103 protein-coding genes (2 of these 103 only partly in view) are annotated in these 113394 nt (G+C 68.4%); 55 read left to right on the top strand and 48 right to left on the bottom strand.

Translation table 11 applies throughout. From position 1 onward, the window contains the following. From POL67_RS45290 to POL67_RS45270, 5 genes are all read left to right on the top strand, one after another. Positions 1 to 1096: the 3' portion of a type 2 periplasmic-binding domain-containing protein gene (locus POL67_RS45290; RefSeq protein ID WP_271927635.1), read on the top strand. 32 nt of this gene lie to the left of the window's left edge; only the last 1096 of its 1128 coding nucleotides appear in the window; its start codon lies beyond the left edge, outside the window; the stop codon is at positions 1094 to 1096. A gap of 74 nt (positions 1097 to 1170) precedes the next feature. Beyond that, on the top strand, positions 1171 to 1791 hold the full coding sequence (locus POL67_RS45285) for a hypothetical protein (RefSeq protein ID WP_271927633.1): 621 nt from the start codon (positions 1171 to 1173) through the stop codon (positions 1789 to 1791). Positions 1792 to 1817: 26 nt separating this feature from the next. Then, on the top strand, positions 1818 to 2273 hold the full coding sequence (locus POL67_RS45280; RefSeq protein ID WP_271927632.1) for a hypothetical protein: 456 nt from the start codon (positions 1818 to 1820) through the stop codon (positions 2271 to 2273). A 139-nt stretch (positions 2274 to 2412) separates the two neighbouring features. Beyond that, on the top strand, positions 2413 to 2715 hold the full coding sequence (locus tag POL67_RS45275; protein ID WP_271927631.1) for a CPCC family cysteine-rich protein: 303 nt from the start codon (positions 2413 to 2415) through the stop codon (positions 2713 to 2715). 358 nt (positions 2716 to 3073) lie between these two features. Beyond that, the gene (locus POL67_RS45270) at positions 3074 to 3454 is read left to right on the top strand and encodes a hypothetical protein (RefSeq protein WP_271927629.1); all 381 of its coding nucleotides are present in this window, start codon (positions 3074 to 3076) and stop codon (positions 3452 to 3454) included. A gap of 85 nt (positions 3455 to 3539) precedes the next feature. Here the strand turns inward: POL67_RS45270 and POL67_RS45265 are convergent, their stop codons facing one another. From POL67_RS45265 to POL67_RS45235, 7 genes are all read right to left on the bottom strand, one after another. Then, positions 3540 to 4145, bottom strand: a complete 606-nt coding sequence (locus POL67_RS45265; RefSeq protein WP_271927627.1) for a hypothetical protein — start codon at positions 4143 to 4145, stop codon at positions 3540 to 3542. Positions 4146 to 4265: 120 nt separating this feature from the next. Next, positions 4266 to 4472, bottom strand: a complete 207-nt coding sequence (locus POL67_RS45260) for a hypothetical protein (RefSeq protein WP_271927626.1) — start codon at positions 4470 to 4472, stop codon at positions 4266 to 4268. A gap of 710 nt (positions 4473 to 5182) precedes the next feature. Further along, a complete protein-coding gene (locus POL67_RS45255; RefSeq protein WP_271927624.1) occupies positions 5183 to 5584 on the bottom strand; it encodes a hypothetical protein in 402 nt (133 codons plus the stop codon). 117 nt (positions 5585 to 5701) lie between these two features. Further along, positions 5702 to 6361, bottom strand: coding sequence for a metallophosphatase domain-containing protein (locus POL67_RS45250; protein ID WP_271927623.1), 660 nt, complete (start codon positions 6359 to 6361; stop codon positions 5702 to 5704). A gap of 205 nt (positions 6362 to 6566) precedes the next feature. Further along, entirely contained in the window at positions 6567 to 7022 is a 456-nt protein-coding gene (locus tag POL67_RS45245) for a hypothetical protein (protein ID WP_271927622.1), read from the bottom strand. Positions 7023 to 7910: 888 nt separating this feature from the next. Next, positions 7911 to 8615, bottom strand: a complete 705-nt coding sequence (locus POL67_RS45240; RefSeq protein ID WP_271927621.1) for a class I SAM-dependent methyltransferase — start codon at positions 8613 to 8615, stop codon at positions 7911 to 7913. A 129-nt stretch (positions 8616 to 8744) separates the two neighbouring features. Then, positions 8745 to 9899: an STAS domain-containing protein gene (locus tag POL67_RS45235; RefSeq protein WP_271927619.1), complete on the bottom strand. Its 1155-nt coding sequence runs from the start codon at positions 9897 to 9899 to the stop codon at positions 8745 to 8747. 175 nt (positions 9900 to 10074) lie between these two features. On the opposite strand from POL67_RS45235, the gene POL67_RS45230 reads away from it, so the two are divergent. Beyond that, entirely contained in the window at positions 10075 to 10788 is a 714-nt protein-coding gene (locus POL67_RS45230; RefSeq protein WP_271927617.1) for a cyclase family protein, read from the top strand. A 21-nt stretch (positions 10789 to 10809) separates the two neighbouring features. On the opposite strand, the gene POL67_RS45225 is transcribed toward POL67_RS45230, so the two are convergent. Continuing rightward, entirely contained in the window at positions 10810 to 11667 is an 858-nt protein-coding gene (locus POL67_RS45225) for a diguanylate cyclase (protein ID WP_271927616.1), read from the bottom strand. A gap of 222 nt (positions 11668 to 11889) precedes the next feature. Between POL67_RS45225 and radC the strand changes: the two genes are divergently transcribed. The 5 genes from radC (at position 11890) to POL67_RS45200 (ending at position 17813) form a co-directional block, all read left to right on the top strand. Further along, positions 11890 to 12606, top strand: coding sequence for a RadC family protein (gene radC / locus POL67_RS45220; protein WP_271927614.1), 717 nt, complete (start codon positions 11890 to 11892; stop codon positions 12604 to 12606). 134 nt (positions 12607 to 12740) lie between these two features. Beyond that, on the top strand, positions 12741 to 14312 hold the full coding sequence (gene amaB / locus POL67_RS45215; RefSeq protein ID WP_271927612.1) for an L-piperidine-6-carboxylate dehydrogenase: 1572 nt from the start codon (positions 12741 to 12743) through the stop codon (positions 14310 to 14312). A 2-nt stretch (positions 14313 to 14314) separates the two neighbouring features. Then, the gene (locus POL67_RS45210; RefSeq protein WP_271927611.1) at positions 14315 to 15658 is read left to right on the top strand and encodes an outer membrane protein assembly factor BamB family protein; all 1344 of its coding nucleotides are present in this window, start codon (positions 14315 to 14317) and stop codon (positions 15656 to 15658) included. A 173-nt stretch (positions 15659 to 15831) separates the two neighbouring features. Continuing rightward, entirely contained in the window at positions 15832 to 17256 is a 1425-nt protein-coding gene (locus POL67_RS45205; RefSeq protein WP_271927610.1) for a PPC domain-containing protein, read from the top strand. A 62-nt stretch (positions 17257 to 17318) separates the two neighbouring features. Then, entirely contained in the window at positions 17319 to 17813 is a 495-nt protein-coding gene (locus POL67_RS45200; protein WP_271927609.1) for a hypothetical protein, read from the top strand. A 1-nt stretch (position 17814) separates the two neighbouring features. Here the strand turns inward: POL67_RS45200 and POL67_RS45195 are convergent, their stop codons facing one another. Beyond that, complete coding sequence (locus POL67_RS45195; protein ID WP_271927608.1) at positions 17815 to 18192, bottom strand: hypothetical protein; 378 nt, start codon at positions 18190 to 18192, stop codon at positions 17815 to 17817. A gap of 815 nt (positions 18193 to 19007) precedes the next feature. After that, entirely contained in the window at positions 19008 to 20021 is a 1014-nt protein-coding gene (gene ppk2, locus POL67_RS45190; RefSeq protein ID WP_271927607.1) for a polyphosphate kinase 2, read from the bottom strand. A 48-nt stretch (positions 20022 to 20069) separates the two neighbouring features. Between ppk2 and POL67_RS45185 the strand changes: the two genes are divergently transcribed. The 3 genes from POL67_RS45185 to POL67_RS45175 all read left to right on the top strand — a co-directional run bounded on the left by POL67_RS45185 (position 20070) and on the right by POL67_RS45175 (position 24668). After that, a complete protein-coding gene (locus POL67_RS45185) occupies positions 20070 to 20456 on the top strand; it encodes a hypothetical protein (protein WP_271927606.1) in 387 nt (128 codons plus the stop codon). A gap of 174 nt (positions 20457 to 20630) precedes the next feature. Beyond that, a complete protein-coding gene (locus POL67_RS45180; RefSeq protein ID WP_271927604.1) occupies positions 20631 to 22781 on the top strand; it encodes a hybrid sensor histidine kinase/response regulator in 2151 nt (716 codons plus the stop codon). A 129-nt stretch (positions 22782 to 22910) separates the two neighbouring features. Beyond that, on the top strand, positions 22911 to 24668 hold the full coding sequence (locus POL67_RS45175) for a C25 family cysteine peptidase (RefSeq protein ID WP_271927602.1): 1758 nt from the start codon (positions 22911 to 22913) through the stop codon (positions 24666 to 24668). 10 nt (positions 24669 to 24678) lie between these two features. Here POL67_RS45175 and POL67_RS45170 read toward each other — a convergent pair whose 3' ends face one another. Then, positions 24679 to 25485, bottom strand: a complete 807-nt coding sequence (locus tag POL67_RS45170; protein WP_271927601.1) for a hypothetical protein — start codon at positions 25483 to 25485, stop codon at positions 24679 to 24681. A gap of 121 nt (positions 25486 to 25606) precedes the next feature. Beyond that, entirely contained in the window at positions 25607 to 26413 is an 807-nt protein-coding gene (locus POL67_RS45165; RefSeq protein ID WP_271927599.1) for a CPBP family glutamic-type intramembrane protease, read from the bottom strand. A 164-nt stretch (positions 26414 to 26577) separates the two neighbouring features. Here POL67_RS45165 and POL67_RS45160 point away from each other — a divergent pair, with 164 nt between their 5' ends. The 5 genes from POL67_RS45160 to POL67_RS45140 are packed head-to-tail and all read left to right on the top strand — an operon-like array spanning position 26578 to position 29053. Continuing rightward, on the top strand, positions 26578 to 26973 hold the full coding sequence (locus POL67_RS45160; RefSeq protein ID WP_271927598.1) for a bactofilin family protein: 396 nt from the start codon (positions 26578 to 26580) through the stop codon (positions 26971 to 26973). Between the two features lie 57 nt (positions 26974 to 27030). Continuing rightward, complete coding sequence (locus POL67_RS45155) at positions 27031 to 27345, top strand: bactofilin family protein (RefSeq protein ID WP_136968794.1); 315 nt, start codon at positions 27031 to 27033, stop codon at positions 27343 to 27345. A 4-nt stretch (positions 27346 to 27349) separates the two neighbouring features. Next, a complete protein-coding gene (locus POL67_RS45150) occupies positions 27350 to 28051 on the top strand; it encodes a bactofilin family protein (protein WP_271927596.1) in 702 nt (233 codons plus the stop codon). Then, on the top strand, positions 28048 to 28608 hold the full coding sequence (gene pyrE / locus POL67_RS45145; RefSeq protein WP_271927595.1) for an orotate phosphoribosyltransferase: 561 nt from the start codon (positions 28048 to 28050) through the stop codon (positions 28606 to 28608). The genes POL67_RS45150 and pyrE overlap by 4 nt, the downstream gene beginning before the upstream one ends. A 4-nt stretch (positions 28609 to 28612) precedes the next feature. Beyond that, positions 28613 to 29053: a hypothetical protein gene (locus POL67_RS45140; protein WP_271927593.1), complete on the top strand. Its 441-nt coding sequence runs from the start codon at positions 28613 to 28615 to the stop codon at positions 29051 to 29053. On the opposite strand, the gene POL67_RS45135 is transcribed toward POL67_RS45140, so the two are convergent. Genes POL67_RS45135 through glyQ form a run of 3 tightly spaced genes read right to left on the bottom strand, consistent with a single transcriptional unit; the run spans position 29028 to position 33300 of the window. Beyond that, positions 29028 to 30965 carry a tetratricopeptide repeat protein gene (locus tag POL67_RS45135; RefSeq protein ID WP_271927591.1) on the bottom strand — a complete coding sequence of 646 codons (1938 nt, stop codon included), beginning with the start codon at positions 30963 to 30965 and terminating at the stop codon, positions 29028 to 29030. The genes POL67_RS45140 and POL67_RS45135 overlap by 26 nt on opposite strands. After that, positions 30962 to 32305: a hypothetical protein gene (locus POL67_RS45130; protein WP_271927589.1), complete on the bottom strand. Its 1344-nt coding sequence runs from the start codon at positions 32303 to 32305 to the stop codon at positions 30962 to 30964. Before POL67_RS45130 ends, POL67_RS45135 begins: the two co-directional genes overlap by 4 nt. Before the next feature lie 50 nt (positions 32306 to 32355). Beyond that, on the bottom strand, positions 32356 to 33300 hold the full coding sequence (glyQ, locus tag POL67_RS45125) for a glycine--tRNA ligase subunit alpha (RefSeq protein ID WP_136930217.1): 945 nt from the start codon (positions 33298 to 33300) through the stop codon (positions 32356 to 32358). A gap of 313 nt (positions 33301 to 33613) precedes the next feature. Between glyQ and POL67_RS45120 the strand changes: the two genes are divergently transcribed. Further along, positions 33614 to 33991: a response regulator gene (locus POL67_RS45120; protein WP_136930218.1), complete on the top strand. Its 378-nt coding sequence runs from the start codon at positions 33614 to 33616 to the stop codon at positions 33989 to 33991. A gap of 13 nt (positions 33992 to 34004) precedes the next feature. Here POL67_RS45120 and POL67_RS45115 read toward each other — a convergent pair whose 3' ends face one another. Next, entirely contained in the window at positions 34005 to 35537 is a 1533-nt protein-coding gene (locus POL67_RS45115; protein ID WP_271927586.1) for an acyl-CoA synthetase, read from the bottom strand. Between the two features lie 106 nt (positions 35538 to 35643). Between POL67_RS45115 and POL67_RS45110 the strand changes: the two genes are divergently transcribed. The 5 genes from POL67_RS45110 (at position 35644) to POL67_RS45090 (ending at position 39794) form a co-directional block, all read left to right on the top strand. Further along, positions 35644 to 36177 (top strand): polyhydroxyalkanoate synthesis regulator DNA-binding domain-containing protein, encoded by a 534-nt coding sequence (locus POL67_RS45110; protein WP_271927584.1) that lies wholly within the window; start codon positions 35644 to 35646, stop codon positions 36175 to 36177. A gap of 120 nt (positions 36178 to 36297) precedes the next feature. Continuing rightward, complete coding sequence (locus POL67_RS45105; RefSeq protein WP_271927582.1) at positions 36298 to 36555, top strand: hypothetical protein; 258 nt, start codon at positions 36298 to 36300, stop codon at positions 36553 to 36555. 91 nt (positions 36556 to 36646) lie between these two features. Next, positions 36647 to 38188 carry an acyl-CoA synthetase gene (locus POL67_RS45100; RefSeq protein WP_271927580.1) on the top strand — a complete coding sequence of 514 codons (1542 nt, stop codon included), beginning with the start codon at positions 36647 to 36649 and terminating at the stop codon, positions 38186 to 38188. Between the two features lie 23 nt (positions 38189 to 38211). Continuing rightward, a complete protein-coding gene (locus tag POL67_RS45095; RefSeq protein WP_271927578.1) occupies positions 38212 to 38640 on the top strand; it encodes a hypothetical protein in 429 nt (142 codons plus the stop codon). Positions 38641 to 38663: 23 nt separating this feature from the next. Then, positions 38664 to 39794 carry an alpha/beta fold hydrolase gene (locus POL67_RS45090; RefSeq protein ID WP_271927576.1) on the top strand — a complete coding sequence of 377 codons (1131 nt, stop codon included), beginning with the start codon at positions 38664 to 38666 and terminating at the stop codon, positions 39792 to 39794. 12 nt (positions 39795 to 39806) lie between these two features. Here the strand turns inward: POL67_RS45090 and POL67_RS45085 are convergent, their stop codons facing one another. From POL67_RS45085 to POL67_RS45065, 5 genes are all read right to left on the bottom strand, one after another. Next, positions 39807 to 40337 carry a hypothetical protein gene (locus tag POL67_RS45085; RefSeq protein ID WP_271927574.1) on the bottom strand — a complete coding sequence of 177 codons (531 nt, stop codon included), beginning with the start codon at positions 40335 to 40337 and terminating at the stop codon, positions 39807 to 39809. A gap of 166 nt (positions 40338 to 40503) precedes the next feature. Then, positions 40504 to 40746, bottom strand: a complete 243-nt coding sequence (locus POL67_RS45080) for a hypothetical protein (protein WP_136930226.1) — start codon at positions 40744 to 40746, stop codon at positions 40504 to 40506. A gap of 59 nt (positions 40747 to 40805) precedes the next feature. Beyond that, positions 40806 to 41585, bottom strand: a complete 780-nt coding sequence (locus POL67_RS45075) for a PP2C family protein-serine/threonine phosphatase (protein ID WP_271927571.1) — start codon at positions 41583 to 41585, stop codon at positions 40806 to 40808. Between the two features lies 1 nt (position 41586). Further along, positions 41587 to 42570, bottom strand: coding sequence for a hypothetical protein (locus POL67_RS45070; RefSeq protein ID WP_271927569.1), 984 nt, complete (start codon positions 42568 to 42570; stop codon positions 41587 to 41589). 75 nt (positions 42571 to 42645) lie between these two features. Beyond that, positions 42646 to 44331: an RCC1 domain-containing protein gene (locus POL67_RS45065; protein ID WP_271927568.1), complete on the bottom strand. Its 1686-nt coding sequence runs from the start codon at positions 44329 to 44331 to the stop codon at positions 42646 to 42648. A gap of 132 nt (positions 44332 to 44463) precedes the next feature. On the opposite strand from POL67_RS45065, the gene POL67_RS45060 reads away from it, so the two are divergent. The 4 genes from POL67_RS45060 to POL67_RS45045 all read left to right on the top strand — a co-directional run bounded on the left by POL67_RS45060 (position 44464) and on the right by POL67_RS45045 (position 49032). Continuing rightward, positions 44464 to 45186 carry a hypothetical protein gene (locus POL67_RS45060; RefSeq protein ID WP_271927567.1) on the top strand — a complete coding sequence of 241 codons (723 nt, stop codon included), beginning with the start codon at positions 44464 to 44466 and terminating at the stop codon, positions 45184 to 45186. Positions 45187 to 45191: 5 nt separating this feature from the next. Beyond that, the gene (locus tag POL67_RS45055; RefSeq protein ID WP_271927566.1) at positions 45192 to 45560 is read left to right on the top strand and encodes a hypothetical protein; all 369 of its coding nucleotides are present in this window, start codon (positions 45192 to 45194) and stop codon (positions 45558 to 45560) included. Beyond that, positions 45557 to 47338: a radical SAM protein gene (locus POL67_RS45050; RefSeq protein ID WP_271927565.1), complete on the top strand. Its 1782-nt coding sequence runs from the start codon at positions 45557 to 45559 to the stop codon at positions 47336 to 47338. The genes POL67_RS45055 and POL67_RS45050 overlap by 4 nt, the downstream gene beginning before the upstream one ends. Before the next feature lie 107 nt (positions 47339 to 47445). Next, positions 47446 to 49032 (top strand): serine/threonine protein kinase, encoded by a 1587-nt coding sequence (locus POL67_RS45045; protein WP_271927564.1) that lies wholly within the window; start codon positions 47446 to 47448, stop codon positions 49030 to 49032. On the opposite strand, the gene POL67_RS45040 is transcribed toward POL67_RS45045, so the two are convergent. Then, positions 49033 to 50229, bottom strand: coding sequence for a trans-sulfuration enzyme family protein (locus tag POL67_RS45040; RefSeq protein ID WP_271927563.1), 1197 nt, complete (start codon positions 50227 to 50229; stop codon positions 49033 to 49035). A 120-nt stretch (positions 50230 to 50349) separates the two neighbouring features. Between POL67_RS45040 and POL67_RS45035 the strand changes: the two genes are divergently transcribed. From POL67_RS45035 to POL67_RS45025, 3 genes are all read left to right on the top strand, one after another. Beyond that, complete coding sequence (locus POL67_RS45035) at positions 50350 to 52014, top strand: nitrite/sulfite reductase (RefSeq protein WP_271927561.1); 1665 nt, start codon at positions 50350 to 50352, stop codon at positions 52012 to 52014. Positions 52015 to 52084: 70 nt separating this feature from the next. Continuing rightward, positions 52085 to 54772, top strand: a complete 2688-nt coding sequence (locus POL67_RS45030; protein ID WP_271927559.1) for a hypothetical protein — start codon at positions 52085 to 52087, stop codon at positions 54770 to 54772. Positions 54773 to 54850: 78 nt separating this feature from the next. Continuing rightward, on the top strand, positions 54851 to 55630 hold the full coding sequence (locus POL67_RS45025; protein ID WP_271927557.1) for a DNA alkylation repair protein: 780 nt from the start codon (positions 54851 to 54853) through the stop codon (positions 55628 to 55630). 4 nt (positions 55631 to 55634) lie between these two features. Here POL67_RS45025 and POL67_RS45020 read toward each other — a convergent pair whose 3' ends face one another. After that, entirely contained in the window at positions 55635 to 56165 is a 531-nt protein-coding gene (locus POL67_RS45020; RefSeq protein WP_271927556.1) for a mismatch-specific DNA-glycosylase, read from the bottom strand. A 71-nt stretch (positions 56166 to 56236) separates the two neighbouring features. Between POL67_RS45020 and POL67_RS45015 the strand changes: the two genes are divergently transcribed. Next, a complete protein-coding gene (locus tag POL67_RS45015; RefSeq protein WP_271927555.1) occupies positions 56237 to 57058 on the top strand; it encodes an acetate and sugar kinases/Hsc70/actin family protein in 822 nt (273 codons plus the stop codon). A gap of 90 nt (positions 57059 to 57148) precedes the next feature. Here the strand turns inward: POL67_RS45015 and POL67_RS45010 are convergent, their stop codons facing one another. Further along, complete coding sequence (locus POL67_RS45010; RefSeq protein ID WP_271927554.1) at positions 57149 to 58729, bottom strand: tetratricopeptide repeat protein; 1581 nt, start codon at positions 58727 to 58729, stop codon at positions 57149 to 57151. Between the two features lie 96 nt (positions 58730 to 58825). Here POL67_RS45010 and POL67_RS45005 point away from each other — a divergent pair, with 96 nt between their 5' ends. Further along, on the top strand, positions 58826 to 60730 hold the full coding sequence (locus POL67_RS45005) for a serine hydrolase domain-containing protein (protein WP_271931024.1): 1905 nt from the start codon (positions 58826 to 58828) through the stop codon (positions 60728 to 60730). A gap of 12 nt (positions 60731 to 60742) precedes the next feature. On the opposite strand, the gene POL67_RS45000 is transcribed toward POL67_RS45005, so the two are convergent. The 3 genes from POL67_RS45000 to POL67_RS44990 all read right to left on the bottom strand — a co-directional run bounded on the left by POL67_RS45000 (position 60743) and on the right by POL67_RS44990 (position 66154). Next, positions 60743 to 61852: an HmuY family protein gene (locus tag POL67_RS45000; protein WP_271927553.1), complete on the bottom strand. Its 1110-nt coding sequence runs from the start codon at positions 61850 to 61852 to the stop codon at positions 60743 to 60745. Then, entirely contained in the window at positions 61849 to 63849 is a 2001-nt protein-coding gene (locus POL67_RS44995) for a TonB-dependent receptor plug domain-containing protein (protein WP_271927551.1), read from the bottom strand. Before POL67_RS44995 ends, POL67_RS45000 begins: the two co-directional genes overlap by 4 nt. Before the next feature lie 115 nt (positions 63850 to 63964). After that, positions 63965 to 66154: a S9 family peptidase gene (locus tag POL67_RS44990; RefSeq protein WP_271927550.1), complete on the bottom strand. Its 2190-nt coding sequence runs from the start codon at positions 66152 to 66154 to the stop codon at positions 63965 to 63967. Positions 66155 to 66502: 348 nt separating this feature from the next. Between POL67_RS44990 and POL67_RS44985 the strand changes: the two genes are divergently transcribed. Both POL67_RS44985 and POL67_RS44980 read left to right on the top strand, forming a co-directional pair. Beyond that, positions 66503 to 67162, top strand: coding sequence for a hypothetical protein (locus POL67_RS44985; protein WP_271927549.1), 660 nt, complete (start codon positions 66503 to 66505; stop codon positions 67160 to 67162). A gap of 66 nt (positions 67163 to 67228) precedes the next feature. Then, complete coding sequence (locus POL67_RS44980) at positions 67229 to 68572, top strand: NAD(P)/FAD-dependent oxidoreductase (protein ID WP_271927548.1); 1344 nt, start codon at positions 67229 to 67231, stop codon at positions 68570 to 68572. On the opposite strand, the gene POL67_RS53980 is transcribed toward POL67_RS44980, so the two are convergent. Beyond that, a complete protein-coding gene (locus POL67_RS53980; RefSeq protein ID WP_271927546.1) occupies positions 68562 to 69356 on the bottom strand; it encodes a methyltransferase in 795 nt (264 codons plus the stop codon). The genes POL67_RS44980 and POL67_RS53980 overlap by 11 nt on opposite strands. A 74-nt stretch (positions 69357 to 69430) precedes the next feature. Here POL67_RS53980 and POL67_RS44970 point away from each other — a divergent pair, with 74 nt between their 5' ends. Then, a complete protein-coding gene (locus POL67_RS44970; RefSeq protein ID WP_271927545.1) occupies positions 69431 to 70171 on the top strand; it encodes a c-type cytochrome in 741 nt (246 codons plus the stop codon). On the opposite strand, the gene POL67_RS44965 is transcribed toward POL67_RS44970, so the two are convergent. The 4 genes from POL67_RS44965 to POL67_RS44950 form a co-directional block, all read right to left on the bottom strand. Then, positions 70168 to 71394 carry a YncE family protein gene (locus POL67_RS44965; protein WP_271927544.1) on the bottom strand — a complete coding sequence of 409 codons (1227 nt, stop codon included), beginning with the start codon at positions 71392 to 71394 and terminating at the stop codon, positions 70168 to 70170. The two genes, POL67_RS44970 and POL67_RS44965, sit on opposite strands and share 4 nt — an antisense overlap. Beyond that, positions 71391 to 72020 (bottom strand): hypothetical protein, encoded by a 630-nt coding sequence (locus POL67_RS44960; RefSeq protein WP_271927543.1) that lies wholly within the window; start codon positions 72018 to 72020, stop codon positions 71391 to 71393. Before POL67_RS44960 ends, POL67_RS44965 begins: the two co-directional genes overlap by 4 nt. 71 nt (positions 72021 to 72091) lie before the next feature. After that, the gene (locus POL67_RS44955; protein WP_271927541.1) at positions 72092 to 73495 is read right to left on the bottom strand and encodes a myxococcus cysteine-rich repeat containing protein; all 1404 of its coding nucleotides are present in this window, start codon (positions 73493 to 73495) and stop codon (positions 72092 to 72094) included. Between the two features lie 114 nt (positions 73496 to 73609). Then, positions 73610 to 75595 carry an alpha-amylase family glycosyl hydrolase gene (locus POL67_RS44950; RefSeq protein WP_271927539.1) on the bottom strand — a complete coding sequence of 662 codons (1986 nt, stop codon included), beginning with the start codon at positions 75593 to 75595 and terminating at the stop codon, positions 73610 to 73612. A gap of 24 nt (positions 75596 to 75619) precedes the next feature. Between POL67_RS44950 and POL67_RS44945 the strand changes: the two genes are divergently transcribed. From POL67_RS44945 to POL67_RS44935, 3 genes are all read left to right on the top strand, one after another. Then, the gene (locus tag POL67_RS44945) at positions 75620 to 76741 is read left to right on the top strand and encodes a hypothetical protein (protein ID WP_271927538.1); all 1122 of its coding nucleotides are present in this window, start codon (positions 75620 to 75622) and stop codon (positions 76739 to 76741) included. Next, positions 76742 to 77608 (top strand): PHP domain-containing protein, encoded by an 867-nt coding sequence (locus POL67_RS44940; protein ID WP_271927537.1) that lies wholly within the window; start codon positions 76742 to 76744, stop codon positions 77606 to 77608. A gap of 2179 nt (positions 77609 to 79787) precedes the next feature. Then, complete coding sequence (locus POL67_RS44935) at positions 79788 to 80345, top strand: peptidylprolyl isomerase (RefSeq protein ID WP_271927534.1); 558 nt, start codon at positions 79788 to 79790, stop codon at positions 80343 to 80345. A gap of 16 nt (positions 80346 to 80361) precedes the next feature. On the opposite strand, the gene POL67_RS44930 is transcribed toward POL67_RS44935, so the two are convergent. The 3 genes from POL67_RS44930 to POL67_RS44920 all read right to left on the bottom strand — a co-directional run bounded on the left by POL67_RS44930 (position 80362) and on the right by POL67_RS44920 (position 83939). Beyond that, positions 80362 to 81162, bottom strand: a complete 801-nt coding sequence (locus tag POL67_RS44930; protein ID WP_271927532.1) for a hypothetical protein — start codon at positions 81160 to 81162, stop codon at positions 80362 to 80364. Between the two features lie 86 nt (positions 81163 to 81248). Continuing rightward, positions 81249 to 81866, bottom strand: a complete 618-nt coding sequence (locus tag POL67_RS44925) for a glutathione S-transferase family protein (RefSeq protein WP_271927531.1) — start codon at positions 81864 to 81866, stop codon at positions 81249 to 81251. A gap of 120 nt (positions 81867 to 81986) precedes the next feature. Further along, a complete protein-coding gene (locus POL67_RS44920) occupies positions 81987 to 83939 on the bottom strand; it encodes a hypothetical protein (protein WP_271927530.1) in 1953 nt (650 codons plus the stop codon). Between the two features lie 277 nt (positions 83940 to 84216). Between POL67_RS44920 and POL67_RS44915 the strand changes: the two genes are divergently transcribed. Both POL67_RS44915 and POL67_RS44910 read left to right on the top strand, forming a co-directional pair. Next, positions 84217 to 84993 (top strand): hypothetical protein, encoded by a 777-nt coding sequence (locus POL67_RS44915; RefSeq protein ID WP_271927528.1) that lies wholly within the window; start codon positions 84217 to 84219, stop codon positions 84991 to 84993. Then, the gene (locus POL67_RS44910) at positions 84981 to 86009 is read left to right on the top strand and encodes an STAS domain-containing protein (protein WP_271927526.1); all 1029 of its coding nucleotides are present in this window, start codon (positions 84981 to 84983) and stop codon (positions 86007 to 86009) included. The genes POL67_RS44915 and POL67_RS44910 overlap by 13 nt, the downstream gene beginning before the upstream one ends. Positions 86010 to 86030: 21 nt before the next feature. Here POL67_RS44910 and POL67_RS44905 read toward each other — a convergent pair whose 3' ends face one another. Next, positions 86031 to 86753: a hypothetical protein gene (locus tag POL67_RS44905; RefSeq protein WP_271927524.1), complete on the bottom strand. Its 723-nt coding sequence runs from the start codon at positions 86751 to 86753 to the stop codon at positions 86031 to 86033. A 374-nt stretch (positions 86754 to 87127) separates the two neighbouring features. Here POL67_RS44905 and POL67_RS44900 point away from each other — a divergent pair, with 374 nt between their 5' ends. Together POL67_RS44900 and POL67_RS44895 are read left to right on the top strand one after the other, a co-directional pair. After that, positions 87128 to 87799 (top strand): hypothetical protein, encoded by a 672-nt coding sequence (locus tag POL67_RS44900; RefSeq protein WP_271927522.1) that lies wholly within the window; start codon positions 87128 to 87130, stop codon positions 87797 to 87799. Positions 87800 to 87814: 15 nt separating this feature from the next. After that, entirely contained in the window at positions 87815 to 88048 is a 234-nt protein-coding gene (locus tag POL67_RS44895; protein WP_271927521.1) for a hypothetical protein, read from the top strand. Between the two features lie 105 nt (positions 88049 to 88153). On the opposite strand, the gene POL67_RS44890 is transcribed toward POL67_RS44895, so the two are convergent. From POL67_RS44890 to POL67_RS44880, 3 genes are all read right to left on the bottom strand, one after another. Continuing rightward, positions 88154 to 89251, bottom strand: coding sequence for a serine/threonine-protein kinase (locus tag POL67_RS44890; protein WP_271927520.1), 1098 nt, complete (start codon positions 89249 to 89251; stop codon positions 88154 to 88156). Positions 89252 to 89332: 81 nt separating this feature from the next. Next, positions 89333 to 90745 (bottom strand): type I glutamate--ammonia ligase, encoded by a 1413-nt coding sequence (glnA, locus tag POL67_RS44885; RefSeq protein WP_271927519.1) that lies wholly within the window; start codon positions 90743 to 90745, stop codon positions 89333 to 89335. A gap of 13 nt (positions 90746 to 90758) precedes the next feature. Continuing rightward, the gene (locus tag POL67_RS44880) at positions 90759 to 91097 is read right to left on the bottom strand and encodes a P-II family nitrogen regulator (RefSeq protein ID WP_136930265.1); all 339 of its coding nucleotides are present in this window, start codon (positions 91095 to 91097) and stop codon (positions 90759 to 90761) included. A 308-nt stretch (positions 91098 to 91405) separates the two neighbouring features. On the opposite strand from POL67_RS44880, the gene POL67_RS44875 reads away from it, so the two are divergent. The 7 genes from POL67_RS44875 to POL67_RS44845 all read left to right on the top strand — a co-directional run bounded on the left by POL67_RS44875 (position 91406) and on the right by POL67_RS44845 (position 102656). Continuing rightward, positions 91406 to 94138 (top strand): serine/threonine protein kinase, encoded by a 2733-nt coding sequence (locus POL67_RS44875; RefSeq protein ID WP_271927518.1) that lies wholly within the window; start codon positions 91406 to 91408, stop codon positions 94136 to 94138. Positions 94139 to 94143: 5 nt separating this feature from the next. Next, positions 94144 to 94725 carry a GNAT family N-acetyltransferase gene (locus POL67_RS44870; protein ID WP_271927517.1) on the top strand — a complete coding sequence of 194 codons (582 nt, stop codon included), beginning with the start codon at positions 94144 to 94146 and terminating at the stop codon, positions 94723 to 94725. Positions 94726 to 94783: 58 nt separating this feature from the next. Continuing rightward, complete coding sequence (locus tag POL67_RS44865) at positions 94784 to 96358, top strand: sensor histidine kinase (RefSeq protein ID WP_271927516.1); 1575 nt, start codon at positions 94784 to 94786, stop codon at positions 96356 to 96358. After that, positions 96355 to 98259, top strand: coding sequence for a sensor histidine kinase (locus POL67_RS44860; protein WP_271927515.1), 1905 nt, complete (start codon positions 96355 to 96357; stop codon positions 98257 to 98259). The genes POL67_RS44865 and POL67_RS44860 overlap by 4 nt, the downstream gene beginning before the upstream one ends. 45 nt (positions 98260 to 98304) lie before the next feature. After that, on the top strand, positions 98305 to 99333 hold the full coding sequence (gene ruvB / locus POL67_RS44855) for a Holliday junction branch migration DNA helicase RuvB (RefSeq protein WP_271927514.1): 1029 nt from the start codon (positions 98305 to 98307) through the stop codon (positions 99331 to 99333). 56 nt (positions 99334 to 99389) lie between these two features. Next, positions 99390 to 101420 (top strand): PAS domain S-box protein, encoded by a 2031-nt coding sequence (locus POL67_RS44850; RefSeq protein ID WP_271927513.1) that lies wholly within the window; start codon positions 99390 to 99392, stop codon positions 101418 to 101420. A gap of 69 nt (positions 101421 to 101489) precedes the next feature. Beyond that, the gene (locus tag POL67_RS44845; RefSeq protein WP_271927512.1) at positions 101490 to 102656 is read left to right on the top strand and encodes a sensor histidine kinase; all 1167 of its coding nucleotides are present in this window, start codon (positions 101490 to 101492) and stop codon (positions 102654 to 102656) included. A gap of 9 nt (positions 102657 to 102665) precedes the next feature. On the opposite strand, the gene POL67_RS44840 is transcribed toward POL67_RS44845, so the two are convergent. The 8 genes from POL67_RS44840 to POL67_RS44805 are packed head-to-tail and all read right to left on the bottom strand — an operon-like array spanning position 102666 to position 107919. After that, positions 102666 to 103310, bottom strand: a complete 645-nt coding sequence (locus POL67_RS44840) for a M23 family metallopeptidase (RefSeq protein WP_271927511.1) — start codon at positions 103308 to 103310, stop codon at positions 102666 to 102668. A 21-nt stretch (positions 103311 to 103331) separates the two neighbouring features. Continuing rightward, on the bottom strand, positions 103332 to 103838 hold the full coding sequence (locus tag POL67_RS44835) for a hypothetical protein (protein WP_271927510.1): 507 nt from the start codon (positions 103836 to 103838) through the stop codon (positions 103332 to 103334). Next, positions 103835 to 104584 (bottom strand): anti-sigma factor family protein, encoded by a 750-nt coding sequence (locus POL67_RS44830; RefSeq protein WP_271927509.1) that lies wholly within the window; start codon positions 104582 to 104584, stop codon positions 103835 to 103837. Before POL67_RS44830 ends, POL67_RS44835 begins: the two co-directional genes overlap by 4 nt. Next, positions 104581 to 105417, bottom strand: coding sequence for a sigma-70 family RNA polymerase sigma factor (locus tag POL67_RS44825; protein WP_271927508.1), 837 nt, complete (start codon positions 105415 to 105417; stop codon positions 104581 to 104583). Before POL67_RS44825 ends, POL67_RS44830 begins: the two co-directional genes overlap by 4 nt. 42 nt (positions 105418 to 105459) lie before the next feature. Beyond that, entirely contained in the window at positions 105460 to 106653 is a 1194-nt protein-coding gene (locus POL67_RS44820; RefSeq protein ID WP_271927507.1) for a S1C family serine protease, read from the bottom strand. Continuing rightward, a complete protein-coding gene (locus POL67_RS44815; RefSeq protein ID WP_271927506.1) occupies positions 106650 to 106940 on the bottom strand; it encodes a DUF1844 domain-containing protein in 291 nt (96 codons plus the stop codon). The genes POL67_RS44820 and POL67_RS44815 overlap by 4 nt, the downstream gene beginning before the upstream one ends. Beyond that, positions 106937 to 107254, bottom strand: a complete 318-nt coding sequence (locus POL67_RS44810) for a hypothetical protein (protein WP_271927505.1) — start codon at positions 107252 to 107254, stop codon at positions 106937 to 106939. Before POL67_RS44810 ends, POL67_RS44815 begins: the two co-directional genes overlap by 4 nt. Positions 107255 to 107307: 53 nt before the next feature. After that, positions 107308 to 107919 (bottom strand): FKBP-type peptidyl-prolyl cis-trans isomerase, encoded by a 612-nt coding sequence (locus POL67_RS44805; RefSeq protein ID WP_271927504.1) that lies wholly within the window; start codon positions 107917 to 107919, stop codon positions 107308 to 107310. 104 nt (positions 107920 to 108023) lie between these two features. On the opposite strand from POL67_RS44805, the gene POL67_RS44800 reads away from it, so the two are divergent. Genes POL67_RS44800 through POL67_RS44785 form a run of 4 tightly spaced genes read left to right on the top strand, consistent with a single transcriptional unit; the run spans position 108024 to position 112554 of the window. After that, complete coding sequence (locus POL67_RS44800) at positions 108024 to 109334, top strand: efflux RND transporter periplasmic adaptor subunit (RefSeq protein ID WP_271927503.1); 1311 nt, start codon at positions 108024 to 108026, stop codon at positions 109332 to 109334. 12 nt (positions 109335 to 109346) lie between these two features. Continuing rightward, positions 109347 to 110111, top strand: a complete 765-nt coding sequence (locus POL67_RS44795) for an ABC transporter ATP-binding protein (protein WP_271927502.1) — start codon at positions 109347 to 109349, stop codon at positions 110109 to 110111. Then, positions 110108 to 111328: an ABC transporter permease gene (locus tag POL67_RS44790; protein ID WP_271927501.1), complete on the top strand. Its 1221-nt coding sequence runs from the start codon at positions 110108 to 110110 to the stop codon at positions 111326 to 111328. Before POL67_RS44795 ends, POL67_RS44790 begins: the two co-directional genes overlap by 4 nt. After that, positions 111325 to 112554 carry an ABC transporter permease gene (locus POL67_RS44785; protein ID WP_271927500.1) on the top strand — a complete coding sequence of 410 codons (1230 nt, stop codon included), beginning with the start codon at positions 111325 to 111327 and terminating at the stop codon, positions 112552 to 112554. Before POL67_RS44790 ends, POL67_RS44785 begins: the two co-directional genes overlap by 4 nt. 74 nt (positions 112555 to 112628) lie before the next feature. Here the strand turns inward: POL67_RS44785 and POL67_RS44780 are convergent, their stop codons facing one another. Then, positions 112629 to 113394, bottom strand: the 3' portion of a protein-coding gene (locus POL67_RS44780; RefSeq protein ID WP_271927499.1) for a S1 RNA-binding domain-containing protein. The gene runs 1106 nt beyond the window's last position; the window shows 766 of its 1872 coding nt (coding positions 1107-1872); the start codon falls outside the window, past its right edge; the stop codon is at positions 112629 to 112631.

The following is a 113394-nucleotide window of genomic DNA, read 5'->3' as shown; positions in this document are numbered from 1 at the left end:
TTACCAGAGCCTCTTTTCTGATATCGAACACAGCTTCGAGCGCGACCACCCCGACGTTGACCTGCAGATCATCGACCTTTCTTCCAATTACTACAACGAGGACGATCCCCAGGCGATCACAAATACCGACGCACAAGTCTACGAGCTCGACGGCGTCTTCTTGGCGGACTTCATAGACCAGAAGCGGATCCAGGCGCTTCCAGAGGAACTGGTGCCCCCCGCGAACACCATGGTTCAGGTGGCGGAGAACTCCGCGAAAGTCGAGAATGAGTGGTGGGGCGTGCCCCATTGGGCCTGCACGAACTACCTATTCTATCGATCGGGAGACCAGCTCGAAAGCGCGGGCACGCTCAAAGATATCGAGTCGGTGATAGGAGCCAACCATTCGCCGGATCAAGGACTTCTGGTCGACGCGAAAGGCAAGTCGACCTTAGGAGAACTGTACCTCGATGCCACGCTTGATGAGCTCGGGGACCTGTCCGCTGCAGAACCGTATCTGCTTGACACAAGCCTTCTCAGCAGCGCGACCGCAAATCTTCAGAGAGCCATCTCTCTCTGCGACACAGGCATGTGCCGCGATTCCGATTATCACGAGGCAACCGGCTTCTACGCGCGACAATTTGCGAGAAAGCGTGGTCGAGCACTCGCGGGATACTCCGAGCGTCTGTACTATATCGCGTTGGAGCAACGCGAATCCTGTCAAAAAGGTGAATGCCTCGACCTCGAGGACATCGAGATGAAGCCGCTTCCGCTCTCCGACAAGGGTTCGCATCCCTTTGCGTGGGTAGACATGTTGACCATCTCGACGACCTGCGACGAGAATTGCTTGCCCGATGCCACCGCGTTCATCGCTCATGTCACGAGCGCAGCGGAAGTGAAACGCTCGCTGTTGCCGGCTCGCTACGGAGCGCCCCCGCGGTATCTGCTCCCTGCCCGAGCCGATATGTATACGGACGAGGATGTTCTTGCCGAGGCGCCGCTCTACAGCAAGCTACAGCCCGCACTTTCAGGCGCCATTCCCGTGCAAGGACAAAAGCTCAATGCACGCCTGCGCGCCATCGGAAAGAAACTCGACAATGAGATCCTCGTGCCGTGAAGTCACTGGCCAACTCGACAAGCAACAGGCGCCCCTCCGTCGCTTGCGGGTTGTTGGCTCGTTAGGTTGCTAGGATGGCCACACTGTCTACTCGCCCAACGTTTCTGCTCATCGCCGCAGTTCTCGTGCCTATCGTCTACTTCGGGGCACAAGCCGTCGCCGCGCCCTACTTCCCGAACTACAGCATCTACACAACATCGGCGAGCGCGCTGGGTTCCGACCTCTCTTCAAGACCCGGCATCCTCAACACGGGCGCATTTCTTACAGGCGCGCTCGCATCCCTAGGCAGCATCGGCTTTGCAGCCTCGCTTCCTCGGCTTGGCGTCAGCAAAATCGCCTCGTACTTGTTAGCTCTTTTCCTGCTATCAGCAGGCTTGGCGTCATTCTGGGCAAGCCTGCATCCGCTTCCCGATCCCCATCACAATCCAGGAGCGCTTGGCATCGGTTTGTTTTTGATGCCTTTCATTGCCACATGGGTAGCATGGCGCTTGCTCGTCCCTAGAGCGGTTCGCGCGTTCTTGCTTCTAAATGCAGTCGCATTCGTTGCTTGTGGCGTAGTCATGTCAGGGGCTACAAGCGTTGACTTGTCTGCCGTCGGCGGCTTGGTTCAAAAGCTAATTGCCGCAACGGCTTGGGTATCAACCGCTGTCGTCGCTATCACTGCAATGTGGCGCTTCGAGCGGCAGGCGATCTAAATCGTTGGGCGGACAGGGACGATGACATGACCACCCGAAGGGACGTCGAAGGTACGCTGGCGCGTTGGTTCGCCGTCGATGCGGATTCCCATATTGGTGTCTTCACGGGCCCGTACGCGGCGTGGCCTGCGTCGGTATTCGATGACTACCAAGCGGTCGACGCGGCCGACGAGTTCCTCGCATCCGCTCCCCCCACCACTGGGGCGATCCTCAGTGCTCGGTGGCGCGAATCAGGGGCGTCTCCAACATTCCCGTCGCTCGAAGCTTCCTGTGGCCTCTACTCCTTTGATGCGGACCCCGGCTACGGGGGACAGACGGTCTACTATCTCGACGCCTCACCCGTACGCTCTCTGCTAGAGCCAGAGGCGCCCCCCATTCTTCGTCGCGCTGCACGCCTTGTCTGCTTCCCAAACATCCGATTTGCCACCGTCGCGCAGATCGACCTTTCCGGCCTCGTCCCAATCGTCATCGGCAGCGGTTGAGCCTAAGCTTTGTTGTCCATCCGGCGGACTGCTCGTGGTTCGGTGCCCGACAGCGTGCTTCAGGCGCTTCGGGCGTCGGCGTCAGAGTCATGTGCGTACGACTTCGGTTGATGACCATCGAGCTTGAGCGGAGAAATTCATGCCGTGGTACGAACCAAAGGATCCGACGCCGTGTGAGCAATGCCCTTGCTGCGGGTATATAAGTCTGCCCGAGCGCGGCATGAGCCTGATCTGCTGTGTATGCTTATGGGAGGATGACGCATTCATCGGTAATGAATTGGATGAATATTCCGTTTGCAACAAGATGACCCTGCGGCAAGCAAGAGCCAATTTTATCGCGTTCGGCGCGTGCGATGCAGAAATGCTGATGCACGTTCTCCCCGTGCATGACCGCGGAAGATTTCGGTACGAGCCGCTGTCGCCACCGGAGGCGGATGCGTGACGCAGCCCAACAAGCGCCTGCTGCCGACGGCGCTCGAGGCTCAAGCCCGTCGAGCAGACGCTCCGAACACCCCGCTTTCGCTTCACTGGATCCGGGCCTGGTCGCTGCTCGAAATGGGCCGTGTCGGCGACGCGGGTCGGATGGCGGAGGAGTATGCGCGGGGAGTGCGCTGCAATCGACGCTGTCCGATCGATGTGCGACGGTAGATCCGACCCTCTTTGGGCGGGCCGTCGCCGTGCGGGCGGGCGCGATATCGCGAGCGGAGCTCGATGATGCGCGCTCTCGCTGGCTCGAGCGACAGTCGAGCGCCACGCCCAGGGGTAGGTTTTGGATATGGCGCGACGGATGCGCCTTTCCGGTGTTCGCGGGCGCGACTGCGGCCCTCGCGATCGAGAAGGAGCCCGAGCTTGCGCCGCTGCCCGCGGCGGGCGCGAAGGCGCTGAATCCCGCGACTGCTGCGCTCTACGGCTATGTGCGCGTCGCGGCTGGCTGGCCGATGGAGGCGCTCCCATTTCTCGAGAGGGGCGCGTCGCGATGCATTGGGCTCGACGGCGCCTTGGGGCACCAGCAGGTCGTCGCCGCGCTCGGCGCCGCGCGCGAGGCTTCCGGCGATCGGAGCGGCGCTTGTGAGGCGTATCGTCGCGTGCTCTCGCGGTGGGGAAAAGCAAAGCCGTCGGTGACAGTGAAGGAAGTGGCGAAGCGGGCGAAAGCGCTGTCGTGCGACGCGCGCGGGATGTAATGATCCCCTTGACCGACCGGCTCAGGGCGTCGCCGGCGGTGCTCGTGACGTCGATCTCGCGCGCTTCGGCGGGTGACGCGGATCATCAATAATATCCGGTCTGCCAGTCCCAGCCGTGGTCGATGTGGCCGAGGTTGTCGGTGAACTCCCAGCCGACGATCGCGCCGCTGACATCCTTGGTCCAATGGAAGGTATAGACCGAGGCGGCGCCGGGGGCGGGCGAGGCGATGTTGGGATAGAGATCGACGTCGGCGTCGTCGTAGGCGATCGTGACCGTGTCGCCGCCGATGGTGGCGCCGTTCAGCGCAATGTCCCAGTTCACGGTCGCGAAGCCGTTGTTTCCGGGGATGATCGTGATCCGGCTGTCGTCGCTCCCCACCGGGGTGTTCGGCTGCCCGAAGCCTAGCTGGAAGTCGACGCGGAGCCCCGGATCGATGGTGTTGTAGATGTTATGGAAGAGGACGCAGCCCTGGCCGTAGCCCGAAGGGGAGCTGTCCGGGTAGAGATCCTCGCAGCAGTAGGTCTTGCCGTCGGGCGCCTGGTAGTAGTGGGGATAATTGGGCTCGTAGGCGGAGCAGGCGCGAACGACCGGATCGCCGAGGCTCTTCTTGGTCACGGCCTCGGCGTGGCCCGCGATGAAAGCCTGGGCGATCACGAGTCCTGCGGCGGCGAGCTTGAGGGTGTTCTTCATGGTTGTCTCTCCCTGTGCGAGAAGAGCGCGCTCCCTTTCGAGCGGCCCTCTCCGACCACGTTGGGACTACGAGGCTGGGGGGTGAGACCTGACGCGGACCGAAGAAAATAAATCGCTCGCTCAGCGGACGAGGATTTGATCACGCACCGAACCCGTGGCGCCGCTCCGGCCGTCGGTGGCGAGCCACGAGAGCGAGGCGGTGTACACCCGGGGAGCGAGGACCCGTCGATCCCCTGGACCGTGAAGGAGCCGGTGCGGCTGGTTATGGTCGCGGGGGATGGTGCGGCTCGGGTCGCGGACGCTGGGGCCGGTGAGGGGGAAGGTCATCCGGCTCAATGTGTGCTCTGATCGACGCGAACGAGCCCGCGGGGTGCGGATCCGCTTCGGTTACCCTCTTGGGATCTGATGGGGCGGTCTTTGACAGCCTAGAAAAGATGGCAAAACCGCTCCCGGCGCTCAGGAGATGCACGAGGCCCCATTGAGGGTGGGAGACCCACTCGCCTCATATCCCCACGCGGCACACGATCCCACCTAGGCAACGGTTGCCTACGGATCACATCAGGGAGGTGCCCATGTTTTCCAGTCGAACGAAGCTCCGCGCATTGGCTGCGCTGGCTGTGATTGCGTTGTTTGGCGCCGCCACATATTCGACCTCGGCGCTGGCACAACGCACGACCACATGGCGGTGTTGGCACAATGGTGTCGCACAGGGCACTGTCAGTATCTGGTGGGGCCACACGGCCGGCGACGCCTCTTGGGCATGCAACAACTGGATCTCTTCGTGTGGGAATGCCTCGGGCGGGTGCTCCGCAACGGAATTGTAGCTTCCATAGGTCCTCGCCACGTGCTCTCGGCCTTTCCGCGTCCGGGGCGGCGCCTCGGACCCGGTCAACGGCACGCGGCGGCCAGGCACGCCTGATCGGCGATGAAAGCCGGGGGACGTGACGCAGGGGTGTCACGGCGAGCGGCGACCGAGATCCACGCGAAGCTCATTGGACTTGCGGAGTTCCGTACGAAGCTCCTCGAACGCTGTACGTTCATAATGGCTGCAAGATGTCACGCAGTCGATCGGCACGCAGGCTCCGATGGGCCACGTCTCGCAATACCCGCGTGACGACGTCGGATGAAATGACGCGCTCGGGTGCGACGACAACGACGTTGACATAGCCGGACGGTGCCAATCGGGCGTAGATTCCGAGGCTTCTCGGTGTCGCGTACGTTTCTGCCTGGATCTGCACGAACCATACGTCGCCGTGCTCCCAGTACAAGTCTACCTTCACACACGTGGACGCTTCGATGCCCAATCGAGCAAGCAACGCCACCTCGTCAGACATGGGATTGACCAGCAAGTAGCGGCCGAGGCTGCCGAGCGTGCGTACCGAGTCGGGGTCCGCCCCTGCTCTTGCGGCGAAATCCTCGATGTGCTGTTTCTCATTCATCTTCCGAGCCCTCTCTTCGGTGATTGGTAGGGTAATTTCCGGATTTCTATTTCCGACCAATGTCCCGGTGGACCCTGTTTCCGTGACGCGGGCCGGGCTCCTCGGGCGGCGAGCCCTTCATTCGCGCCGCGCCTTCGGAACCTCGATCTCCGTGACGACGTCGCCCGCGATATCGAGCACCGTCGGGCCCCGCGCGCACTCCCAGGTCGTCACGTTCGCGAAGCGCGTGACGGCCTCGTGAAACACACCTCCATCCTCGTGGATATGACCGAAGATGTGGAGACGGGGCTTCACCTGACGAACACGCGCCATCAGATCCGCACAGCCATGCCGCTCCTCGGACCATGAGCGATCACCGATTCCGAACGGGGGCGAGTGCGTGATCAGGACATCGATCCCCTCGGGAATGACTGCCCATTTCTCCGCGAGCGCCTCGCCCCGTGGGAGATTGAACGCCCAGTCGTGGAATGCCGGCTGCCAGGGGCTGCCCCAGACGGTGATGCCATCGATGCAGACCCCGGAATCCTCCAGGTAAATGACACCCTTGCCGAGCAGCGCGCGTGCTTCGCGCGGATGGTGGACGAAGGCCCAGTCGTGGTTTCCCGCGACCACGACCTTGTACCGATGGGGCAGACTTCGGATCCACGCGGCGGCTTCGGCGAGCTCGTCGAGCTCCCCGAACCGGCACAGGTCTCCCGCGTGGACGAACACGTCGCCTTGTGGGACCACGAGCTGCGTGTGATAGAGGTGTGTGTCTGCGACGGCAACGATTCGCATGGCTCCGACGATAGCAGCACGGAGTGACGTGTGCAGTCGTTCGGTGGGGCGTTCCCGAAGCGGCTTTCAGTCGTGCGCGAAGGCGCGCGGTCGCTCTCCGGTGGAGGCGGGGAGGAGCATGTCGGCGGGGAGGGGAACGAGCGAGGGGTCGTAAGGCTGCAAGGCAGAACGGCGGGTACGATGATCTGCCGCGCTGGGTCGAGCATCAATTGCTGTCCGGACACGTGCCGATGATCTTCGGGGTGTCGAGGCACTCGACTTTGTAATCGCACGTGCCGTCCTTTATCTCGCAGCCGCCGTAGCCCAGGTAATCAAGCGAGCAATAGTCCAAGTTGCATAGATGGCCGTTTTCCGAAGCGGGTGGGTTGCCCGTGCATTCGACCTCGCAGCCGGCGCAGGTGCAGCTCCGCGTGCACCAGCCGTTGCTCAGCGAGCACGGCCCGCCGTTTGCCCCTGCGGCGCCGCCGCTTCCTCCGGCGCCGCCGCTTCCTCCGCCGCCTTCATTGCAGGCACTCTCCATATCGCAGGTGCTGAAAGGCGGACCGCCCCCGCCGACCCAGTTGTCGCAAAGGAAATGCCCGGAGGGATCACAGGCGCATCGGACACCGCTCTCGACGCCCGAATACGCACAGGTCGCTCCCGCCGAGCAAGGGGCGCCCATGCCGCAGCGTCGCTCAGCGAAGGACTCGCCCCCTGATCCCGTGGTGACGGCACCATCACACGCACCCAGAGCAAGCGCAGTTGCGAATGTCAGCCACGCCGCGGGCGATCTCGATGCGCTCTTGGTCCATTTCATGGCCCATCCACCGGAGCAACCCTTGGGCCAGATGTATTTCGCGGGAATGATCGCACCGACGCCGCGGTCCGGGCGACATGCCAGACTTTCAGGGTTGGCGCACAATGGCTCAATACCGGACTTGGGGAGCACACGTACGCGGCGGTGTCCCTCGCACGCTCACACGCCCCGGCGCTCTTCCCCTCCGGGGCTCAGGGATGCCTCCCCGGTGCTCCCGGGCGAAGGGTCGCCCTCGGCTTCGCCGGGCGGGGTATCGGGTTGGGGGCAAGAGAGAAGGAGAAAAACCTAACGTTCATCGTTATCCCGAGACGCTGTGATTTCGATCCGTCCCCCGCATGTGATGTGACGGAGTCCCGACCAGACAGCGGAATCACGAAGGGTGAACCGGCGGTTGCACCACGGGCAGGTGAGCCAGCCGTTCCCAGTATCGGCGTTCCGAACCTCTGGCGAATCGTCCTGGAAGTACCTGACGAGCCGACCTGTAATGCCCCGCCCGGCACAGGTTGTACAGACATCACGAGTGTAAGTGGTCGAGGTTTCGTAGCAGCGGAGCCCCGTTCCGTGACAAGCGGAACAGTCTTCAAGGATGAGAGGATTATGGTCAGGATCCGATGACAATACGGCGGTCCCACGCCGAGGATGGCGGGCCGCAATCAGGCGCTGGCGGGTCTCTTCTTTTTTCTTCGAGAAAGGGTCGCTCATGTCACGCGCCTTTCTACGTGCTCGACGATGGAGTGATCGTCGCGCAGCGGATCAGCGAGCGCCCGTGAAGATCGCGGTGCACTCCGGAACACGCGCCCAAGCGCGCTCGCGGATCTGGGCCACGAGCGCTGGACCGAAAAATTCGCCGCAAATGCGCATCGCGGTCTCGACGTCGGGGAACACGTAGTCGGTGCGCACCCAGCGGCGCGAAAGCCCGTGCGCGTGCTCCAGATGCGCGAAGTACTCGTCCATGCCCGGATGGACGCGCGGCGTCTCGTGGCCTGTGCCAAGCGTCTCGATGACCATGAGCGCACCGCCGGGACGCACTACACGGCGCATCTCCGACAGCGCCGCGTCCACTTCCTCGCGCCAGCCCTCCGGCATCCAGTGACGAAAATGCCCGAACACCCATCCGGCCATCGCGACATCGACGCTCGCGTCGGGCAACGGCAACGAGCGCGCATCCGCGTGGTGGATGGTGAACGGCACGCCGGCCTGCGACAGATGCCGGCGCGCGATCTCCAACATAGGCGCCGCGCGATCGACCAAGTGCAAGCGAGACGCGCGTGCGGAGGCGATGCGCGAGAGCCGTCCAGTACCCGCGCCGACGTCGAGCGCCACGGCCCCCTCCGGCAGCCATTCGCGCACCACGCGTGCGAGCGCCTCGTCCGCATCCTCCGCGTTGATCAGCGCGTCGTACGCGTCCGCCTTCTCTTGGTACACGCGCGCCTGCGCATCGCTCACTGGGTCGCTCATCGGCGCGACCTTATCGCACTCGCGCGCGACGTGAAAGCTGTGTCAGAGACCGGCGGACGAGGCGATGCCGCCACCCATTGCACCGGAAACGTATGGCCGTAGGTGCAGCTTCGCTAATGGGTGTGCTTGCTACCGAGCAGAGCGCACGCCGCGAGGGCCCCCCTTTGGCGCCTCTGTGTCCTCCACGTTCCCCTGCTTGATCGCATAGCGGAGCGCAGCCTCCAGCGTCCCGAACGTCTTCAGCGCGCCGAGGTCGAGCTCCAGGCTGACCACCGTGCTCGCCATGCTCGGCGAGATCCCGGAGACGAGGCATTGCGTGCCGAGCAGCCGCGCCGCCTGCACGACCTTGAGCAGGTGGCCCGCCGCGCCCGTGTCGATCACGTCGACGCCCGTCAGATCCAGGATCGTAAAGCGCGTCTGCGTCCGCGTGATCTCTTCGAGCAACGCCTCCATCATTCCCCCGGCGCGCGTGCTGTCGACGAGCCCGACCACCGGCATGGTCAGGACGCCCTCCCACAACTTGAGGATCGGCGTCGACATCGCGCGGATCGCCTCCTCCTGTCGCCGGATGAGGTCGAGCTTGCTTCGAAGCTCCTCCTCGATGCGCGTACGCTCCTCGACCTCGCGGCGCAGGTCCTCCTCGATGCGCCGGCGCTCCTCGACCTCGCGTTGCAGGCGCTCGAAGGCCACCGTGAAATCCGCCCTGGTGGCGTTCTCGGTGCCGATCAGCGCGTCGAGGTCGTCCTCGATCGTGCGCTCCGTGGGGCGCACGACGAACTCGTCATAGGCGTCGCCGCGCGCCAGGAATGCGGTCTGCTCGGCCCGACAGTGCGTCTCGAAAATTCTCGAGCAATGGGCGCCGAACTTGCCCGCCATCGTGCTCGTGCCCCAGGTGACGCCGAGCGCTTTCTGGTAGAGGGCCTCCCAGCTATTGTGGACCCGGAACCACGCCTCCTTTTTCTCGTGGTCGAGCCGCACGAGCTCCCAGTGGCCGTGCCCGACCGCGGCGGCGCTCGTGCCAAGGTACCGGAACCCGTCCTCCACGCTTTGACGGTGCTGCATGATGGCCGCCACCTCGCCCTCGATGCTTTCGCGGCCCGCCTGCTCCGCGGCGATCACGAAACGCTCGGTACCGACCATCTTGTGGATGCCGACCATGAGCCCGGCCAGCGTCGTCTCGATCCACATGAGCAACGCCGGGTTGCCCCAAACCAGGATGCGGCCGTTCTCTCGGTCCCACTCGAAATCCACTCCATCCACGCTGATCTTCGGACGCTCGCTCATCGCTCTTCACCCACTCCTGGTAAAATCGACCTGGTCGGACGCGCGGACCGCCATGCTACAGCGTCCCAAGACGAGGAGCCTAAAAATGCCACGCACCCCGACCGCGGGCGCGGCGGTGTCGCGCGCTTGCTCCCGCGTCCGCTGCACAGCCCAGCGTTCGACCCGCAGGAAGCTCATGAAGAGCGCAACGCGGCTCGACGACGTGTTGCTCATCAATCGCCCCAAGCCACAACCTTTGCTACCTTCGCAAGACATGCGCCTCGTCAAGGACCTCTCGCTCCCCCTTGCCGCGACGACCCCCGTTTTTCCCGGCGATCCACCCCCGGAGCTGCGTCCCCTCGCGCGCATTCGTGACGGCGCCCCGCTCGACGTCTCCAGCCTCCACCTTCACGCCCACGTCGGCACCCACCTCGACGCGCCCTCCCATTTCCTCCTGGGCGCCCCGGATCTCTCCGCCTTTCCGCCCGATACCTTCGTCGGCCCCGCCTTTGTCCTGGATCTCGCGCGCCTCCCCAAGGACCGCATCGAGGTCTCGGACCTCGGCGACCTCACCCGCATCCCGCGCCGGAGCCGCCTCCTCCTCCGCACGCGGAGCAGCGCCTGCTGGCATGGTCCTTCTCCCGCGGTCGACCTCGCCTTTCTGGATCCGCAGGTGATCGACGCGCTGCTCGCGCGCCGCCCCGTCCTCGTCGGATTCGATGCCTACAGCTTCGATCCTCTCGATTCCACGACCTTCCCCGCCCACACCCGCCTTGCGACCGCGGGGTTGCCCGCGCTCGTCGCGCTCGATCTCGATGGCGTCGCGGCGGGCAGCTACACGCTCGTTTGCCCGCCTCTGCCGGTCGCGCTCGAGGCGAGCCCGGTGCGCGCGCTGCTGTTCTCGCTTTGATGCTCGGGTGGCTTGACGCCTTTACGAGCGTACGCGATTGCGGCCGTCGCATTTGGCCTGGTAGAGCCTCTCGTCTGCCGGCCCGATGAGATCGCTGGCGACGCAGGTGTTTTCATCCGCTTGTGCGACGCCCGCCGATAGCGTCAGCGAGATCGTGTGCTCCTCGAAGGTCACCACGTGGGCCGCGACCGCCGCGCGGATCGTCTCGGCCAGCGCCGCGGCTCCCTGAAGGTCTGTCCCGGGTAGCATCAGCGCGAACTCTTCCCCGCCATAACGTGCAAAGACATCACCCGGGCGCACATGCTGCTGCGTGAGCGACACGATCTCTCGCAGCACCTGGTCACCCGCCATGTGCCCGAACGAGTCGTTGACCCTCTTGAAATGGTCAAGGTCGAACATCACCATCGCCAGCGGTTGCTCGGGGGGCTCCGTGCGCCGCAACGCGCTGTCGAGCTGCTCGATGAAATGACGGCGGTTGTACGCCTTTGTCAGGCCGTCGATCGGCGTCGTCGTGTAGCGTGTTTCGTCGATCAGTCGCCCGCACTCGGCGCAGCAGGACCTGAAGATCGTGTTGCCGAGGCTGACCCGATCGCCACAGCGCAGCAGCGCTCCCGGCACCCGCTCGTCGTTGACGAAGGTGCCGTTGGTGCTGTTGGTGTCGACCACCCACCAGCCCTCGGCGCGTTTCTCGAAGCGCGCATGACACCGCGAGACCGCGTCGCTGTCGATCGTGATGGTATTTTCAGCGCTGCGTCCGACCGTGACCACCGTGACGGCGGGGTCGAGTTTGTATCGATGGCCCAGGAGCTTGCGATCGCGCGCGTAGATGATGACGAGGGTGTCGGGGCCTGCTTGGTCGTTCGAGCAGCTTAGGATCATGGCGGTCGGCGGCGCTGGGGTTGGCGCCGGCTCCAGAGAGTAGCGTGACCTGCGTGACCCCGACGGGGAAGAGCGAGGTCGTAGGCGAGATCGACGCGCTTGGACGGGGCCTCCTCCCTGGCGCCCGCCAGGCGGATTTTCCCCTTCGCCACCCCCCGCGCCCGTCTTTGCCCGGGAAACCTGCGCGGCCTGGATCCTGCTCCTGCAGGGGCCATGGTTGCGATGCTCCAACTGGCTCCGGCCAACGAAGGGTTCCTCGAAACGCTGACGCCCGGGCCCCGCGGGCCCCGCGAGCGCGCGCTCGAGGAGGGGATTTTGATGCTCTCGGACGCCGATTTGCTCGCCATCGTCCTCGGCACGGGGCTCGTCGGGTGCTCCGTCTTCCGCCTCGCGAACGAGCTGCTCGAGCGGGTCGGCGGGCTTGAAGGGCTTGGGCGGCTCGGCCCCTCGGCCATCGCCGAGATCCCTGGCGTGGGCACCGCCAAGGCCCTGCGCCTGCTCGCCGGGCTCGAGATCGGCCGGCGCTCGCTCATGCGCTCGATCCGTCCGCGGCCCGCGGTCTGCAACTCCGCCGCCGTCGCCGCTTGGTTCACGAGCCGTCTCTCCTGGCGCGAGTACGAGGAGTTATGGGTGCTCTCGCTCGACGGCCGCAACGGCCTGCGCAGCGCGCGGCGCGTCGCCCAGGGCGGCGTGCACGGGCTCGGCGTCACCCCGCGCGACGTCCTGCGCGTCGCCCTCCAGGACACGGCGGCCGCCATCATCCTCGTGCACAACCACCCGAGCGGCGATCCCGCGCCCTCGGACGCCGACGTGGCCATGACCCGCAAGGTCGCCGAGGCCAGCCAGGTCGTGGGCGTGCCCCTGCTCGATCACGTGATCGTCTCGAGCACGGGCCAGTACGTCTCGCTGCTGGACCTCGGGATCTTGCCCCTCGTGTGAGCCGCCGCCCTCGCACAGAGCGCCCGCGGGGACCGTGGGGGCTCCAAGCTTCGCCGAGTTCTTCCCTTTCCTGCCGGGATGATCGGACACTCGCGCACCGGGCGGCCACGTGCCGCTCGCCCCGGAGCTTCCTCATGCATGAACTGCTCTCCCGGCTCGGCCTCGCTCGTGACGAGAACCTCGGCGGTTTCGACGGCGAGCACTGGCTCGGTGCCGGCCCGCCCCTCGACGTGATCACCCCGATCGACGGCTCGCGCATCGCCTCCGTGCGTCCGATCCGCCGCGCCGAGTACGAGCACATCGTGGCGCGTGCCGAGGCCGCCTTCCGGACGTGGCGCGAGGTGCCGGCCCCGAAGCGCGGCGAGGTCGTGCGCAGGCTCGGCGACGCCCTGCGCGCCCACAAGAAGGACCTCGGCGCCCTCATCACCCTGGAGATGGGCAAGATCACGGCCGAGGGCGAGGGCGAGGTGCAGGAGATGATCGACATCTGCGATTTCGCCTGCGGCCTCTCGCGCCAGCTCCACGGCCTCACCATGCACAGCGAGCGGCCGCGCCATCGCATGTACGAGCAATGGCATCCGCTCGGCGTCATCGGCGTGATCACCGCCTTCAATTTCCCGGTGGCCGTGTGGAGCTGGAATGCGGCGATCGCGGCCGTCTCCGGCGACACCACGGTCTGGAAGCCCTCGCCGAAGACCCCGCTCACGGCCATCGCCACCACGCACCTCGCGGCGCGTGTCTGCCGCGAGAGCGGCGTCGATCCGGCCCTCTTCTCGCTCGCGTTCGGCAGCGTCGAGGACGTCGGAGAGCCCATGCTCGCCGATGCGCGCTTCCCGCTCGTCTCAGCCACGGGCAGCACCCGCATGGGCCGGCGCGCGGCCGAGGTCGTCGGCCGGCGCCTCGGCCGCACCTTGCTGGAGCTCGGCGGCAACAATGCTCTGATCGTGACGAGCCACGCCGACCTTGACCTCGCCACGCGGGCCATCCTGTTCGGCGCGGTCGGCACCGCCGGGCAACGTTGCACCTCGACCCGTCGCATTCTCGTCCACCGCTCGGTGCGGGACGAGCTCGTCACGCGCCTCGTCCGGGCCTACGCCACGGTACGGATCGGCGATCCGCGCGCGGCTGGCACGCTCATGGGGCCCCTCGTCAGCCATGACGCCGTCGCCGCCATGCAATCGGCCCTCGCGCGGCTGAAAGAGGAGGGCGGCGAGGTGCTCTCCGGCGGCGCGCCGCTCGACGGCCCCGCGTTCCCCGGGGGTCATTACGTCGAGCCGTGCATCGCCGCGGCCAAGAACGAATATCGCATCGTGCAGGAGGAGACGTTCGCGCCGATCCTCTACGTCATCGACTATGGCGGCGCCTCGCGGCCGCGGGACCACGCGACGCTCATGGGCGAGATGCGCGAGGCGATCGATCTCCACAATGCCGTCCCCCAGGGCCTTTCGGGCTCGATTTTCACGCACCACCTCATCGAGGCCGAAGCCTTCCTCGCCCACGCCGGCAGCGATTGCGGGATCGCGAACGTCAACATCGGCACGAGCGGCGCGGAGATCGGCGGTGCGTTCGGCGGCGAGAAAGACACGGGCGGCGGCCGCGAGAGTGGCTCCGACGCCTGGAAATCCTACATGCGGCGGCAAACGAACACCCTCAACTGGGGCATGGCCCTGCCCCTGTCGCAGGGCATCGCCTTCGGGGAGCCCTGAACATGCCCCGCCTGCCCCTCACCGAGCCCGAGCTCCTCTTTTCGAGCCAGGCCCCGCGCCCCTGGTCGGGGTTTCTGGAGCGGCCCGTCATCGCCGAGCAAGGCTTGTTGCTCGCGGGCGACGACGCCTCCGCCGTAGGCGTGGACGGCGCCACCGGGCGCGCGATTTACACGCTCCACGTGCCGCTCGAAGCCACCGACGCCTACACGGGCCTGCCCATGCCCTGGAACGACGGCCGCGCGCTCGTGCCGGTCTACCAGAAAGACGCCTCGCTCAAGGTCTACGACGTCAGCCCCGCGGGGGCCATCGGCCTCGTCGATGCGCCCGGCGCCGAGGAGGAGGCGCGCGGCAACGACATGCGCATCTTCGGGAGCGACGGGAGCTGCAAGCTCTTCCTGATGCCCCTCGCCCACGCGTCCGACGACCATTACCTCGTTTCCTGGCTCTACCGCCAGGTCCGGTTTTACCGGACCGAATGCCGCTCCTTCGCGCGTGGCCTTCGCTGGGGCAGCGAGGAGGCCATGCTCGCCACCTCCACGAACGTCGTGCTCGGCGTGACCGTGCCCGTGCGCGGGACCGACGACCGGGGGACGCTCGTGGCCCGGTCGATCGAGGACGGCCAGGTCCTCTGGTCGCTCGGCGCGCGCAGCCGCACCGTCGCCGGGGCCGGCGCGGGCATGTTTTTCCTGCTCGATCGATCGGCCCGCGTGGCCGAGGACGCGGCGCGCAAGATCGCTTGCGACGAGGAGCTGCTCGAAGCGCTCGCCGAGGAGCCCGCGCTCATGGGCGAGGCTTTGGACTCGCTCCTGCGCAGCCTGCTCGCGCAGCGCCCCGTCCGCGCGCCCTCGCGGATCGTCGCGCTCGACGCCGCGACGGGGATCGTCCGCTGGGAGGCGCAGGTGCCTGGGGACGTCGTCTCGATTGCGGGGCCGGGCGGGGGCGTGCTCGCGGCCGTGGGCGTCGCGGGCACGGCCGCGCATCTGTATCGGTTCGACGCCGAGACGGGCGCGGCGCGGGGCGCCTCGTCGCTCGGCGCGGGTTGGCCTGGCTCGCCCTACGATCCGTGGAGCGGCCGCCTCTCGTTCGAGCTCTGGTCGACCGAAATGCCGGCGATCGTCGCGGTGGACGAGCATGCCATTGCCTGGTCGAGCCCCGAGGCGCTTTTCGTCGAGCGCCTCGAAGAGCCGTTCACCCGCCTCTGGCGCTGGACCTTGCCGGCCCCTTGCCGCGCCTTCCGCCCGCGGGTCCTCGACCGTGTCCTCAACGAGCCGTCCATCAGCGTCGGCGACGGCCGCATCTACCTCCGCGACGGTTGGAGCCTCTGGGGCATCGGCGAGCGTCGGTAGCGCTGCCGACGTTGTTGTGTGAATCCCGAGGCGTGCTCCGCGCCGGAGGCCGGAAAGTCCGCCAATGCTCCCATTTATCCGCGGGCAAACGCTCCTTCCAGCTTGATCGGGCTGCACGCTCGAATCACGTTCGGTTTCATCCGGGGGGGAACTTCAACCGGGTGGATGAAACAATGATTGCACGCCGTGAATGGTCTTACTTCGTCGTCATGGCCCTCGCCGCCATGACGCATGGTTGTCAGGGAGAACTGGGCGAGACCGGAATCGACGACGCGGCGGACTCCCCTGCGTCCGAGGCCGAGGGTTCGGCCGATTCCGAGGACGCCGAGCCCGCCGAGGTGAGCGACGAGGCAGCCCTCTCCGCCACGGGGAGCCTGCGCGACACGCCGGGCTCCGCGCGGGCTGGCAGCGAGGGCCTCGAACCGAACGATGCCCGCGTGACGGCCAAGGACGTGCCGCTCGGCATCACGAGCAACCTCTCCATCACGAAGGGCGATGAAGACTGGTACCGTGTCGTCGTGCCTGCGCGCACCATCGCGCGGGTCGGCATCGAGATGAAGCACGCCGCGGGGGACCTGGATCTCGTGGCGTATGATGCGCAGGGACGCCTGCTCGGATCCCGCAACGGCGCCGAGTATCCTTACACGTTCCGCGGCCAGGAGACGAACACCGAATATTATGGCTTTTATTCCGAGGACGGCGGGACGGTTTATTACGTCCGTGTCCTCGGGCATGCGGGCGCGACGAACACGTACAGCCTGCGCCTCAATCATTATACTTACAAGGACGGCCAGACCTGCACGGGCGCCGGGTTTTCCCTCGCTGATTGCGATGGGCGCGGCAATAGCGGCAGCGGCCTGATCCCGTTCCCGTTCCCGGATCCTTCCGATTCGGTTGTCGGGGACGGTTACAACTTCGCCTCGTACTCCAATTATCGCTTTGCCCGGCGCGAGCTCGTCATGCTCGTGCGCAGCGCCCTCGCCGAGACGCGCAAGGCCTTCCCGGGCACGAAGCCTCTCTCGCTCATCGACATCTGCCAGATGGACGGCGTCACGCCCGGCTACGACGTCGGCGACCCGCGCCATCCGCAGAGCACGCATGATCAGGGCGGCAACATCGACATCTCGTACTTCCAGACCGACGGGTCGAACGACGCCGAGATCGTCTGCAACGACGGCGCGAGCCACGCCGACGGCTATTGCACGGCCGGCGCGGCGAAGACCCACATCGTCGACTTGCCGCGCCAGGCCTTCTTCATGGCCAAGCTCTTCGCTTCGCAGCGCACGCGCGTCATCGGCACGGACACCGTCCTCGCGCCCCTGCTCCAGTCCACCGCGAAATCGCTCGCGGCGCTGCCCGCCGGGGATCGCCGGAAGATCAGCCAGTCCGAGCTGAGTGCGTTCTCGAGCCGCCTCGCCTATGGCTCGGGCTGGCCGTACCACCACCACCACATTCACCTCAGCCTGGAATGGCGGTCCCAGGGGAATGCGCGTGGGGGTGAGGTCTCGCCGCTCGCGGCGCCCGCGCCGTTCCACACGATGCAGGCGCCCGGCGAGGCCGTCGATTCGCTCGACATGGCCTGGCCGCCGCGCCCCTGAGGTGCGCCGGGTCGCAGAGGCGCGGGCTTTTCTTTCGCCTGCGCCTCTGCGATCCTCCGTTCATGACGGATGCCCCCACGCCCCTCACCGAGGAGGAGCGCGCCCTCGTCTCGATGCAGCTCGCGAGCCGCCGCTCCGTGGCGAACCGCTTCGCGATCATCGCCGCGATTCCGAGCACCCTTTTCGTCCTGAAGGTCGTCCTCGATGGCATGGGGCGCGGCTCGAAGGGCGCCGCCCTCTTCGGCCTCGCGATCGCCTTCGTGATCGTGGTCGGCCTGCTCGTCTGGACCTTCGGCTACCGCCTCGTCGCCCTCATCAGCGCGGACCTCGCCGCGGGCGAAAAACGGCGGATCACGGGCAAGATCGAGCGCATCACGAGCGAAGGCAATGCATACGGCGAGACCATCACGTACGTCACGGTCGGCGGCGAGCGGTTCGTGACGCGCGGCCGGTTCTTCGACCGTTGCCGCGGCGGCGAGGCTGTCGCGCTGGACGTCCTGCCCCGCTCGCGTGTGGCCCTCACCGGGCGCGTGCTGGAAGCCGAGGAGACGCGCTGATTCAGGCGTCTTTCGGGGGGTCGCCGCCGATCGCGCGCCAGCGGGCGAGGTCCCGCGCGCCGGCGATGTTCTTGTAGCCGAGGAAGCAAAGCGCGCCCGAGAGCAGGAGCGCGCCGAGCGCGCCGACGTGGAAGTGCTCCACGATCGAGAAGAGCCGGGGCAGGCCCGTCAGGGCGCCGATCGCCATCGACGTCGCGCCCCAGCCGAGGCTCGGCTTGCCGCGCCCGAGGTGCACGAGGTTTTTCACGATGACGAGGACGATCGCGCCCCATACGAGGGCGTGCACGACGAGGAGGACGAGGGCGAGCAGGACGAGGGCCTCGACGAGCCGCTCCAGCTCCTGAGGGTTGCACCCCGGCAAGAGGGCCATCGAGGCCACGAGGGCGGCGAGGACGGCGGCGCGGCGGGGGGACGAGGAACTTTCGGACTTGGTACTTGGGACCATGTTCGTTTGCGGCTCCCACCGAGCAAGAACCGCTCCCGCGACGAACCGGCCGTTTTGCGGGGATTTCGGGGCCCGCGTGGCGCCCAAAGCGCAGCGACTTGCGCGATCGCCGCGATACACGCTTCGCACGCGGCGCGTCGTTTACCCAGACAACCCGCGTCCAACGCAATGCGCGACAGCGTGTTGTGTTGCGTACGATTCTGACGCGAAGGCAAAAAAAGAGCGCCTACTCGACGGCGGGGGGGGGGACCGGAGCAGGCGCTCGCGTAGAGATAGAGCAACCTCTGGGCCAGGCACTTCCTGACCTGAATTCGAGGGGTTGACGCTACTCGACCCGCTCGGCCCTTCAACCCTGCAACCACGCGCCGACAACCATGCAGGACCGGAGCGGCCTGCGGGCGCACGCGAGGCGATCACGAGGGCCCGCCCGACCCGCGCATCGGGAGGATCGCGGTGGATCGCGGCTGCGGCGCGGACGGATGCGCGCGCGGACGGCGGACGAACATGTCCACGGGCGCACGCTGCGGCGTCTCGGCTTGCAGCGGACAAAAAGAAAGAGCGCCTACTCGACGGCGGGGGGGGGGACCGGAGCAGGCGCTCGCGTAGAGATAGAGCAAGCATTGGGCCAGGCACCTCCTGACCTGAATTCGAAGGGTTGGCGATCAGGCGGCCCCCGCGGCATCGCATCGGTGAAAATCCCGACGACGAACCTGCAGGGCATGTAGGTGGGGCACCCTACGGACGTTGGTTCAGTCGACCTTGGGCGCCGCGCGGTGGAAGCGCATCACGACGTTCGGGTCGGGGACGAGCGAGACGCCCGCGTCCTGCTTGCCCTGGTACTCGAGGATCGACAGGACGTACCGGATGCTCTCGAGCCGCGCCTTCCGCTTGTTGTTGGCCTGCACGATCATCCACGGGCTGAAGCTCGTGTGCGTCCGGCCAAACATGATCTCCTTGTACCGCGTGTAGCTGTCCCACAGCGCCTCGGCCTTGCCGTCGAGGGGCGAGAGCTTCCATTGCTTGAGCGGGTTCTTGCGCCGCGCCTCGATCCGCGCGCTCTGGATGCCCTTCGAGATCGAGAACCAGAACTTCACGAGCACCACGCCGTCCTCGACGAGCATGTGCTCGAACTCCGGCACTTGGCGCATGAAGCGCTCGTATTGCTCCTGCGTGCAGAACCCGTTGACGGGCTCGACGACGGCGCGGTTGTACCAGCTCCGGTCGAAGAACACGATCTCTCCGCGGTTCGGGAGCTGGCGCATGTACCGCTGGAAATACCATTGCCCCGTCTCCTCGTCCGACGGCTTGGGCAGCGCCACCACGCGCATCGCCCGCGGGTTCAGGTACTCCGTGAAGCGCCGGATCGTGCCGCCTTTGCCTGCCGCGTCACGCCCCTCGAAGAGGACCGCGATCCGCCGGCCCTCCTCCTGCACCCAGCGCTGCATCTTCACGAGCTCGACCTGGAGCTTCTCCAGCTCGTTCTCGTAATCGACGGCCGCCTTGATGCGCCGGACGTCCACGCTCTTCGAGCGCAAGAGCTGGATGAACTCGCGCGACGAGTGCAGGTCGGAGAGCTCTTCGAGCGAAAGGACGGATTCGGGCATGGTCGCGGCCGGCAGGTCGCAGAGCGCCTGCACCACGGGCTCGATTTCGCACGACACCCCGGGCGGATGAATCCGCGCGCCTTCCTGCGGCCTGCGCGTCTCCCGGACGCCCCCATTGCCCTCGTCCCGCCTGGCCCCGCTGCTCGGTTCTAGCGACATGCGCACCTCGTCTTGGTGGTCGTGGTGGCAAATGCTACCCATCGAAAGGTGAGCTGGCGCGTCGTGTTGTTCAATTTCGACGGTCACCCGCCGCCCGACGAGCTCGTGCAGGGCTTTCGGGCCCGGCCCATGGGGTCGCCCGCGTACGTGCGCGCGTCGATTTCGTCCCTGCTTTGCGACGTCGACTGGTCCGATCCGTCCAGGGCTACCTTTGACGAAGGCGAATACACGATGTGGCTCGCCTTGTCCGCCGGCGACGTCGTGGATCGGGTCGAGGTCGAGGTCGCCGGCGGCGGCAACCCCGTGCCCGTGCTCTCGCACCTTTGCCAGGTCAACGGCTGGTTCGCATACGACGTCGGCGAGCGTGTGTTTCTCGATCCAGAAGAGCCACGCGCGAGCGGCTGGGAAGCGCGCTTGCGTCTGCCAAAGCACTGACGCGTTCGTTTGCTGGAACCCCCCCCGCCGAAATGGAGCGCCGCGGCCCGCGCGCCCGCTTGACGCCGCGTCGAAATGCAATGACCCTGAGGGCGGCCGCCATGCCGGAGGAGGACCCACGAGCCCGGATCGCTGGAGCGCGAGATCGAGCATCTGCGACGGGAGAACCAGCGTTTGCTGGACGCGCAACCAGGGGAATCCTCCGTTTCGGACAGAAGCGCCCCGCTGAGCGCGGCGAATCTGCGCCCGATCGCCGAGGCGCTGCCGCACCTCGTATGGATATGGGGTCCGGACGGACCCGAATATTACAATCGTCGATTCGTGGAATATACCGGTCGGACGATCGGGACCGCCCGGAACGTGAGCTGGGTCGAGCACGTTCATCCCGACGACCGCGAGAGGGCGGCGCGCGCGTTCGCGCGCAGCCAGCAGACAGGAGAGATTTACGAATGCGAGGTGCGGGTGCGGGGGGTGAACGGCCAGTATCGCTGGTTCCTCTCGCGCGCCTGGCCCCTGCTCGGCCCGGACGGGCGACCCGCGCAATGGTTCGGCGCGCTCACGGACATCGACGAGCACAAGCGCAACGAGGCGGCCCTCGCGAGCCTCTACGAAGTGGCGGAGCGGGAGCGAAGACGAATGGTGCGGCTCCAGGCGTTCACGGCGAAGCTCTCGGCCGCGCAGACGAACCGCGAGGTGATCGACGCCATCGTGACGGCGGGGTGCGCGGCGTTCGGGGCCTCGCGCGGCGTGTTCGCGAAGGTCGTCGCGGAACAGGGGTTCCTCGAGGTCGTGCGAATGGAGGGCTGGCCCGACGAGATGCGCGCGCTCTGGCTCGGCCGGCGGTTGCCGCTCGTCGAGGAGCTGCCGCTGACCGACGCGGTGCGCGTCGATACGCCGATCTTTTTCCGTGATCGGGCTGCGCTCGAAGCGAGGTACCCCGAATTCGCGCGGCGCGTCCTGGGCACGGAGGCCCTGCTCGTCCTGCCGATCCGCGCGGGCGGAAGCCAGCTCGGGGCGCTCGGGCTCCTGTACGACGCGCCCCCGCATTTCACGGACGACGACGATCGTCGCGAAATGCAAACATTCGCGCGCCTCTCGGGCCAGGCGCTCGAGCGGGGCCAGCTCTTCGACATGGCCAAGGCCGAGATGCGGCGCGCCGAGGAGGCCAACCACGCGAAGGACCTGTTCCTGGGCATGATGAGCCACGAATTGCGCACGCCGCTCACGGCCATCCTCGGCTGGGCGACGATCCTGCGCGGGAGGTCGCCGCCGCCGGAGACGCTGGCCAAGGCGCTGCAGGTGATCGAGCGGAACGCGCGCGCCCAGGCGCAGCTCATCGACGATCTGCTCGACGTGACGAAGATCCTCGCAGGATCGATGCGGATCGAAGTGCAGGACGTCGATCCGAGCGCCGTGATGGAAGCGGCGCTCGACGTGGTGCGGCCCGCGGCGACGGCAAAAGGCGTGGACATCGTCCGGGCGCTCGACGCGGGCGTCCCCCCGCTGCGCGCCGATCCGGCGCGGCTGCAGCAGGTCGTATGGAACCTGCTTTCGAATGCGGTGAAATTCACGCCGGCGGGCGGGCAGATTTTCGTGACGTTGCTGGGCGACGACAGCCACGTCGAGCTCGCCGTGGAGGATACGGGCAAGGGCATTCCGTCCGCGTTTTTGCCGCACATCTTCGAGCCGTTTCGCCAGGCGGACGTGGGCACGACGCGCGCCCATGGCGGCCTCGGGCTCGGGCTCGCGATCGTGCGCCACCTCGTCGAATTGCACGGGGGCGCGATCGAGGTGACGAGCCCCGGCGAAGGCAAAGGCGCGCGTTTCGTGGTCCGGCTGCCGCGAATGCGGGATTCGTTCGTCGTGTCGCCCGGCGCCTCGTCAGCGCTCTATGGCTTCGGGCCGGCGCTGGGTCCGAGCCTCGAAGGTCACCGGATTCTGGTGATCGACGACGAGCCGGACTTGCTCGAACTGCTTGCGTCCTACCTGTCGAGTCGAGGCGCCACGGTCTTCGTGGCCGGCAGCGCCGCCGAGGGGCTCGGGAAAATCAAGGAATCGCGGCCGGATGTGGTCGTGTGCGACATCGGCATGCCGGGGCAGGACGGCTACCATTTCATCGAGGAGCTCCGCAGCTCGTCGCCCGCGGAGGGGAGCACGACGCCGGTCGTCGCGCTCACGGCGTACGCGCGCCCGGAGGACCGGACGCGCGCGCTCTTGCATGGATTCGACACGCACGTGGCGAAGCCGCTCGATCCGGGCGAGCTCGCGGCCGTGATCGAGCGGCTCTCTACTTCAAAGGTGGCGGCGCGATCTCGCGCAAGTTGAGCCCGCCGGGTACGGAGAACGCGTGTCCGTCCTGAAGGCCCACGGGCGCGGCCTCGAACGACGCACGGGAGCGATCGTACCATGACAGGCCCTTCCCGGAAGGCCGGGAGTCCGGGTAGACTGCGCGTGATGCGTGTTCGTCGTTTCGCACGGATCGCCGCGTTCCTCGGGCTCGTGGGCTGCGGCGCGGCCGCCCCGGGGGACCCATCTGCGTTCCCGGGAAAAACCGCCGCGACGAAGGTACGCGCAGACGTGGAGTACGTCGCGATAGGTCCTCGCGTGCTGCTCGAAGGAATCGAGCCGCTGCTCGTGCACCGCGAGGCGCGGGGCCTCCGGGTCGCGCGGGTTTCGCTCGAAGAGATCGCCCGGCCGAACGGCGGCGGCGCGCCGTCGCCGGAGCAGATCGAAGGGGCGATCCGGCAGGTCGCGTCGCATGCGGGGAAACGACTTCGGTTCGTCCTGCTCGTCGGGGACGCGCCGGGGTATGGCGAGTCGCTCGACGGGTCCTCGTTCGTGCCGACGTTTTACCGGACAAAGATCCACTACGAGGACGAGGACATCAGGGAGTATGCGTTCCTGGAGGAGAATCTGGAGGGAGAGGATCGCGGCCTCTTGCGTCATATGGAGGGGAGTTATGCGACGGACTTCCCGTACGCCCTCGCGCACGTCGATGCGCCCGGACAACCGGAGCTCTCGGCGCAGCGAGCGCCCACGGCGCTCGCCGTCGGCCGGGTGCCGGCGCGGACCGCGGACGAGGCGCGCGAATTTGCGAAGAAGGTGGTCGCCTACGAGACGGCACGCCCCGAGCGCGCGTGGCGCCGCAGCATCTCGCTCTTCAGCGCACCGGCGCGGTTTGGCCCGGTCGCCGATCTCCTGATCGAGCGAAGGATGACGCGTGTCCTGGACGAGCAGGTCCCCTACGACTGGGACGTGGACATCGTTTTCCCGAAGGCGGGGTCGCCGTATGCGTATCCTTTCCCGGAGCTTCGCCATCGGCTCGTCGATCGGCTCGACGCGGGCGCGCTGATTGCGGGGTACGTCGGCCACGGGTCGCCGATGTTCCTCGACACCGTCCGCTTCAACGGTGCTCGGTACAGCGTCGGGGACATGATGGACTTGGCGCATGTGCGTATCCCCGACGGCAAGCCCTTTTTCGTGGCGATCACGTGCAGCACGGGGTTTTTTGATCTCGGGAGCGGGCGCCGCTCCATCGCGGAGGCCCTCGTCATGAACCCGGAGGGCGTGATCGCCGCGTTTGCGTCGAGCCGCGTGAGCCACCCGTACCCGAATGCGCTTTATGGCGAGGCGATCGTGCAGACGTTCGTCGAGGAGCGCGCGCCGACGATCGGGGAGGGGCTCGTGACCACGAAGCGGAGAATGCACGAGGGGGAGGTCCCGCTCGCGCCGCTGCTCTTTCAATCGGATCCGGAGGAGCTCGTGGAGGAGCACCTGGGCCTCTACAACCTGCTCGGCGATCCGGCGACGGTGTTGCAATACCCGGCGAGCGCCGTGGTGAAGCTCGCGGGAGGGCCCGCGCCACGCGCGCCGAGCGCCGAGGTGGCGATTTCGGTGGAGGCCTCCGGGATTCCGGCGGGAACGGCCCTTCTCACGGTCGAGACGAAGCGCAGCGTGGTGCGGACGAAGGTCCCGGGCGAGGCCGAGCTGGAGGCGATGCCCGAGGAAAAGGCGTGGGAGGTGCTCCGAAAGACCTATGCCGCGGCCTCGGACAAGGTGATCACGCGCCTCGAAGGAGCCTTGCATGAAGGCCGCGCGGAGTTTCGCGTGAAGCTGCCGGTCGAGGTCGGTGACTACGTGATCAAGGTGTTCGCCGCGGGGAGCGGACAGGCGGCGACGGGGCACGCGCGGATCAAGGTGGAGAAGCCATAAGCGGCGCGGATCATTCCACTTTTACGGTTACCGCCACGTCGCGGTTGTCGATCACGCATTGCTCGGACGTGCAGACCGAGAAGTAAAACTTGCCGGACACCTGCGCGTCGCCGGCATTTTGCGGGACGAACGGCACGCGCATCACGGCGCGGCTCGCCGAGACGCTCACGCCCTCGGTCCGCACGATCGGCGTGGGATACGTGACACCCGCGGGCGCCGCGCCGAGCTTCATCTTGTACGGATATTCTTGATTGCAGTGGAAATCGCCCTTCGGGACGAGCACCACCTCGACAAAGCCCTGCTGCCCGGCCTTGTACCGGCCCGACGATTGCATCCACAGGCTGAAGCTCTGTTCGCCCACCTTTGGGGATACGACCGGCGGCGGCGGAGGCGGCTCGGGCGTGGGCGCTGGGGCGGCGGCGATCGCAGGCGGAAGATCGGGCGTGGCGGCAGGCGTGGGCGCTGCCGCAGGCTCGGGCGCGGCGCTGGGAGCCGCCTTCTTGGCGGCGTCCGCTTGTGCCGGGTCGGCGGCTTTTGCTTTGGGCGCCTCGGGAGCCGGGGCCGCGAGAGCTTTTCCCTCGCTTTCGGGCGCCTTTGCGGCCGGGGCCGCTGGCGTGGGCTTTTCGGGCGCGGCGGAGGCCTCCTTCGCCTCGGGCTTGGCTTCCGGCTCGATCGTCGCGCGGTCGGGCTCCGCGGTGGGCTCGGCGCCACCTTCCTTGCAGCCCGCGGCGAGGAAACAAGCCGCCGCGGCGAGCGCCCCCTGCACAACAAAACCACGCACGTGCGTCGCCTGTATCGAGCCGCCCGAGAGAGCCATACCATTCGAGGTATCCGATCCCGCCGCTCCCGTAAAGCCTCCGGCTCGGATACAACTCGCACGATTACGACGTCCGTCGCCGCTCCGCGCTGCCCGTGTCGCATTACGTTGGAAAACGTCTCTACGCGTCCGCTTTTTCGACCGCCCTCGCCGGAAGTTTCTTCCACGCCGCGATCGCCATTCCCACGGCGACGGCCGCAGCCACGAGCGCGACCCCACCCCGCGCGCGCGGTCCGTCTCCGAGCAGCCCGCTCTTCCACGTCACGTCGAGGAGCCCGCCGCGCAGCCCCACGCCCGCGAACAGGAGGAAGCCCGCGTGCGCCGCGACCGACGCCCACGCGACCCCGGTGCGCGCCCAGAGCACCGCGAAGAGCGCGCCCTGCGCGGCCGTGAGCACGAGCGCCTCCCACGACGCACCCGGCACGAGCGCGAGCGCGGCGACACCGGCGAGCACCGCGTACCCGATCCCGAAGCGCGGACCAAGCCCCGCGCGCGTCGCGACCACGAGGGGCAAACCGCGGTAGAGCAGCTCGTCCCGCGTCGCCACGGCCGCCGCGCGCAGCAGGGCAAACCCCAGCGAGCTCGACGGGCTGCCCGCGCTCACCGTGGCAAACCCCGCGAGCACGGCCACGAGGAGCGGCACGGCCACGAGCACGAGCGCGACGCCGAGGCCGAGCCCGATCCCGCGGAACGCGCGCGCTCGTGGCTCCTTGCCGGTGCTCGGATCCGGGTCCCATCGCACGCCCACGCGGTACGTCCCGAGGTCCACGATGATCGCGCCGACGAGCGCAGCGACGAGCGGATTGCGGCCGACGACGACCTCGGCGAGGCGCACGGCCGCCGCGGTGCCGAGCAGCCACGCGGAGCCCTTGGCGATCTCGCGCAAGGTCGTGGTGGGTGCGTCGAGCCGTACGGTCGCGGAAGGCACGGGCCGCATGGTGGCATGTTTCCGCGAGGGACGCTTCGCTTGCCGCGGAGCGCACGGCCCCGACAGACAGGCGTTGCGGGCCGGATCGCCTTGGAGTAGCTTGCGCGCGCTTTCCGCCCCGCGCGTGTTTCGCCGTGGCGGACGCGAACGTGGAGAAGAGGTCCATGGTCCGAGCGCCAGCGATGCAAGAGAACGATCTCGATACGAGCGGCTCCGTGCTCGGGCGCGGCACGCGCGTGCGTGGCCGCGTCGTGGGCGAGGGAGATCTGCGCGTGGAGGGCCACGTCGAGGGCGGCGTGAGCCTCACGGGCGAGCTCTTGATCGAAGAAGGCGCCGAGGTTAACGGCGACGTCGAGGCCACGGTCGTGACGATCGCCGGCACCTTGACCGGCGACGTCTCGGCGCGTGGCCCCGTGGCGATCCGCGCGTCGGCGAAGGTCTCGGGCAACCTTGGCGGGACCGAGGTGAGCCTCGACGAAGGCGCCGAGTTTGCGGGGCGGATCGAGGCAGATTTCGAGCTGCCGGCCGAGCTCACGGGTGGCCGCGCCGGCGGTCGGTAAAAGTTTTTCCGAGGAACACGAACGTGCTGCGGCGCGCGCGGCGAGGGAGCGTGGAAGGTGGCGGGTACGATCATCGGCAGCGGCATCACGATCGAGGGTGAGATCACCTCCGACGAGGAGGTGGTCGTGGCCGGCACGGTGCGCGGCAAGTTGAGCGTCGACGGCGGTGTGACCGTCGAGGGAGGCGCGGTCGTCGAAGCGGACGTCGCGGCTTCGTCGCTCTCGGTCGGCGGCAACGTGACGGGCAACGTGAGCGCCTCGGATCGCGTCGATCTGCTCACCGGCGGACGCCTCGTCGGCGACGTCAAGGCGGCGCGGCTGACCATCGCGGACGGTGCCTCGTTCAAGGGCAACGTCGACATGGACGTGTAAGCCGATGACGACCCCCTCGACCATCGGCCGCGGGACCACGATCCGCGGCTCCATCCGCGGCGACGGGGACCTCGACCTCCACGGCTTCGTGGAGGGAAGCGTCACCGTCCAGGGCGAGCTCCTCATCGGCGAGACGGCGCTCGTCAAGAGCGACGTCTCCGGCCGCCGCATCATCGTCCGCGGCGCCATCGCGGGCAACGTGTCGGCGACCGAGCTCGTCGTGCTCGAGCCCGGCGCGCGCGTCGTCGGCGACATCGGCGCGCCGCAGATCGGCATCCGGCCCGGCGCGCTCGTGCGAGGCAACGTCTCGACCGGCGCCCCGCTGCCCGTCCGCGCCCCGCAGCCCGCCGCGGCCGCGCCTGCACAGGCGGCCCCGCGTGGTCGTGCGGCCACGCCGGCCCCTGCCGCCGCGCCTGCGCGCCCCGCGCCGGCCCCGGCCCGCGCGCCTGCGCCTGCGGCCCGCCCTGCGCCTGCGCCTGCGGCCCGTCCTGCGCCTGCGCCTCGGCCTGCCCCGGCGCGCCCTGCGCCTGCGCCTGCGCCCGTTGCGCCGCCTCCTGCGCCTGCGGCCGAGCCTGAGCTCGCGGCGGGCGAGGAAGCGCCGGAGAGCGCGCCTGCCGAACATTCGGGCGGCCCCCCGCCCCCGGTCGTGCCTGCGGTGCCCAAGGGTGCCAAGGCGCAGATCAGGCGCGGCAAGGGCGCGAAGTGAGCAAAACCGAGCGGGAGCGGCTCGTCGAGCTGCTCCGCGAACGATCGTTTGAACGTAAACGAGTCGTGCTCGCCTCCGGGCGCGAGAGCGACTTTTTCATCGACTGCAAGCAGACGGCCTTGACCGCCGAGGGGCACTTCCTCCTCGGCGCGCTCATGTTCGACGCGCTCGACGGCCTGCCGCGATGCGACGCGGTCGCGGGCGTGGAGCTCGGCGGCTGCCCGCTCGCGAGCGCCGTCTCGCTGACGAGCTTCGTCCGCGGAAGGCCGCTCCCTGCGCTGTACGTGCGCAAGGAGGCGAAGGACCACGGCTCGAAGCGGCTCATCGAGGGGGACCGCGCGCTCGTGCCGGGGATGTCGGTCGTGATGCTGGAGGACGTGATCACGACGGGCGGGTCGACGCTGAAGGCCGTCGACAAGATCACGGCGGCGGGCGCGCGCGTGGTGGGCGTGGTGGCGATCGTGGATCGGCTGGAAGGTGGGGCCGAGGCGATCCGCGCGGCGGGGTTGCCGGTGGTCTCGATCTGCACGCGGCGGGATTTCATTCCCGACGCGTGACCGCGTGGACGCCCTCGCGGAGGGCGCGGTCACGTTCGTGGAGGGCGCGGACCCGTTCGCGGAGCGCGTGGACCCGTTCGCGAAGGGTGCGGACCCGTTCGCGAAGGGTGCGGACACGTTCGCGAAGGGCGCGGACCCGTTCGCGAAGCGCGTGGACCCGTTCGCGAAGGGTGCGGACACGTTCGCGGAGGGCGCGGACCCGTTCGCGGAGCGCGTGGACCCGTTCGCGAAGGGTGCGGACCCGTTCGCGGAGGGCGTGGACCCGTTCGCGGAGGGCGCGGTCACGTTCGCGGAGGGCGTGGACCCGTTCGCGGAGGGCGTGGACCCGTTCGCGGAGGGCGTGGACCCGTTCGCCGAGGGCGCGGTCACGTTCGCGGAGGGGGCGGACACGTTCGCGAAGGGCGTCGTCGCCCTGCGTGTTAGGGCAGCGGAAGGGCTGCGATGAGGTCGTCGCGCCCGATGCTGGACCAGGCGGCGCGGGCGGCGTCGAGATGGTGCTGGCGGAGGGCTTCGGTGGGGGCGAGGGCGGCGAGGTGCGCGTGGGTCCAGCCGATGGAGAAGGGCTCGGCGATGCGCTGGTACAGCCGGAGGGCCTGCTCGAACCGGGCGCGCGCCGTGTCGTCCTCGGCATCTGCGCGCGCGATGTCGCCGAGGCGCTTGATGCAGTTGGCCTCTCCGAGGACGTCGCCGACTTTTCGAAAGAGCGGCAGGGCTTCCTCGTAGCGGGCGCGGGCGGTGTCGTGATCGGAGCGATGGCGCGCGATGTCGCCGAGGCTCTGAATGCAGTTGGCCTCGCCGACAACGTTGCCTACGTTTCGGTGGAGGGGGAGTGCCTCTTCGTAGCGAGCACGGGCTGTGTCGTAATCGGCGCGATGGAGTGCGATGTCGCCGAGGCTCCTGATGGAGTTGGCCTCGCCGAGTACGTCGCCTGTATTTCTATAGAGGGGGAGCGCCTCTTCGTGCCGAGCGTGGGCGGTGTCGTGCTCGGAGCGGTAGAGCGCGATGTCACCAAGGCGCTGGATGCAGTTGGCCTCGCCGAGAACGTCGCTGACGTTTCGGTAGAGGAGGAGCGCCTCTTGGTACCGAGCGCGGGCAGTGTCGTGATCGGAGCGTTGGAGCGCGATGTCACCAAGGCGCTTGATGCAGTTGGCTTCGCCGAGAACGTCGCCGACGTTTCGGTAGAGGAGGAGCGCCTCTTGGTACCGAGCGCGGGCAGTGTCGTGATCGGAGCGTTGGAGTGCGATGTGGCCGAGGCCCTTGATGCAGTTGGCCTCGCCGAGGACGGCGCCGACCTTTCGATAAAGCTGTAGGGCCTCTTCGTAGCGAGCGCGGGCGGTGTCGTGATCGGAGCGAAGGAGCGCGATGTCGCCGAGGCCCCTGATGCAGTTGGCCTCGCCAAGGAGCCAGCCGACCTTTCGAAACAGCGGGCGGGCCTCCTCATAGCGGGAGCAGGCGGTGTCGTGATCGGAGCGTCGGAGCGCGATGTCGGCGAGGCCCTTGATGCAGCTGGCCTCGCCGAGGACGGAGCCGACCTTTCGACAAAGCTGTAGGGCCTGTTCGTAGCGAGCGCGTGCGGCGTCGTGATCGGAGCGTCGGTACGCGCACTGCCCCAACCAGAACAACCCCTCCGCACGCTCCTCGTCCTGCCCCGCGGCCGTGAACGCCTCGACCGTCCGCGAAAGCTCCTCGTCCGCCTCCGCGTACCGGTACGCCCGCACGAGCGCGTTCCCCAGCCGAAGCCGCAACCGCGCCGCCTCGAGCGCCGAATGCCCCGTCCTCCGTTCGAGCACTCCCTGCAAGATCCCCGATAACCTCTCCACCTCCGCCGCGGCGTCCGGATCCGGGGGCTCGTACGGCAACATCCTCGCCGGCGGTTCGCTCGCAGGCCCTTCCTCGGCCCGCACGCTGATCTCGAACGTCCGCCAGCTCGTCAAGTCTGGCGCGCTCGCCGAGAGCGACGTGAACACCTCGCCGAACCCCAGGATCACGAGCGGCCCAGGGATGACTCCCGGCAAGAGATCGCGCGCAAGGTTGAAGCTCGCCAGCGCCGGTGAGACCCGGTCGCCCATCGCGTGCTGCTCGAGCCCCATCAGCACCACCACGTGCCGCTGGTCGAGATTCAGCCGGAGCTCCTGGAGCCGCTCGAACGGCCACTCCGACGCCCGGAGCACCACCTCCACGAGCGTGGGAAACTCCCCCTGCCCCGACCATTCCCGCATCCGCCCGAGCAGCTCGTCCCGCACCGCCGTCGACGAGACCCGCACGAAGATCAGAGAAAACGAATCACTCCACGCGATGGCCCGGTAAAACGCGTCCGCCCGCCCATCCGCGTCGATATCGAGCGCAAGGCGGATCATGTCCCCGCGTCACGGAACGCCCGCGTCCGCTTCGCGAACGGATGGACATCGAACCACGTGTCGCCATTGTATTCGAGGACGATGAGCTCATGAAGCAGGAGTTGCCTCAGGTCGTCGTCGAAGTTCTCCGGGAACGAGCCCGTCCGCACGACGTGATGCAGGCTGCGCAGATACCCTTTCCCCTGGAGAAACCGCTCCATTCCCCCCACGTACTCCTTCACGGCCGCGTCCACGTCGGCCTGCGTGAGCCTGAGCTCCGGCTTCATGAGCGCCGCCTGCGCCACGATCTTCAGCAGATCCCGCAAACAGCCGCCGGATTCGGCGATCGCGTGGCGACGAGCCGCCTTGTCCGCGAATACCACGTCGAAGTCGATGCGGCGCGCGAGGAGCCGCTCCAGCGCCGCCACGCCTGCCTCGTTCGGCTGGTCCGTTCCTCGATTGCGGATCGCGATCATGGGCAGCACGACGTCGCCGGGGCTACGGAAGGCTTGTCGGAGCCGTCCCTGCGTGAAATGCAGCGACACCGGCACGGTCACGATGAGGTGCACCGCGACCTCCTGGATGAGCGGGAGCTGCTCCAGGAAAAACAGGTCGTGCGTCGTGCGCTTCGTCCCGTCCGGGAGCGGCAGCCGCTCCATCCGTTCGAGGTTGTCCGCGATGATGACCACGTCATCCGTGCCGTGGTTCGCGAGCGGCGGCCGGAGCGCCTGCAACAACTCGTTCAGCCCCTCCACGAGGGACATGATGTGCTTGTGGCTCACCCCGCGGAAGCGCTCGGGGACGGTCGGCGACTTCAAGACGCCGAGTTTTACCTTGGCGTTTCCGACGGGGACCTCTGCCTCCAGGGTGATCCCGATCTCGTTGAACCACGCCGTGAGATCCTTCCAGATCTTCTTCGCGGTCGCCGAAGTGCTCACGAGCTTGCCGAGCAGCGGATCATCGAGGATGGCCGTGAAGATGGCCGTGATGAAGTCCGGGAGCTGCACATCGCGGGCGTTCAGGTAGTCCTGCACGTCGATGACGAGCGGATGATATTCGACGTTGTCCTTATTATTTTTCTTGAGCTCGCCCGCGAGCCAGTGGAGCTCGGTCGACTTCCCGCTCCCGGGATGACCGCTGAGGAGCTGGACTTGATAGTCCCCGGGGAGCGCGCCGCGGATGCACTCCTCCATGCGACGGATACGATCTCCGCCGCGCACGCTCGACAGGTCTTCCCGCAACTCGCGCAGATCATTCCCTGCGAGTTCGATGCGAGGATTGCACGCAGCCCGGACATCCCGCGCCGTCCGCGCCGGCAACTTCAGCTGTTCCGAGAGGACGATCCGGGGGTTGACAGCCATACGCCGCCACTCTGCCCCAACCGCCCTCCGGCTGCCAACCTCCGCGCTTGCTACTCCGCCGCTTCGGCCACCTTCGGCATCAGCGGGTACCCGAGCGCTTCCCTCTGCGCCAGATAGCTCTCCGCCACGAGCCTCGCGAGTGCGCGCACGCGACCGATGAACCTCTGCCGCTCCGTGACGCTGATCGCGCCGCGCGCGTCGAGCACGTTGAACCGGTGCGCAGCCTTCACCACGAAGTCGTACGCGGGCAACACGAGCGCCTTCTTCGGGTCGGGCTTTGCGCCCTTCGCCGTCGCGTCCACGCCGCGGAAGAGCAGCCGCTTCACCTCGGACTCGCACTTGTCGAAGGCCGCGAAGTGCTCCTCCACATCGGCCTCCTCGAAGTTGTAGGTTGACCACTCCCACTCGGCGCGCTGGTAGAGCTCGCCGTAGCGCACCACGTGCCCGCCGGCGCGCGAGTAGTCGAGGTCGTACATGCTGTCCTTGTCCTGCAGGTACATCGCGATGCGCTCGAGCCCGTACGTCAGCTCGCCCGAGATCGGCTTGCAGTCGATGCCGCCGATCTGCTGGAAGTAGGTGAACTGCGAGATCTCCTGCCCGTCGAGCCACACCTGCCAGCCGAGGCCCCAGGCGCCGAGCGTCGGCGACTCCCAGTCGTCCTCGATGAAGCGCACGTCGTGCTGCAGCGGGTCCGTGCCGAGCGCGCGGAGCGACTCCAGGTAGAGCTCCTGGATGTTCAGCGGGCTCGGCTTCAGGATCACCTGGAACTGGTGGAACTGCTGCGCGCGGTTCGGGTTCTCGCCGTAGCGGCCGTCCGACGGCCGCCGCGAGGGCTCCACGAAGGCCACGTTCCACGGCTCCGGTCCGAGCGCGCGGAGGAACGTCGCAGGGTTGTACGTGCCTGCGCCGACCTCGGAGTTGTAGGGCTGCACGATGAGACAGCCGCGCTCGGCCCAGAAGCGCTGGAGCGTCAGGATGATGTCTTGGAACGTCATGGCGACGGGCAAGCCATACCCCAGGCCCGAGCGCTCGTCGACGCCGTCCTCGTGCCTCTGAGGGGCGCCCGCCGGTCCGATGCCGCACGTTGAACAAACCGCCCGTTCTGGAAAACGCCCTTGACGCCCCAGCGGAGGAGCGATACCCGCAATGACCAGGCGCCATACAACTGACGCCCGTTAAGTAAGCCACCTCGGGGTCGGAGGGGCGTAACGGTTCTCGGTGGTTCGGCCCGAACAAGGCCGCGCTCGTCGGCACGGCGCGGTGAGCTTGGTCGGGTGCGCCGAGGAACGCGCACGGAAGGACGGTCCGATGCCGCGCATCCTGATCATCGACGACGACGCGGCCTTCGGCGCAAGCGCTGTGCGCACCCTGGAGAGCGCGGGGTTTTCGGCACGGTTTCACCGGGGTCCCTTCGGCAGTTTGCAGGCCATTCGCGAGACGGTCTGCGACGTCGTGCTGCTCGACGTCAACATGCCGAAGCTCGACGGCCCCCTGCTCGTCCGCATGATCCGCGACGCCTTTGGCCGCGGCGCGGTGAAGGTGCTGCTCTGCAGCAACATGGAGCCCGGGCCGCTCGAGCGCCTCGCGAAGGTGATGGGCGTGCACGGCGCGGTCCCCAAGCACCTGCCCGAAGCGCACCTCGTCGATCAAGTGCGCGCCGCGCTCCCGCCGCGCGCCACCGCCTGATCACGCGCGGCGCTCAGCCGTGTCGTTGTTCCAGCGCCTTCTTGTCGATCTTGCCCGCGCCCGTGCGCGGCAGCGCATCCGCGAACACGACCGACTGCGGGACCTTGTACTTCGCGAGCCGCGCGCGGCAGTGCGCGAGGATCGACTCCGCGTCGGGCGACGCGCCCGCGGCGAGCACCACGATCGCCCGGCCCACCTGGCCCCATTTTTCGTGCGGCACGCCGATGAGCGCCACCTCCGCGACCGACGGGTGCGCCGCGAGCACCGCCTCGATCTCGGCCGGATACACGTTTTCGCCCCCGGAAATCAGGAGATCCTTGCTGCGGCCCGCGATGTAGAAATGCCCCTCGTCGTCGCAGCGCGCGAGATCTCCCGTCCGTAACCAGGCGTCGACCACCACCTTCGCCGTCTCCTCGGGCCGGCCCCAGTAGCCGCCGAAGACGTGCGGACCGCGCACCTCGAGCTCGCCTACCTCGCCCGGACGCACCGGCTCACGCGCCGCATCGACGACCCGCGCCTCCACGAAAAACAGCGGCGCGCCCACGGATCCCACCTTGCGACGCACGTCCGCGGGCGGCAGCCAGAAATTGTTCGGCCCCGCCTCGGTCAGCCCGTAGCCCGTCTTCAGGTCGATCCCTCGCTCCCAGTACGTGTGGAAGAGCGGCTCCGGGCACGGCGCACCCCCGCTGATGCAGATGCGCAAGCTCCGGAGCTCGCCCTCGGCGAACCGGCGATGCTGCGACAACGAGAGGAACATCGTTGGAACACCAAAGAACACCGTCACGCCTTGATCCCGCACGCCCGTGTACACCTCGTCCGGATCGAAGGCGCGACAGACCACGGACGTGCCGCCCGCGAGCACGAGCGGCGCCGTGAAGACGTTGAGCCCGCCCGTGTGGAAGAGCGGCGCGTTGAGCAGCGCCACGTCCGAGGACGACAGACCCCAGCTCGAGATCGTGTTCACCGCGTTCGCGGTGATCGACCGGTACGTCAGCATCGCGGCCTTCGGCGTGCCCGTCGTCCCGCCCGTCCCGCAGAGCACCCAGGGTTCGTCCCAGCCGATTTGCAACGCCGGCGGCGGCCTGTCCGCGGCCGCGTCGCGTTCGCCGAGATCCACGTCGTCCCCGCGCGCCCGCGACGCGCCGTGCGTCGCCACGAACATGCGCGGGACGAAGCTCGCCTCGCGCCGCAGCGCCTCGCTCGTGGCGGCGAACTCGGGCCCGTACACGAGCACCTCGGGTGTCGTCGCGGCGAGGTACTGACCGAGCTCACTGGGCGTCAGCCGGTAGTTCAGCGGCGTGAAGATCGCGCCGAGCTTGCCGCAGGCGAACCAGAGATCGAGCATCACGACGTCGTTCATCGCGAGCGCCGCGACCCGGTCGCCGCGCCGCACCCCGAGCCTCTCCCGGAGGAAATGCGCCGTGCGGTTCGCCGTGCGATCCCAGGCTCGGTACGTCACGGCCCGCCCGCCTGCTCCATTGTCGAGCAGCGCTACCTTGTCCGGGGTTAACGCCGCGCGTCGTCCGAGCCAGTCGCCGAGATGCATGGCGCCCTGCGTAGCAAAGCCGCGTGCGCGCTGGAATGGCTCGCGTGCATTGCTGCGTCGCAACAAGCGATTGCGATCTGGACGATCGGGGTGTACGACCGTCCGCATGGTCGTGAAGAAGTACGGCAACCGGAGGCTGTACGACACCGAGGCGAGTCGTTACGTCACGCTCGAAGAGGTGGAAGCGCGCGTCCGGCGTGGCGACGATGTGGAGGTCGTCGACGCGAAGACGGGCCGCGACCTGACGCAGGCGACGCTCGCGCAGATCATCCTGGAGAGCCGCGGCGCCGCGCGCCTCTTGCCGGTGCCGCTCCTGCGCCAGCTCATCCGCATGGGCGACGACGCGCTGGCCGAGTTCTTCGAGCGCACCGTGATCTGGGCGCTCGACATCTACTTGCTCGCGAAGAAGGGCGCGCGTGTCTTTCCGATCGGCCCCCTCGGCGCGCTCCCTTTCCTCAACGCGATGCTCGGCGGCGGCAAGAGCACGCCGTGGTCCTCGCCGCGGGATCCCGAGCCCGAGGAGCAGGTCGCTCCGCCCGACACGAACGAACGCGACGAGCAGGCCGAGGAGATCGCCGCGCTCCGCCGCGAGCTCGACGAGCTCAAGCGTATCGTCTCCAAGAAGCGCCGCGAGTCTTGAGCGTTGTTGCAGTGCAACAAAGGCCGCTTGACACGGCAAAAGGCGGGGTTTAGGTTCGGCTCCCAACGGACGGGATTGGCCTGAAATGCAGGGCGATCCTGCAAGGGTGAGGAGCACGAGATGAGCGAACAAGTGGATTCGCAGGTGCAGCAAACCCGTGAAGTCCTCCCGGGACGGAGCGCGCACGCGGACTTGTTCGAGGGGCTCGACGCGCTGGAGACGGCGGGCGCGGCGCAGATCGGGCTGGTGCTGCGGGGCATGGCGCGCATCGGCCAGGCGTCGCTCCTCTACGGCGCGCGTATCGCCGCGGAATGGCAGCGGATGGCGCGCGAAGCAACGGAGCGCGCGGGCGACACGTTCGGCGCGCCCTTCCTTTGAGCGGCCTTCCAAGCCACGTCGAGCTCGCGTAAGCTCGGCTCTGTCCGGGCGAAACACCAAAAGCACGCGCCGGCGAGCGGAGAACAAGAGCATGTACATCGGGGACTGGATGGAGCGCGGTGAGCGGTATTTCCCGGAATCGCTCGCCGTCGTCGACGTGGCCAAGGGGGACGCGGGCCGCTTTTCGTATCGCGAAATGAACCGCCGCGCGAATCGGCTCGCCGGCTTCCTGCGGGACGAGGCCGCGGTCGCGAAGGGCGATCGCGTCGGAATCCTCGCGATGAACGGCGTCGAGTTCCTCGACGCGTTTTTCGCGTGCGCCAAGCTCGGCGCGGTGCTCGTGCCGTTCAATTGGCGCAGCCATCCGCGTGAAATCGCCGAGCTCGTCTACCAGACCGAGCCGAAGGTCATGCTCTTCGGCGACGATTTCCGCGCCGGGATCGGCGAGATCGCGGGCCTCTCCGCGTGCGCGTCCGTCAAGACGTGGCTGCACCTCGACGGCGAGGGGATCGCGGGGAGCCGCCCGTATGGGGAGACGGTGCAGGCGCGCGAGGCGCGGCCCGTGAAAAATGACGCGGTGGAGGCCGAGGACATCGTTTGCCTGCTCTTCACGGGCGGCACGACGGGCCTGCCGAAAGGCGCGAAGATTTCCTACCGGATGATCGCGTGGAACACGCTGAACACGGTGGTCCACGAGCTCTCGCGCGGGGACGTGACGCTCACGCACACGCCGATGTTCCACACGGGCGCGCTCTTCGTCTACACGTTGCCCCTGCTCACGCTGGGCGGGACGGTGGTCATCATGCGCAAATGGACCGCCGACGACATGCTCTCGCTCATCGAGCGCGAGAAGGCGACGGTGCTCTTCTGCGTGCCGACGCAATACCAGATGATGATGCAATCGCCGCGGTTCGAATCGGCGAAGCTATCGTCCTTGCGCTTCCTGACGAGCGGCGGCGCGCCTTTGCCCGTGCCGCTCATCCGCGCGTACCGGGAAAAACACGGCGTCGTCTTCAAGCAGGGGTTCGGGATGACCGAGTTCGGCCCGGGGATCTTCTCGATGGACCCCGAATATGCCGAGGCGAAGGCCGGCAGCATCGGCAAGCCGAATTATTTCATCGACGCGCGGATCGTCGACGACGACAACCGCCCCTTGCCCGTGGGCGAGGTCGGCGAGCTCGTGCTGAAGGGACCGAGCGCGTGTTCGGGGTATTTCAACAATCCCGAGGCCTCGGCGGCGTCCGTGGACGCGGGGGGCTGGTTCCACACGGGCGACATGGCGCGCGTCGACGAGGACGGGTTTTATTACATCGCCGACCGCAAGAAGGACATGTTCATCTCGGGCGGCGAGAACGTGTACCCCGCCGAGATCGAAAAGGTCCTTTACGAGCACCCGGCCGTGGCGCAGGTCGCGGTCATCGGCGTTCCCGACGAGAAATGGGGCGAGGTCGGCCGGGCGATCGTGATCACGAAGCCCGGAGAGAGCACGACCGAGGAGGCGATCCTGGCCCATTGCCGTGACCACCTCGCGAAATACAAGGTGCCGAAATCGGTCATTTTCGTGGAAGCGATGCCCATTTCGGCGGCCGGCAAGATTTTGAAGAGAGAGCTGAAAGAGAAGTACGCGCGGTGAGCGCGCGAGAGGGAGAGGATGCCGTGGCGAAAAAGGAACCCAAGCTCTTGACCCGCGTGGTCAAGGGCCTCGGGCATTGGCTCGGGCCGGAGACGCCGACGGGCAAGGCGTTCGTCGCCGCCGAGAAGGGCATGACCAAGGCGTTCGATCGCCTCGGTGGCAGCGAGCGGTACCTGAACCTCGTGGGCGGCGCCTTGAATCGCGCCCTGCGCGCCCGCGCCGCGTACGTCGAGGCCCAGGAGAACTGGCTCCACCTCTTCCGCCTGCCCACCACGACGGAGATGGACGATCTGCGCGAAGAGGTGCGCGACGTCAGGAACCAGATCGAGGCGCTCTCGTACCAGCTCGAAGCCGTGATCGAGGCGCTCGAAAAGAGCCGTGCCCTGGCGCAAGGGGGCGAGGCTCCGCGGACGAACACGAACGGCAGCGCGGCGACCGGTCGCCCCTCCTGACGAGGAGAAGGACGGAACAAGCCATGACGACGCAATCGACCACCCAGCGCCTCCGCGCCTTCGTGGAGGGACAGATCGAGCTCTCGCGCGAGATCCTGCACGCCGCGCAGAAGGGCTCGATGAGCCCGTACCACTACGTAAAACCGTTCATCCTCCGCGCCGCGGACGTCGGCGAGCCCCCGCTCGCCCCGACCCCGCACAAGGTGGTCTACACGAACGGCAAGATGCGCCTGCTCCGCTTCGAGCCCACCGTGCGCAAGCACGCGACGCCGATCCTCTTCGTCTACTCGCTCATCAACCGGTATTACATCCTCGACTTCCTGCCCGGCCGTAGCCTCATCGAATTCATGGTCGGCCAGGGCTTCGACGTCTACGCGATCGACTGGGGCACGCCCGGCTCGGCCGAGCGGCGGATGGGCTGGGACAACGTCCTCAACGTGCTCGTCAAGAACGCCGTGAAGTGGGCGCTGCGCCTCAGCGGCGCGAAGGACCTCACGATGTACGGCTACTGCATGGGCGGCACGATGGCGCTCGCTTATGCGGCGCTGCACCCGCAGGGGCTCCGCAATTTCGTGGCGCAGGCGACGCCGGTCGATTTCCACGAGGGCGGCGTCTTCGCCGCATGGACGAAGCCGAACCGCTTCGACGTGGACGCGCTCGTCGACGCCTACGGCAACGTGCCGATCGAGCTCATGGAGACGGGCTTCTCGTCGATGGCGCCCGTCCAGCGCATGACGAAATGGCTCGAGGTCTTCCGCCGGATCGACGACCCCGACTTCGTCACCACGTTCCTCGGCATGGAGCACTGGGCCTCGGACAACGTGCAGTTCCCCGGCGAGATCTACCGGCAATACATCAAGGATTGCTACCAGTACAACAACTTCTGCAACGGCCGCATGAAGGTCGCCGGGCAGACCGTGGACCTCTCGACGATCAAGGTCCCGCTGCTCAACATCATCGCCGACAACGACACGATTGCGCCCCCGAAATCGAGCGAGATCCTGAACACGATCGTGAGCTCCACCGACAAGGAGATCATGCGCTTCCCCGTCGGTCACATCGGTTTGTCGACGTCGAGCAAAGGCCCGAAGCAGATCTGGCCGAAGGTCGCCGGGTGGATCGCGAAGCGCTCCGATCCGTGGACGGAGACCTGATCTTCGCTTCGATCAGAGGTTCGGCGGCGGGGCGTGGAACTGGAACTGGCCCGGCCGCGGGACCGGGGGGGTTTCGCCGAGGCGAGGCGGGTAGGGCGCGAGGGGCTCGAGCTCCGCGAGGAGCGAGTCGACGAACGGGTCGGGCCCCTGCTGCTCTCGGATGCGACGCAGCGCCGGCAGGTTGTGCGCGCAGACCGGGAAGGTGCCCCAGGGGCAGCTCTTGCACGGGTCGTCAAGGCGTTTGGCGCGGAGGCGTAATGCCGCCGTGCCGAGGCCGAGGGTCGTCACGACGAGCGCGGCGCGGATGGCCCAACCCAAAAGGGTGTTCGGCAGGAGCCAGGCGGCGCCGATGACGAGGCCAAAGCCCACGCCGAGGACGAATCGCGCGGGGATCTTGTACCAGCGGCGCTGGATGAAGGGCTGAAAGAAGGTCGGCACGGCGCAGCCGAGGGCCGCCATGGCGACCTTGAAAGCGGTCGCCACGTCGTGCGTAGGTGAAACGAAGAAAAGGGCGATGAGCGCGACCGCGATGCCGGGGTACATGCAGGCACAGCCCAGGCACAAGGGCACGCCAAACGGGCGGACGAGGTGATGATCGTGCCGCCCGCAGGTCGGATGATGAGCGAAGGAAGGATAACGGCCGAGTTCGCTCAGCGCGAACGCAGCCGGAGGCACCCCCGCGAGCTCGAGCCTACGCGGGGATGAGCGATCAGCCACGCTTGAAGACCAGCACGGCACAGCGCTTCGGGCAGAACGGGCCGAACGCGCTCCGGACGTCCATGAACACCTTGTCGAGCACGAAGCCCTGCGCCGCCATCTGGTTCGACAGATCGGCGATCTTGCTGTGCTCGATGGTGCCGCCGCAGCCGGCATCGATCGTCAAGACCTGGAACGAAGCGCCGCCCGCCTGCGCACCAGCGTAGCCACCACCATAACCGGGATTCTGTTGCACGACCGGATCCTTTCCTGAAAGGAGACCAGGGGCACGCTACGTCCGAGACGGGGCGCAAGTCAACACCCTCGCGCGACGATCAGCGCCACGTCGTCCGCGCCGAACCGTTCGTCCGTCCGGTTTGTTCCTGGCGGGGTCTGCGTCCCCCAGAGGAGCCTCCGGCACGTCCCCTCCACGTCGTCCCCTCCTTCCTGGAGGAGTTCCGCGATACGGGGCTCGCCGACCTGCTCCCAGAGGCCGTCGGTGCAAAGGAGAAACCGATCACCCGGACAAACCTCGACCTCCGTGAGGTCGACCTCCACGGTCTCCGTGGTCCCAAGGCTGCGCATGAGGATGTTGTCGAGCGGCAGCTCGTCCTCTTTCATGTCACCGTGCTTCGCCCGCACCTCCGGGTTCGCCTGCAAGTAACCGCGGAGGGTATGGTCCTCGGTGAGGCGCCGGAGCGCGCCTTCCCGATAGAGGTAGACCCGGCTGTCGCCGACGTGCGCGACGTGGGCAATCTGGCCTTCGTGCGGGAGATAGAGGAGCGCGACCGTCGTGCCCATGCAGCCGAGCCACCGGTTCGTGATGTTTCGGCGGTAGAGCTCTCGGTTGGCGGCGTCGATGGCCGCGCGAATGCGATCGGGCGCGGGGCCTTCGCCCGGCGCGACGAGGAGGTCGGTCGTGAGGGAGACGGTGAAGCCGGAGGCGACGTCCCCCGACCCATGTCCGCCCATCCCGTCCGCCACGACGCACACGTGGCCGGAAGGCCCGCTCAGGATGCGGAAGGCATCGTCGTTCTCGAACCGCACCCCGCGCTGCGTGACGCCGAAGGCCCGCACCCCGCGCCCGATCGTCATGTCACTTCGGCGGCTCGAGCGGCGCGCACGTGGAGACGCCCGCCCCGACGATCCGGAAGCCGATGTTGGTCATGTACGCATTGTCGATGGTGTTCGTCGCGGGGTCGTATTTCGTCACGTTCGAATTGCTGAGGCCCGCGGCGGCATAGAGGTAAAACGAACCGCCCCAGAACGAGAACGCCCACGCCGAGGGCGTCTCCAGGCCCGTGATCGCCTTGGTGTTCGTCACGGCGCCCGTCACCCTGTCGATCTGGCCGACCTGCACCGGGGTCGTCGTGTAATACCCGAAGAGCCGGCCGTCGCCCGTGCCCGTGAGCTCGGCGCTCTGGCCCTTGAACGTGCTGGGGGAGAAGTTCGCGATCGTCTCCACGCCGAACGAGAGCGGGTTGATCTTCCCGAGGCCGGGGCTATCTCCTGCGCCGATCGTGCCCGTGCCCGTGATGTAGAGCGTCTCGCCCATCCCGCCGTCGTTCGTGGAAAAACCCATTCCGAGGCGGAACCAGTTCGAGATGAGGTTCACCGTGGGCGCCGGGTCGCAGCTCGCGTCCTTCGTGCTCACCTTGTAGATCACGCCGTTCGTATCGTCCCCCAAGAACGGGTCGGACTCGACGTAGTTCACCCACGCGACCGCGTTCCGGTCGACGGCCATCGAGTTCGGCTGCATCGTGGTCTGGCAGCCGAGCTGGCCGATCTTCGTGAACTTCTTCGCCGGCGGATCGAAGCTGTAGAGATCGTTCGCGTCGGAGAGCACGTAAATCAGCTTGGCCGCGTCGCTGCAATCGTCGCCGGGCCCGAACCCGCCGCTGCCGCCCGAGCCCGGGATGAAGCCGCCGCCGCTGCCCCCCTGGTTCCCCGCGCCCTGGCCCGAGCCTCCTTCGCCCGAGCTTCCACCCTCATTGTCGAATTTACTGCCGCCACTCGTCGCGCTGCAGCCGAGGGCAAGACTGATCGCAAGCAAACTCAAGCAAACACCGAAGAGCTTCATGTCGCTCACCTCCGAGCCGGGGGGCAGTATATACGAGCGCGCCGTCCGCGAGAGGCGCGGGTGGTCATAAAATCGTCACCAGGTCACGGGCGTGGGGGCGCCCCGATCCGTGGTCGTGCCGTCGCCGACCTCGCCGGCGCCATTTCCGCCCCAGCATCGCACCGCGCCGCCGTCGAGCATCACGCACGTGTGCGCGCCGCCCGCGGAGAGAGCGCGCACGCCCGCGAGGCCGGGCACGGGGACGGGAGGAAGTCGCGCCTCGGTGCTGCCGTCGCCGAGCTGGCCATGATCGTTCTTGCCCCAGCACGTCACCGCCCCGCCCTCCGTCCGCGCGCAGCCATGCTCGGCGCCGAGCGCGATCGCCTTCGCGCCGGCCACGCCTTTGACGGCCACCGATTCCGCCCGCGCGTCCGTCGTGCCGTCGCCGAGCTGCCCCGCCGTATTGTCGCCCCAGCAGCGCACGGCCCCGTCTTCGAGCAGCGCGCAACCAAACGCGGCGCCGAGCCCGATCGCGATCGCCCCCTCGATCCCCTTGACGGAGACGAGGCGCGGCGTGGGGCGCGGGCTGGGTCGGGGTTTGGCGGGGGACGACGGCGGTCGAACACGGCCGAGCTCGCCGCTCTCGTCCTCGCCCCAGCAGGCGACCTGGCCGCCGGGCCCGAGCGCGCAGGCGTGGCGGCCGCCGAGCGCGATTTTCGTGGCGCCGAAGAGGCCCGCGACGGCCGAAGGCGCGCCGCCGCCCGGAGACGCAGGCAGAGGCGAAGGGACCTCGCTCGCCGGGGGTTTGCCTGCGGGTCCCGGAGGTTTCGCGCCGAGCTGCCCGCGGTCGCCGCGTCCCCAGCAGACGACCTTGCCGCCGCCCACGATCGCGCAGGTGTGCGCCGCGCCCGCCGCGATCGCAGTGGCGCCCGCGAGGCCGAGGACTTGGGTCGGCGGGCGAGGCCCTTCGGTCGTGCCGTCGCCGATCTGGCCGAATGCATTGTGACCCCAGCAAAGCGCCGTCCCGTCGGCCCGACGCGCGCAGGCGTGCGCGCCCCCGAGCGCGAGCTCGACCGCGCCCACGACGCCCGGGACCGGCGGCGCTCCATACGCGCCGCGCCGCACGCCCGCCGCGCCGAAGCAACGCGCCGACCCATCCTCGAAGAGCGCGCAGGTATGCGCCCCGCCGGCCGCGATTTGCCGGATCCCCACGCACGCCTTTCCCGCGCAGATCGGGCGTCCCTCGGGGCAGGCCGCTTTCTCCCACGCGCCCTCGGCGCTACACGTCGCGACCGCGTTCCCCTCGCAGCGCTCGGCCTCCGGCAAGCAGGCGCCGCACGCGCCTTTGCCGTTGCACACGCCGTTTTCGCCGCACGACTCGCCGATCGGGCCCGGCTCGTGCACGCCCGCGCCTTCCTTGCAGAGCGCCATCGTGCACTCGTTGCCGTCGTCGGCCGGGACGTCGACCTCGTCGTCGATCTCCATCACGTGGCCATTGCCGTCGCATACCTGCATGCGGCAATCGCCCGCTTTTTGTTCGCGCACCACCGTGTTCTGCGCCGCCGCGACCATCGCGCACTGCTGCTCGAAGCAGGTGGACACGACACACGGATCGTCCGAGGGCGGGCAGTCCATCGCGTGGAAACACGGGATCGGCTGCGTCGGGCTCTCCGCGACCCGGAGCCCACATCCCGAGGCGTGAAACAACCCTCCGACGAGCGCAAGCGCGGCCGCGCGCGCGAGGGCGCCCGGCAGAGAGGAATTTTGCGCTCGGGCCCACATGGTAGCCGCGACTCTATCGAAGTCGGGCCCTTCGTCGCAAGGCGGTTCGCCCTCGGCGAGCGGCGGCGCTTGGCACTCGAAGGGCGTTTCTGTATCGTTTCTGCCCCGATCCTGGGGCAGAAAGCGCGAGCCATGGAAGAGACGACGAGAGCCGAGCGCGGCGGCTGGGGCAAGGTGGCGACGGCCGACGAGGGCGACGCCGAGCCGAAAGCTCCGCGGATCAAGGACCGCGCGAAGACCATCGCGCGTGACGTGGGCGCGGCGATCGAAGGTCGCGTCGCGCCGGCGGCGGACCGGGCGGCGCGGGCCGTGAAGAGCGGCGCGGGCACGGCCTTGCGCGCGCTCGAAGATCCGACCGCGGCCCAGGCCTCGGAGATCCTCGCGCAGGCGGATCTGCCCGAGGTCGTCGGCGAGGATCCGCTCGCGGAGCTCGCCGTTCGGCTCGATCGCGAGGCCGATCTGCACCGCGGGATCGCGATGCGGCAGCACGCGCGGGCGGCGTGGATGGATCGGCTCGGCGCGATCGGCGCGGTCGTCGCGCTCGTGGGGATCGTCGTCCTCGCCTCCATTGCAGGGTTTCGGGCCCTGTTCGCCCCGGAGGGCGCGCTCCTCGCGTCGCTGCTCCTTGGCGTCGGCGCGCTCCTCCTTTTGCTCGGCGCTTTCGCGCTCGCCCGCGCGACCGCGCGGATCCGCGCAGGCCAGGCGCAATCGGCGCGCGAGGCGCTCGTGCGGTCGGACCTCGCGGAGGCGCGCCTGCACCGCGTCGCTGCGCTCCTCGCCTTGCGGCAGCTCGATCCGGAGGCCTTTGCCCGGTCGGTCCAGGACCTCGAACGCGACACGCGCGCCGCCGGATGAGCCCCATGCCCGAACCCGACGTGATGCAACGCCTGGCCGACGCGCTCTCCGCTTCCTTCGCCCGTGATTTCGGCGGCCCCGCCTTCCCGAACCCCGAGGGCTGGCAGAACAAGGGCGCCCGCCTCCGCACGTTCCGCCGCACCGTGCCCGTCGTGGAGCTCGAAATGGAGGGACGAACCCTCTCGTTCATCGTCACGCCCACGGATCCGGCCGAGCCCGCGTACCGCCGTTCGTCCCGGTACGATATCGTGTATTTCTCCGAGGATGTGCCCGACAAGGAGCAATCTCGCATCTATGCCCGCGACCGCGCCACGATCGATCGTTTCGCGGCGTGGGTGAAGGCCTGGGACCAGGCCGGCGGGGGATCCGTTTGAGTACAAACGAGACGGCGCTGGCGCGGCCGGAGGCGTCGGGGATGGAGATGGCCCTCGTGCCCCTCCGGCTCGGGGGGTTTTCCTGCAAGGCCATCCTGCTCGAAGGTGATGACCGGCTCACGGCGCGGTTCGAGGCAAGAGGCAGCGCGGACTGGGTCGAGGTCACGGTCCTGCCGCACGGCGCGCCTGGCCCCGTGTTCCGGCGGCTCGCGCGCTGCGCCGTGAGGTACCGCGGCGCGATCGCCGAGCGCACGCCCGAGCGGCGGGAGGAGGTCTCGCGGCTCGTGATGGCCGTCGCGGCCTCGATCGACGCGCTGCTCGAACAGAGCCCAGGAAAGACGATCGCCGAGGCCCTCGGCCGCTCCCGCGAGCGAGGCCGCCTGATCTTCGGCCGCGACGGCCTCCGCGCCCTGCTCTCGCCGGAGATCGTCGAGGGCGCGCCCGCCGCCGCGGGGTTTTCCCTCGTCGACGTCTATCCGAGCTCGTACCTGCAAAAATCCCACGATGGAGGCCTCGAGCTCGTGCTGGATTTCCGCCGGGAATTGGACGCGCGCAGGCTGCTCCTCCTCGTCGGGCGCCGCGACGACATGAAACCCGCGTTCGCCACGACGACCCATTTCTCGATCAAGCACCTCGCGCTCGGCTCGGCCGATCCTCCCGGCGCGGACGAGCTCCGCGCGCTCGTCGCGTTCGTCCTGCAATTGCGCGACCACGAGGCGCTCGACGTCGTTTTTCCGGACATCCTCTCGGATGTCGCCCCGGCGCTCCTCTTGCCGTCCGCGCCCGAAGAAACGGAGTCCTCGGCCGACGGCGAGGTGCTGAACCTCGCGATCGACGCCGATTGCGAGCAATCCTGCGCGTTTTGCTCGATCAAGGAGACGGCCCCTCCCGAGGACGGCGGCGACCGCGTGCTCGCCCGGCTCTTCGCCGACCTCGAATCGAACCGGCGGCGCGGCGTGCGCGCGGTTCGCATCAATGGATACGACCCGCTCGCGCATTCGCGGATCCTCGACGTCCTCCGCCGCGCGAAGGACCTCGGCTACCGCACGGCGCACGTCTTCTCCCCGTGCACGCGCCTCGCCGACCCGGCCTTCTGCGACGACGTCGTCGCGGCCCTCCCCGAGGAAAAACGCTTCCACGTGCCGCTTTATTCGGTTTCGCCCGATGCACATGACCGGATCGTCGGCCGCCGAGGCGCGCACGCCCTCGTCTCGCGCGCCATCGACAACCTCCTCGCCCGCGTCTCGCCCGAATCCGTGTGGCTCCTCTGCGTCGCCACGCGCGAGGGCCTCGGCGAGCTCGAAGGCGTCGCACGATTCGCCTCCGAGCGAGGTTTGTCCTTCTACCCGCACATGCCCTACCCGAGCTTCGAATCACGCGCCGATCGATACTTTTCGTCCGCGCCGCGCATGACCGACGTGGCCGAGGTGATGTCCCGGGCGCTCGCGCGCGGCGCGCGCATGAACGTGCAGGGCGTCGTCCCTTGTGTGGTTTTTCGCCGGATGCGTGAGGACGGCGCGCCGCCGCGGGCCTGGCTCGACGCGCCCGCCGAGCGACCTCCGCTGCCGGGCACCGAGTACCGCGACCCGCGCTTCCGCCACCGCGCTGGCGAGGCCGAACACGCGGCCTTCCATGCTTCCGCGATCCCCTGTCCTCATGAGGCCCGCTGTGTGCTCGCCTCCGCTTGCCCGGGGGAGGTCCTGCGCAGTTATGCCGAGATCCACGGCCTCGCGGAGCTCTCGCCCGTCTCGCTGCGCGAGCTCGTGGAAGCGACGTAAAACTGCGCTAGAACGCGCCCAAGCGGCCGGACGGACCGGTCCTGTGTGCCAGAACCCCTTTCAACGCGCGGCGCATTTGGTCTAGGATGCGCGAGCCGGTCTCCTCCATGCTCGTCACAGGCGTCTTGTTCCACGACCGTTACCGCGTCGTCCGCAGCATCAAGTCGGGCGGGATGGGCGCGGTGTTCGAGGTGCACGACGAGCCGACGAACCGCAGGCGGGCCCTCAAGGTCATGCACCCGGCCGTGCTGGAGAATTCGGTGATGCGCGGCCGGTTCGCGCAGGAGGCCACGGTCACGGGTGGGATCGAGAGCGAGCACCTCGTGCAGGTGCTCGACGCAGGCGTGGACACCTCGACGCAGCTCCCGTTTCTCGTGATGGAGCTGCTCGTCGGCGAGGAGCTCGGCGGCATGGTGAAGCGCCGCGGCCCATTGCCCGAGCCCGAGGCCGTGCTCTACCTCTCGCAGGTCGCGCTCGCCCTCGACAAGACGCACGCCGCGAACATCGTCCACCGCGATCTCAAGCCGGAAAACCTCTTCGTCACGACACGCGACGACGGTCGATCCTGCGTGAAGATCCTCGACTTCGGCGTCGCCAAGGTCGCCGTCGCCACGACCCTCGCGCACACCACCGCTGTCGTCGGTACGCCCTTGTACATGGCGCCGGAACAAATCAGCGGTGATGCTGGGATCCGGGCATCGGCCGATATTTATTCGCTGGCGCACGTCGCGTATACCTTGCTCGTCGGCGAGGCATACTGGCGGCCTGAGCTTTTGCAGCTCCCGAGCGTGTATGCGCTCTTTGGCAAGATCATCGCGCCCGAGCTGCCCGAGGCCCCTACGCTCCGCGCGGCGAGGCGCGGCGTCCAGCTCCCCGCGGGATTCGACGACTGGTTCCGCAGGGTCGGCGCGCGCGAGCCCAAGGATCGGCCCGAGCGGGCGACCATGGCGATCGGGCTCCTCGCCGACCTCTTCCGTGTCCCGCTCAGCGTGCCCCCGTCCGGGCCGATCCTGCCGCTCTCCGAGCTGCCTCCGCCCTCGCAGGCGGCGCGGCGCATCTCCCAGCGCCCGCCCGTCCCGTCCGTTCCCGTCCCCCTTCCCATTCCCGTGCCTCGCCCGAGCCGCGATCGGCTGCGCGACGACCCGACGCCGCCCCCAAGCGCGCCCGCGCCCGGCAGCCAGAAGCCGCGGTCGCGGTTCAGCGACATCCCCGCGTCGTACGAGCCGACGTTGCGGAGCGAGGTGAAGGGCGTGCTCGACCAGCAAGGGCTCGTCGAGATCCTCGACGTCGAGTATCAATTCAGCGCGAACACGGGCATTCCTTTTTCGGTGCTCCTGTTCCAGGTCCAGGAGCCGCCGCGCGCGGAGGGCCCACGCGCCCGCCCCTTCGCCGGGTGGGGGCTCGAGCGCACGATTGCCGAGCTCGTCCACCTCGCCCGCGCGCTCGGTCCGGAGAAATCGACGATCGGGCGCTGGCCGAGCAACACGATCGTGGTCGTCGTCCGCGCTTCGCTCGGCATCACGCTCTCGCCGAGCGAGGCCCGCGACATCCTCGCATTCGTGGGCAAACAGCTCGCGGGCCGGGACGAGTTGCCCGAGATCCGCAGCGGTTATTCGCAATGCTGGCTCACGGACCGGTCGGGCATGGATGCCCTCGACCGCGCCCGCTTCGCCTTGAAGCCCTTCAACCGCTGATCAAGCGCCCGCGGCCGCGTCGACGGCCTGCACGAGGTCGGCGACCACGTCCTCGGTCTCCTCGATTCCCACGGCGAGCCGCACGAGCCCCGGCGCGATCCCGACCGCGACGAGCTCCTCCGGCCCGAGCTCCGAATAACTCATGATCGCGGGCTGCTCGATGAGCGTCTCCACGCCGCCGAGGCTCGGCGCGATCCGCGCGAGCTTGCACGCGTCCACCACGCGCCGCGCCCCGTCCTTGCCGCCGCGGACCACGAACGACACGACGCCGCCGCCGCCCGCGAGGTGCTTCTTGGCGATCGCGTGATCCGGGTGGGATTCGAGCATCGGGTAGTAGACGCGCTCCACGGCGGGGTGCGCTTCGAGGGCGCGCGCCACCGCGAGCGCCGTCTGGTTTTGTCGGGCGACCCGGAGCGACAGCGTCTTCATGCCGCGCCCGATCAGCATCGCCGCGTGGGGATCGGAGACGGCCCCGAGCACGTCGCGCGCCTCGTGCACCACGGACAGGAGCGACGACGGCCCCGACAGGCTCCCGCCGAGAACGTCGTTGTGCCCGCCGAGGTACTTCGTCGCGCTGTGCACCACGAGGTCGATGCCCATGGCCGAGAACATCGCATTGATGGGCGTGGCGAACGTCGCGTCGACGAGCGTCTTCGCCCGCGTCTTCTTGCAGATCTCCGCGAGCCGCTCCACGTCCACGCAGCGCAGGTAGGGGTTCGTCGGCATCTCCGTGATCACGAGCCGCGTCTTCGGCCCGATCGCGGCCGCGAGCCCGTCGAGGTCGCCAGGCTCGAGCAGCGTGTGCGACACGCCGAGCCGCGACAGCATCTTCACCACGAACTGCCGCGTCCTCCGGTACGTGTCGCGGAAGAGCACCACGTCGTCGCCGGCTTTCACGAGCGCGAGGATCGTCGTGGTCAGGGCGGCCATGCCGCTCGGGAAGAGCAGCGCCTCCTCGGTCCCATCGAGCGCGGCGATGCGCGTCTCGACCTCGCGCACCGTGGGGTTTCCGTACCGCCCGTAGTCGAGCCGCCCGGGGTCCGGATCCTCGCCGCGCATGAACCGTTCGAGGTCGGCCGAGTCGGCGAACGTGTACGTCGCCGTGAGCGCGATCGAGGGCGCGAGCGTGTGGTCCGGGCGATCGACGCGCTCGCCTGCGTGAACGGCGTCCGTGCTGGTCGGGAGGGCGGTCTTCACGGGACCGTCCTAGCGGAATTGCCACCCGGCGCGAAGGGCCGAGCATCCTCCCGAGGCCTCCGGCTTCAAAAGATTGTCACACTTGACGCGTCGGAAAAGTGAGGGATAAAGTTCGCTGCCATGTCTGACGCAGCGTCCCGTATGCAGACCGCGCTCGACGAGTACGCGGAGAACATCCAGCGGTTCAAGCGAGGGGAAATCACGCCGGACCAGTTTCGCCCGCTACGCCTGGGGATGGGCGTGTACGCGCAGCTCGCGCACGTGAAGCACATGCAGCGCATCAAGGTCCCGGGCGGGCGCATGACGGCGGCGCAGCTCGAGGCGGTCGCCGAGGTGACGGAGCGCTGGGCGCTCGGGCTCGCGCACATCACGACGCGTCAAGACATCCAGCTCCATCACCTGGAGATCGAGGAGACGGTGGAACTGCAGCGTGTTCTCGCGAAGGCGGACGTGACCACCGTGGGTGCCTGCGCCGACACGGTGCGCAACGTGACCGCGTCGCATCTCGCGGGCGTGACCCCGGACGAGGTCTTCGACGTGACGCCGCACGCCCACGCGATCACGCAATACTTCCTGTTCCACCCGCACAACCGGAAGCTCCCGCGCAAGTTCAAGATCGGCCTCTCGGGCAGCACGCGCGACCACGCGCAGATCATGATCAACGACCTCGGCCTGCTCGCGCGCGTCACGGACGCGGGGCGCGGGTTCGCGGTGTACGTCGCGGGCGGACTCGGATCGACGCCGGAGATCGCGCACCTCTGGCGCGACTTCGTGCCCGAGCGGGACGTGCTCGCTGCGTGCGATGCGGTGATCCGTGTCTTCTGGCGGGACGGCGAGCGCAAGAACCGCAAGAAGGCGCGCATCAAGTTCCTCCTGCGCAAGCTCGGCGAGGCCGAGTTCATGAAGCGACTCGACGACGAGCTCGCGAAGATCAAGGCCGAGGAGGGCGCGAAGATCGAGGCGGACCTCGATCGTTACCTCGGCGAATACCCGAACGAGGCGGCGCCCCCGCTGGCCCCGGGCGGCGAAGCGATCGGCGACGCCGCCTTCGCGCGCTGGAAGAGGACGAACTCGATCGCGCAGACGCAGCCTGGCTACCGGGTCGTGACGATCAAGCTCCCGCTCGGCGACATCACGGCCGAGCAGATGCGCAGGCTCGCGGCGCTCGCGCGCGACCTCGGCAACGGCGAGGTCCGCACGACGAACACGCAGAACTTCGTGATGCGCTTCGTCCCCGAGAGCAACCTCGTGGCCTTGCACCGCGCGCTCTCGCAGATCGGCCTGGCCGAGCCCGACGCCGGGCACATCACGGACATCGTGGCCTGCCCGGGCGCGGACTATTGCTCGCTCGCGATCACGAAGAGCATGGGCGTCGGCGCCCGCGTGCGCGAGCATTTGTCGGAGAGCGGCAACCGCGCCGAGGCCGATGATCTCGTGCAGCAGATCGGCGCCTTCGAGATCAAGATCTCCGGCTGCCCGAACTCGTGCGGCCAGCACCACGTGGCAGACATCGGCATGACGGGGCTGATGGTGAAGGGCAAGGACGGCGTGGAGCGCCCGCATTACTCGCTGCGCGTCGGCGGCGGCTGCGGCCCGGACGCGAAGATCGGCGACCGCCTCGACGGCCGCGTGCCCGAGGAGGAGACGCCCAAGGTGATCGCGGCGATCGCGAGGCATTACGTGCAAGAGCGCGCCGAGGGCGAGAGCTTCCGCGAATTCGTGGCGCGCAAGGGCGCGGGCGACATCGGTCGGATCGGATTCGCGGCGGCGACCGACGTGATCTGACGAGGCGCACCGGCGCGTATCGGTCGGGGGGGCCTCCGTGATAGCTTCGCGGGCCACGGAGGACCTTCCAATGCGTCGAACTCGTCTTGCCTACGCGCTCGTGCTCGCCACCCTCGGCGCGGCCGGGTGCGGCTCGGATCCCGCGATCGAAACCCCCCCGCCGTCCGCGGCAGCCACCAAATACAGCCTCGGAGGCACCGTAAAGGGCCTCGAAGGGAAGGGCCTCGTCCTCGAGGTCACCCTCCCCGACGAGCTCTTCTCGAACCTCACGATCGAGGCGAACGGCGAATTCACCTTCAAGCCCGCGCTCGCCGACGGCGACAGCTACGACGTCACCGTGGCCGTAGAGCCCGCGGATCCTGCGCAGAGCTGTACCGTCACCCGGGGCAAGGGCGTCGTGGCCGGCGCCGACGTGAAGGACATCTCCGTCGATTGCGCGACGCACCCGCCGAATCCGCGCTGGATTGGCGGCACGGTCTCGGGCCTCGCGGGCACGGGTCTCGTGCTGCAGAACAACGGCAAGGACGACCTCTCCGTCGCGATGGACGGCGCGTTCCAGTTCACGACGCCGGAGACCGACGGCGCCACGTACGACGTGACCGTCTCCGCGCAGCCCACGAATCCCGCGCAGACGTGCGTCGTCGAGGCGGGGAAGGGGACCGTCGAGGGCGCCGACGTCACGGCGATCCTGGTGAAATGCACGAACGACCCGCCGGTCTTCAACGTCGATCCGAATACGATCGACGTGACGAACGCGGACCGCTGTGACTTCCTGGACGCCGCCCATTGCCTCTTCCCCTGGCCGAACGACCATTTCACCGTCGTAGACCCCGCGACGAGCACGGGCCGTCGCGTCGCGCTCCACCCGATGTCGATGCCCGTCAATGCTGCGGTCGACCTCTCCCCGGCGGTGGGTCTCCCGGCGGGGAGCGTCGTGAGCCCCGGCGGGATCGGAATGGATCCGACGGACTGGAACCGCGCCGACGGGTTTTCCCCGGGCCAGATGCTGCTCACGTACGTGCCGGGGCTCGACCTCGGCAAGACCGGGATCGGCCCGATCACGCACGTGGAACGCTCGCTCGAAGCCGATTCGCCGCTCGTCGTGGTCGACGTCGAGACCCTCGAACGCCACCTCGTCTGGGGCGAGCTCGATTCGTATGCGACGAGCGACGCGACGCGCGCCCTCATCATCCGCGCGGGCATGAACTTCCGCGAGGGCCACCGGTACGTCGTCGCGCTCCGTAACTTGAAGGATAACGCCGGGCAGGCAATCGAGGCCTCGGACGCGTTCCAGGTCTACCGCGACGCGATCCCCTCGAACGTGCCGGCGATCGAGGCCCGGCGCGATTCGATGGAAAAGATCTTCGACGTCCTCGCGGGCGCGGGCGTTGAGCGCAAGGAGCTCTACCTCGCCTGGGAGTTCACCGTGGCCAGCGCGAACAGCCTCGCCGGCCGCATGCTCCACATCCGCGACGACGCCTTCGAAAAGCTCGGCAATGCCGCGCCCACGTTCACGATCACGCAGGTCCTCCAGAACCCCGACGCGAACCGCTCGCGCCGCATCATCGGCACGTTCACCGTCCCGAACTATCTGAACCAGGCGAACGGCGTCGCGGGTTCGTCCTTCCATTACGCGGATCCGAACGATGGACTGCCCGATCAATTCGACGGCAATGGCACGCTCCAGGCGAACTTCATCTGCAACATCCCGCGCGCGGCGCTCCCGGATGGAAACGATCCGACGGCGCCGGTCGTGCCGGGCCGCGCGGCGCTGTATGGCCACGGCCAGCAGGGAGCGGCGAGCCAGGTGAACGGTGGGGCCGCCACGGGCGAGCTCTCGAATACGTACAACTTCGTGTTCTGCGCGACGGACTTCATCGGCATGTCCTCGGGCGACAACGAGAACATCCTGCGGCTCGTCACCGAGTTTGGCCGGATGAACACGCTCGCCGACCGGCTGCAGCAGGGCCTCCTGAACAACCTCTTCCTGGCGCGGCTCATGATCCACCCGCAGGGCTTCATCGCGGATCCGGCGTTCCGCGGGGGCCCGCAAAACCAGCCGCTCATCGACACGAGCGACGTGTTTTATTACGGCATCAGCCAGGGCGGCATCCTCGGCGGCGCGCTCGTCGCGATCTCGCAGGACATCCGCCGCGGCGTGCTCGGCGTCACGGGCATGAATTACAGCGTCCTGCTCGACCGCGCCACGGGCTTCGATCAGCTCCGGGTCTTCTTCGACCAAGCCTACACGAACGAGCTCGATCGGCGCTTCGTCTTCTCGTCCATGCAGATGTTATGGGATCGCGGCGAGACGAACGGGTATGCCTGGCACGTCGGCAACGATCCGCTCCCGAAGACGCCGCCCCACGCGGTGCTCATGCAGAACGCGTTCGCCGACCATCAGGTCACGCAATGGTCGGCCGACATCGAGGCGCGCACCATCGGGGCGGGCATTCACGTGCCCGTCGTGAATCCCGGCCGCTCCATCGACACGACGCCTTATTTCGGCATCGAGCCGCTCGGCAGCTACCCGCACTTCGGCTCGGCGGTCTTCGTTTGGGATACCGGGCCGTTCGACGCCATCCTGAACAAGGGCACGCCGCCGCCGCCCGTCGAGAACAAGCCGCTGCGCGACGGCGTCGATCCCCACGGTGTTCCGCGCGTGCAGCCCGGCGCGCGCTTGCAGATCTCCGAGTTCCTGCGCTCGACCGGCAAGGTCATCGATCCTTGTGGGGATACGCCCTGCCTCGCGCCGTAGGTGTTTTTCCGTTTCGCCGAGCATCCGTAATGGGCTAACCTCGCTCCTGCGTATTGCCGCGGAGGAGGAAAGCCCGTCATGGATCTCGACACCGTCCTTTCGACCCTGCGCGAGAAGGGCAAACCGAATACGGCCAAGATCTACGCCCGCCACGGCGCGAAAGATCCGACCCTCGGCGTCTCGTACGCCGACCTCGACAAGCTCGTCAAGGCCATCAAGCAGGACCACGCGCTCGCGCTCGCGCTGTGGGCGAGCGGTATCCACGACGCGCGTGTGCTCGCCACGAAGATCGCCGATCCCGAGGCGTTCACCAAGGACACACTCGACGCGTGGCTCGCCGTGGCCCTGGACTATGTGATCGAGGGCGCCGTCGCCACGCTCGCCGCGCGCCGCAAGGACGCGCTCTCGATCGGGCTGCGCTGGATCGATTTGCCCGGCGAGTTCGCGAGCACGGCCGGGTGGTTCGTCCTCTCCGGCGTGGCGGCGCGGGGCGATCTCCCCGAGAAAGACGCAGCGCGCCTCTTGAAGCGCATCGAAAAGAACATCCACGGCGCGCAAAATCGTACCCGCTACGGCATGAATGGTGCTCTCATTTCGATTGGCGGGTACATCGAATCGCTCCGCCCGCAGGCGCTCGAAGCGGCGCGCGTGATCGGCAAGGTCGAGGTCGATCACGGCGAGACGAACTGCAAGACGCCGGACGCGACCGAATACATCGCCAAGATGGCCGCCCATCACGCGAAACGTGCGGCCGGCGCCAAGTCCGCGGCCCCGCGAGCCGCGCCCGCGAAGAAGGCGCCTGCAAAGAAGTCCGCGGCCAAGGACAAACCAAGGGCCACCGCGTCGCGCGGGGCATGAGCACTCACGCGCGGTCGAGCGCGCGGGCGACGACGCGGTAGTGCTCGAGCATCTCGGCGTACGAGAAATGCGCATTGCGCCCGCTCGGGTTGGGGACCACGAACACCCGCGCGCCGCAGATCTCCTCCGGCTGCTCGCCGCAGGGGATGGGCTCCGAGGCCTTCTTGTTGAAATAACTCCGACAAACCGTGATGCCCACGAAGACCACCATGCGGGGGCGAAATTTTCGGATTTTCGAGGTGAGCGCGCGCCTGCCCGCGTCGTAGTCGTCTCGCCCGAGGTCCATCACGCCGCGCGTCGCGCGGGCGACCAGGTTCGTCAGGCCGAGGCCGTGGTCGAGCAAGCGCGTCTCCTCCTCGGGGGTGAGACGCTGCGGGACCAGGCCGCTCTCGTGGAGCAGCTTCCAGAACGCGTTCGCCGGATTGGCGAAGTTGTGCCCTTTTTGCGCCGAGAGCAGCCCTGGGTTGATCCCGATGAACAGGGCGTCGAGGTCCGGAGCGAGGATGTCGGGGGTCGGTTGCTTGGGGGACGGCATGACGGGAAACGCCTCGATTCTAGTCTTCCCGGCCGGTTTGTCCACGGGAACTGTGATATCGTGGGGCGACCATGCCGCCCGCCCCTCCCGTCCTCGGCCTCGACCTCGGCGCGACCCTCACGAAGATCGCCTTTCGCCAGGGCGAGCTTCACACCGAGCGATGGCCCTCGAACGACCTTGAAGCCGTCCGCGCGCGCATCGTCGAGCTCGCTCCAGCTCGCATCGTAACGACGGGCGGCGGCGCGGCCGTGCTCGGCGCGGGCGCGCTTGGCGTGGCCGTGGAGGGCATCTCCGAGTTCGAGGCTTGGTCGCTTGGCGCCGCGGCCCTCGCGGCCGAGGAGGGCCTCGTCTTGCCCAGGCGGCACCTGCTCGTCTCGGCCGGCACAGGGACGTCGGTGCTCGTCGTGGAGGCAGGTTCGGCCGTGCGCGCGGGCGGCACGGGGCTCGGCGGCGGCACGCTCGTCGGGCTCGGCAGGTTGCTCGTGGGCGCGGTCTCGTTTGCCGAGCTCTCGGCGCTCGCGGCGCGCGGAAAGCGCGGGTCGGTGGACCTGCTCGTCGGCGACGTGTATTCGCAGGGCGCGCCCATTCCGGCGTACCTCACGGCGGCCAATTTCGCGAAGCTCGCATCGACGGAGCCGGCCGACCTCGCGCACGCGCTCGTCGGGCTCGTCGGGGAGAACATCGCGCTCGTATGCGCGGGGATCGCGCGTCTTGCCGGCGCGGACACGGTCGTGCTCGGCGGCTCCACGCTTGCGGAAAACCCGGCGCTCGTCGAGGTTCTCACGCAGACGCTCGGGTTCACGGGGCTGACCGCGTGTTTCCTCGGCCGCGGCGCGTATTGCGGCGCCGTGGGGGCCCTCGTGGCCGGCGAGCGCCTCACGGAATCCGCTTGAGCGCTGTTGCCAGCCCGAAACGAAGAACGATACGATGCGCCCGTCGATCGTGGAGTGTACGTCGATGAACTGCAAAGGGCAGGGGCCGGGTCATCCCCCGGCGAACACCGTCCGGAGCTCGCCATCGCGCGTGAAATAGGTGACGCAGGATGACGAACGATTGCCCCGCAGCATCCGGAGCGCGTGCTCCAGCGTGGCGCGGCGTGCGTGGTTGTCCTCGACGGCTGGCAAGGCGAGGCCGAGCGCCTCCTCGGCGGCGTCCGCGAGCAGCCACGGCGCGCGGCGCGTGAGCTCTTTCCAGGCTGCGTCGTGCGCTTCGGCGTGCCCGAGAGCGTCCTCCACGAGCCAGAGGTTCACCCAGGCGCTCACGCGGGAGGGTGTGTCGCGGCACGTGCGCGCGAGGTCTTCCACGGCTGCGGGAAGATCTCCGCGCAATCGATGGGCTTCGCCACGCACCCCGTACAGCGTGGGACCTACGACCGCGGGCGCACAATCGATGCTGCGCTGAAAACAGGCGAGCGCCTCGGCATGTTCGCCCCGGAGCACATGGACGGCGCCCATGCCGATGTGCAACCACCGGGCGCGGGGCTGGAGGGCGAGGCCGCGGCGGAAATTCTCCTCGGCTTCATCGACGCGCCCGAGCCACAGCAGCAATTCGCCCCGGTAGGCGTGGGGGTGATGCGAGGGCGGATGATCGCGCAGAATGGCGTCGAATTCGCCGAGCACCTCCGCGGGGGACCGGCTGCGGATCGACCATTGCAAAACCTTCGCGCGGTGCCGTGCCGAGCTGCGGAGCGGGGGCGGCGCGTGGTGTTCCGGGTCGCCGAGCCGCGCGAGCATCGCCTCCGGGAAGAGGCGCGCGAGGAGGCGGAGCCTCAGGTCACGCGGGGCCGGGAGCTCGCCTTCTTCCTCGCGGCGTCGGTCGCCGAGCCGCCACGCGAGGGACGCGAGCGCGGCCTCCGGCAGCGCGTCCCAGGCGCGGTTCGCGAGGCGCGCGGCGTGATCGAGGGCGGGGGCCACGAATCGCCGATGGAGCGCGCGCTCGATTTCTGCTTTGCGTCCGGGTTCGTCCGGGCCGCGGCCGATCGCCGTGAGCGTCTCGACGTCGAGGAACCCGAAATGCTGCCGCCCGAGCGCGACGAGCTCGAGATCGATGCGCCAGATCTGGTCCTCGTCCCCGATGTGTTTGGCAGCGAGCAGATCACGAATCGCGCCGTGTGGGTCGTCGCTCGTGCTCTTTCCCCGGGCGCGGCGCACGAGCGCCTCGGCCTCCTCGGTCAAACCTGTTTGGCGCGCCGTACCGTTTTCGATTTGCCCTCGCGTGCCAAACGCATGCAGAAGATCGACCGCGCGCTTGCGCAGCACGGCGTCGTCGGGCGCGAGCGCGAGCGCGAGCTCAACGTGCCTTTGGCAGCCGGAAAACCGCCCCGCACTTTGATCGAGGCTCGCCGCCGCGAGGTGCACCTTTGCCGTCTCGCGCGGGCCCTCCGCCGCCGCGAGCGCGAGCGCCTGCGTGAGCCACGCATCGACGAGCCGTCGATCGCCGAGGCGAAACGCGAGGCGCGTGGCCTCGAGCGCCTGATTCACGTCGCGGGCCGAAGCTGGATCATGGCGCCCGAGGACCTCCCAGGCCGCGCGTATCCCTCCTTTGCGCCCCTCGTCGATCGTCACGACGCTCGTCGATACGTCGAGCGTCCGCCGGCGTAAAGTGGGAACCGCCCTTTTTCGTTGTCATGCCTGCGCGGGCAGGGCGAAGATGCGCCCGTGATGGTGCTCGTCCGCCGTAGTCTGCCCCTCGTCGCGTTGCTCGCCTCGGCTTGTGGATCCCCAAAGCCGCCCGAGGTCGTGAAGGCCGAGGGGCCCGACATGCAGTTCGTCCGCCCCACGATGCAGCCGCCCGTGTTCCTCGATCCGCAGCGAAAGGAGAAGCTCAAAGAGGCCTTCCCTGCGATCGAGCGATATGTCGCGGACGAGGTGGCGCGGCGGGGGTTTCCCGGGGTCGCCGTGGGGATCGTGATCGATGGGGAGCTCGTGTATGCCAAGGGGTTCGGCGTGGCCGATGTCGAGGCGAAAGTGCCCGTCGATGAAGGCTCGGTTTTTCGCATCGCCTCGCTGACGAAGAGCTTCACGGCGATGGCCGTTTTGCAGCTCCGGGACGAAGGAAAACTCCCGCTCGACGATCCGGCCGCGAAATTCGTCCCCGAGCTCGCCGGCCTTCGTTATCCCACGCGCGACGCGGCGCCGATCACGCTTCGGCACCTCCTCGGCCACGGCGCCGGGTTCCCCGAGGACAACCCCTGGGGTGATCGGCAGCTCGGCCTCTCCGATTCAGATTTCTCGAAGATGATGCGCGATGGGTTTCCCTTCTCGACGTCGCCCGGCTCGGCATTCGAGTATTCGAACACCGGATTCGCAATTCTCGGGCGCGTGATTACGAACGTGTCTGGAATGGATTACGCGGATTATCTGCAAACGCGGGTCCTCTCTCCGCTCGGCATGAACCGGACGGTCCTCGACGAACGGATGGTTGAGAAGGGGCACCTCGCGCGGGGGTATCGAAAGGAGGGCGATCGGCTCGTGCCCGAGGTGAACCTGCCGCACGGCGCGTTCGGGGCCATGGGTGGGCTTTATTCATCGCTCGCCGACATGGCGCGTTACGTGGCGTATCATCTTTCGGCGTGGCCGCCGCGCGACGAGCGGGAGGCGGGTCCGGTCCGGCGGAGCACGCTGCGCGAGATGCACGTGATGGGCCGTGCCACGGGGCTTTTTTCCTCGCCGGGGCTCGGGGAGGAGCCGCCGTCCGCGCGCGCGAGTGGCTATTCGTTCGGGCTCGGGACGTTCGAGACGTGCGAATTCACGCGAGGTGTCTCGCACACGGGAGGTTTGCCTGGGTATGGGTCGGTGATCCAGTTCTTGCCCGACCACGGCGTAGGCGTGATCGCGATGTCGAACCTCACATACGCGCCCATGTGGCGGGTCGCGCGCGAGGCGCTGCGGCGCCTGCACGAGACGGGCGCGCTCGTGCCGCGCGTGTTCGTGCCTTCGGAGGCGCTCGTGCGGGCAAAGGGGGCCACGAGCCGCCTCGTCGCGAAATGGAGCGATGTCGAGGCGGATGCGATCTTCGCGGATTCGATCTTTCTCGACAAACCACGCGAGCGATGGATGCGGGACCTCGACGCGCTCCGCGCGGCGCACGGGGCGTGCCGGGAGGAGGGGACGATCGAGGCGGAGAACGCGCTCCGGGGCACGTTCCGGCTCGGATGCGAGAAAGGGTGGATCGGCGTTTCGCTCACGCTCGCGCCGACCTCGCCGTCGCGGATTCAGTACCTCGATTTCCACAGCGTGCTGCCGCCGCCGAGCGCGCTCGCGTCGGGCGGCGACAAACTCGTCCGGCTCGTGAACCGATGGGACGACGCGGCCGCGGCCGAGCTGTTCGATACGAGCATGGATGTGGGGCGCATGAAGGCATCTCTCGCGAGCCTGAAGGAGATTCGCGGGGCGTGCCGGATCGGCGACGTGATCGGAGGCGACGGCGCCACGCGGGCGAGCTTCCGCCTCACTTGCGAGAGATACCCGGTGGCGGTGGAGATCGCCCGAAAAGCAGGCGCGGAGAAGCTCGATGGCGTGCGGTTTTTCCCGGTACCCGGGGAGGCCGCGCGGTGCGCGCAATAGGCGCGCACCCGCTCATTGCGTCGAGACGCCCTCCGGCTTGACGCGCAGGACCACCTTGCCCGGCCCGTCGGCCGTCGCGCCCTCGAAGCGGTCGAAGACGAGGAGATACCGCGAAACACCGTCCGAGGCCGATTGCACGAGCCACGAGGCGTCCGCCGGCGCGGGCGTGGCCGCCGCCCGATCGATCCAGTAGTCCGAGAACGCGCTGAAGATGCCGTCGCCCCGCCAGATGAGCTTCGGATCGGACAATTCCGCATGCCCGACCGCGTCGAACCGCGCGAGCTCGGAGTCGTCCGTGCGCGTCTTCACGATATCGAGCGTCTCGTCTTTCGTCTCGCTCGCGTGCAGATCGACGGCGGTCACGCCGCGCGGCCCGCCGAGGTCGCCGTTGACGCTGATCGAGGCGCGGCGGAAGCAGAGGTGCCAGTCCTTCGTGGTGAGCGCCTCGGCCGGCGTGTGTTTCGTCCGCGCGCCCGTGCCGAGATCGAGGCATTCGCTCGGTACATCCGCGGGCGCCTGCGAGCCGCCCGCGGTGCCGTCGAGATCGGCGAGCGTCTGCGTGGCGCCCACGCCGGCGGACGTCACCTCGGCCCAGCGGATCCGATAAATGGCCGCCACAGGCGCGCCTTGTTGCTCGGCGTAATACCCGAGGACCTGCACCTTCCATTGCTTGTCTGCGTCACGCACGCCGAAGACGTGGTAACGCACCCAGAGCACGTGGACGCTCGGGTCGTACGCCCAGAAATCGCGGAACGCGCCGCCCGCTTCGTCCTTCGTCAGGAACGGGATCGCCGGCGCGATCCCTTCGTCGTACGTCACCGCGTCGAGCGGCCCGAACGCCCCGCCCTCGCCGGACCCGGACGCGCCGCTGTTCGTGAAGACATTGTACTTCTCGAATGCGAGATCCCAGGCCGTCGAGGCCGAAGCGTCGCCCTCGGGTACGACGATCTCGGGTTTTTCGAGCGCGACGTAGACACGTCCCTGCGCGGGGACGGGCACCTCCAGCGTCGCGCCCGTGTCCTCGTTCGGGGGGGGTTCTCCCGTCGTGGAGGGTTTGCCCACCTCCTCGCTGCAGGCGCAAAGCAGGAGCGGAAAAGCTGCGGCCAAAATGGATCGTTTCATGGTTCCTCCGCGGGAAAGTCGGCCGTGAGGCCAACGTAAAGGGTCCGCCCCTGGACCGGCCGCTGGTCGCCCAAGCGGGTCGGGTCTTTCTGTACGCCGAGCGCATTGAGCACCCCGGCATAGGCGCGGGCCCCACGAAAAATCGGACGCGCAATCCGCGCGTCGATCGTCTGGAAGCCGGGCGTGCGCAAGCCCTCGTCGAGGAAGGCGTCGGTGACCATTCGATACCGGAGCACGAGCTCGAGTCGGGCCGGCAGATCGGCCCGGAGCGCGGTGACCACCGTGTGCGGCGGGCGCCCTTCGAGCGGACGCTGGTTCTCGTCGTCCCGCGTCCACAAATAGGAATACCCGGCCTCCGCGCGCAGCACGCCCGTGATGGTGCAGGCGCCGTCGATCTGCGCGCCGAACGTGCGCGCCCGGCCGATGTTGCGGTACGTGTAATCGTCGATGCCGCCCTGGCTCGCGGCCGGCCGGATGTCGATGTCGATGAGGCCGTCGATCCAGTTCGCGAAGACGCTGCCGCGGACGAGAAAGCCGTTTTTCGAACGATAACTCACGTCGCCGCTCGTGCCCCACGAGGTCTCGGGGGCGAGGTTCGGATTGCCGAGCACGCGATACCCGAGGGCGCCGTGATCAAACGCGAACCCGATCTCCTTCGCCGCCGGCGCGCGAAACCCGCGCCCGACGGAGGCCCGCACGGTCACGCTGGGCCAGGGCTGGTACGAGAGCGCGAGCCGCGGCACGGCGACGCCGCCATAACGCAGGTGCATCTCCGCGCGGCCGCCCGCGAGCAGGGTGAGCGAATCGAAGAGCTTCCACCCGAGCTGCGCATACCCCGCGACGCTGCCCAGCGTGACGGGGACGAGCTCCTCGATCGTGCTCGTCTGCACGCTGCCGCTGATGAGCTCGGCGCGCGTCAGCGATTGCGAGAGTTTTTCCACCTCGGTGCGCATGCCCACGACCCACGTGCGCCGTCCGTCCGCGAAGGTGCCCGTCGCCTCCAGGCTGGAGAGGGAGGCCGAGCGATCGCGGGTCTCGTCGATCGGCGATTCGTAGCGGTCTTTCTGGGTCGTATCGAACGCCCATTGTTGCCCGAGCGCGAGGCGCAGGGTCGAGCCTTTGCCGAGGTCGACGAGCTCGACGAGGTGGACGGTGAATCGATTGGTGCGCTGCGGCAGGTCGATCCGGTACGTCCCGAGGCCCGGGACGACCTGGCTTTGCCGCCCTTCGGATGCGTCGTGGATCCAGCGCACGCGGCCTTGCACGCGCGTGCGCGCATTGAGCTGGCCGCCGAGCCGCATCCCGAGCATTCCCTGCAGGCGCGAGGGCATCGCGAGGTCGACCGCGTCTTCGAGGAGCGAAACCCCGTCCGTGCGGAAGAAATTGCCGTCGAGCGTGGCCCAGGCCCGCTCCCCGCGCCACGCCGCATTGCCTTGCGCGATGACCCCGCGGCGATTGCGGCCTTCGAGACGTACGCGCCCGCTGAAGCCCGGGTGCAGGGGTTGTCCCGTGACGACATTGACGACCCCGCCGATCGCGCTCGTGCCATACAGCGAGCTCATCGGCCCGGCGACGACCTCGACGCGGGCGACGTCCGAGAGCGGCATTCGTGAGAGATCGATCGCCCCGCCCACATCGCCGATGACGCGTTCGCCGTCTTCGAGGACGAGCACGCGTTGCCGGTCGAGGCCCTGGATCTGGATGGCGCTCGGATTGCCGATGTCGCCGTAGGCCGAGGGGTTGATCTGGACGCCGGGTTGCCCCGCGATGGCCTCGGCCACGTTCGTCGCGCCGCGCCGCTCGGCTTCGTCGCGGGTGACGACGTCGACGCGCACCGTGGCGCGCTGGCTCTGCTCCGGCGTGCGCGTCCCGGTGACAACGACCTCGGCGCCCTTGTCCTTGTCCTTGCCGCTCGGCGCAGGCTCCTCGGCGCGCGCCGTCGCCGCGGGCAGCAGCGAAGCCCCAAGGAGAAGGACGGCCGAGGTCGAAAGTCTCATCTGTGGCGTAGATGAAAGTGACTTTCAACTTCTAGATGGAAACGCCGAGGAAGTCAAGAACAAGCCGAGGACGCTCGTTTGCACGGCTCGTTGGCCTGTTATTGTGCGCTTCGTATCAGAGATTTCGCACAAAATAGTCGCGGATGAGCTCCTCCATGTAGATGCGGTCCGGCGGCCGGCGGGGCATGTGGCGCTCGTCCGGGAAGAGGAGGAGGTCGTACGGCTTGCGGGCGCCGATCATGGCGTTGACGAGGCGCGCGGTGTGTCGGAAATGAACATTCTCGTCGATGAGCCCGTGCACGAGCATGAGCTTGCCGCGGATGCCCTCGACGTGGCGCATCACGCTGCTCTCCTCGTAGCCACGCGCGTTCTCCGACGGCATGCCCATGTACCGCTCGGTGTAATGGGTGTCGTAGCCGTCCCAGTGGGTGACGGGAGCGCCGGCGACCGCGACCTTGAACGTCTCGGGCGCGCGCGCGAGGCACATCGCGGCCATGTACCCGCCATAACTCCAGCCATAGACGCCAACGCGCGCAGGATCCGCGAGGCCCTGCGCGACGAGCCAGCGGACGCCATCGACTTGATCGTCGACCTCGATCGAGCCCATGCGGTTCTTGAGCGCGCCCTCGAACGCGAGCCCACGCCGCGCGCTGCCGCGGTTGTCCACCATGAACACGAGGTAGCCGAGGCTGCGCAGCCATTGCGGGCGCATCGAGACCGTCAGATTCCAGCCGTTCGACACGAGCTGCACGTGCGGGCCGCCATACACGTAGACGATCGTCGGAAAGGGGCCGCTGCCGAAATGCGCCGGCGGGCGATACAGCGCGCCGTGCAGGGTTTCGCCGTCCCGCGAGGAGAACGAGACGAGCTCGGGCGGTGTGAGGCCGAGCGCGCTGATGCGAGGATCCTGCTCGTCGTGGATCGTCGCGAGCACGGCGCCGTCTTCGAGCGAGCGGAGTTTGACGGTGGGCGGGCGATCCTTGGCGTGGTGCACGTCGACGAAGCGGCGGCAGGCGCGGTCGCAGGTGACGACGTGCACCCCGGGCTCGGGGGTGATGCGCCGCATCTCGCCGCCGTCGAAGGAGACGGCATAGAGGTGGCCTTCGAGCGGGCTCGCGGCCGTGGCCGTGAAATAGACGAAGCGGCCCTTCTCATCGACGCCGCGGACGTCGTCGACCATCCACGCCCCGCGCGTCAGCTCGGCGACGAGGGTTCCTTCGCGGTCGTAACGATAAAGATGCCGATATCCCGTCCGCTCGGAGGCCCACAAAAAGCCGCCGTCCGCGAGCGGGCGGAGGAGGTCGTGCAGGTTGATCCAGACGTTCGTTTCTTCGCGCAAAAGCCGCGTCCGCGCGCCGGTCGTGAGCTCGAAGACCACGAGCTCGAGCCAGGTCTGCGCCCGATTCTGGATTTCCGCCACGAGCCTGCCGCCCGTGAGCCAATGGACGCGGGCGAGATACACCTCCTCGCCGTAGCTCGTATCCATCCAGACGGGCTCACCTCCCGACGCGGAGACGACGCCGAGGCGCACGCGGGCGTTTTCCTTGCCCGCAAACGGGTAATGATGGTCCTCCTCTGCCTCGGTGCCTACCTGGGCTTTGCCCTGGTGGACGATCCGATAGATAGGAATATGCGTCTCGTCGACCTCGGTGAACGCGAGCCACTTCCCGTCCAGCGACCACCAATACCCGTGGTGCCGCGACATTTCCTCCTGCGCCACGTATTCGGCGAGGCCGTGCGTCTTGCCCGTGCCCCGCGCGCCCGAGGTGAGCTGCCGCGGCGCGCCGCCGGTCGCATCGACGACGTACAGCTCGGCCTCCTGGACGAACGCGACCGCGGCGCCGTCGGGCGAGAGCTTCGGGTCGAGGATTGGAGCGCCGCCGGACGCGACGAGCTTGCGCAGCGGGGCGGAAGGCCCGTCTTGCACATACAGGTCGCCCTTGATGGGCACGAGCACGCGGATCGCGCGGGTCGCCCACGCGTACGTGGTGACGCCGATCTCACGCTGGCGCTGCCGTTCGCGGCGCAGCGCCTCCGCGAGCGAGACGTTTTCCTCCGTCGTGCCGCCGTCGGGCGGCGAGACGAAGAGGCTCTCCGACCCCGTCGCCGGATCGAAGACGAAGAGCTGCCGCACGAGGCTGCGCTCGGGGCTCTTCAGATAGGTGATCAGGCGATCGTCGGGGCTGAAAGCGACCTGATCGGGGATCGCCATGCCCGGCAGCGGGTGGCGGGCGACCTCCTCCACGGCGAGGGTGCCCTCGGCAGCTTCGATAGCCTTCGGGGCGTCGGTTTTGGTTGCGGACATCGTGGTTCTTCCCGGGTGAGCGTGGCGCGCAACGTATACCATCGCCGCGGGAAACTCCACGCGAGCGACCATGCCCAGGGAGACGTCACGCCGGGCGGAACGTGAGCATGCGTGATGTCCCCCACGGTTTGACCGGATTGCGCAACGATGCCTGCGGCGGGTTGCGCGAATTGCGCAACGGACGTTTCACAATTTGCGCAAGTGGCGCAGAGCGTCAGAGGTTTTCCTGGGGCTTTTCGGGGCGCGCGGGGTCGGGCATGTTCATTGCCGATCGCCCGGACGAAGTCACGGGACGGCCAGGAAGCGCGTCCCCCGAGACCCCGCGCAGGTACACAGGCAGGTAACCGCATGCGAATCTCCCTCATCGTCGCCTCGAAGCTCGCGCTCCTTGCAACCCTCGCGACGGTCTCTGCGGCGAGCGCCGCCGAGAGCGCACCCGCGGACGCGCCGGCCGTGCCCGCGAAGCCCCGCCGGTTTCACGTGGGCATCTCGGGCGGCGTTGCTTACCATACCGTGCGCATACCGACGGTGATCCCCACGGAGTACGCGGCCGCGACGCTCGGCATCCATGCGGGCTACAACGTGACCGAACGCCTCTCGATTGGGTTGGATCTGTCGACCATCGAGAAGGACATGGGGCGCAACGGGCCTTTTCAGATGTTCGACCCGGGGCTCGCACCGCAAGCGGGGTGCAACAACTGCGAGCCGCCGCCGTTCGGCGGATGGGTGAAGAACACGACGGCGGTGTTCGGCACGCTCGGGCCGCGGGTCGAATTTTCCCCCTTTGGCAAGGAAGGCCTGTACATCGGCGCGACGGCCGGGCTCGCGTTCCTCTGGGGCGTCGACTCGATCTACGGATTCGGCGGCTCGGGGCGGCTCGGGTATCGGGTGAACATCGCCGACATTCTCGGCCTCGCCCTCGAAGCCGGCGCCCAGGCCCAAACCTTCGGCGATGGCGCATACACGACCGCGCCCTACGGCATGGTGCTCTTCCGGCCTTATTTCTGAGGCGTTCCAAGGCCGCCCTCGATCCCGGATTGACGGGGGAAAGAGGAGGGCGGTAGCCTCCGGGCAATGCACGATGTGGTGGTGCTCGGCGGTGGGCCGGCAGGGCTCGCCGCCGCGATTGCGCTCGGCGCGCGGGGCCGGAGCGTCGTCGTCCTCGAACGGGGGCGGCTCGGGCGGACACGCGTGGGCGAGACGTTCGGGCCCGAAATCGAGCCGCTCCTCGCCACGCTCGGGGTCTTGGCCGCGTTTCGGGCCGAGGCGTGCGTGCCTTTCCGAGGCGTGCGTTCGGCCTGGGGCTCGGCGGAGATCACGGCGCGCTCGTCGATCGTCGATCCGTTCGGCGAAGGGTTTCACGTGGACCGCGCGCGTTTCGACGCCATGCTCGCGGGCGCCGCGGCGCGAAATGGCGTCGTGCTCCGGGAAGAGACGGGCGTCCCGACGATCGAGGAAGACGCGGGGGGCTTTCGTGTGCTCTCGCGCGAGGGGGACGAATTTCCGTGCAGGTTCCTCGTGGACGCGAGCGGCCGCGGCGCGCCCGCGGGCGCGATGGGATCGAACGCGCGGCGCTGGGTCGCCTGCGATCGAGCCATTGCGATCGTCGGGCGGATGAAGGTGCCCGCGGGCCGGGGCGTGGAGCCCGAACTGCTGCTCGAAACGGCGGAGGCGGGGTGGTGGTACGTCGCGCCGCAGCCGGGACAAACGCTGCTCTTCGTCTTGCTCACGGATGCGGATCTCGGGGCCACGACGCCGCGCGCGGAGCCGAACGAACGATTTCTCCAGGCGCTCGAGCGGACGCTTCACGTGCGGGCGCTCGCCGAAGGATGCATTCTGGAGGAGCCGCCGCGCGTGGTGCGGGCCGACACGGGAATGCTCCTGCCGGGCCGGGGGGCGCGGTGGTGCGCGGTGGGGGATGCGCTGGTTTCCGGGGATCCGCTGGCCGGGGACGGCGTTTCGCGGGGGTTTCGTTCGGCGATCGAGGCGGCGGCGGACATCGATCGGGCGCTCGCGGAAGGGGCCGAGGCGTTGCCCTCTCCGGCCACGGATCCAGCGGTGTTTCTCGCGGGGCACCTGGATCGGCGCGCGCGTTATTACAGCATGGAGCCGCGTTTCTCCGAGGCGCTCTTCTGGAAGCGGCGCCAGGCGATCGATTGGCAAACCGAAGCGATCACGCTGGATCCGCGGGCGATGTTGCACTGGGACGGGCGCGAGCCTGACCTGCACGTGATCGCGCCGGTCGAGTCGCTCCTGCCGCCGAAGGCGCTCGCCTCCGTGCTCGATTTCCTGCGGAGTCCGCAGCCCGCGCACGAGGCGCTCGCCGCGCTTCGGGCTGCGGCGCCGCTCGGAGATCGTCGCCTGCTCGTGGGGCTCGAAGGGCTCGTTGACCTGGGAATCGTGGTTCCTACAGGATGAACGGGACCAGGGCGCGCCGCTCGGGCGGGTAATCGGGGAATTTTTCGCGGTACCAGGCGTGCGTGGCGAACGCGCGCGGCACGAGGTTCGCCGCGCTGATGGCGAAGATGAAGACGCCGGCGAGCGACCACGTGCAAAGGGCAAACCCGGCCCAGCCCGTGAGCTCGGCCAGGTAACTCGGGTTCGTGACCCACCGGAAGAGGCCACCACGCGGGATGCGGTAGACCCGTTCGCCGCTCTGGACCTCCTCGCGGGTGCGCAGATTCCGCAGGATCGAGTCCGAGTGCAAGGTGAAGCCGAACGAAATGTAATAGATCGCGAAACCCACGAGGAACCGCGGATCGTGGAGCCATTCGGGGCTGTAATGGGGGCCGAGGCGCGCGATGAAGTCGGCGTGGAGGTAGCCGTGCATCGTGGTGACGAGGACGCCCGTGCCCACGACGAGGAGCCCGAACGAGGAGCGCTGGCCCTTTGGGACGCGCATCGAGAGCGGAAAATAAAAGCCGCGGTTGCCGTAATGGAGGAGCCACATCCCGAGGAAGACGAGCGGGACGAGCGCGCCGCGGTTCGGGCCGCGGGTGTAGAAGTAGAGGAACGAGAGCGTCGCGGGCAGCTCCATGAGGAACCAGCCGAGGCGCGGGTCGAGCGCGACGCCGAAGCGCGGGCTCGCGAAGCGGCCATAGGGCGAGGGGACGAACCACGCGGCGACCGCGACGAACAGGGCAAACCCGAGCGCGATCGAGAGGACGAGGTCGTAGGTGGCGTCGCCGGTGTACGTGGGCACGGTTTCCAGCGTGATACTACAGCCTGCGCGGCGGGCACAAGCCAGCTCGATGGGCGGCTGCTACGATGGGCCCTATGCGATGGATGTCTTTTCTGGCCGGAGCCACGCTCCTTTCGGGGCTCCTTTGCGCGTGTGAACCGGAGACCGAGATCGTGGAGGGCTCGGCCGAGGACCACGGCAAGGCGCTCTTTTCGGACCCGACGATCACGGAGACGAGCGCGAATGCGTTCTCCTGCGCGACGTGCCATCCGACGTCGAAGCCGTCCGCGGACGGGCCCATCCTTCCCGGCGCGCCGCTCGCGGGTGTGACGCGGCGGGCCTCGTACTGGGGCGGAATGGAGCTCGAGCTGCTCCGGTCGATGAACCATTGCCTCTACTATTACATGCTGTCGAGCAAATCCTGGTCGGCCGAGGACGAGCGGGCCCGCGCGCTCTTCGCGTTCCTCGACGCGCTGCCCGCGGGGCCCGCGGACGAGGAAGCCTGGCCGTTCACGGTGCCCGTGCAGGTGTCGGCGCCGCCCCCGGGTGACGCGACCGCGGGCGCGAGCGTCTATACGCGCGCCTGCAAGAGCTGCCACGGCGCCGTGAAGACGGGCGACGGCCGCCTCGTGGCGCGCGCGCCGATCCTGCCGGACCAGACGCTCGCCGAGCACCCGCTCGGCACGTACACGGCCGAGCAACGCCGGCTCGTTTTCGTGCAGAAGACGCGGCACGGCGGGTTTCTGGGGTATGGCGGGCAGATGCCGCCGTTTTCGCTGGAGGTACTTTCCGACGAGCAGATGGGTGATCTGCTCACCTACATGGGCGTGCCTTAGGGCGCCGCGCCTGGGATGCGCGCAATGGCGTCGGGATAGACGCCGACGACAGCCTCGCTCTGCGTCGCGAGCGTCGCGGCGTCGAGCACGAGGGCCTTGCCTGCCGTCACGTGATCACCCTCGCAGATGAGGACGAGCCGCGTGTCGTCGAGCCGATCGGCGACGTGGGGCCATTTGCATTCGCTGGCTGTGAAATCGCGGCGGGTGATCTCCTGGTCGCTTTCGAGGTCCCACAGGACGAGCGCGTCCGGCGATTGCGTGGGGATCCAGAGGCGCTTTCCGTCCTCGGAGAAGACCGGGAAGAACGGCGCGCCGAGCGTGTCGATCTGGCGGTCCGGGTCCATCGTATTCGCCTCGACGTCGAAGAAACGCACGTCCTTCGAGACCGTGTTGCCGAGCGCCAGGGTTTTTCCATCGGGGGAGAGGACGACCGAGTAGGGGCCGTATTTCGGATCGCCGATCGCGCTGCCGGAGGCGTCGACAGGGATTCGATCGATCACCTCGCGTTTGTTGAGGTCGACCACGGCGACGACGTCTTCCCCATAACAGGCGACATACGCGCGGGCGCCGTCGGGCCGCGAGAGGACCATGCCGTGCGGCGCGATGCAGGTGGTGATCCGCGGCGGATCGACCGAGCCGGTGGGGAGGACGACCTCCGGGGCGAGCAGCGCGATCGTGGCGCGGGCCTTGTCGAGGTTTCCCGCATTTTTGATCGCACGCTGGAGATCGAAATGGGAGACGACGACGCGACGGCCGTCGTCCGAGGCCACGATGTCGCCGGGATTCGCGTCGACGCGGACCTGGCCGAGGATGCGGAAATCCGTGAGCGAGAGCTTTTGCACGTAGCCGGGCTGAATGCTGCCGCCGTGCGAGGCGTGCGGGCCGCCGGTCGCGACGACGGGATAGGACAGGCCGATGTAGACGAAGCCGCCGGCTTTATCTACGGCGACATGGTGCGGGCCGTCGAGGCCGACCGGGTCGCGGCCGACCGGGACATGCCCGACTTTCTCGCCCGTGCCGAGGTCGAGGAGCGAGATGGTGTCCGAGAGGCTGTCCGTGATGAGTCCGAGTCCGCCCGGAGGGACGGCGACGGGCTCGCGTCGATCGGGGAATGCGTCGCCCGTGTAGGGGTCGTAGCGATGCTCGACGGGGGCTTCCCCGCATGCAGGCAGGGCGGTCAGCAGGGCGGCGCCGGCGAGGGCGCGAAGATGAAAGGCGGTCATGGCGTGATCGTAAAGGTGGTTTTGTTGCCCTGGAAGGGGCCGCCGTCCATGTCGATGCGGTTGTCGACGAGTTGCGCGCCCTGGAGCTCGACCGTGATGGGCGCCTTGGCCCCGGTGATACGCGTCCAGATCGAATCCGAGGGCTTCCACGAGGTCTCGCTCGTGAAGACGCGTGCGAGCTTGGGATCGGCGTCGGAGGAGACGACGAGCCAGGTCGCATACCCCGTGAACGGCGTGCCGTGGGCGTGCGCCGCGCGGACGGGCCCGAGGAGCGCCGCGAGCGGGGCGAGGAAGGGCTCGGCGCGCGGCTCGGCGGGCAGGAGCGACGGGGGCGCGGGCGGCGTGAGGCGCGAGGAGGCGCCGACGGCCCAGGAAAACGTGGGAATGGTGGCGGCCGAGAGCGCGCCCGCGGGGGGGCTGAGCAGCGCGGGGGCCTGCGAGGGGACGTTCGCGGGCGGATTCGCTTCGACGGCGGTCAGGAACGCGGCGAGCGCTTCGTCCGTGGTCGTTCCGCCGTAGACGACGTCCTCGTACCCCGCGGGGACGCTCTCCTCCTCGTCGTGGCAGGCATAGAGGGATGCCGAGGCGAGTGGAATCAGAATGGCGAGATGAAAAAGGTTTTTCATGGCAAGCTCCGAGCGGCACATGGGCGGTGCGCCCTTCGGAGCGTAGCGCATCGGGCGCCCGTGGCCAGGCGTCAGGGCGCGCGGAAGCAGGGAAGGAGCGCGCTCGCGTGGAAGCTCTCGGTCTTGTCGAGGGGGAACGTCGCGAGCTTCTTGGGGGCGGTTTTGTCGTCTCCGAGGACGAAGGTGTCGATGGCGCCGCCATAACCGCTCGCCGCGATGAGCATCTTCCCGCCATAGGCGAGGTAGAGGCGGTTCAGGCCCCCGGTGGCGGGGGTGGCCGTGAGGCAAGTCGCTTTCTCGCCCGGCGTGAATCGACACGCGCTCACGTTCGCATCGCTGTGGGAATGGTAGAAGAGCTCGCCGTCCAGCGCGATCGCGTCGTATCCATTCGAGAACCCGGAGCCGCTGTAGACGGGCGACATGCCGGTGGGGATGTTCCCCGTCTCGGCGAGCTCGTAATTCGCGAACCCGCCGCCACTGTATCCGGAAAAACCCATGAACTTGCCATCGGTCGAGAGGAAGGTCGTGTGGAAGAAGCCTTGGCCCGTGTCGGCCGTGACGGAGGGCTGATCCACGGTCATCTTGCCATCGGCGGCATATCGAACGAAGGCCCCCACGATCTTGTTCTCGGCCGGGTTGATGCCGCTGGTGGAGCCGCCGAACACGTAAAACGCAGGTTGTTGCGGGTGCATCGTGAAGGCGACGGTATCGAGCGAGCCCACGGGGAAAATGAGCGTCTTGTGGTCCACGTCGACGAGCTCGCCGCTCGGGGCGATCGAATACGCACGGACATCGATCGTGTCCGTGTGGCTCATGACGAAGAGGACGTTGTTTTTCTCGTCGCAGAGGAGCCCAGCCACGTCGGGGATGCTCTTCGTGAACGCGACGGGGAGGAGCTTGCCCGTGGGCGTGACCTCCACGGCCTCGATGGAATCACTCGTCTGGAGGGTGAAATAGACGCGGCGGCCGCATCGCGCCGCGGCCCGCTGGCGGAAGGGCCAGAGGCCGATGGTATGGGACCCGTCGAGGACACGCAGATCGGCGAGCGTCATGGTGCCGTCCTGGTCGACGCGAATCGAGCTCACGACCGAGGGATCGCCGCCGATGTGGTTGACGAGACAAACGGCCTCGATCTGGCAGGTGGAGCTGCAGCCGTCTTCGTCGACCTTGTTGCCGTCGTCGCAGGTCTCTCCGTCGTCGATGCTGCCGTTGCCACAATGGGGGAAGGCATCGATACAGGTGCCCTCCTTGCAGGCGAGCCCGGGATTGCACGTGCCGTCCGCCGCGCAGGGGCAGCCTTCCGCGGGATCCACGCAGCCGGGCTGGCCTCCCTGGCCCCCCTGGCCGCCTTGCCCGCCCGCGCCGGCCTGTCCTCCGGTGCCCGAACCTCCGTAATCGCGGATCTCCACTGCACACCCCCCGCCCAGGGCGGCCGCGGCAATCGACGCAAAGAACCACCATTTCTGCAAGCTCATGAAAGCACCTCCCCGCGATTCGGGATCATGGCCAGGCGAGGTCTCGCCGCGGCCCGCCCGGGAAGGTGCCCTTCCCCAGGCCCTCCGTCAACCGTGGTGCTGAATGACCCGCGTTCAGCGGGCGCGAAGGACGAGCGCCGCCGCGTCCGTGGCGAGCGTGAGCGTCTGGCCCGAGAGCCGGGCCTCGCCGAGCGCGAAGAGCAGGGATGTGGAGGGGAATTCGTCGTCCTCGAGATCGACGTCGACGGGGGCGGCGACATTGACGGCGACGTCGAGGATCTCGCCCTCGTGGGCGCGGCGAAAGATGAAGAGGCCGCCCTCGGCGAAAAGGATTTCGAGGGCGCCGCGGCCGAGCGCGGGGCGAGATGCGCGGAGGGCGAGGAGGGAGCGGACGATTGAAAACGCGCGTTCACCGGCGGAATCCGGGCGGAGCGGGAGCGGCATTCGATCGGGCCAGACGTCCTCGGGCTCGGCGACGGGGGTCTCGGCGAAGAGGTCGTACTCCTCGCCATAAAGAAGCGAAGGGACGCCGGGCCACGCGAGGAGGACGAAGAGGCCGAGGAGGCCCGAGCGGGTAGGGCCGCCGTGCTTGCGGGCGATGCTGGTGAAGCGGGGGTGGTCGTGTGTTGAGACAAACCGAAGCGAGCGGGCGCCGGGCGCGCCTCGATCGAGGTCGAGGAGGGCAAGTCGCTGGGCCGCGAGCTCGGCAGGGATGGCGCGTTTGGCGAGGAAATCGACGAGGACGTCGTGGAAGCCGAAATCGGTGGCACAATCGAGGGCGCCGCGGCTCGTCCAGCGGTGGGCGTGGGCCGGGACGAGCTCGCCGAGGACGACGGCGTCGGGGATTTCGCGGCGGAAGGTGTCGCGAATGGAGACGGCGAGGTCGTGTGGGACCTCGGCGGCCATGTCGAGGCGCAGGCCGGAGGCGCCGCGTTTCGCCCAGCGGGACGTGGCGGAAAGGACGAGGGCCCGAACCTCGGGATGATCGAGGTTCAGCAAAGGAGCGTCCTTGCGCCGGCCGTAATGGCGGAGCTTGGGCGCGCCGCGGGACGGGGTTGTCCAGTGAAACCAGGCGGCGAACGGGGAGTCGAGGCCTTGGGCGCGGACGTCCTCGTAGGGCGGAAAGCCGCGGCCGGCGTGCGAGAAAGCGAGGTCGACGAAGATGCGGATCCCGCGGGCGCGGGCCTCCGCGGCGAGGCGTTCGAAGGCGGGTTCGCCGCCGAGGGCCGGGTCGATCTGGAGGGGATCGACGAGGTCGTAACGATGGCAGGAAGCCGCGAGGATCGTGGGGGTGAGGTAAAGGACGGTGACGCCGAGGTCGGCGAGGCGCGGCAATGCCAGGCGAATGCCGTCGAGGTGGCCGCCGGCAGGACGATCGCGGCCGGGATCGTGGCCCCAGGAGGCGCCGGGGCGCGGGGCGAAACGATCGACGAAGATCGTGTACAGGACGGCGTTTTTCCACCAGGCGGGGAGATCGTCGGCGGGCGCGGGCACGAGGGAAAAGGCCTCGTTCGGGCCGGGATCGAAGCGGATGCGGGTGGGCCTCGCGGGGACTGGAAGCTCGGCGCGGAAGAAGACGTGCTCGTCCTCCTCGGCGGCGCGGGTCATTTCGAGCGTGCCGCGTTCGTCGCCGGATTCCCATAGGAGGTGCAACGACGCGCCGTGGCCGCGGCGCAGGCCGGCCGTGACGATGCAATGATCTCCCTCGGGCGCTCGCACGACGAAGGGCGGCGCGGGGGCAAAGAGCAGCGGCTCGGGCGCGCCTCCGACGGAGAGGACGCTGTTCCGAATTCGATCCCGCGAGCGCGTCCGCGGATTGTCGAGGTCGAGCGACCAGGAACCGCCCGCGCGGAGCTTGTACGAATACATGCCGACGGGGAGATCGAGCGTGGCTTCGGCGATTCGTTCGTCGGGCTTCGAGGCCGGCGTCGACGCGAGCGGGATCCCCGTTTGCCAGTCGCAGACCTCGCCGAGCAGCTCGACGGGCGCGCCGGGCTTCGCGCCGGGGAAGGCGCCACGCGCGCGCAGGTGGACGGGACGGAGATCACGCGGCGAGGCGGGATCACGCGGGAGGGGTGTGGTCGGGTCTTGTCGCGGCACGCGGCTTCATCTTACCCTCGGACAATGATCAAGGTGAGGGTGCGAAAGGCGGGGACGGGCGTCGCCGCGGCGTCGGGGCTCATCGCCCTTTCCGGGGCGCAAACGGGGTGCGTGGCCGAGCCGATCGAGCCGGGCGAAGAGTCGATCGCCGAGGCCGAGGACGAGCTCTCCCCGGGCACGGGCACGCTCGCGCTCGACGGCTTTCCGGGCAACTTCACGGTGAAGCTCGTCAACGCGAACACGGACGAGTTCCTGCGCGCCGGCCAGGCGCTTTCGCTGGAGCTGCCCGTGTGGCTGCTCTGGGACAAGCTCTACCCGGGGACGCCGCTGCCGACGGACCTCGCGCGGCTCAAGCAGATCACGGCGACGGTGACGGTGGGCGCCATCGACAAGGCGACGACGATCGCATCGCTGAAGAGCCCGGTGACGAGCTACAGCGGCGCGGACTCGTACGGGCTCAAAGCGATCACGAAGACGTTCATCGTGCCGTCGAAGGCCGACTGGCTCACGTTCGCGATCACGATCACGGACCTCGCGCCCGCGGGCGTGAGCGCGAGCCTCACGGCGGCGGAGCTCTCGAAGCTCGCGGTCTTCGGCGGGGAGCTGCCGAACAAGAGCCTGTTCATGGATTGGGCGCAGGCGACGAAACGAAACCGGATCCTCGAGGGTGACGATCCGATCGCGGGGGCCGAGCTCTTGCTTGCGGTGTCGGACTGGCGGGCCGACGTGGTGGTCGACAAATCGCTGATCGACACGCAGATCGGCACGGCGCAGAGCGCGAGCCGGTTCGGGTGGGTGACGATCCCGATTTACGGCAAGATCGTGCACGAGGTCGCCTACGGGGTGTATTTCGACGATGGCCTCGAGTGGCGGCCCGAGGTCATGCTCACGGAGACCCCGAATTCGCGCTTCCTGGGCGCGGGGCGCACGACGTACGAGGGGAACATCCAGGTGCCCGCGAAGGCACGGCGGATGCTCATGTACACGCACGTGAAGACGTACCTCGTCGCCGATTACACGGGATACGCGAACGTCACGGCGAAATGGTACGCGGACGGGGAGAAGATGCTGAAGGCCGATAAGTACGACAACCCGAACGGGGCCTTCACGAATTATTCGTTCTCGATCACGAACACGTTGCCCTGAATGCTCCTCCCGACGGATCTGCACGGGCATACGCTTTTCTCGGACGGCCGCGCGACGCCGGAGGCGTACGTGGATTTCCGTCGCGAGATCGGGATGCGCGTGATCGCCGTGGCAGATCACGACGTGCTCGCCGCCGTGCCGCGCGCCGCGCGGGCGGCGGCGGACGCGGGGCTCATGTTCTTGCCGGCCCTGGAAGTGACGTCGTTTTTGCATTTCGGGACGGACCGGTCCGAGCAGTTCCACGTGCTCGCGTATTTTCCGGCGCGCTTTTCACTGCTGCCGCTCCTCCGGCAAACGGCGCTGTTCCGGCGCGGCGAGCGCGTGCAGGCGAAATGGAAGGCGTTCGTGCTCGCCTGGATGGAGGGGATCTCGGCGGAGGAACGGCGCGCGATCGATCCGGCAGGTGAATTCGAGGCGCTCGCGCCGGGAGATTTTCCGGCGCTGCAATCGATGCTGGACCGCATCGCCTCCCGGACGACGTTGTTTCCGGCGTTCCGTGATCATCACGTGCGGTTTTGGGAGGAGGATCGGGAGCTCTTCGGCTGGACGCCGGAGGAGGCGATCGAATGCATTCGGCAGGACGGCGCGCTCGACGTGGTGGCCCACCCGGGCCGGTACCGCGACAAGGAGAGGACACGCGCGGTCCTGCTGCGGGCGAGCGGGATCGAGGTTTATACGTCGCGCCACAAAGCAGAGGTGGCCGAGTCGTTCCGCGCGTTCGCGGAGGAGCACAAGAAATGCTGGACGGCATCGTCGGACGATCACCAGAATGCACGGTACGTGAAGCCCGCCGCGGGGACGCCGGTCTCGACGATCGAGCGGATCCTGGGGCGAGCGCTGCCGATCGAGGCGATTCTCTCGGCCTGAAGCGGCGCTCGCTCGGGCTGCTCTCGGCGGCGTTGATCCTCGCGCCGGGCGCAGCGCTCGCGGCCGATCCGCCGGCGGCGCCGGCCCCGGTGCAGCCAGCGCCGACCCCGCCCCCGGCAGGATGGGCGGGCGAGCTCGACGCGCTGTCGAAATGGATCGCGGACCGGGGCAAGGGCCCTTCGTGCGCGGCGCGGTGTTATACGCTGGAGAGGCTCACGCTCTCGGGTCGGGTGGGGGAGGGGCCGCTCGAATTCGAGCTCGTGGGCCGGGTGCTCGCGGACGGGGCCGTCGACGTGCCGCTCTTCGGTCCGCCGAAAGAGGTGCGGCTCGAAGGCGTGACGGAGAACGACAAGGAAGCGGCGATCGGATTCGAGGGCGATCGGTATTTCCTGCACACGTCCGCCCGGCGGTTCGTGCTCAAAGGAAAGATGACGCTCGGGACCGATCTGACGCTCCAGATCCCCGGGCCTTTGAACACGCTGGAGGCGGATCTCGCGTCGGGGGCGGTGGTCGAGGGGTCTCGTTTGTCCGGGATCGTGGGCACGACGATCCACCTGAACCGGCAGGACAAGGTGGCCGAGGCGGGGCCCACGGTCTTCCAGCTCTCGCGCGCGGTGCGCGTGGGGCGCGAGATCAGCTTCGAATATCGGCTCGTGATGCGCTCGGGGACGGACCTCGGGGTCGTGCGATTGCCGCTCTCGCTCGGCGAGAAGGTGCTCGACGTGACGGGCGCGACGGGGTTCCGGGTCGAGGGAGACGAGCTCGTCTTGCCGACGTCGGGGCGGACGGCGGAGATGACGATCACGGGCACGCTCGCGAAGCTCGGGGCGATGGCGCCGGACGCGCGATCGGGGTATGAATGGTGGCTCCTCGAGAGTGATCCGGAGCATCGGGTGGCCGTGACCGGGGATGCGCGGCAGGTGGATTCGGCCGAGTCGCCCATTCCGCGGTCGCAGCCGACGTCGCGGCTCTTTTTGGTGCAAAAAGGCCAGAAGATGGAGGCGGCCGTGACGCCGCTCGCGGCCGTGGATGCGCTCGCCGCGGTGGTGCAATCGCACCAGCGGACGGTGGTGCTGACGACGCGTGGAGACGTGGTCTCGCAGGATTACGTGACCTACGAGAACAATGGCGTCGATTACCTCGCGTACGCGCCCTCGGGGCGGCCGATCTTCCTGTCGACGTCGGGGAAGGCCGAGCGGATCATGCGGCAGGGCGCGGATTCCGAGGAGATCCTGGTGCCGCTCCGGACGGGGAGCCAGACCGTGCAGGTGCAATCGCTCTCGCAGACGGGGCTCAAGCCGCTCTTCGGGACGGTGACGGTGCCCATGCCCTCGTATGCATTGACGGCGAGCCGGGTGGATCTGACCGTGGGATTGCCGGCGGGCGTGTTTCCGCTGGCGCTGCTCGGCGGGGATCGGCCGAAATGGGCGGTGGAGGGGAGTGATGTCCTGGTGTCGGGCATCGGTTTCGCGGCCGGCTGGGCCGCGGTACGGCCGGGGCCCGGGACGAGCCCGTCGCGATTGCGGACGCTGCGGATCCTCGGGGGAATCATCCTCGCGTCGTTGTGGTTCTTGTGGCAGCCGGGGTTCGTGCTTTCGCTCATCGCGCTCGGGCTCTGGGGGCTGATCTGGCTCGTGGGCGTGTTCGCGAAGGGCGCGGCGCGGGCGGCGGCGACGCTCGTGCTCGTGGGCGGGCTCGGGCTCGTGGGGCTCATGGGCCTCGCGGCGATGGGCTCGCGAGCGCCGATGAAATCGTCCGACATCAGCTACGAGCCGCCGCCGCAGCGGGCGGCCGCGCCTGCATCGACGCTGGGTGGAAAGCTCGACGACGATCGATTGGGCAATGGTTGGATGGGCAAAGGCGGCGGGGTGCTGGAGGGCGTGACGCCGGTGCCGCTGCCGCTGCCGGGATATCGGCATTCGACGAGCGCGAGCCGCGAGCTCGTGACAAAAGATCGGCCGTTCCGGCCGACGCTGGTGTACGTGACGGACACGGCCGTGGCGCCGATCGCGGTGCTCTGGCTCGTGGGTTTGGTGATCGTGGTGAGCGCGCATCGAGGGCGCATCAAGGACGGATATCGGCGGCTGCGCGAGCGGCTCGACCACGCGGCGGCGGCAGCGCCGGCCGAGGCGAAGGCGGCGACCGTCGAGGCGCCGAAGGACAAGGAAGGAGAAGAGGAATGAGGAAGGCAGGAAAAGGCGGTCTCGTGCTCCTCGCCGCGTCGCTCTTCGTGGCGTGCGGCGGCGCAGCCCCGGAGCCCGTGACGCCCGCGGAAAAGGCGCCCGAGAAGGCCGCCGAGGCGCCGAAGCCCGAGGCGAGCGGGGACGCGGCGGCGGCTGGGGTGGACGCGGAGAAGGCCGAGCAATGTATTGCTACGGCGAACGCGAAGCGCGCGAAGTTCAGCGGCGAGCCGCCGAAGGTGACGGTCAGGCACATCCTCGTGAGATTCAAGGGCACGAAGAACGCGGACGCGTCGATCAAGCGCACGCGCGAGGAGGCGTGTCTGCGCGCGATGGAGGCGCGCGACAAGCTGCGCGAGGGCGCGGATTTCGACGAGATGGTGAAGGAGTACAGCGAGGAGCCCGGCGCGGCGTCGCGCGGCGGCTCCGTGGGGGAGATCGAGCGCTCCATGGTGGTCAAGCCGTTCGCGGACGCGGCGTTCGACCTCGCTGTCAACCAGATGAGCGACGTCGTGGAGACCGAGTTCGGCTTCCACTTGATCTTCCGGTCGGAGTGACCCTCGCGGCGGCCTGCTACAGGCCTGCTTCCCTCACCAGCAAAGACCACTTCGCCTCGACGCCGCGCAGGTCGCCCTTCGCCTTCTCGGCTTGGGCCTTCATGCCGAGGCGCTCGTAATCGGCGATCTGGGCCATCAACGTCCTGCGGCGCGCCTCGAGCTCTTTCACGTCGGGCCGCTGGAGAAAGGCGGAGGCCTTCTCCTCGGCTTCCTTGTGCTTCGCCTCGGCCGCCTGGAATTCTTGCGCCTCGGCCTCGAAAGCAGAGGCCCCGGCCCCCTCGATCGCCTGCTTCAGCGCGCCGCGCGCCTCGCCCATCACCTGGCGGATGTTCAATGCGCCGGTGGTCGTCGAGAGCCGGTCCATGGCCACGCGGAAGCGCTGGATGTGCCCGACGGAGTCGATCTTTCCAGACCTCTCCTTGCAGAGGGCCTCGTAACGCGCGGCGATGGGGCGCGCGGCGTCGGCCGTCGCGGTCGGGAGGTGGTGCTCGCCGCAAGAACTGGCGCAGGCCCGGTATTGCTGCGCCACGCCGCTCTCCAGCCGCTTCGGATTCGCGTCCTCCTGGGCGCGCTTTTCCATATCGACGGCCTGGCCATAGATTTTGAGGCAGCTCGCCACGCCGGACGTCTGTGGGCCTTTGCCGAGAGCCTTGAGGGCGTTGACGTCCTCCATCATCTGGTCGCCGTACCGGGCGCGGATCTGCGCCTCCTGTTCGGCCGGCGTTTGCTCCGGCGCCTCGGGCTGTCCGCCCAGCATCGCGCAGCCGGAGACGAGGATGCCCAGCAGGGGCGCCAGGCCTCGTGCATCGAATCGCATGGATATCTCGTTTCTGTGGGGAGAGCAGGGAAGGCGCGTCGTCCACGGGAGGAGACGCGCCCTCGTTCACCAGCGTGAGCGAATGCTCAGCGGGCCTTGCCGATCGCCTTCTGCCAGGACGGGCGCTCGCTGATGCGGCTCCACCACGCCGCGACGTTCGGGCGCTCCTTGACGATGTCGCCGAGGCCCGTGTCGAAGAGGTATTGGAAGTACGGCGCGTAGGTGATCTCCGCGATCGAGAACGAGCCGGCGAGGAACTCCTTGCCGACGAGCGCGCGGTCGAGCACGTCGAGGGCCTTCGCCGCCTCCGCTTTGCCCTTCGCGATGACGTCCTGGTCGGGCGTCGTGCCCTTCATCGGCGAGAAGAAGATCTCGAGGATCGCCTTCATCGCGGGCGGGCTGAAGTACGACTGCTCGACGCTGATCCACTGCTCCATGATCCCGAGGTCCTTCGCGTCCGTCGGGGCCAGGCCGCCGAGCTTCGCGTTGAGGTACCGCAGGATCGCGCGCGACTCGTAGAGCACGAAGCCGTCGTCGTCGAGGACGGGCACGACGCCGAAGGGATGACGAGCGAGGTGCTCGGCGCTCTTCTGGTCGCCCTTCATGATGTCGACGAGCACGAACTCGTAATCCACGCCCTTCTCCGCCAGAGCGCAAAGGAGCTTGCGCGTACACGTGCTCGCCGGATGACCGTAGACCTTCATGAGAATTCTCCTCCCCGTCACGGAACGGGACGTTTCACTCCGCTGCATACTCCCCTTGGATCGCGTCGTCCACCTCCGCGGAAGGCCGCGCGGGATGGTGCGCCGCGTCGGGCGCGAGCGTCACAATCCGTAAACGTGGACGTCGTCGATTCGCCATTCCTCGGCCAAGGCGTCGCCCGCGGAGGTCTGATCGTCGTAATGGAAGCGGACGACGAAGGGCTTGCCGGCGACGAGCGCCGAGAGGTCGAGGCGGACGTGGCCCGAGGCGTCGAGCGTGTACGTGGCGACAGGGCTGAAAGGTCCGCCCATCACGGAGATTTCGACCGCGGCGTGGTCCGTGGCCGAGGTCCAGTGGTCGAAGTTGTGGTCGAATTCGAGGAAGACGCGCGTGAAGGGCCCCGCGTCGAGGGTCGGGGACACGAGGATCTCGCCGTCGAGCGCGACGTTGGCCTCGTCCTTGACGAGCATGAAGGCGCCGCCGGAGGCGCTGCCCGTGGTGTTGTCCTGGGGGCAGCCGAGGAGCGGATCGCAGCGGTAGAAGCCCTTGCCGTCGCTGCCGGCGTCGACGATGGAGAGGGGGGCGAAGTCGGTGGAGAAGTCCTGCGCGAGGAGGCTCGTCGCGGCCGCGCATTTCGGTCCCATGCCGAGATCGACGCAGGCCGCGCCGTCCGCGCAGCGGTTCGTCTTTCCTGACGGATCACACGCGAGCCCCGGGGCGAGGACGGGGCGGATCACGGCTTCGAGGCCATACGCGCCGGAATCCATGGCGCTGAAGCCGTCGACGACGAGGGAATACGTGCCGGCGGGGAGATTCGTCAGGGCAAACGACTCGGGCTGACCGCCGAGCTGCGTGTCGGCGCAAGCAAGCTCGTTTGCATTCGTGGAGCAAGCGTCGAGCAAGTACACGCCGAGGTCGAAGAGGGGCGAGGACGGCGCGACACGGACGGAGAGATCGGCCGGGGCTGGGAGCGTGAGCGTATACACGGCCTCGGGGCCGGCGCCGGTGCAGCTCGCGGAGAGGACGGCGCCGTCCGAGGCGAGCGTGGTGCCGGCATGATGACCCGCGCCGGCCGAGGAAGGCATTTCGCAGGTGCCCGAGGCCGAGGCGAGGGCGAAGGGCTGCTCGGTGACGCGAAGCTCGTAGGGGCCGACGTTCGCCGCCGCATAACCGGAGACGACGAGGAAGACGGGCGTCTGGGGCGGCAAGACCGCGGTTTCGAGGCGCGCGAGGGGGCCGTCGCCGCTGTCGTCGTCGCAAGCGTGCTCCACGCTGGTGTCGAGGCAGTCGAGGTAGGCCCAGGCGACGGTATCGGCGAGCGCGCCGCCGATGTCGGTGGTCTCGAAGGTCACGCGTGCAGGCGACGAGCCCGTGACGTACCGATGCACGACCGCAGGCGCAGCCGTGCCGCCGGCCGAGCAGGTTGGCGTGCCGAACCCGACGACGGGAGAGCCGAGCGTGGTGCCGGTATAGACGAGCGTTTCGCCCTGCATTTGGCCTGTGGCGAGGAGATCGACGGCGTTGCCGCAGGTGGTGCCGGGTTCGAGGAGACATTGGGAGGAGCAACCATCGGCAGGCATGGCGTTGCCGTCGTCGCAGGTCTCGCCCGGCTCGATGACGCCGTTGCCGCAGACGAACGAGGCGCCGCCTTGGCCCCCCGCGCCGCCGTTTCCGGCGCCGCCCATGCCGCCTGCGCCGCCGTTTCCGCCGGAACCGCCTGCGCCACCGCTGCCGCCTGCGCCACCGCTGCCGCCTGCGCCACCGCTGCCGCCTGCGCCACCGCTTCCGCCGACGCCGCCGCTGCCGCCCGCGCCGCCGCTTCCGCCGACGCCCCCGACGCCGCCTGCGCCGCCCGCGCCACCTTCCCCTGCCGCGCCGCCTTGTCCCCCTGCGCCGCCTTCGCCCGCGATCCCTCCTTGGCCTCCGGCGCCGCCGCTGCCGCCTGCGCCTTGTCCTCCTGCGCCTGCCGTGCCGCTGCTCGATGTGGCTGTGGAGCTGCCTTCGTCTCCGCACGCGGCGAGCGCCACGGTCGAGGCGAACATGCAGGCAAAAAGAGCGTCGCGGGCGTGGGCCATGTCTCCTCCGCTTTCGGCGCGATGAGAGCATGGCGAACGCGAAATTTGGAGCCCGCTTTGCGTCACGAACGGCGCGGATCGGGAGAAACGCGCGTTCCCGTCGGGAAAGCACGCACGCCGCGCGCGCTCTCGCCGGAGGCACGAACGGTGGGGTTCACCGGTTGTCCACGGTTGGTGTTCGAATCATCCTCGATATGCCGGCTTTCGTCCGCGCGATAGAGAGATTCCGCGGACGAACGAAAGGCGGCGGGTGCGGAGACTCCGGGGGGAGGTTTCGATGCACGACCTTTCGACGTTCTCGCTCGATGACATGATCAGCTTCGGCGCAATGCTGCGCGGCCTTGGAGAAGGCGCCCGGAGCATGGAAGACACGGCCGGGCGTGTCGTGCGCGCGCTCTACGAGAGCCTCGCACGCCCCGCGACGGGCGCGCGCTCGTGCGCGCTCGTGAGATTCTTCGAGACCCAACGATTCGACGCGCTGCCGGCGGAGCGGCGGAAGTTCGCGCTGCGGATGGCCGCCTGCGAGGCGCTCGCGCCGGACACGACGTGTCTGCAATTGCTGGCGAGCGCCGGCGACGAACCGGCCTGGAACGATCCGAGGGCGTCGGCCGGGCACCTCGCGATTCCTCTGCCGAGCGAGGAGGCGCTCGCGCGCATGCCGATGATCGCGCAGCTCTGCACGCAGCTCGGGATCACGACGAGCTCGGTGCTGCGGCCGGCCCGGTTCACGGAGCTCGCCGAGCAGACGTACGACGTGTTTTACGTGGAGCACGCCGCCGCGAGCCCGTACGTGCCGGCGAAGGCGGGCTTCGTGGAGCGTCACGGGATCCGGTCGGTCGTCGGCTGCGGGGGTGTTCTGCCGAGCGGGCAGATGTTCGCCGTGCTCCTGTTCTCGAAGGTGCACGTGACGCGGGCGACGGCGCAGCTCTTCCGGCCGCTCGCGCTCGCGATCAAGCTCGCGATCCTGCCGTGGTCCTTCGCCGAGCAAGAGGACAGCACGCTGAGCGAGGCGCCACGCGAGGCACGAGAGGAGGTGATCTCGTGCGCCCCGTGACCCTCGACAGCGAGACCGCGGTTCTGCGAGCGCGGGTGGCGACGCTCGAAGCGCTGCTGGCGGAGCACGAGCGGGCCGCGGCGGAGCGCGTGCAGCGGATGGAGCAGCTCGTCACGGATCTGTCGGCGCGCGCGCAGGTCTTCGAGGCGACGTTGCGGAGCATCGTCGACGGGGTGGTCGTGTGCGACACGGCAGGTCGCATCACGCACGTGAACGAGGCCGCGTCGTCGATGATGGGATCGAGCGGGCCCGGCGGCGTCCCCGTCGAAGACTGGGAGGCCAAGTACGGGATCTTCGACGCGGACGGCGTGACGCCGTACCCGAGGGAGGAGATTCCGCTTTATCGCGCGGTGCGCGGCGAGCCGGTGGACCGCGCAGAGATGTTCATCCGAAGCCCAAACAAGCCGCGAGGCGTCCTCCTCGAGACGAGCGCGCGGACCATCCACGACGAGCGAGGGGAGCGACTCGGCGCCGTGGTGGTCTTCCGCGACATCACCGAGCGCAGGCGGTATGAGCGAGAGATGGCGCAGCAGCTCGTGACCGAGCGGGAGAAAAACGAGACGCTGGAGCGGCTGCGGATCGCCGTGCAGGAGCTGTCGACGCCGATCCTGGAGGTATGGGACGGCGTGCTTGCGTTGCCGCTCATCGGCGTCGTCGACTCGAAGCGGTCGGCCCAGGTGATGGAGGCGCTGCTGGAGTCGGTGGTGCGGATGAGGGGCCGGTACGTGATCCTCGACGTGACCGGCGTGGAGGTGCTCGACACGGCGACGGCCGATCACCTGCTGAAGATCGTGCGCGCCGTGGAGCTGCTCGGCACGCGCTGTGTGCTCAGCGGCGTGAGGCCCTCCGTCGCGCAGACGTTGGTCGAGCTCGGGGTTTCGTTCGGGAAGCTCGTGACGCTCCGCAACCTGAAGCACGGCCTCAAGACGTGCATGCGGTGGAAGCAGGAGGCGGCCGCGGCGAGCGCAGGAACAGGGGCAGCACCTTCGAACGGACTTCGTCCAAAAACGGCGTGAGTCCGGAGCTCCGCCCTCGGATCACGCCTCCGCGTCTTCGTTCGTCCCGGTCGCCTCGTCCTCGCTCGTCCCTTCGCTCGGCCTCTCGCCCTTCAGGAAGAACGACTCCACGAAGTCCCGTTGCCCCGGGAAGAGCGCGCCGAGCGATCGGTGCACGCGCTCGAGCTCCAGTCGCAACCGGCCCTTCGCGACGAGCTCCTCGGAGCGCTCCTTCGACCAGCCCATCTGCGCGCCGTCGTTGGTGTTGATCGCGTGCTGCGCGCGCTCGGCGGCGTCCTTCAGCTTGCCCACGAGGCCCGCGCGCTCGCCAAAGTCTTCGCCGGCTTCGAGGCGCCCGGCCGCCTCGTTCGCGAGCTTGGCGCGTTTGTCGATCGGCGCGCGCGAAAAACCCGTGAGCAGGCCAGGCAGGAAGGAGGCGACGGCCGGGTGCTTCTTCGAGCCTCCACCGAGGCGGATGGTGACGAGCGCAAGCGCCTCGTCGACCCTGCGCTTGAGCAAGACGAGCGTCGCGTTTTGCTTGGCCTGCGCGGAGGGGCGGCCGAAGAGCTGGGCTTCCTGCGTGTCGCGCGCCTCTTTGAGGAGGGAGTCGATGTGGGTCTTGAGGGAGTGCGCGAGCTTTTCGAGCTCGGCCCGGTCGGTGGGCTTGAGGTCCGGAAATTCCGCCCAGGCGCAGAGGGAAGACCACGCGAAGGACGCGAACGTGAGGAGAACCCAGGAGGAAGCTGTCTCGTTGGGCAGGCGCATGGGGAGGACGCTCCGGGAAGGTTGGGGGAGGTAGGAGGCGGCGGGAAGGACGCTAACGAAAGCGGGGCGGGAGCGTCAAGATGGAGAGGAGGCGGCGGATGCGCCCTTGCAGGAGGGTCAGGGAGGCGGGGAGGGGGGTCGTGAAGGGTCGGGGCATGCGCAGGTGACGAGGGAGATGCCGCGTCGAGGCCTTCGGAGGGGTCGTTGCCCGGAGCGTTGACGGAATTCGGGGGAGCTGGTCGCATCCGGCAATGACGTGCTCGCGCATACGAACCCTGCTCTCCTGGGGGCTCCTTGGCTGCGCGACGGCGGCGTTCGTGCCGCTCGGCTGCGGGAGCAGAATCGTATACCCAGCGGTGAGCGAGGGCCCGCGCGTGCCGGACGCCACCGCGGAGCGCCTGCGAGCGTGCGTCGATGAGTTCGGCGGCGACCTTCGCGCGGGACACTACACGTTTGATTACAAGGTGCTGGCCGACCAAGAGGGCCACATCGCCGACGTGAAGGCGAAGGGCGTGCCCCATGCGGATCTTGCGGCGTGTACGCGGCTCGCGCTGGGAGCCATGACGGTGCCGGAGGATCTCCTGAAGGTGCGGCGGGTGTCAGGACCGCTCGCCCAGGCGAACGGGCAGACGATGCCGGAGCGGGGGCCGATCGGGGAGGTTGTGATTGTGACCGTGACGACCGTGACGATCGTCTTCGTCGACCTCCTCATCGAAGCGGGCGTGGCGACGATGCTGTTTGCCATCACCCTGGAGATCGCCGGGGATGTAGCGGAGAGCTTGAGATCGAAAGAGGAGCGGCAGCAGCCGTGTCCACCTTGCAAGACGGTTCGCGGGAAAATTGTGCCGGTCGGCACCATCGGGTATCGCCCGTTGGACACGCCGCCACCGGGAAAGGCGCAGCATGGCGTCGTTGGACCTCATCACAACATCTACAAGGCCAACCAGAACCCGAAGATCTGCCAATGCTTTTGGCAATCGATAGGGGCTGTGCCGTCGACGGGCCTACCGCCTGGGGCGATCCCAATTGAGCCTTTTGTCAACTAACTGCGGAGCCATGCCATGAAGTATTGGGATGGTCAGGACGTCAGGCTGGGTGACAGGGTAAGACTTGGTGACGATGACGGCGGGGTTGTTGTCTGCTCCTTAGATACGGGGGAGTACAGTGATGAACACCCAGAGAGTGCGTGGGGATATCTCAAGCGAGGCGTGATGATCCTGTTCCCCAAGTACGGGCTCATCCATTACGAGCAGCCAGAAGAGGACTTGGAGCTGATTGCACGGGCTGGCGCTTGACGACCGCCAAGGACTGCACTTCCCCACAGAACAGGAAGGGCCGCTGACGCGGCCCTTCGTTCGTTCGGCGCTGATGCGCGGTGGTGGCTGCGCCCCACGTCCGCGCTAGTGCAAGAGGAACCGGCTGAGCACGAACAGCGCGATCATCCCGAGCGCGACGCCCACGCCCGCGGCGAGGAGCAGCACGCCGCGGCCGCTCGATGCGTTGCCTGTCGCGCCCATGGGATCCATCGGCGAGGGCGCTGCATGCGCGGCCGGCGCCGAGGGGAGGTTCGGGCGCGGCATGCTCTGCGGCACGCTCGGTAGGCGCATGCCGCCGTGCGCGTTTCCCTGCGAGGCGTAACGCATCGGCTGCATCTCGTGCAGGGCCGCTTCGAGGCGCGCCGCGAGCACGCCGGCCGTCGGACGGCGATCCCGATCGCGGCGCAGGCAGTCGTCGATGATCGAGGCGAGCGCAGGAGGAAGGTCCGGTCGGCGCGAGGCCACGGGGTCCGCGTCGCGCGTCATGATGCGGACCATGAGCGCGTTGTAGTTCGGCGCCTCGTGCGGGAGCGTGGCCGTGAGCGCCTCGTGCATGACGACGCCGAGCGACCAGACGTCGGCGCGGCCGTCGATGTCGTCGCGGCCCGCGGCCTGCTCGGGGCTCATGTACGCGGGTGATCCGACGACGGTGCCCGTGCGCGTGAGCGTGAGGTGCTCGGGGTTGCCTTCGAGCATCTTGCTGATGCCGAAGTCGAGGATCTTGAGCACGGGCTCGCCCGTCGCCGCGCGGTGCGCGTAGAGGTTCGCGGGCTTGAGGTCGCGGTGGATGATGCCCTGCTGGTGGGCGCTGTCGAGCGCGCGCACCACGCCGACGAAGAGCTCGGCGAGCATCGCCGGGTCGAGCATGCGCTCGCGCGCGATCCACGCGTCGAGGCCCTCGCCGTGGAGGAGCTCGAAGACGAGGAAGGGCGAGCCGTCCTCGGCCTGCCCGAGGTCGAGGATCTCGACGATGCTGGGGCTGCGCACGCGGCCGCTCGCCTTCGCCTCGTTGAAGAAGCGCTGCAGCGACACGGCGTCGGCCGCGACGTCGGGGTGCAGGATTTTGAGCGCGACCTCGCGGTCGATGAGCTCGTTCTTTGCAGCCCAAACCGTACCGCTCGCGCCGGAGCCGAGCATCCGGACGAGGCGGTACCGAGATTGAATGAGATCGCCAGGGTTCAACCGGCTGGGGAGGATATCAAAGCTCGGCCCGCCGGCGTAGCTGAGAGACGCGACGCGAGCGTGCCGAGCCCGGCCTGCGGATCAGGTGTCGTAGTAGAGGAAGAATTCGTAGGGGACGGGGCGGAGGCGCACGGCGTCGAGCTCGCGCTCGCGCTTGTACTCGATCCACGTGTGGATGATGTCCCGCGTGAAGACGTCGCCCCGGAGGAGGAACTCGTGGTCGCGCTCGAGGGCCGTGAGCGCCTCGTCGAGCGAGCCAGGGCACTTCGGCACCTCTTTGAGCTCCTCGGGCGAGAGCGCGTAGATGTCCTTGTCGAGCGGATCGCCCGGGTCGATCCGGTTCTGGATGCCGTCGAGGCCCGCCATCATCATCGCGGCGAAGGCGAGATAGGGGTTGCACGAGGCGTCCGGGAAGCGGACCTCGATGCGGCGGCCCTTCGGCGAGTTGCCGGCGGCGACCGGGATGCGGATCGCGGCCGAGCGGTTGCGGCTGGAGTACGCGAGGTTGACAGGCGCCTCGTAGCCCGGGACGAGACGGCGGTAGCTGTTCGTCGTCGGGTTCGTGAGGGCCGCGAGCGCCTTCGCGTGCTTGAGGATGCCGCCGATGTACCAGAGGCCGATGTCCGAGAGGCCCGCGTAGCCGTCGCCCGCGAAGAGCGGCTTGCCGTCCTTCCAGAGCGACTGATGGCAGTGCATGCCGCTGCCGTTGTCGCCGAAGAGCGGCTTCGGCATGAACGTCGCGGTCTTGTTGTGGCGCTTGGCCACGTTCTTCACGACGTATTTGAACCACATGAGCGTGTCGGCCATCGTCGTGAGCTTGTCGAAGCGCACGCCGATCTCGCACTGGCCCGCGCTCGCGACCTCGTGGTGGCCGACCTCGACGGAGACGCCGCTCTCGATGAGCGTGGTCATCATGTCGCCGCGCACGTCGCCGAGCGAGTCCGTGGGCGAGACCGGGAAATAGCCTTCCTTGTGGCGGATCTTGTGCCCGAGGTTCGGGCCCGCCTTGCCCGTGTTCCACACGGCCTCGTCGGAGTCGATCTCGTAGAAGGCGCCGCGCGGGGAGTTGTCGTAACGGACCGAGTCGAAGACGAAGAACTCCGCCTCGGGGCCGAAGAACGTGGTGTCGGCGATGCCCGTCGCGCGGACGTGGTTCTCCGCCTTCTGCGCGATGTACCGCGGGTCGCGGCCGTAGGGCTGGCCGGTGACGGGGTCGGAGATCTTGCAGATGAGCGAGAGCGTCTTCTGCGCGTGGAACGGGTCGATCTTCGCCGTCGACGGATCGGGCGTCATCGACATGTCCGACGCGTTGATGGGCTGCCAGCCGCGCACCGAGGAGCCGTCGAAGCCGATGCCCTCCTCGAACATGTCCTCGGTCAGCCGGCTCGCCGGGATCGTCGTGTGCTGCCAGATGCCCGGCAGGTCGATGAACTTGAGGTCGACGAACTTGCAGTCGTGATCTTTCGCGAATTGAATGACGTCTTTCGGCTTCATACTTTCTTCTCCGTCAGATCGCGTCCTCGCCGCGCTCCCCGGTGCGGATGCGGACGGCTTCGTCGACCGGGACGACGAAGATTTTTCCATCGCCGATGCGACCGGTCTTCGCGCTCTTCTCGATGGCGTCGATGACGCTCTGGACCATGTGGTCCGGGACGACGATGTCGAGCTTCACCTTGGGGACGAAGTCGACGACGTACGCCGAGCCGCGATAGACCTCTTTCTTGCCGCCGGTGCGACCGAAGCCCTTCACCTCGGTCACGGTCATGCCCTGGATGCCGACCTCTGCGAGGGCATCCTTGACCTCGTCGAGCTTGAACGGCTTGATGATCGCCTCGACCTTCTTCATCTCTCGGACCTCTCGCTCGGGGGGCCGGTCGTGGTCTACGGCTCCCTCGGTTTCGGGAATGTTTCAGGTCACGCGCGAGGCGAGAAATTCCGAGCCCCCCGCATGGCGGACGGAAATTTGGTGACCTTCGTCGCCAAGATCCCGCTTCGGCGTGGAAGAGACCACGGGGAGGCGTTCACCCGAGGCCCGCTCTTCCGCGTGTTCCGGGGGCAATCGGCATCCGCCTACGTCGTAGAGTTGTCGGCGGGTTCCACCTCGCCTACCCTCGCGGGCGAGTTCGCCCTTTTCCGTTCGTCGCCGATGACCTGATGGCCTCACCGACCTCGACGAAGCTCCCGGTAGGTACCATCCTGTCGGGGAAGTACAAGATCACCCGCGAGATTGGCCGTGGTGGGATGGCGGCCGTCTACGAGGCCGAGAACATCGACATCGGCAAGCGGATCGCGATCAAGGTCCTCGCGCAGGAGCTGACGACGTCCATGGTGGTCGTCGAGCGTTTCTTCCGAGAAGCGCGCGCCGCCGCCGCGATCCGCAGTCCGTACATCTGCGACGTCTACGACTCGGGCCGTCTCGAAGATGGTCCGCCCTTCCTCGTGCTCGAGCTGCTCGAAGGCGAGTCGCTCTACGAGCGGATGACGAAGGTGCGGTACTTTGACGTCCCAACGACGCTGGCGATCATCACGCAGGTCTGTCGTGGCCTGACGAAGGCGCACGCCGCGAACATCGTCCACCGCGATCTCAAGCCCGAGAACATCTTCCTCGGCAAGGACGAGGACGGGCAGCTCCTCGCGAAGATCCTCGATTTCGGGCTCGCGAAGTTCTACACGCCGCTCGACGGATCAGGCGGGCCGCAACAAGCACGGCTGACGCGCGAAGGCGCGGTGTTCGGGACACCCGCGTACATGAGCCCCGAGCAGGTCCGCGGGCAGGGCGCCGTGGATCACCGCGCCGATCTCTGGGCGCTCGCGTGCATCGTCTACGAGTGCTTCACGGGGCGGACCGTGTGGCAGACGGAGCAAGGCGTGGCGATGACGTTCGCGCAGATCGCAAGCGCGCAGCCGCCCGATCCGCTCGTCTACCGGCCCGATCTGCCGCCGACGTTCAAGGCGTGGTTCGACAAGGCGCTCGACCGGAAGATCGATCATCGCTTCCAGACGGCGCGCGAGTTCGCCGAGGAGCTCTCGGCCGCGTTCGAGACGGCGCGTCCCGAGTTCTCGGGTCTCTTCCCCACCGATCAGTTGAACTCGCTCGGCAGGACCGTCCCCGCGCCGCCGCCCTCGAAGGCGGGCCTGACCGCGACGGGGAGCGATCTGCCGATGGTGTCGATGGCACCGCCGTCGTCGACGATGCCGAACCCGTTTGGATCGATGCCGCCTCCGTCCGTGCGTGGGGGTCCGACGTCGGAGGGCGGATCGCCGCGGCACACGAAGTCGACGTTCGAGGCGCCGCCGGGCACGCTGGAGCCGCTCGGCCCGGGTTTGTCGCAGGCGCCTCCGCGCCCGAAGACGGCCGCGCTCGGGATCGTGACGGTCCTCGTGCTGGTCGCGCTCGTGGGTGGTGGGTACGCGGCCTGGTCGAAGTTCGGGCCGGCGTCGAAGGGCGGCGAGGTCGGGACCGTGTCGTCGTCGACGCCGAGCGGGAGCGCCAGCGTCGTGGCGCCGCAGGCATCGGCGTCGTCGAGCGTGCGCCCGGTGTCGTCATCGGAGGCCTCGCCGTCCTCGTCCTCGCTCCCGTGGAGGCCGCTCGTCGCGGATGCACAAGCGACGCTCGCGAAGGGTGATCACAAGGGCGCGCTGAAGCTCCTCAAGGACGCGTTCGACAAGGGCGGCCACGGCGTGCCGCGCACGATGCTCGAGCACGTGCAGGTGGCGATCTCGGGCGACGCGGCGAAGTCGCCCTGCACGCTCATGGGGCTCGCGCGGCCGCGCTCGTACGATCTCGGTTCGGCGCAGCCGCGTCGTGTCGCGGCCGGGCGGCCGTGGATCGCGCTTGGGCCGCGCGGGCCGATCATGGTCTGGACCGACACGCACGAGGGTCCGGAGCACGCCTTCGCCGTCGCGCTCGACGAGGCGCTGCGGCCGCTCTCGGATCCGATCGACGTGACGCCGGAGGGCGGCGCGGTGACGCGGCCCGTGGTGACGGCGTTCGACGATCAGCTCGTGCTGCTCTACGCGGACGGGCACGGGGCCGAGGCGGGCGTGCACGCGCGTTTGCTCGATCCGGACGGCCGGATCGGCGGGCCGATGGTGAACATCGCGCCGCTGCGCGGGCCGAGCTCGGGCACGTCGATGCAGCGCGCGGCGGACGGCACGTTCGTCGTGGCCTGGACGGCCGAGACCGATACGGGCAACGACGAGCTCTTCCTGCGGAAGCTCTCGCCGAAGCTCGAACCCCAAGGCGAGCCGGTGCGCGCGACGGACTTCGTGCCCACCGGTCCGCAGAAGCCACGCGTGCGTTCGCCGATGGTCGGCATCGCGGGCGACGCCGCGCATGTCTCGTTCCGGCTGGAGCGCACGCCGAACCAGATCGCGTACCACATGCGCCTGCCGCTCGCCGACGTGGGCAAGGGCGTCGAGGCGCGCAAGAAGGGCGACCGCAACGATCGCTGGATCGGTGACACGATCGTCGTGAACACCGACAAGTCGAAGGCCGACATGACGGGGATCGCGTGCAGCAAGGACGCGTGCTTCCTCGTGTGGGACGGCGAGAGCAACTCGGGCGTGTCGGCGGCGTACCTCGACGCAGCAAACGCGCAGCCGCTCTGGCGGGACAAACGCTTCAGCAAGCTGGGCGGTCACCCGGCGGTCGGCGTCGACGCGTCGGGCAACGCGCGCATCGTGTGGTTCGAGAAGGGCGGCGTGATGACCGCGCCGATCAGCCGCGATGGAGTCGGTCCTTCCACGAAGATCGCCCGCGTGAGCGGCGCGCAGCCGAGCCCCGCGATCATCACGGGCAAGGCGCCCGGCGAGTGGTTCATCGCGTGGCTCGACTTCGAGGCGGGGCAACTCGAACCCTACGCGGCGCGCTTCGTCTGCAAGTGACGCGCATGCTGGTCATCCCGCCGCGCGCCGATCTTCGTGCCCAGCCCATCGAGACGCCACGTCTCCTGCTCGCGCCCGTCGATCCCGCGGACTCGCCCGAGGTGTGGCTCGCGGTGAACGGGTCGCGGCCGCTGCTCTCGAAGTGGCTGCCGTGGGTGCAGTACTACACGGAGCCCGCGTCGAGCGTGCGCTTCACGGAGGCGTGCGTGGCCGACTGGGATCAAGGGCGCGCGGTGCGCTTCGCGATCCGGGAGCGCGCGGGGCGCACGTTCGCGGGTGTGGTGGGGCTCGAGTCGTGCGTGCACATGCATCGCTCATGCGAGCTCGGGTACTGGCTGCGCAAGGAGAGCATGCGGCGCGGGCTGATGACGGAGGCGGCGCGCGCGGCGGTGGAGTTCGCGTTCCGGTACATGGGCGCGCATCGCGTGCGGGTCGCGGCCGCGACGGACAACCACGCCTCGTTGCGGGTGATCGGGCGGCTCGGCTTCCGCTTCGAGGGCATCGCACGGCAGGCGGAGTGGTGTGAGAACCGCTGGCTCGATCACGCGGTCTTCGCGCTTCTCGGGACCGATCCGCGTCCGACCTGAGCCTTCCCCTTGAAGGCCGTGCGCGGGCGGATGATGCTCGTTCGCGGGCGAGACGAACGTGCGGCGCATCCCGTTTCGACTGTTCCGCGGCAGCCTCCCGCTCTTGCCGGTGGCGCCGGTGCTGGTGCTGGTGATCGGCATCGCGACGGCGTTCGCCATCGCGCTGCTCGGCATCGCGCAACTCCGTCGGATCAGCGACGACGCATCGTCCCTCCGTGCCGCCGCGATCGCCAGAACGCTCGCCGCGCGGATGCGCGTCGCAGCGGTGGAGGAGCGGCCCGAGATCGTAGGGCGCGCGGCGAGGCGCAGCGGCACGGAGCTCCTGCTCGTCGAGCAAGGCGGGCAGATCCTCGTCGACGAGAGCTTCGGTCCGCCGAACAAGGCCGAGGTGCAGCGGCTGCTCGCGGCCGGCAGCGGTGAGACACGCACGGCGCTCGGCCGCGTGCGGTTCGCCGCGCGCCCGCTGGATCCGCCGCTCGACGGGATCGCGGTGCTCGCGTTCGTCTCCGCGCCGAGCCCGCCGCCGGGCTACGTGCCGCTCGTGAACGCGGTCGCGGCGCTGACCGTGCTCCTGCTCGGCGTGGCGGTCTCCGTCGCGGTCGCGTTCACGAAGCAGCTCCGCGACGACGTCGAGTACGTGCGTGAGCGCATCGTGGACATGGCCCGGCCCGACGCGGCGCCGACCGGGCAGCCGATCCCGATCCGCTCGCTCGATCAGGTCGGCGTGCTGACGGCCGCGTTCAACCTGCTCGTCACGCGCTTCGCGGCCGCCGAGCGCAGCTACCGCGCGGATCTGCTGCAGGCGTCGGAGATGGACAAGGAGCGCTCGGCGTTCCTCGCCGGTCTCAGCCACGAACTGCGCACGCCGCTGAACGCGATCCTCGGCTTCGCGCACGTGCTCGAGAGCGAGGTCGACGGCCCGCTCAGCGACGAGGCGCGCGAGTCGCTGGCGGTGATCCGGACGAGCGGCGAGCACCTGCGGCAGCTCATCGACGACATCCTCGAGCTCTCCGCGCTGGAGACGGGCACGCTGCAGCTTTCGCGTGGGCCCGTGGATGTCCGTCAGATCGCCGAGCAGGTCGTGCGCGAGGCGACCGCGATCATCACGAACAAACCGTTGGGGCTCGAAGTAACGGGCGAGAGCCGCCTCTATGCGTACGCGGACAAGCGGCGCGTGCGGCAGATCATCACGAACCTGGTTTCGAACGCGGTGAAGTTCACGGCGCGAGGAACGGTGACCGTGAAGATCGAGGCGCGCGGATCGTTCGTGGCGATCATCGTGCGCGACACGGGGCCGGGGATCCCGCGCGAGCAGACGGCGGCGATCTTCGAGGAGTACCGGCAGCTCGGCGACGCGCAGTCGCGCCGCAGGGGCACGGGGCTCGGCCTCGCGATCACGAAGCGGCTCGTGCACATGCACGGCGGCACGATCGACGTGAGCAGCGAGATGGGGCGCGGCTCGACGTTCACCGCGACCCTGCCGCACCTCGCGGATCCGGGCACGATCGTGGAGTCGTCGAGCGACTCGCGCGTGATCGATCTCTCCTCGGATCCGCCGCCGCGCCCGTCGCGCCTGCTCGACTCGATGACGCCGCCGCCGATGCCGCTGCCGCGGAGGAAGGGGGAGGGATGAACGACGTCGCCCGCACCTTCACGCGCAACATCCTGGTCCGCCAGCTCCTCACGGGCCTCGGGGGCTTCTGCGCCATCGCGTTGCTCGCGCCGAACCTCATCGTGCTGGACTGGATGATGACGAAGAACGTCCTCGTCACCGGCGCTGCGCTGATGATCGTCGCGTTTGGTCTGTGCTTGCTCGTGACGCTGCTGCGGGTCCACAAGCATCGCGCGCTTTTGCATGTGCTCTCGGGGGGCACGGCGACGGTACGCTCGCAGGACTTCGGGGAGCTCGCGTCGCTGCCGAGCGCGATCACGCTGCGGACCTTCGTCGTCGGCTCGGTCGTTTCCTTCGCCGGCATCGCGCCCGGTGTCCGTCCGGAGAAGCTCGATCAGGGCCGTGCCATCAGCCTGCTCTGCCTCACGATCACCATCGTCGGCGCCGCGTCGCTCATCCAGTACGTGTTCATCCGCGCCGCCACGGTGCGCCTGCTCGAGCTCGTCCCGATCGAGCCCATCACCACGCTGCTCGAATCGCAGGAGCTGCACCAGATCCCGCGCCGCAGGCTTCTCCAGAAGTTCTTGATCGCGGTCGTCGCGCCCGTCGCGCTCGTGGGCGTGGGCGCGGTGCTCACGACGCACGCGCACATGCGCACGCTCACCGAGCAGAGCCGGAAAAACACGGCGCAGCTCCTCGCGAAGATCGCGCTCGATCCAGGGCCGGGGCAGGGCAACAAGAACGCGCGGGAGGACGCCGTGGCCGCGGCCGCGGAGCACGGCTTTCTCGCGAGGATCACCGGCCCGCGGCGCGACGGGGAGCCCACGTTCCGGCGTGAGGTCGACGGCGAGCTCGTGCTCAGCGTGCCGCTCGAAGACGGCCAGGCCGACGTGCGCTTCACGGCCGAGCTCGACCCCGCCGTGACGACGGAGGGTGTGGCGATCGCCCTTGCGTTCGTCCTTCTCGCGGCGCTGCTCGGCGTGCTGATCGGCCAGGCCCTCGCGGCCGACCTCAAGCTCGCCACGCACCGCGTGCGTCTGCTCGGCACGGAGAGCGTGCTGCGCGGCGCGACGCAGATCGCGCGGCCTGCGCGCTTCGAGCTCGTCGCGCGGCTCGGGCGGGCGATCGAGGTGCTCGCCGAGCGCTTCCGGATCTTCGCCGGCGCGCAGGAGCGCGCGCTCGAAGCGCAGGAGGCTGCGCAGCGCATGCGAGGCCTGCTCTTCGCGAGCGTGAGTCATGATCTGAAGAGCCCGCTCAACGCGATCCTCGGCTTCGCGGAGCTCGTCGGTCGCGAGGAGCTCACCGTGAGCCAGCGCGAGAGCCTCGCGCTCATCGCGAACCGCGGCCGCGAGCTGCTCGGCCTCATCGAGTCGATCCTGGACACAGCGCGCGTCGAGGCCGGACAGCTCACGCTCATGCCGCGCGCGACCGAGGTTGCGCTCCTCGCGACGGACGCCGTGCGCAAGGCGCGCGAGCTTTCGGGCGACGCGCAGAACGACGTCGTCCTCGAGGTCGCCGAGGGGCTGCCGACGATCCCCGTGGATCCTGCCTACACGGCGCGCGCGATCGCCGTCGTCGTCGCGCATGCGATCCGGGCGTCGGCGGCCGATGCGGCCTCTCGCGCGGTTCGTGTGCGCGCCCTCCGTCCTGCCGAACCGGGCCAGGCCGTGCGTATCGACGTCGAGCTCGGTAGCCGCAACACCACGCGCGCCGAGCTCGAAGCTCTCTTCGCCCGCCGCGCCACTTCGCGTGGCCGTGGCCTCACCCTCGGCTTGAGCCTCGCGCAGTCGATCATGGAGCTGCACGGCGGCTCCGTGAGGGTGGAGGACACCCCCGACGGCGCGCCCGTCATACAGTGCTGGCTCCCCCTCGTGATCCCGGGCAGCCGTCCGCGGCTCTCCTCGAAGCCCGCGCTTGGCTGAACCGGCGCCTTCCCTCCTCCCTTCGTACGGGCTACGTCCTGCCGCATGTCCGAGCGCGTGATCTCTCCGGCGTCCACCGCGGACGACGACCGCTTCGATCGGCTCTTCCGGCCGGACTCGCTCGACGAGTACGTCGGGCAGGACAAGCACCGGCAGAACCTCAAGGTCTTCGTCGAGGCCGCGAAACGTCGGCGTGAGCCGGTCGATCACACCCTCTTCTGCGGCCCGCCTGGCCTCGGCAAGACGACGCTCGCGCACATCGTGGCGCGCGAGATGGGCGTGAACCTGCACGCCACGAGCGGCCCGGCCATCGAGCACAAGGGCGCGCTCGCTGGCCTGCTCACGAAGCTCGAAGCGCGCGACGTGCTCTTCATCGACGAGATCCATCGGCTCACGCCGGCCGTCGAGGAGAGCCTCTACCCTGCGATCGAGGCGTTCAAGATCGACATCATGACGGGCGACGGCCCGTACGCGACGACGATCCAGCTCGCGCTCAAGCCTTTCACGCTGATCGGCGCGACGACCCGCACGGGCCTGCTCACGGCGCCGCTGCTCTCGCGTTTCGGCTACGTCGTGCGCCTCGACTTCTACCCCGTCGAGGATCTCCAGCGCATCATCACGCGGAGCGCGCGGCTCATCGAGGTGCCCATCGACGACGCCGGCGCCCATGAGCTCGCCGCGCGCGCCCGCGGCACGCCGCGCGTGGCGAACCGCCTCTTGCGCCGCGCGCGCGACTTCGCCGAGATCCTCGGCACGGGCCGCATCACCGCGAAGATCGCCAGCATCACCGCCGAGCGCCTGGAGATCGACGCCGCCGGCCTCGACGAGATGGATCGGCGCCTGCTCATGGTGATCATCGATCACTACGACGGAGGCCCTGTCGGCATCGACACGATCGCCGCCGCGCTGAGCGAGCCGCGCGACACGATCGAGGACGTCTACGAGCCTTACCTCCTCCAGCAGGGTTTCCTCGGCCGCACGCCGCGCGGGCGTATCGCCACGCGAAAGGCCTACGAGCACCTGGGCAAGCCGATGCCCGTGAAGGGAACACCCCAGGGCGATCTGTTCTCCTGAAGCGGAAGAGCGGCTGCACGTTTCCCTTCCTGCGCGACCGCGGATAGTCTCGTTCCGTGCTCCCCGCGCTCCCCGTGCTCGTCGTCGACGACGACGCCGTCAGCCGACACGTGCTGACGCAGGCGCTCGCGGGCGCCGGCATCCCCGTGGCCACGGCGGCGTCCGGCACCGAGGCCCTCGCGTGGCTCGCCGAGCGAGACGCATCGCTCGTCCTGCTCGACCTCGTCATGGCTCCGCCCGACGGCTTCGAGGTGCTTCGTCACCTGCGCGAAGACACGCGCATCGGCGACGTCCCGGTCGTGGTGCTGACGGCGCTCGACACGGACGGCGACATCACACGCGCCTTCGACGCAGGCGCCGACGACTTCGTTCGAAAGCCGTTCCGCCCGGCAGAGCTCCTCGCGCGCATCCGCGGCCAGCTTCGCATGCGTGAGTACGTCGACGCGCTCTGGCGTCGTGAGCGAGACGCGCGTGTCGTCCTGGAGCTCACGCAGGCGCTCTCGTCGACGCTCGACTTCCGCGACATCCTCTTCACGGTCGTACGTCGCATCGCCGAAGTGGCGCGGGTCGATCGATGCAGCATCGTGCTCGTCGGCGACAACGTCGACACGGGGTACGTCGTGGCCGCGAGCGACGATCGGGAGCTGCGCGATCTGCCCATCGTCCTCGACAAGTACCCGGAGATCCGGCGGACCCTCGAGACGGGTGAGGTCCTCGTGATCGAGGACGCTGCGACGCACCCACTCTTCGAGGTCGTGCGCGCGGATCTGCCGCAAAACTCCTTCCGCTCGCTCGCGCTCGTCCCGATCGTGTACGACGACAAACCCATGGGCGTGCTCTTCCTGCGCGCGCGGCAGCCGGGGACGATGCGTGATCACGAGCTCTCGCTCGCGCGCACGGTGGCGAACGCGACGGCCATCGCGCTGCGCAACGCGAAGATCCTGCAGTCGCTCCGCGATCAGACGCAGGAGATCAACGTCGCCCGCTTCGAGGCCGAGCGCCGCCTCGCCGCGCTCGAACGGTATGCCGACTTCTTCCACTCGGCCGCTGATGGCATCGTGGTCGTCGACGTGGACGGCCGAATCCTCTTCTCGAACGCGCGCGCGAGAGAGATCACGGGGCTCTCGGAGGAGCAGCTCGCCGCGAGCCGCCTCGCCGACGTCGTCGATCCGAAGGACCTCCCGACGCTCAACCGCATTCGCAGGAGCTTCAAGCGCAACATCTTCCCGCACATGGTCGACATCACGATCCGCCGTTCGAGCGAGATCGCCTGCGAGCGTCGCATCATCAGCGTGAGTTCGAGCTCGGTGCTGCGCGAGGACGGCGGCGCGATCCTCGTGAGCCTGCGCGACGTGACCGATGATCGCGCGATCGCCGCCGAGCTGAAGAAGACGAAGGAATTTTTGGAGCGCGTCATCGAGAGCTCGGTCGACGCGATCATCTCGGCCGACAACGAGGGCGTGATTCGCCTCTTCAATCGCGCCGCGGAGCGCATCTACGGCTACCGCGCGAATGAGGTGATAGGCGAGATGAACGTGCGCGACCTTTACGTGCCGAACCGCGCCTCGCAGATCATGCGGCTCATCAAATCACCGGAGCACGGAGGCCCGGGGAGGCTCGAAGGCTACCGGACGGAAGCGCTCGCGAAGGACGGCACGCTGATCCCGGTGCTCCTCTCGGCCGCGCTGATCGTCGAGGACGATCGGCCCGACGGCTCCGTTGGTCTCTTCACGGACCTTCGCGAGCGACTGCGCATGGAGGCGAAGTTGACGAAGGCGCAAGATGAGCTCCGTGCCCGCGAAAAACAGGCGCTCATCGCGGAGCTCGCGGGCGCGGCCGCGCACGAGCTGAACCAGCCGCTCACGAGCGTGCTCGGCTACGCAGAGCTCATCAACCGGAGGGCGGAGGACCCGGCGTCCGTCCGCTCCGCAGCGTCGACGATCCTCGGGGAGGCGGAACGAATGGCCGAGATCGTCCGGAAGATCGGCAAGATCACGCGCTACGAAACCAAGGCGTACGTGGGGGCAGCGAAGATCATCGACCTGGACCGGTCCAGCGAAGAGGACCCCAACCGAGCGCTCGGGTGAGAGATGGGTGCCGAAGGTCTCGAAGCTCCGATGCGGGAATCTCAGATCCCGATCACGCAAAGGAAAGCGATGCGCCGCGATCTCCCTGTGGAGTGGCTCGACGCTCTGCTCGTCGCCTCCTGCGAAATCCCACCCGCCGCGAGCGCGGAGGAAGCAGCCACGTCGCTCGTCGCCGCAGCATTCGAAGCGCTGCCCGACGCGGCGATCGGCGTCTGCGTGCCGGGCGGTAGCGAAGGGCAGGTCGTCGTGCGCCGAGGCGCGCGCAGCGAAGGCGCGGAATCCCCCGATCCGACGCGGCTCTTCCCCGAGTACGCGTTCGAGCGTGTCGTCGTCATCAACGCCGACGAGGGCTCGACGTTGCACCTCGCCTCCGACGACGAAGCGCGCTTCGCCGGTACGGGCTCGATGGATGCGTTCGTCGATCGCCTCGCGCTCGCGCTCGCCGCAGCTCTCCGCAACGCGCGCATGCATCGCGCGGCGCGCGCGCATGGCACCGAGGTGAAGGAGCTCGAAGCCCAGGTCATCCAGGCTGGCAAGCTCGCCTCGCTCGGCCAGATCGCCGCCGGCATCGTGCACGAGCTCAACAACCCGCTCACGTCGATCGTCGCGTACTCGGACTACCTCCACAAAAAAGCTCTGCGCACGGAGGCGGATCCCGCCGACGTCGAGCGCCTCGCGCGCATCAACGAAGCCGCCGAGCGCATCCTGCGTTTCTCGCGCGACCTCATGGCGTACTCGCGCCCCACCGCGTCCGTGCCCGCGCCCGTCGCCATCCACGACACGATCGAGCGCGCGCTCGTGTTCTGTGATCACGTGCTCGGCGAGATGCACGTCGAGGTCGAGCGCCAGTTCGGCGACGTGCGCCTCGTTCGTGGCGTCGCCGGTCAGCTCGCGCAGGTCTTCGTCAACCTCTTCACGAACGCCGCGCACGCGATGCGAGAGCAGGGCGGACGCCTGATCATCAAGACCGCGATGTCCGATGTCGGCGACGCGGTACGCATCACGATCCAGGACGAAGGCCACGGCATCGACGCCGCGCACCTCGAGAAGATCTTCGAGCCGTTCTTCACGACGAAGACCGACGGCACGGGCTCGGGCCTCGGGCTCAGCATCGTGCGGAACATCGTCGCGTCGCACGGTGGCAAGATCCGCGCACACGCCCACGTGGAGAAGGGCACGGTCTTCGAGCTCGATCTTCCGCTCGCCGCATCTCCGAGCGAGCCGCCGCAGCGCTGACGGCGCGCTCTACTTCGCGAGGAGGCGATCGCCCTTCTGCGGGAGCTCGACCGACATTGCGCCGTTGCGCTCGTAGGGCGTGTACCGAGGCGGGACGCCGCGCGCGGAACTCGCGTCCGCGTCCGTCATGATCTGCCAGTGCAGGTGCGGCGCGAACGAGTGCCCTGAGTTGCCACATCGACCGAGCTCGGTGCCGGCCGGGACGAACATGCCTTTGCGCACGCGCACAGTGCCCGGGATGAAGTGCGCGAAGAGCGAGTACTCGCCGTTCTGATGATCGAGCACGACGAAGTTGCCGTGCATATCGTACTTGTTCGCGCGCCCCGGGACGTTGTCGGGGACGCCGTCGACCGCGACCACCACGACGCCGGGCGCGTCGGCCACGATGGGCTGGTTGTACGAGGGATGGTCCTCGTTGCGCTGCGACTTCGGCATGTTGTCGTCGATCACGAGATCGAGCGCGTAGGCCTGGTCGTTGTTCGCGCCGTAGTGCGTGCGGTAAACGCGCCACTGGCCGACGACGGGGAGCCGGTAGAGCACCGTCCCGGGTGCATAACGCGGCATGTTCGGAGGAGGAGCGCTTCCGCCGCAGGCGGAGAGCAGGAGGCTTCCGGCGACGAGGAGGGGGGCGAAGAAAGACGAGCGGGGGAGCATCCGCCCTTCACTATACCGAGTTCAGGGATTGACCTTGATTCCGATGACGAGGACGCCGCCCTTGTGGTTCTGGCCGGCCACGAAGAAGGTCTCGCCGGCCTTTGCGTTGACCTCGAGCAGCGGGAGGAAATCGCTGCCGCCGGGCTTCTGGATGCTCGCGCTGATGACGTAGCGCTTCGATTCGCCCTTTTTCGCCGGCTGGACGACGTCCTTCAGCGAGACCTTGAGCACCCTGTCGTTCGGGAGCTTCAGCGTGGAGGGGCTCGCCTTGGACGAGGTCTGCTTCGAGCGATCGAGCAGCTTGTAGCTGTTGTACGAGGAGAACGGCGGCTTCGCGAGTTCGGGCATCTTGCCGATCTTGGGGTCGATGCCCGTGCCGTCGTTCGTGCCGTGGAGGACCACGATCTCCATCGAAACGGATGCGTCCGCCTGAGCGGCGGCGGCGTCCTGGGCATGCGCCACGGAGGGGACGTGCCCGAGCGACAGCCCGAACGCGGCCACGAGCAAAGCAAACAGCGGGAGCCTCATTGTTCTCCTCCAGCGGAATCGTCGGCCAGCCACACGACGGTGGTGGTGTGGTTCGACGTGGCAGCCTCCGCCGGCACGTAAAAGATCGTGCCGATTTTGGTGCCAAAGTCGACGGCTGCGACGGCCACGCCCGGCTCGGCATCACCGTCCTGCGCATCCGTGTCGGCCACACGCGCCGCCTCCGCAGTCGTCGGGGCCGGCGTCGCGGGCAGCTCCGCGGGCGTGGTGGCTGCGGCCACCGGCGCACCTTGCGGATGCGGCGTACCGACATCCATGCGCCCCCAGATCATGAGGCCCGCCGCCGCCGCGACCGCGATCGCCGCGAGCGCGAAGATCCCGCGCGAGTTGTCGTTCAACGGGGGCGATTTCGCCGCCGCCTTGTCGAGGCCCGGCCGAAGCAGCGGTTTCACCTCGGCGTCCTTGCGCTCGAGCGGCGCGTCGAGCGGCGCGGGCGCGTCGTCCCTCGCGTCACGCGTCGGGCTCTTGTCGGCCGCGATGCGGGCCATGATCCCGTCGGTCAGGTCGATCGTCGCAGCGCTCTCGGCGTTCTCCCGGACGATCGAGGCCGAGAGCGAGAGCGCGGCGACCTTGTTTCGCAGTGCGCTGTCACGCGAAAGGGCCTGACGAACCTCGCGCAGCCGCTCGCCTTCGAGCTCGCCGTCCACGTACATCATCAGCTCGAGGTCCGTCGGCGGCCGCTTCGTGCGCGTCGCGTGCGCTTCTCCGTTCATCGTCTTCGTGGTCACGGCGCCTCCTCCGGCTCGGCTGGGATCTCGTCCGTATGGCCGCTTCGCGAACGCCCTTCCTCCGCGTAGCAATCCGCGAGCGCGCGCTGGAGCTTCTGCCGGGCGTGGAACAGCCGGCTCATGATCGTCCCTTTCGAGACGCCCATGGCAACGGCCATTTCTTCGTACGACATGCCTTCGACCTCACGCATCAGAATCACGCCTCGGTGGTAGGGGGGCAGGGCATCGAGGGCATCCTGGATGCGGCTCGCGATCTCCCGGCGGCGCATGACGTCGATCGGGTCGGCGCCATCGATGCGAGAGACCAGCGGAAACTCCGTCGGCTCCTCCGAAGCGGCTTGTCCGTCGACGAGCTCGGCGTCCCGACGCCCAGGCTTGCGCATGAGGTCGATCGCGAGGTTCGTGACGATCCGGTAGAGCCAGGTGAAAAACGACGAGCCACCCTGGAAGGAGTTGAGGTTGCGGTAGACCCGCAAGAAAGCATCCTGAACCAGCTCGCGTGCGTCGTTCTCGTCCCGGACGAGACCCATCGCAATCGCGAAGGCGCGGCGCTGGTGGCGCTCCACGAGCCGCCTGAACGCCGCCTGGTCCCCCTTCTGTGCCCGAAGGATGAGCTCACGATCTTCCTCTGCCTCCCGCCTTCGGGCCTCTTTGTTGGACGCCTCCTGCGAAGACCTATTCACGCGGCCGAGACGGCCGATCGCGGCTTCGGGGAGCGGCGGGGCGTCAGGGAGATCGTCCGGCAGCCCCAGGGCGCCTTCAGTCTGGTCGTCCGTCGGGTCGGCCGGCTCGGGCCGGAGGGACTCGTCCGGGGGCGTGGGAATGGGGGGCACGGCGAGGTGATACTCTAGGCGATCGGCCTTCCGGCCGAAAGGTCAAGGCTCCTCACGGTCGTCGATCGGCTCGAGCTCGCTGAGCGTTACGCGGACGTCGAAGACCCGCTCGAGACGCGCGATCCGTAAGGACACCGTCTTGTTGACGCCCGCGATGCTCGCGAGCCACCGCAGCTCGTTCGGATCGGCGACGGACTTGCCGTCGAAGGCGACGATGACGTCGTCGGGCGAGAGCCCAGCACGATCGGCCGGCCCACCCGCGATCACCTTCTGCACCCACGCGCCCTTGCGATCCGGCCGGCGCAGGCGTCCCGCCTCGATCGGGTTCAGCGCGTCGACGAAGACCCCGAGCGCGCTGCGCCGGATCTTCCCGTCGCGCAGCAACATGGGCAGGAGCTGCTTGACCATGTTGATCGGGATCGCGAAGCCGATGTTGTTCGCATTCGCGCGGACGGCCGCGTTGATGCCCACGACCTCGCCGCGCATGTTGAGCAGCGGGCCGCCCGAGTTGCCCGGGTTGATGCTTGCGTCCGTCTGGAGGAAGTTGAAGTAACCGCTGGGATCGAGGCCTTTGACATCGTCGCGCGTGCGGCCCTTCGCCGAGAGGATGCCCGCAGAGACCGTATGCGAGAGGCCGAACGGGTTGCCGATGGCGACGACCCAGTCGCCCACGTCGATCCCATCCGAGTCGCCGAGCGAAAGCGAAGGAAGCCCTCGCTCGTCGACGCGCAAGACCGCGATGTCCGTGTGCTTGTCCCGGCCGACGACCGTCGCCCGCATTTCACGGCCATCAACGAAGCCGACGACGATGTCCGTCGCGTCCTCGATGACGTGGTTGTTCGTCAGCATGAACCCCTCGGGGTCATAGACGAACGCGGTGCCGAGGCCCTCGGAGACAGCACGCCGGCGGCCCGACGAGGTCTCTTTCTCGACGCGCGCTTTCACCGTCGCCACGGCCGGATCCGCCTTCTTCGCGAGAGGCGCGAAGGAGATCGGCGTGCCTTCTGCCGTCACGATCGCCGGCGCGGAGGGAGCGGTTTGCGCGAGCGCCGGAGGCAGCGCCGTGGACGCCGTGCCGCTCGGAAGCGCGATGGCGCCGGGCGGGAGCGACGACGTGCCCTCGCCCGACGGGGACGAACCACTCGACGCTCCGCCGCCCTTGCCGCACGCCGACGCGGCCACGAGGAGCCACGAGATCAGGACGAGGAGCGAGAGCGGCGGACGACGTGAGCTCACGTTTCTTTGGATACCTCCGCGAGGCGCTCGCGCAACTCGTCGAGCGCCTGCGTGAGGAGCCGCTCTTCCTCGCCCGTGAGGTTTCCCTTCGTCTTCTCCTCGAGCAGCGTGAGGAGCTCGATGTTCTGCTGGGCGAGGTCGAGGCTGCGCTCCGAGTGCCCATCCGGGCCGGGCATGTCGCCGAGATGGACGTGCGCCGAGCCGATGATGGACATCACGAAGATCGAGAAGTCGAGCTTCGGGAGCTGCCCCGGAGGCGGCGCGTCGCGATCGTCCGGGCTGCTCACGCCTCGCCTGCCTCGTCGGCTGCGTCGTCGTCGTCGACGTCATCCTCGACCTCGACCGCCGCGCTGCTCACGGCCGGAGCCGGAGCCGCCGCCGTCGCAACGGGCTGCGGCGCTGGGGCCGGCGCCGAGGACGCGGAGACGAGCGCAGGCTGCGGAATGCCGAGCCCCTCGGCCTCCGTCTCGAGCTCGGGGAGCCCGGCGAGGTAACTGTCGATGTCCGCCTGCGAGATCACGCCCGCGGCGAGGAGGCGCTCGCGCACCCGGAGATCATGGGCAAGCGCGGAGAAGTAACCCTGATCGGAAGCAGCTTTCATCGGTTCGTCGTGTCTCCCTTGGTCGGACTTGCTCCCCCCCGGGTGCAAACCTCTCAGCGCTTGCGCGAGAGCTGGACGAGATGTCCGCCGCCCTCGGCCGCGTGTCCATGATCATGGCCGTGGTCGTGATCATGGTCGTGATCATGATCGCAGCAGCCGCCGCCTTCGTCGTCGCCGTGGGCGCGCTCTTCGAGCTCGGCCTGCGCTTCCGCGATCTCCTCGTCACTCGCCGCGCGCACGTGGTGCACGACGACCTCGAAGCGAATCTTCTGCCCTGCGAGCGGGTGGTTCGTGTCCACGACGAACGCGTCCGGGAGCACCTCGACCACGCGCATCGCGATGGATTCGCCGTCGGGGGCCTGCGCGATGAACTCGTCGCCGGGCGTCACGTGCTCGCTGTCCGGGAAGTCGGCCTTGTCGACCTCGAAGACGCCCTCGTCGTCGTGCTCGCCGAAAGCGTCTGCTGCCTCGACGATGATCTCGCGGCGCTCGCCCGCCCGCATGCCCTCGACCGCCCGCTCGAGGCCCGGGAGGATCTGCGCGTAACCGTGGACGTATTCGAGTGGCTCTTTCTCGGTGGCGCGATCGACCGTGTCTCCGTCCTCATCGAAGAGGACGTACGAGAGCGAGACGCGCGTATCGGGGCCAATGGCAGGCTGGGACATGGGCCCGTGGATGTGCCACGTAGGCGTCGCCCCTTCAAGCCTTGCCGCAGATCCTCCGCCACGGCCGCGCCCGAAGGCTCCTCCGTGCTATCACGGGGTCCGTCATGGCCAATCCGGGAGTGCACCTCGATGCGGGCGGACAGGCTCGGAACAACGTGGCCGAGCGGCCCGACCTGAACAAGGCGCTGTCCCGCGTCGAAGGCCGGGGGAAATGGCTCCGCTGGCTCATCATCCTGGTCGTCCTCGCAGGGGTCGTGGCGGGCGGGATGCTTTATCTGCAGAAGACGAAGCCGCCGCCGCCCGCGCGGTACGTGAGCGCGGCCCTCACGCAGGGCGATGTTTTCGAGACGATTCAGTCGACCGGGCAAGTCAAGCCGGTCACCGAGGTGCAGATCGGCGCGCAGGTCTCCGGGCGCATCACGAAGGTCCACGTCGATTTCAACACCCACGTGAAGGCCGGGGATCTGCTCGCGGAGATCGATACGCAGCTCCTCGGCGCCGAGATCGACGCAAACGCCGCGCAGGTGGCGGCGGCGAACGCGAGCGTCAAGCGGGCCGACGCGAACCTCGAGACGGCGAAGGTGCGGCTCGAACGAGCGCGCAAGGTGTTCAAGGAAGGCGTGGGATCACAGGCGGATCTCGACGCCGCGCAAGGCAGTTACGACATCGCGCTCGCCGACGTCGCGGCCTCCAAGGCGCAGGTCGCGCAGCTCAACGCCACGCTGCGGCGCTCGAATACGAACCTCGCCTTCACGAAGATCTATTCGCCCATCGAGGGCGTCGTGATCAACCGCGCGGTCGATCCCGGACAGACGATCGCCGCAGGTTTCCAGACGCCCACGCTCTTCGTGATCGCCCAGGACCTCCGCAAGATGCGCGTGCTCGCGGACATCGACGAGGCGGACGTGGGACGCTTGAAGGAAGGCATGACGGCCGACATCCGCGTCGATGCGTTCCCGGGCGAGTCGTTCAAGGGGCTCGTGAGCCAGGTGCGGTACAGCCCCGTGAACCAGGCGGGCGTCGTGACGTACGCCGCGGTGATCGAGGTCGAGAACCCCGACATCAAGCTGCGCCCCGGGATGACGGCGACGGCGACGATCCACTCGGCCGAGGCGAAGGGCATCAAGCGCCTGCCGAACGCGGCGCTGCGCTTCAAGCCCTCCCCGCCGATGACGAAGGAGGGCAAGCCGATCCCGCAAGAGCCGTTGCCGCCGCTGCCCGCAGGCAAAGGGCGCATCTATTTGCTCACCAACGAGACCCAGGGTGCCGAGCAGATCGAGATGCGCGAGGTGGACATCGGCATCACGGATGGCGTCCACACGGCGCTGCGCACGGACATCGGCACCTTAAAGGTCGTCACCGAAGAGACCGACGAAGGGGCCAAGGGCGGTCGCGGCGGTCGCAGGCCGTTCTAGGCGAGGGACGTGATGAAGGACGCCCCGCCGATCATCGAGTTCGTCGAGATTCACAAGGACTACGTCACGGAGGCGGTCGTGGTGCGCGCGCTCCGAGGCGTGAACCTGACGATCCGGAAGGGCGAGTTCGTCGCGATCATCGGGCAGAGCGGCTCGGGCAAGAGCACGATGATGAACATCATCGGCTGCCTCGATCGTCCGACGCGTGGCCAGTACATCCTCGATGGGATCGACGTGGGCGCGCGGAGCAACGACGCGCGCGCCATCGTGCGAAACCACCTCATCGGTTTCGTGTTCCAGGGCTTCAACCTGCTGCCCCGCACGACGGCTCTGGAGAACGTCGAGCTGCCCCTCGTGTACCGAGGCGTCGGCGCCGCGGAGCGAAGGAAACGCGCGCTCGACTCGCTCTCCGCCGTCGGCCTCGGCGCGCGCCTGCACCACACGCCGAACCAGCTCTCCGGCGGTCAGCAGCAGCGCGTCGCGATCGCGCGCGCGCTCGTGACGCAGCCGCCGCTCCTGCTCGCCGACGAGCCCACGGGCAACCTCGATACCCGCACGAGCTACGAGGTGCTCGATCTGCTGCAAAGGCTCAACCGGGAGCAAGGCATCACGATCGTGCTGGTCACGCACGAGCGCGACATCGCCGACTGCGCAGGGCGCGTGGTCGAGATGCGCGACGGCTCGGTACGGCGCGACATCGTGAACGAGAGGCCGACGGACGCGGGGCGTGCGCTCGCGGAGCTGCCGGTCCAGGACGAGCACGGGGCCGCTTCGTGACGGCGATCCTCGCCGCGATCCGGCTCGCGCTGCGCGCCATCGTGCGTTCGAAGCTGCGCTCGAGCTTGACGGTGCTCGGCATCCTGATCGGCGTCGCGGCGGTGGTGATCGTGGTCGCGCTCGGCACGGGCGTGCAGCAGCAGGTCGTCGGGCAGATCTCGAACCTCGGCGCGAACGTCATCTTCATCTTTCCGCAGTCGACGCAGACCTCGGGCGTACGCAGCAGTGACGTCAATCGCCTCACGGAGGCCGACGGCCGCGCGCTTGTGGCGGAGGCGACGAGCATCGCGAACGTCGCGCCCTTCAGCTCCACGGGTGCGCAGGTGATCGCGGGCGATCGCAACGCGGTGACGCAGGTGATGGGCGTCTCGCGCAGCTACTTCCCGGTGCGCGGCTTCTCCGTGGGCAAGGGCGAGATGTTCACGGAGTCGGAGGAACTGCTCAAAGCCAAGGTCGTGATCATCGGCGAGACGGTGCGCGAAAAACTCTTCGGGCCCGGTGATCCGATCGGGCAGTACGTGCGCATCGGCCGGTATCCGTACCGCGTCGTCGGTCTGCTCACGCCGAAGGGGCAGTCGCCCTTCGGCGAGGATCAAGACGATCGCGTGCTCATGCCGATCGGGAGCTTCCGCGCGCGTGTGGTGCCGAGCCCTCCGGGGCGCGTGCAGCAGCTCATCGCCTCCGCGACGGACGAGCGGACCGTCGATCGCGCCGTCGCGCAGATCGAAGCGATCCTGCGTCAACGGCACGGGATCACGCCCGATCAGGATCCGGATTTCGGGATCCGCACGCAGGCCGAGTTCCGCAAATCCTCCGAGGAGATCGTGGGCACGTTGACCGTGCTGCTCTCGTCGATCGCTGCCGTCTCGTTGCTCGTCGGCGGGATCGGCGTGATGAACATCATGCTCGTCAGCGTGACGGAGCGGACGCGCGAGATCGGCATCCGCATGGCGATCGGCGCCTCGGCGGCGGACATCATGACGCAGTTCCTCGTCGAGGCGATCGTGCTCAGCGTGATCGGCGGCGTGTTCGGGCTCGGGATCGGCGCTGGCGTGATCAAGGCGCTCGGCGGCGCGCTCGGATGGTCGCTCCAGCTCCCGATCCCCGCGGTCGTCGCGGCGATGGGGACGAGCGCGGTGATCGGGATCGTGTTCGGGTTTTTCCCCGCAAGGAGGGCGGCGCTGATGGATCCCATCGTCGCGCTGCGGCAAGAGTGATCGGCCTCGCGCGTGTCTTCTCCGCGATCGCGATCGCCATGCGGGCGGTCCTGCGCAACAAGCTGCGCGCGGCGCTGACGATCCTCGGCATCACCATCGGCATCGCGGCGGTCGTGACGATGACCGCGCTCGGCGACGGCGCGCGCGCCAAGATCAACGGGCAGATCACGAACCTCGGCTCGAACGCGCTCATCGTCTTCCCACAGTCCGCGCGTGCCTCGGGCGCGCGTACGACGGGCGGCTCGAAGCTCTCGGAGTCCGACTGTCAGGCGCTCGAACGCGAGTCGACGAGCATCAAGGCTGCCGTGCCGTTCCTGCGTGCATCGGCGCAGGTCGTCTACGAAGGGCAGAACGCGAAGGCCGAGGTGATCGGCTCGCGCATTGGCTACCTCAAGGTGCGCAACTGGGAGCTCCAGCGCGGCGAGCCGTGGACGACGTCGGCCGAGAACGTCTCCGAGAAGGTCGCGGTCATCGGCGCAGGGACGGCGAAGGAGCTCTTCGGTACGGCCGATCCCGTGGGCCGATGGATCCGGATCGGCCGGCATCCGTACCGCGTGCTCGGCGTGCTCGAAGAGAAGGGGCCGTCGCCGTTCGGCAGGAGCCAGGACGACGTCGTGCTCATGCCGATCACCACGATGCGATCCCACGTGCGCGTCACGCGGCCGGGCGAGACGGACGCCATCATGATGAGCGCCACGAGTCCGGAGACGACCGACCGCGCGAAGAAGCAAGCCGAGGAGATCCTCCGCCAAAGGCACCGCATCCGCGAGGGAGACGAGGACGACTTCCTCATCCGCTCGCAGGCCGAGTTCCAGCAGATGCAAGACAACATCTACGGAGTGCTGTCCCTCCTGCTCGTCGGGATCGCGGCCGTGTCGCTCGTCGTGGGTGGCATCGGCGTGATGAACATCATGCTCGTCAGCGTGACGGAGCGGACGCGCGAGATCGGCATCCGCATGGCGATCGGCGCGCGCGAGATGGACATCCTCGTGCAGTTCCTCGTCGAGTCGCTCGTGCTCGCGACGCTCGGTGGGCTCGTGGGGACGACGATCGGTTACGCCGCGATCGTCGGCCTCGGCGCAGCGCTCGATCTGCCGATGAAGCTCGCGCCTCAGGCGCTCGCGGTGGCGCTCGGGACGAGCACGGCGATCGGGCTCGTCTTCGGGTTTTTCCCGGCGCGAAGGGCCGCGCGGATGGACCCGGTGCAAGCGCTCGGCCGCGAGTGAAATGATTGGACCACAAAAGGTCACGCGCCCCGGGCCTCTCGGCCGCGGGGCGCGTGATCGTTCGGCCAATCAGATCAGTGGCTGGATTGGCTCTTCTTCATGAGGTCGGCGAAGGTGCCGAACTTCGCCTCGCGGGCGACACCCGCGCGGTAGGACTGGTACGCCTGCTTCTCGGCGTCCTCCTTGAGCGCGCGGATCGAAAGCTTCGCCTCGCCACGGCGCGGGTCGACTTCGAGCACCTTCGCATCGAGCTTCGTGCCCACGGGGAACTCCTTGCGGAGATCGGTGCCGCGCGCCGTGCCCGTGTGGCCCGCCGGAATGAAGCCGCGCGCCGCGCGACCGGTGACGCCGAGGACGCGGACCGAGAGGCCTCCCTCGACGGCCTGCACGACGGCGACCTTCACGGCCTTGTACTGCTGCACGCGCTGACGCGGCTCTTCCTCCTCGCCGCTCGGCAGCGCGGGGTGCAGGCCGATCTTGTGCGCGCCGGGATCGCAGCTCGCGACCACGACGTCGATCTCGTCGCCGACCTTCACCACCTCGCTCGGGTGCTCGACCTGCTTGAACGAGATGTCCGCCGTGTGGCAGAGGCCGTCGATCCCGGCCTCGAGCTCGATGAACGCGCCGAACGGCTGCAGGCGCGCGATCTTGCCCTTGTGCTTCGTGCCGACCGCGTACTTCTCCTTCACCGTGTCCCACGGATCGGCGGTCGTGGCCTTGTGGCTGAGCCACAGCTTGCCCTTGTCGTCGATGCGGATGATCTTGACGTCGATCTCCGCGCCCGGACGGAAGAGGTCGCCGAGCCGCGCGCTGCGATCGTGGCTCGCCTCGGTCATGTGG

The sequence above is a fragment of the Polyangium mundeleinium genome (assembly GCF_028369105.1).
Classification (GTDB): domain Bacteria; phylum Myxococcota_A; class Polyangia; order Polyangiales; family Polyangiaceae; genus Polyangium; species Polyangium mundeleinium.
Note: the sequence above shows the minus strand (reverse complement) of the source record. Positions and strands in the feature narration are given on the sequence as shown.

Excerpts from the sequence above, each read along its gene's own strand:
- POL67_RS44980 (WP_271927548.1), top strand. The coding sequence starts at position 67,229 with ATGCACGATGTGGTGGTGCTCGGCGGTGGGCCGGCAGGGCTCGCCGCC.
- POL67_RS45075 (WP_271927571.1), bottom strand. The coding sequence starts at position 41,585 with ATGACGATCGGGCGCGGGGTGCGGGCCTTCGGCGTCACGCAGCGCGGG.
- POL67_RS44970 (WP_271927545.1), top strand. The coding sequence starts at position 69,431 with ATGCGATGGATGTCTTTTCTGGCCGGAGCCACGCTCCTTTCGGGGCTC.
- POL67_RS44860 (WP_271927515.1), top strand. The coding sequence starts at position 96,355 with ATGAACGACGTCGCCCGCACCTTCACGCGCAACATCCTGGTCCGCCAG.
- POL67_RS44995 (WP_271927551.1), bottom strand. The coding sequence starts at position 63,849 with ATGAGACTTTCGACCTCGGCCGTCCTTCTCCTTGGGGCTTCGCTGCTG.
- POL67_RS44965 (WP_271927544.1), bottom strand. The coding sequence starts at position 71,394 with ATGACCGCCTTTCATCTTCGCGCCCTCGCCGGCGCCGCCCTGCTGACC.
- POL67_RS45090 (WP_271927576.1), top strand. The coding sequence starts at position 38,664 with ATGACGACGCAATCGACCACCCAGCGCCTCCGCGCCTTCGTGGAGGGA.
- POL67_RS45000 (WP_271927553.1), bottom strand. The coding sequence starts at position 61,852 with ATGAAACGATCCATTTTGGCCGCAGCTTTTCCGCTCCTGCTTTGCGCC.
- POL67_RS45035 (WP_271927561.1), top strand. The coding sequence starts at position 50,350 with ATGTCTGACGCAGCGTCCCGTATGCAGACCGCGCTCGACGAGTACGCG.
- POL67_RS45070 (WP_271927569.1), bottom strand. The coding sequence starts at position 42,570 with ATGAAGCTCTTCGGTGTTTGCTTGAGTTTGCTTGCGATCAGTCTTGCC.
- POL67_RS45200 (WP_271927609.1), top strand. The coding sequence starts at position 17,319 with ATGACGGATGCCCCCACGCCCCTCACCGAGGAGGAGCGCGCCCTCGTC.
- POL67_RS44935 (WP_271927534.1), top strand. The coding sequence starts at position 79,788 with ATGAGGAAGGCAGGAAAAGGCGGTCTCGTGCTCCTCGCCGCGTCGCTC.
- POL67_RS45115 (WP_271927586.1), bottom strand. The coding sequence starts at position 35,537 with ATGCATCTCGGCGACTGGCTCGGACGACGCGCGGCGTTAACCCCGGAC.
- POL67_RS44880 (WP_136930265.1), bottom strand. The coding sequence starts at position 91,097 with ATGAAGAAGGTCGAGGCGATCATCAAGCCGTTCAAGCTCGACGAGGTC.
- POL67_RS45255 (WP_271927624.1), bottom strand. The coding sequence starts at position 5,584 with ATGAATGAGAAACAGCACATCGAGGATTTCGCCGCAAGAGCAGGGGCG.
- POL67_RS45275 (WP_271927631.1), top strand. The coding sequence starts at position 2,413 with ATGCCGTGGTACGAACCAAAGGATCCGACGCCGTGTGAGCAATGCCCT.
- POL67_RS44905 (WP_271927524.1), bottom strand. The coding sequence starts at position 86,753 with ATGCGCCTGCCCAACGAGACAGCTTCCTCCTGGGTTCTCCTCACGTTC.
- POL67_RS45265 (WP_271927627.1), bottom strand. The coding sequence starts at position 4,145 with ATGAAGAACACCCTCAAGCTCGCCGCCGCAGGACTCGTGATCGCCCAG.
- POL67_RS45280 (WP_271927632.1), top strand. The coding sequence starts at position 1,818 with ATGACCACCCGAAGGGACGTCGAAGGTACGCTGGCGCGTTGGTTCGCC.
- POL67_RS45170 (WP_271927601.1), bottom strand. The coding sequence starts at position 25,485 with ATGGCTCTCTCGGGCGGCTCGATACAGGCGACGCACGTGCGTGGTTTT.
- POL67_RS44870 (WP_271927517.1), top strand. The coding sequence starts at position 94,144 with ATGCTGGTCATCCCGCCGCGCGCCGATCTTCGTGCCCAGCCCATCGAG.
- POL67_RS45105 (WP_271927582.1), top strand. The coding sequence starts at position 36,298 with ATGAGCGAACAAGTGGATTCGCAGGTGCAGCAAACCCGTGAAGTCCTC.
- POL67_RS44960 (WP_271927543.1), bottom strand. The coding sequence starts at position 72,020 with ATGAAAAACCTTTTTCATCTCGCCATTCTGATTCCACTCGCCTCGGCA.
- POL67_RS44990 (WP_271927550.1), bottom strand. The coding sequence starts at position 66,154 with ATGTCCGCAACCAAAACCGACGCCCCGAAGGCTATCGAAGCTGCCGAG.
- POL67_RS45250 (WP_271927623.1), bottom strand. The coding sequence starts at position 6,361 with ATGCGAATCGTTGCCGTCGCAGACACACACCTCTATCACACGCAGCTC.
- POL67_RS44925 (WP_271927531.1), bottom strand. The coding sequence starts at position 81,866 with ATGAAGGTCTACGGTCATCCGGCGAGCACGTGTACGCGCAAGCTCCTT.
- POL67_RS45230 (WP_271927617.1), top strand. The coding sequence starts at position 10,075 with ATGAAGAGCGCAACGCGGCTCGACGACGTGTTGCTCATCAATCGCCCC.
- POL67_RS45005 (WP_271931024.1), top strand. The coding sequence starts at position 58,826 with ATGGTGCTCGTCCGCCGTAGTCTGCCCCTCGTCGCGTTGCTCGCCTCG.
- POL67_RS45120 (WP_136930218.1), top strand. The coding sequence starts at position 33,614 with ATGCCGCGCATCCTGATCATCGACGACGACGCGGCCTTCGGCGCAAGC.
- POL67_RS45210 (WP_271927611.1), top strand. The coding sequence starts at position 14,315 with ATGCCCCGCCTGCCCCTCACCGAGCCCGAGCTCCTCTTTTCGAGCCAG.
- POL67_RS45085 (WP_271927574.1), bottom strand. The coding sequence starts at position 40,337 with ATGTACCCCGGCATCGCGGTCGCGCTCATCGCCCTTTTCTTCGTTTCA.
- POL67_RS45175 (WP_271927602.1), top strand. The coding sequence starts at position 22,911 with ATGCGTGTTCGTCGTTTCGCACGGATCGCCGCGTTCCTCGGGCTCGTG.
- amaB (WP_271927612.1), top strand. The coding sequence starts at position 12,741 with ATGCATGAACTGCTCTCCCGGCTCGGCCTCGCTCGTGACGAGAACCTC.
- POL67_RS44940 (WP_271927537.1), top strand. The coding sequence starts at position 76,742 with ATGCTCCTCCCGACGGATCTGCACGGGCATACGCTTTTCTCGGACGGC.
- ruvB (WP_271927514.1), top strand. The coding sequence starts at position 98,305 with ATGTCCGAGCGCGTGATCTCTCCGGCGTCCACCGCGGACGACGACCGC.
- POL67_RS44875 (WP_271927518.1), top strand. The coding sequence starts at position 91,406 with ATGGCCTCACCGACCTCGACGAAGCTCCCGGTAGGTACCATCCTGTCG.
- POL67_RS44795 (WP_271927502.1), top strand. The coding sequence starts at position 109,347 with ATGAAGGACGCCCCGCCGATCATCGAGTTCGTCGAGATTCACAAGGAC.
- POL67_RS44955 (WP_271927541.1), bottom strand. The coding sequence starts at position 73,495 with ATGAGCTTGCAGAAATGGTGGTTCTTTGCGTCGATTGCCGCGGCCGCC.
- POL67_RS44920 (WP_271927530.1), bottom strand. The coding sequence starts at position 83,939 with ATGGCCCACGCCCGCGACGCTCTTTTTGCCTGCATGTTCGCCTCGACC.
- POL67_RS45100 (WP_271927580.1), top strand. The coding sequence starts at position 36,647 with ATGTACATCGGGGACTGGATGGAGCGCGGTGAGCGGTATTTCCCGGAA.
- POL67_RS45225 (WP_271927616.1), bottom strand. The coding sequence starts at position 11,667 with ATGATCCTAAGCTGCTCGAACGACCAAGCAGGCCCCGACACCCTCGTC.
- POL67_RS44895 (WP_271927521.1), top strand. The coding sequence starts at position 87,815 with ATGAAGTATTGGGATGGTCAGGACGTCAGGCTGGGTGACAGGGTAAGA.
- POL67_RS44840 (WP_271927511.1), bottom strand. The coding sequence starts at position 103,310 with ATGCTCCCCCGCTCGTCTTTCTTCGCCCCCCTCCTCGTCGCCGGAAGC.
- POL67_RS44985 (WP_271927549.1), top strand. The coding sequence starts at position 66,503 with ATGCGAATCTCCCTCATCGTCGCCTCGAAGCTCGCGCTCCTTGCAACC.
- POL67_RS45245 (WP_271927622.1), bottom strand. The coding sequence starts at position 7,022 with ATGGGCGCCCCTTGCTCGGCGGGAGCGACCTGTGCGTATTCGGGCGTC.
- POL67_RS45130 (WP_271927589.1), bottom strand. The coding sequence starts at position 32,305 with ATGGCTGTCAACCCCCGGATCGTCCTCTCGGAACAGCTGAAGTTGCCG.
- POL67_RS45260 (WP_271927626.1), bottom strand. The coding sequence starts at position 4,472 with ATGACCTTCCCCCTCACCGGCCCCAGCGTCCGCGACCCGAGCCGCACC.
- POL67_RS45020 (WP_271927556.1), bottom strand. The coding sequence starts at position 56,165 with ATGCCGTCCCCCAAGCAACCGACCCCCGACATCCTCGCTCCGGACCTC.
- POL67_RS44805 (WP_271927504.1), bottom strand. The coding sequence starts at position 107,919 with ATGTCCCAGCCTGCCATTGGCCCCGATACGCGCGTCTCGCTCTCGTAC.
- POL67_RS45135 (WP_271927591.1), bottom strand. The coding sequence starts at position 30,965 with ATGATCCGCCTTGCGCTCGATATCGACGCGGATGGGCGGGCGGACGCG.
- POL67_RS45030 (WP_271927559.1), top strand. The coding sequence starts at position 52,085 with ATGCGTCGAACTCGTCTTGCCTACGCGCTCGTGCTCGCCACCCTCGGC.
- POL67_RS45240 (WP_271927621.1), bottom strand. The coding sequence starts at position 8,615 with ATGAGCGACCCAGTGAGCGATGCGCAGGCGCGCGTGTACCAAGAGAAG.
- POL67_RS45160 (WP_271927598.1), top strand. The coding sequence starts at position 26,578 with ATGGTCCGAGCGCCAGCGATGCAAGAGAACGATCTCGATACGAGCGGC.
- POL67_RS45015 (WP_271927555.1), top strand. The coding sequence starts at position 56,237 with ATGCCGCCCGCCCCTCCCGTCCTCGGCCTCGACCTCGGCGCGACCCTC.
- POL67_RS45060 (WP_271927567.1), top strand. The coding sequence starts at position 44,464 with ATGGAAGAGACGACGAGAGCCGAGCGCGGCGGCTGGGGCAAGGTGGCG.
- POL67_RS45025 (WP_271927557.1), top strand. The coding sequence starts at position 54,851 with ATGGATCTCGACACCGTCCTTTCGACCCTGCGCGAGAAGGGCAAACCG.
- POL67_RS45205 (WP_271927610.1), top strand. The coding sequence starts at position 15,832 with ATGATTGCACGCCGTGAATGGTCTTACTTCGTCGTCATGGCCCTCGCC.
- POL67_RS44800 (WP_271927503.1), top strand. The coding sequence starts at position 108,024 with ATGGCCAATCCGGGAGTGCACCTCGATGCGGGCGGACAGGCTCGGAAC.
- POL67_RS44835 (WP_271927510.1), bottom strand. The coding sequence starts at position 103,838 with ATGAGGCTCCCGCTGTTTGCTTTGCTCGTGGCCGCGTTCGGGCTGTCG.
- POL67_RS45235 (WP_271927619.1), bottom strand. The coding sequence starts at position 9,899 with ATGAGCGAGCGTCCGAAGATCAGCGTGGATGGAGTGGATTTCGAGTGG.
- POL67_RS44930 (WP_271927532.1), bottom strand. The coding sequence starts at position 81,162 with ATGCGATTCGATGCACGAGGCCTGGCGCCCCTGCTGGGCATCCTCGTC.
- POL67_RS45065 (WP_271927568.1), bottom strand. The coding sequence starts at position 44,331 with ATGTGGGCCCGAGCGCAAAATTCCTCTCTGCCGGGCGCCCTCGCGCGC.
- POL67_RS45055 (WP_271927566.1), top strand. The coding sequence starts at position 45,192 with ATGCCCGAACCCGACGTGATGCAACGCCTGGCCGACGCGCTCTCCGCT.
- POL67_RS45150 (WP_271927596.1), top strand. The coding sequence starts at position 27,350 with ATGACGACCCCCTCGACCATCGGCCGCGGGACCACGATCCGCGGCTCC.
- POL67_RS45045 (WP_271927564.1), top strand. The coding sequence starts at position 47,446 with ATGCTCGTCACAGGCGTCTTGTTCCACGACCGTTACCGCGTCGTCCGC.
- POL67_RS44915 (WP_271927528.1), top strand. The coding sequence starts at position 84,217 with ATGCACGACCTTTCGACGTTCTCGCTCGATGACATGATCAGCTTCGGC.
- POL67_RS45285 (WP_271927633.1), top strand. The coding sequence starts at position 1,171 with ATGGCCACACTGTCTACTCGCCCAACGTTTCTGCTCATCGCCGCAGTT.
- POL67_RS45110 (WP_271927584.1), top strand. The coding sequence starts at position 35,644 with ATGGTCGTGAAGAAGTACGGCAACCGGAGGCTGTACGACACCGAGGCG.
- POL67_RS44945 (WP_271927538.1), top strand. The coding sequence starts at position 75,620 with ATGATCAAGGTGAGGGTGCGAAAGGCGGGGACGGGCGTCGCCGCGGCG.
- POL67_RS44810 (WP_271927505.1), bottom strand. The coding sequence starts at position 107,254 with ATGAAAGCTGCTTCCGATCAGGGTTACTTCTCCGCGCTTGCCCATGAT.
- glyQ (WP_136930217.1), bottom strand. The coding sequence starts at position 33,300 with ATGACGTTCCAAGACATCATCCTGACGCTCCAGCGCTTCTGGGCCGAG.
- glnA (WP_271927519.1), bottom strand. The coding sequence starts at position 90,745 with ATGAAGCCGAAAGACGTCATTCAATTCGCGAAAGATCACGACTGCAAG.
- POL67_RS44845 (WP_271927512.1), top strand. The coding sequence starts at position 101,490 with ATGCGCCGCGATCTCCCTGTGGAGTGGCTCGACGCTCTGCTCGTCGCC.
- ppk2 (WP_271927607.1), bottom strand. The coding sequence starts at position 20,021 with ATGTCGCTAGAACCGAGCAGCGGGGCCAGGCGGGACGAGGGCAATGGG.
- radC (WP_271927614.1), top strand. The coding sequence starts at position 11,890 with ATGCTCCAACTGGCTCCGGCCAACGAAGGGTTCCTCGAAACGCTGACG.